The organism is Saprospiraceae bacterium (genome assembly GCA_016710235.1).
Classification (GTDB): Bacteria; Bacteroidota; Bacteroidia; order Chitinophagales; family Saprospiraceae; genus Vicinibacter.
In genome coordinates this window covers 547,501-662,843 of record JADJLG010000001.1, presented here as the reverse complement: position 1 = coordinate 662,843, position 115,343 = coordinate 547,501, and the positions used below count along the sequence as shown (strand labels likewise).

69 protein-coding genes and 1 tRNA gene (1 of these 70 running past the window's edge) are annotated in these 115,343 nt (G+C 38.0%); 53 read left to right on the top strand and 17 right to left on the bottom strand.

Features of this window, described 5'->3' with window-relative positions:
• Positions 1-793 carry the 3' portion of a glycosyltransferase family 4 protein gene (locus tag IPI99_02705; GenBank protein MBK7339420.1) on the top strand. It extends 287 nt beyond the left edge of the window, so 793 of the gene's 1,080 nt are visible here — the last part of the coding sequence; its start codon lies off the left edge, out of view; its stop codon occupies positions 791-793.
• The gene (locus IPI99_02700) at positions 790-1,965 is read left to right on the top strand and encodes a glycosyltransferase (GenBank protein MBK7339419.1); all 1,176 of its coding nucleotides are present in this window, start codon (positions 790-792) and stop codon (positions 1,963-1,965) included. Before IPI99_02705 ends, IPI99_02700 begins: the two co-directional genes overlap by 4 nt.
• 39 nt (positions 1,966-2,004) lie before the next feature.
• On the opposite strand, the gene IPI99_02695 is transcribed toward IPI99_02700, so the two are convergent.
• The gene (locus IPI99_02695) at positions 2,005-6,132 is read right to left on the bottom strand and encodes an HYR domain-containing protein (GenBank protein ID MBK7339418.1); all 4,128 of its coding nucleotides are present in this window, start codon (positions 6,130-6,132) and stop codon (positions 2,005-2,007) included.
• 626 nt (positions 6,133-6,758) lie between these two features.
• Between IPI99_02695 and IPI99_02690 the strand changes: the two genes are divergently transcribed.
• The 4 genes from IPI99_02690 (at position 6,759) to IPI99_02675 (ending at position 13,352) form a co-directional block, all read left to right on the top strand.
• Positions 6,759-8,024: a TolC family protein gene (locus IPI99_02690; GenBank protein MBK7339417.1), complete on the top strand. Its 1,266-nt coding sequence runs from the start codon at positions 6,759-6,761 to the stop codon at positions 8,022-8,024.
• Between the two features lie 155 nt (positions 8,025-8,179).
• The gene (locus IPI99_02685) at positions 8,180-8,866 is read left to right on the top strand and encodes a response regulator transcription factor (GenBank protein MBK7339416.1); all 687 of its coding nucleotides are present in this window, start codon (positions 8,180-8,182) and stop codon (positions 8,864-8,866) included.
• 49 nt (positions 8,867-8,915) lie between these two features.
• Positions 8,916-11,690: a phosphatase PAP2 family protein gene (locus IPI99_02680; protein ID MBK7339415.1), complete on the top strand. Its 2,775-nt coding sequence runs from the start codon at positions 8,916-8,918 to the stop codon at positions 11,688-11,690.
• Between the two features lie 204 nt (positions 11,691-11,894).
• Entirely contained in the window at positions 11,895-13,352 is a 1,458-nt protein-coding gene (locus IPI99_02675; protein ID MBK7339414.1) for a vanadium-dependent haloperoxidase, read from the top strand.
• A gap of 273 nt (positions 13,353-13,625) precedes the next feature.
• Here the strand turns inward: IPI99_02675 and vanZ are convergent, their stop codons facing one another.
• A complete protein-coding gene (vanZ, locus tag IPI99_02670) occupies positions 13,626-13,907 on the bottom strand; it encodes a VanZ family protein (protein MBK7339413.1) in 282 nt (93 codons plus the stop codon).
• A gap of 164 nt (positions 13,908-14,071) precedes the next feature.
• A complete protein-coding gene (locus IPI99_02665; GenBank protein MBK7339412.1) occupies positions 14,072-14,596 on the bottom strand; it encodes a DUF4920 domain-containing protein in 525 nt (174 codons plus the stop codon).
• Positions 14,597-14,790: 194 nt separating this feature from the next.
• On the opposite strand from IPI99_02665, the gene IPI99_02660 reads away from it, so the two are divergent.
• The 10 genes from IPI99_02660 to IPI99_02615 all read left to right on the top strand — a co-directional run bounded on the left by IPI99_02660 (position 14,791) and on the right by IPI99_02615 (position 26,335).
• Complete coding sequence (locus tag IPI99_02660) at positions 14,791-16,524, top strand: caspase family protein (GenBank protein ID MBK7339411.1); 1,734 nt, start codon at positions 14,791-14,793, stop codon at positions 16,522-16,524.
• Between the two features lie 82 nt (positions 16,525-16,606).
• Positions 16,607-17,731, top strand: coding sequence for an AI-2E family transporter (locus IPI99_02655; GenBank protein MBK7339410.1), 1,125 nt, complete (start codon positions 16,607-16,609; stop codon positions 17,729-17,731).
• A gap of 30 nt (positions 17,732-17,761) precedes the next feature.
• Positions 17,762-18,460, top strand: a complete 699-nt coding sequence (locus IPI99_02650) for a hypothetical protein (protein MBK7339409.1) — start codon at positions 17,762-17,764, stop codon at positions 18,458-18,460.
• Between the two features lie 143 nt (positions 18,461-18,603).
• On the top strand, positions 18,604-19,746 hold the full coding sequence (locus IPI99_02645; protein ID MBK7339408.1) for a cystathionine gamma-synthase: 1,143 nt from the start codon (positions 18,604-18,606) through the stop codon (positions 19,744-19,746).
• Between the two features lie 26 nt (positions 19,747-19,772).
• Complete coding sequence (gene radC / locus IPI99_02640) at positions 19,773-20,474, top strand: DNA repair protein RadC (GenBank protein ID MBK7339407.1); 702 nt, start codon at positions 19,773-19,775, stop codon at positions 20,472-20,474.
• Positions 20,471-22,225, top strand: a complete 1,755-nt coding sequence (locus tag IPI99_02635) for an ABC transporter ATP-binding protein (protein MBK7339406.1) — start codon at positions 20,471-20,473, stop codon at positions 22,223-22,225. The genes radC and IPI99_02635 overlap by 4 nt, the downstream gene beginning before the upstream one ends.
• A 74-nt stretch (positions 22,226-22,299) precedes the next feature.
• Positions 22,300-22,779 carry a hypothetical protein gene (locus tag IPI99_02630; protein MBK7339405.1) on the top strand — a complete coding sequence of 160 codons (480 nt, stop codon included), beginning with the start codon at positions 22,300-22,302 and terminating at the stop codon, positions 22,777-22,779.
• Between the two features lie 78 nt (positions 22,780-22,857).
• On the top strand, positions 22,858-23,940 hold the full coding sequence (locus IPI99_02625) for a glycosyltransferase (GenBank protein ID MBK7339404.1): 1,083 nt from the start codon (positions 22,858-22,860) through the stop codon (positions 23,938-23,940).
• A gap of 82 nt (positions 23,941-24,022) precedes the next feature.
• A complete protein-coding gene (locus tag IPI99_02620) occupies positions 24,023-25,393 on the top strand; it encodes a HAMP domain-containing histidine kinase (GenBank protein MBK7339403.1) in 1,371 nt (456 codons plus the stop codon).
• A gap of 189 nt (positions 25,394-25,582) precedes the next feature.
• Positions 25,583-26,335, top strand: coding sequence for a response regulator transcription factor (locus IPI99_02615; protein MBK7339402.1), 753 nt, complete (start codon positions 25,583-25,585; stop codon positions 26,333-26,335).
• A gap of 13 nt (positions 26,336-26,348) precedes the next feature.
• On the opposite strand, the gene IPI99_02610 is transcribed toward IPI99_02615, so the two are convergent.
• Both IPI99_02610 and IPI99_02605 read right to left on the bottom strand, forming a co-directional pair.
• Positions 26,349-28,007: a L,D-transpeptidase family protein gene (locus tag IPI99_02610; GenBank protein ID MBK7339401.1), complete on the bottom strand. Its 1,659-nt coding sequence runs from the start codon at positions 28,005-28,007 to the stop codon at positions 26,349-26,351.
• A gap of 64 nt (positions 28,008-28,071) precedes the next feature.
• Positions 28,072-28,713 carry a murein L,D-transpeptidase catalytic domain family protein gene (locus IPI99_02605; protein ID MBK7339400.1) on the bottom strand — a complete coding sequence of 214 codons (642 nt, stop codon included), beginning with the start codon at positions 28,711-28,713 and terminating at the stop codon, positions 28,072-28,074.
• Between the two features lie 74 nt (positions 28,714-28,787).
• On the opposite strand from IPI99_02605, the gene IPI99_02600 reads away from it, so the two are divergent.
• From IPI99_02600 to IPI99_02555, 10 genes are all read left to right on the top strand, one after another.
• Positions 28,788-30,011 carry an alpha/beta hydrolase gene (locus IPI99_02600; protein ID MBK7339399.1) on the top strand — a complete coding sequence of 408 codons (1,224 nt, stop codon included), beginning with the start codon at positions 28,788-28,790 and terminating at the stop codon, positions 30,009-30,011.
• 17 nt (positions 30,012-30,028) lie between these two features.
• Positions 30,029-31,006 carry a N(4)-(beta-N-acetylglucosaminyl)-L-asparaginase gene (locus IPI99_02595; GenBank protein ID MBK7339398.1) on the top strand — a complete coding sequence of 326 codons (978 nt, stop codon included), beginning with the start codon at positions 30,029-30,031 and terminating at the stop codon, positions 31,004-31,006.
• Positions 31,007-31,193: 187 nt separating this feature from the next.
• Positions 31,194-31,856: a response regulator transcription factor gene (locus tag IPI99_02590; protein MBK7339397.1), complete on the top strand. Its 663-nt coding sequence runs from the start codon at positions 31,194-31,196 to the stop codon at positions 31,854-31,856.
• 130 nt (positions 31,857-31,986) lie between these two features.
• Entirely contained in the window at positions 31,987-35,943 is a 3,957-nt protein-coding gene (locus tag IPI99_02585) for a T9SS type A sorting domain-containing protein (protein MBK7339396.1), read from the top strand.
• Between the two features lie 235 nt (positions 35,944-36,178).
• Positions 36,179-39,304, top strand: coding sequence for a gliding motility-associated C-terminal domain-containing protein (locus tag IPI99_02580; protein ID MBK7339395.1), 3,126 nt, complete (start codon positions 36,179-36,181; stop codon positions 39,302-39,304).
• Positions 39,305-39,338: 34 nt separating this feature from the next.
• On the top strand, positions 39,339-40,349 hold the full coding sequence (locus tag IPI99_02575) for a PorP/SprF family type IX secretion system membrane protein (protein MBK7339394.1): 1,011 nt from the start codon (positions 39,339-39,341) through the stop codon (positions 40,347-40,349).
• A gap of 600 nt (positions 40,350-40,949) precedes the next feature.
• Positions 40,950-44,267, top strand: coding sequence for a VCBS repeat-containing protein (locus IPI99_02570; GenBank protein ID MBK7339393.1), 3,318 nt, complete (start codon positions 40,950-40,952; stop codon positions 44,265-44,267).
• 25 nt (positions 44,268-44,292) lie between these two features.
• The gene (locus IPI99_02565; GenBank protein ID MBK7339392.1) at positions 44,293-47,574 is read left to right on the top strand and encodes a VCBS repeat-containing protein; all 3,282 of its coding nucleotides are present in this window, start codon (positions 44,293-44,295) and stop codon (positions 47,572-47,574) included.
• 34 nt (positions 47,575-47,608) lie between these two features.
• Positions 47,609-50,968, top strand: a complete 3,360-nt coding sequence (locus tag IPI99_02560) for a VCBS repeat-containing protein (protein ID MBK7339391.1) — start codon at positions 47,609-47,611, stop codon at positions 50,966-50,968.
• 27 nt (positions 50,969-50,995) lie between these two features.
• A complete protein-coding gene (locus tag IPI99_02555) occupies positions 50,996-51,934 on the top strand; it encodes an FKBP-type peptidyl-prolyl cis-trans isomerase (protein MBK7339390.1) in 939 nt (312 codons plus the stop codon).
• Between the two features lie 148 nt (positions 51,935-52,082).
• On the opposite strand, the gene IPI99_02550 is transcribed toward IPI99_02555, so the two are convergent.
• A complete protein-coding gene (locus IPI99_02550; protein MBK7339389.1) occupies positions 52,083-55,418 on the bottom strand; it encodes a VCBS repeat-containing protein in 3,336 nt (1,111 codons plus the stop codon).
• A gap of 465 nt (positions 55,419-55,883) precedes the next feature.
• Here IPI99_02550 and IPI99_02545 point away from each other — a divergent pair, with 465 nt between their 5' ends.
• The 9 genes from IPI99_02545 to IPI99_02505 all read left to right on the top strand — a co-directional run bounded on the left by IPI99_02545 (position 55,884) and on the right by IPI99_02505 (position 78,801).
• The gene (locus IPI99_02545) at positions 55,884-56,288 is read left to right on the top strand and encodes a hypothetical protein (protein ID MBK7339388.1); all 405 of its coding nucleotides are present in this window, start codon (positions 55,884-55,886) and stop codon (positions 56,286-56,288) included.
• A 72-nt stretch (positions 56,289-56,360) separates the two neighbouring features.
• On the top strand, positions 56,361-62,003 hold the full coding sequence (locus IPI99_02540) for an HYR domain-containing protein (GenBank protein ID MBK7339387.1): 5,643 nt from the start codon (positions 56,361-56,363) through the stop codon (positions 62,001-62,003).
• A 2-nt stretch (positions 62,004-62,005) separates the two neighbouring features.
• Positions 62,006-62,986 (top strand): T9SS type A sorting domain-containing protein, encoded by a 981-nt coding sequence (locus IPI99_02535; GenBank protein ID MBK7339386.1) that lies wholly within the window; start codon positions 62,006-62,008, stop codon positions 62,984-62,986.
• A gap of 423 nt (positions 62,987-63,409) precedes the next feature.
• Positions 63,410-66,511, top strand: coding sequence for a hypothetical protein (locus tag IPI99_02530; protein ID MBK7339385.1), 3,102 nt, complete (start codon positions 63,410-63,412; stop codon positions 66,509-66,511).
• A 207-nt stretch (positions 66,512-66,718) separates the two neighbouring features.
• Positions 66,719-70,342, top strand: coding sequence for a T9SS type A sorting domain-containing protein (locus tag IPI99_02525; GenBank protein MBK7339384.1), 3,624 nt, complete (start codon positions 66,719-66,721; stop codon positions 70,340-70,342).
• A 502-nt stretch (positions 70,343-70,844) separates the two neighbouring features.
• The gene (locus IPI99_02520; protein ID MBK7339383.1) at positions 70,845-74,960 is read left to right on the top strand and encodes a T9SS type A sorting domain-containing protein; all 4,116 of its coding nucleotides are present in this window, start codon (positions 70,845-70,847) and stop codon (positions 74,958-74,960) included.
• Between the two features lie 203 nt (positions 74,961-75,163).
• Entirely contained in the window at positions 75,164-75,574 is a 411-nt protein-coding gene (ruvX, locus tag IPI99_02515) for a Holliday junction resolvase RuvX (GenBank protein ID MBK7339382.1), read from the top strand.
• Positions 75,575-75,584: 10 nt separating this feature from the next.
• Complete coding sequence (def, locus tag IPI99_02510; protein MBK7339381.1) at positions 75,585-76,133, top strand: peptide deformylase; 549 nt, start codon at positions 75,585-75,587, stop codon at positions 76,131-76,133.
• Positions 76,134-76,137: 4 nt separating this feature from the next.
• Positions 76,138-78,801, top strand: coding sequence for a sensor histidine kinase (locus tag IPI99_02505; GenBank protein ID MBK7339380.1), 2,664 nt, complete (start codon positions 76,138-76,140; stop codon positions 78,799-78,801).
• A gap of 69 nt (positions 78,802-78,870) precedes the next feature.
• On the opposite strand, the gene IPI99_02500 is transcribed toward IPI99_02505, so the two are convergent.
• Together IPI99_02500 and IPI99_02495 are read right to left on the bottom strand one after the other, a co-directional pair.
• Positions 78,871-79,638, bottom strand: a complete 768-nt coding sequence (locus tag IPI99_02500; GenBank protein MBK7339379.1) for a response regulator transcription factor — start codon at positions 79,636-79,638, stop codon at positions 78,871-78,873.
• A gap of 28 nt (positions 79,639-79,666) precedes the next feature.
• Positions 79,667-80,506, bottom strand: a complete 840-nt coding sequence (locus tag IPI99_02495; protein ID MBK7339378.1) for a TonB family protein — start codon at positions 80,504-80,506, stop codon at positions 79,667-79,669.
• A 235-nt stretch (positions 80,507-80,741) separates the two neighbouring features.
• Here IPI99_02495 and nhaD point away from each other — a divergent pair, with 235 nt between their 5' ends.
• Both nhaD and IPI99_02485 read left to right on the top strand, forming a co-directional pair.
• Positions 80,742-82,010: a sodium:proton antiporter NhaD gene (gene nhaD, locus IPI99_02490; GenBank protein ID MBK7339377.1), complete on the top strand. Its 1,269-nt coding sequence runs from the start codon at positions 80,742-80,744 to the stop codon at positions 82,008-82,010.
• 60 nt (positions 82,011-82,070) lie between these two features.
• Positions 82,071-83,228, top strand: coding sequence for a homogentisate 1,2-dioxygenase (locus IPI99_02485; GenBank protein ID MBK7339376.1), 1,158 nt, complete (start codon positions 82,071-82,073; stop codon positions 83,226-83,228).
• 165 nt (positions 83,229-83,393) lie between these two features.
• On the opposite strand, the gene IPI99_02480 is transcribed toward IPI99_02485, so the two are convergent.
• Together IPI99_02480 and IPI99_02475 are read right to left on the bottom strand one after the other, a co-directional pair.
• Entirely contained in the window at positions 83,394-83,642 is a 249-nt protein-coding gene (locus IPI99_02480; GenBank protein MBK7339375.1) for a hypothetical protein, read from the bottom strand.
• Between the two features lie 9 nt (positions 83,643-83,651).
• Positions 83,652-85,121, bottom strand: a complete 1,470-nt coding sequence (locus tag IPI99_02475) for a proline--tRNA ligase (protein MBK7339374.1) — start codon at positions 85,119-85,121, stop codon at positions 83,652-83,654.
• A gap of 177 nt (positions 85,122-85,298) precedes the next feature.
• On the opposite strand from IPI99_02475, the gene IPI99_02470 reads away from it, so the two are divergent.
• From IPI99_02470 to IPI99_02430, 9 genes are all read left to right on the top strand, one after another.
• The gene (locus IPI99_02470; GenBank protein MBK7339373.1) at positions 85,299-86,699 is read left to right on the top strand and encodes a hypothetical protein; all 1,401 of its coding nucleotides are present in this window, start codon (positions 85,299-85,301) and stop codon (positions 86,697-86,699) included.
• Between the two features lie 110 nt (positions 86,700-86,809).
• The gene (locus tag IPI99_02465; GenBank protein MBK7339372.1) at positions 86,810-88,363 is read left to right on the top strand and encodes a hypothetical protein; all 1,554 of its coding nucleotides are present in this window, start codon (positions 86,810-86,812) and stop codon (positions 88,361-88,363) included.
• A gap of 137 nt (positions 88,364-88,500) precedes the next feature.
• Entirely contained in the window at positions 88,501-89,280 is a 780-nt protein-coding gene (gene yaaA / locus IPI99_02460) for a peroxide stress protein YaaA (protein ID MBK7339371.1), read from the top strand.
• A 12-nt stretch (positions 89,281-89,292) separates the two neighbouring features.
• The gene (locus IPI99_02455) at positions 89,293-91,698 is read left to right on the top strand and encodes a penicillin acylase family protein (GenBank protein ID MBK7339370.1); all 2,406 of its coding nucleotides are present in this window, start codon (positions 89,293-89,295) and stop codon (positions 91,696-91,698) included.
• Positions 91,699-91,703: 5 nt separating this feature from the next.
• The gene (locus tag IPI99_02450; GenBank protein ID MBK7339369.1) at positions 91,704-92,915 is read left to right on the top strand and encodes a hypothetical protein; all 1,212 of its coding nucleotides are present in this window, start codon (positions 91,704-91,706) and stop codon (positions 92,913-92,915) included.
• Between the two features lie 50 nt (positions 92,916-92,965).
• The gene (locus tag IPI99_02445) at positions 92,966-93,706 is read left to right on the top strand and encodes an ABC transporter permease (GenBank protein MBK7339368.1); all 741 of its coding nucleotides are present in this window, start codon (positions 92,966-92,968) and stop codon (positions 93,704-93,706) included.
• The gene (locus tag IPI99_02440) at positions 93,703-94,464 is read left to right on the top strand and encodes an ATP-binding cassette domain-containing protein (protein MBK7339367.1); all 762 of its coding nucleotides are present in this window, start codon (positions 93,703-93,705) and stop codon (positions 94,462-94,464) included. The genes IPI99_02445 and IPI99_02440 overlap by 4 nt, the downstream gene beginning before the upstream one ends.
• A gap of 91 nt (positions 94,465-94,555) precedes the next feature.
• Positions 94,556-96,217: a DUF1800 domain-containing protein gene (locus tag IPI99_02435; GenBank protein ID MBK7339366.1), complete on the top strand. Its 1,662-nt coding sequence runs from the start codon at positions 94,556-94,558 to the stop codon at positions 96,215-96,217.
• 48 nt (positions 96,218-96,265) lie between these two features.
• A complete protein-coding gene (locus IPI99_02430) occupies positions 96,266-97,840 on the top strand; it encodes a DUF1501 domain-containing protein (protein ID MBK7339365.1) in 1,575 nt (524 codons plus the stop codon).
• A 23-nt stretch (positions 97,841-97,863) separates the two neighbouring features.
• Here IPI99_02430 and IPI99_02425 read toward each other — a convergent pair whose 3' ends face one another.
• Genes IPI99_02425 through IPI99_02410 form a run of 4 tightly spaced genes read right to left on the bottom strand, consistent with a single transcriptional unit; the run spans position 97,864 to position 102,184 of the window.
• Positions 97,864-98,337 carry a hypothetical protein gene (locus tag IPI99_02425; protein MBK7339364.1) on the bottom strand — a complete coding sequence of 158 codons (474 nt, stop codon included), beginning with the start codon at positions 98,335-98,337 and terminating at the stop codon, positions 97,864-97,866.
• Entirely contained in the window at positions 98,330-98,863 is a 534-nt protein-coding gene (locus tag IPI99_02420) for a DUF4199 domain-containing protein (GenBank protein ID MBK7339363.1), read from the bottom strand. Before IPI99_02420 ends, IPI99_02425 begins: the two co-directional genes overlap by 8 nt.
• A 10-nt stretch (positions 98,864-98,873) precedes the next feature.
• Complete coding sequence (locus IPI99_02415; protein ID MBK7339362.1) at positions 98,874-100,151, bottom strand: dihydroorotase; 1,278 nt, start codon at positions 100,149-100,151, stop codon at positions 98,874-98,876.
• Between the two features lie 2 nt (positions 100,152-100,153).
• Positions 100,154-102,184: a BatA domain-containing protein gene (locus tag IPI99_02410; protein ID MBK7339361.1), complete on the bottom strand. Its 2,031-nt coding sequence runs from the start codon at positions 102,182-102,184 to the stop codon at positions 100,154-100,156.
• Between the two features lie 174 nt (positions 102,185-102,358).
• Here IPI99_02410 and IPI99_02405 point away from each other — a divergent pair, with 174 nt between their 5' ends.
• The 4 genes from IPI99_02405 (at position 102,359) to IPI99_02390 (ending at position 105,446) form a co-directional block, all read left to right on the top strand.
• A complete protein-coding gene (locus tag IPI99_02405; protein MBK7339360.1) occupies positions 102,359-102,700 on the top strand; it encodes a carboxymuconolactone decarboxylase family protein in 342 nt (113 codons plus the stop codon).
• A gap of 473 nt (positions 102,701-103,173) precedes the next feature.
• Positions 103,174-103,255, top strand: a tRNA-Leu gene (locus IPI99_02400).
• 288 nt (positions 103,256-103,543) lie between these two features.
• Positions 103,544-104,713: a hypothetical protein gene (locus tag IPI99_02395; GenBank protein ID MBK7339359.1), complete on the top strand. Its 1,170-nt coding sequence runs from the start codon at positions 103,544-103,546 to the stop codon at positions 104,711-104,713.
• Between the two features lie 37 nt (positions 104,714-104,750).
• On the top strand, positions 104,751-105,446 hold the full coding sequence (locus tag IPI99_02390) for a hypothetical protein (GenBank protein ID MBK7339358.1): 696 nt from the start codon (positions 104,751-104,753) through the stop codon (positions 105,444-105,446).
• 89 nt (positions 105,447-105,535) lie between these two features.
• Here the strand turns inward: IPI99_02390 and IPI99_02385 are convergent, their stop codons facing one another.
• Positions 105,536-106,042 carry a thioredoxin family protein gene (locus IPI99_02385; protein MBK7339357.1) on the bottom strand — a complete coding sequence of 169 codons (507 nt, stop codon included), beginning with the start codon at positions 106,040-106,042 and terminating at the stop codon, positions 105,536-105,538.
• Between the two features lie 104 nt (positions 106,043-106,146).
• The gene (rpoN, locus tag IPI99_02380) at positions 106,147-107,709 is read right to left on the bottom strand and encodes an RNA polymerase factor sigma-54 (protein MBK7339356.1); all 1,563 of its coding nucleotides are present in this window, start codon (positions 107,707-107,709) and stop codon (positions 106,147-106,149) included.
• Positions 107,710-107,884: 175 nt separating this feature from the next.
• Here rpoN and IPI99_02375 point away from each other — a divergent pair, with 175 nt between their 5' ends.
• Entirely contained in the window at positions 107,885-109,630 is a 1,746-nt protein-coding gene (locus IPI99_02375) for an aminopeptidase P family protein (GenBank protein MBK7339355.1), read from the top strand.
• A 58-nt stretch (positions 109,631-109,688) separates the two neighbouring features.
• A complete protein-coding gene (locus IPI99_02370) occupies positions 109,689-111,002 on the top strand; it encodes a serine hydrolase (protein ID MBK7339354.1) in 1,314 nt (437 codons plus the stop codon).
• An 80-nt stretch (positions 111,003-111,082) separates the two neighbouring features.
• On the opposite strand, the gene IPI99_02365 is transcribed toward IPI99_02370, so the two are convergent.
• The gene (locus IPI99_02365) at positions 111,083-112,741 is read right to left on the bottom strand and encodes an AMP-binding protein (GenBank protein MBK7339353.1); all 1,659 of its coding nucleotides are present in this window, start codon (positions 112,739-112,741) and stop codon (positions 111,083-111,085) included.
• A gap of 212 nt (positions 112,742-112,953) precedes the next feature.
• On the opposite strand from IPI99_02365, the gene rpsA reads away from it, so the two are divergent.
• Positions 112,954-115,332: a 30S ribosomal protein S1 gene (gene rpsA / locus IPI99_02360; protein ID MBK7339352.1), complete on the top strand. Its 2,379-nt coding sequence runs from the start codon at positions 112,954-112,956 to the stop codon at positions 115,330-115,332.
• Positions 115,333-115,343: the final 11 nt, after the last annotated feature.

Here is a 115,343-nt window from a genome sequence, read left to right as displayed (position 1 = left end):
TGTTAAAATCTTCATCTCACTTTATGGATTTGATTACGAGTATTTGATTCAGAAGAATCCAGAAGTAAAAGATAAATATGCACACTTTGCTAAGTCTGGATGCCGTTTTGTAGTGGAAGGTAATTATTCGACAAAGTTGTTGATCTCCTATGGTGTACCCGCAAAAATGATTCATAAAGTACACTTGTTGTTTCCGTTCACAGGAGGAATTAGTAAACCAATCCATTGGTTTAAACCGATAAAATTGATTCAGGCGGCAAGCTATACCGAAAAAAAAGGACAGGATATATTGGTCGAGGCATTGAGACTCAAAAACAGAAATCTGTTCTCCGTTAAATTTTATGGTGAGCAGGCGGAAAAAGACTATTTTAAATCTTTAACTGTTGCAGTGAATGATCAAAATCTTTCGAATATTTCAATTAATGATCATATTCCTTTTTTGGATTACCAGAAAAAATTATCTCAGGCCCATATTGCAGTAAGCCTTTCTCACAAAGCTTCGAGCGGGGATACTGAAGGTGGTTGTCCTGTATTTATTCGGGATGCCTTATTTTATGGTAAACCCGTACTGACCACTTTTCATTGTGATATACCTGATTTATTTGTACACAGTTACAATTCTTGGATGATTAGGGAGAATGATGCTCAAGATGCGTCTGAAGCTTTAGATGAAATTTCTTTTCTCTCTTCCAGAGATTATCAGCGTATGGCTTGGCAGGCATTGGAAAGCGTTCGCAGTAAAAGCAATAGTTCCGGTAATGAGCTTTTTGATGTTTATTCAAGTTTGTTATGAGGATTCATATTTTTAGCAATCATTATTTTCCGGAGAACAATCCTCGGGCTTTCAGAACTGACCAAATCATTCGATCATTGTTGGAAGAGCATGAAGTTACTTATTACAATAGCCGTGCTGTATTGAGTGATTTTCAGGAAACTAATGGATCGGAAAGCAGGAAATTCAAAATTCAAAGCAAGCTAAAGAGAAACATCTATAAGTTATTTAAAGCTTGGATTTTTCCTGATAAATCCATTTTAACTGCTTTCAGCGTTTTTATAAAATATAGTTTATTAAAGCGGGTAACGAAGCCGGATATGATTATTACGATTTCACATCCATGGAGTTTCCACCTGATTGGCATTCTGATTAAACGGATTTATGCTGTACAATGGATTTGTGATATTGGTGATTTGTATGCGCACAATCCACATACTCCGACTGCACATTCCTATTTGCGGTCAAATACCTTTAAGTTTGAATCTTATGTATTGAGGAAGGCTGACTTTCTTATATTGAATAGTGGCGGAATTTTAAATTATTACAATGAAGTAAGAGGTATTCCTAAGGATAAAATGAAACTAATTTATAATGCCAGGCAATTGGAATTTCCTTTAAAAAAGGCAAAGCATCATGGGCAAATAACATTTTTATTCCTTGGTTCTACTTTTAATGATTTGAGGAATGGTATCAAGGAATGTTCAATATTGTTGGAAACATTAAAATCACCTGAATTAGCCGAACTGGACTGCAAGATCCTTTTGGTCGGAAATCAATGTGATGGATTGATACAATTTTGCCAAGCAGAAAAGAGAGTATCTATTGTCGAGCCAATTTCTAGTTCTGAAGTAAGAGAGTTTTATTCAAAAGCGGATTTTCTTATAAATTTCTCGCATGGTACTTATCCTGGATTACCTTCAAAAGTTCCCGAATATTTTGCTTCTGGAATTCCCATTGTTAATTTTTGCGAGGATATGAATGAAACGTCAGTAAAATTTTTAATTGAAATGCACGCTGATGCCATCCATGTGAATGTTCGGAAATTAAATTATAAAGATTTAATTGACTTCATTTTGAATAAAAATGAATATGATGGACAGTCGAGACCTAAGTGGACGGAATGGAGGAAAGAACAGAAGAAAAATCTATTAAAATGCATAGATAGTCTACAAAATAAAAAACCGGAGTGAGGAATTCACTCCGGTTTCTAATTTCCTTATGTGTCAAATTTATTTTTGGACTAAAATCTTCTGGATGTGTTTGTTGCCATCGTTGGAAGTGATGTGTACAACATATGCTCCGGCAGCCCAGTCTTGGATGTCTATTCTGTGGAAATGTGTTCCATTCACCGCCGGTAAATGCCAAACCATCTTGCCGGTAGAATTGAAAATTTGAATAGACGATATTGGTGAATTACTGCTGGATATGAGCACTTCATCTCGAGCAGGATTTGGCGAAACTGAAAATACAGGTTCAGGAAGTTGTGATTCCAAAGCCGGATCTGATCCTCTTGAATTCAGTTGTTCAAAACTCATCTCAGTTGCAGGACAGCCCGGACATTTTAAGTGAACAGGATCAGGAAGTGCAACCAGTGAATTGGAGCCTCCTCCTGTAAAAGTTGGTGAAATATTGATACAATAATCTTCAACTTCCCCGTATGAATAAATACAGCACGAATTTCCGGCATACCCACCGTAGGACATAGCTACTCTCATTCTGGTAGTGATTCCAGGGCATACACAGTTTCCAGGTAATGTTATATTACCACAGAGCGTTGTATAGCCATTGCCATATGCGACAAATTCTCCTGGATCTTCAAAATCCTGGTCTCCATTATAGTCTATCCAAATTCGCCAATAAACGGTGTAAGCTGTATTATTCGCAAAACCAGGCTCTAGACAGATTGGATAAGTGTTGCCCCATTTGACATCAGCGCAGATATTTGTGAAGTTAGCATAGCCTCCGTTATTTCCGGATGTGTTGTTGATAGTAGCAAACTTTACTGTATTGATCCACATAAATCGACTATCCAGACCTTTCGAAATGCAATATCCATTTCCACCACCTGTTGTCGTACAATTTACAGTTACGGTAAAGCTGCAAGTATCAGAAAGACTTCCCTGGGTAGCAACATAAGTGACTGTAGTTGTACCGCAATTAAAGAATCCACCGTTTGAAGGGCCACTAATTTGTCTGAGATCGTAGCATGGCATCTCACAGATGAATTCTCTCACACAAGAAGTGTACTGATCGTTCCATGTACCGTCAGGCAGCATTTCAACAAAGTCTTGATCTCCATTTGCATTGTTTGGTTGACCCGGGTACCAGTTCGTGTAATTCAATGGTGACCCATCTGTCCACTCAAAGCTACCTTCCACTCTACTATCATGCAGTCCTATAAACGCAGTTGCGCCCATTAGTTTACTTTGTACCCAGGCATTTTCTGCTGCGGAGCCAATAGATGCTAAATTGCCTCCCAGACTTCTGCAAATATTATGTGCACTTTGCCATGTAGCTTGTTGCAAACTACAGAAATAGCGATGTCCATTGTAAGTACCCATGTAGATAAACCCTGGTAGTGTATCGTTGCAACCACCACAGCTATTCACAGTTGGTAAATTCCAAGAAACATAGGCTCCATGAATTGTTGGATCATTTTGTGTAACCGTGATATTTGCTGGACAAACAATATCCAAACCACCTCCCGTGACAGTAATGGTAAATGAGTGTGTGACTTTATTCCCACAAACATCAGTAGCAGTATAAATGATCGTATAAACACCAGGTCCAAAACTTTGTCCCGGTTGATAATTTGAGCTAAGCTGCACATTGCTACAGTTATCATATGCCGTTGGAGGGTTCCAACTTATCGGTTTGGTACAAGCGCCATTCAAAGCAACTGTTATGTTTGAAGGGCAGGATGTAAAGTAAGGTGGGGTGTTGTCTTTCAATTCGATTAACTGGTGGCAATAACTCACCAATTGTGGATAATTGGGATCTACAGCCTTCCATATCCTGATAAATTTCTTAGCATAAACACAAGGTCCTGTAGTCAATATGGAGTCCCTGTAACTAACCACGGGAGTACCACACTGTGACGAAGATTTTGATGCAGTGGCAGTACCAGAAATTCCCGGCCCACAAGCTTGTGTAGGACAACCATAATAAGGAGCTGGACAATTTATAATAGGAGGCTGGTTACAGCATGTATTTGGTACTGTAACTGTGAAGCTATGTGATGTAACATTTCCGCAACCATCGGTAGCCGTATAAGTCACCGTTGTAACACCTACGTTGAAAATTGTTCCCGGTTGGTGTGATCCTACGATTTGGGGATTGCTGCAATTGTCAGTTGCAGTTGGTGGAGTCCACCAATACACCGCCTGACAATTTGAGTTTGGCTGTATTGTCACATTAGCAGGACATGAGGTGAATACCGGAGGAGTTTGATCAATTAATTTCACAATTTGGATACAAGTCGAATACAGATTTGAATTATTCGGATCAGTAGCTTTCCAGGTTCTTTTGATTTCAATCGCTCCTGCACATGGTCCTTGTGACAGAATCTCGTCAGAATAGCTGATGGCAGGTACTCCGCATTGAGGACTACCGGGTGTTGCAGTAGCTGTCCCAGTCGTAGATGGGTTTGTACTAGTACCCGGACAAGCAGTATAATTTTGTGGACAACTGATTACTGGATTAGAATTACAACATGGATTTACAGTTATGGAAAAGCTACATGTAGAGCTATTACCACAGCCATCCGTTGCTGTAATGGTTACCTGTGTCACTCCTACCGGAAAATCTCCGGGATTGGGATGACTTGAAGTCAACTGTGGAGCTCCACAATGATCAGTAACAGTAGGATTTGTCCAGGAAACCGTTGCAAGACAATTGCCCGGATTTGGCATTACTGTCATATTGGTTGGACAGGAAGTAAACACAGGGGGTATAAGATCACTCAATAAAATCAATTGTACACAGCTTGATTGTAAATTATTGACATTATTAGTAGCGATCCAGGTTCTTTCTATCCTGATGGCACCTGAGCATGGTCCCTGTGAAATGATTTTATCATTATAGCTCACGAGAGGAGTACCACAATTTGGTTGAGATGGAGAAGCAGTAGCTTGGCCGGTTACTGTGGTAGCTGTAGAAGTACCAGGACATCCATAATAATCCGCTGGACATTGGATGATTGGAGGAGCAGTACAGCATGGTGTTACGGTCACAGTAAAACTACATGTTGCTGAGTTGCCACATCTATCAGTGGCTGTATAAACTACTGTAGTAATACCTTCATTAAAAGAGCTTCCATTCTGATGAGTACTCGTAATTTGTGGCGTGCCGCAGTTGTCAGTTACTACAGGAGAAATCCAATTCCCGGAAGCCTGACAGTTGGCACCGGGTGCAAGTGTCAGATTAGCTGGACATGATGAAAAAACGGGCTTAATTTCATCCTTAAAGCTGATCTTTTGAGTGCATCTGGAAACAAGACTCGAATCAAATGGATCTCGAGCCGTCCAAATCCTGAAGAATGTCATTGCGCCGGCACATGATCCCTGAACTAATCCGGAATCACGGTAGGTCAAAACCGGTATTGCACAAGTGCTTTTTCCAGGTCTTACTGTAGGAGTTCCTGTTTTTTTAGGAGAAATAGAATCTCCCGGACAGCCGCTATAGTCTCCAGGACAAGAAAGGATTGGTGGTTTGTCACAACAGTTACCTGTCACTGTTATATTGAATCCACAGGTAGAGCTATTGCCACATAGGTCTTCTGCTGTGTAGGTTACTCTGGTGATCCCTACCTGAAATCTATCTCCGCTGACATGGGTTACGTTCAGGAACAGCTTTCCACAATTGTCAGTAACAGTTGGAGAGTTCCAATACACTGTGGCATAGCAATCTGGATTAGAAGCTATTGTAATGTCCGCAGGACAGTTGGTAATCGTTGGAGCTGTATCATCTGAAAGTTTTACCATTTGCATACAATTTGTATACAAAGTTGGATCCTGAGGATCTACTGCTGTCCAAATACGCTGGATGGTGATAGCACCATTGCACGGACCTGTGGAAACAATATTATCATGATATGAGACACTTGGTTGATTGCAGCCCAAGCCTCCCGGTACTGCAGTTGCATACCCTGTATTAGAAGGGAGAGTGGAAACTCCCGGACATGCATGAAACGTAGGTGGACAAGTGATTATAGGCGGATGTGTGCACGAAGCTTTCGCGCGTCCCGCAGTTAAGAATCTGGGTAATTTCAATTGGGCCTGAACCGATCCCAAACTCAATAGGATCAGCAGAAGAAAGATGGGGATTTTGAGCAAGTCTTGTGTTTGTTGTTTTTTCATAAAAATCATTTGAAAAATTTGATTCGTCCGTTGATAAAAAATAGATGCATCTTGGACGTGTGGAGACCAAAAAGGTCATCCGGTCCCATTCTGCAATTCATTCAAAAAGTATATATGCAGTTTTTATAAAAATGTGAATGGCAAGTGAGCTTTATTTGCTTGATTAAATAAAACCAAATAATCAGCTTGATAAGAGTAATATACAGAAATACAATTAATAATAAATTAATTTATTTTATATATAATGTCCGAAAAAACTTTTTAAAATTTTAGGATCTCTTTCTTAAAAACTGAGTTTACCTCTTTAAAATAGGCAAATTGATAGATTTATTTGTCAAATTTTAACAAAATTTTACTTTTTGGGTAACTTTTGTGATCTTGTTTCGGCTTCTTTGGTTTGCTTCCAATTTTTTCTTTCACATTGCACTGAGAGAGAGCCTCCTCAGGATTTGTTGTTTAAGACTTCAACACAGCTATAATTCATTATTGAATCATAGTGTGATTCGGTATTATATTTACAGCTCAAAAATTCACATAGAATCTTGCGATTCTTAAGATTGTCTTTTCAGCTATTTCCATCTAAAATGAAGCTAACCGATTTTCTTTCATCCTTCCATATTGATACCATGTCCCGCATACTATCTTCTTTGTCATATAAGCTTTATGCATCATTATTGATACTCTTCTGTATTGCGTCGGCGGTTTTCTGTCAGTCTAAAAAGTCAGTAACATTGGAAGAAGCAATCCAGCTTGCCATGCAAAATCATCCAATCCCAAGAGCTTCTGCTTTGGATGTAAGATCCGCTGAAGGACAACTGCCTACCGCTTTTGAAATTCCGAAAACCGAAATCAATGCTGAATTTGGACAATATAGTACTATCAATCATGATCAGGCGTTTGTTCTCTCCCAAACTATCCCTTTTCCAAGTACGATGCTCAACAGGAGAAAATTACTTCAAGCTGAATGGAAGGTTTCCCAAGCTGATCATTCAGTTCAATTGATAGAGTTGAAAAGCTCGGTGAGAAAAGCTTACGATGATGTGCTATTTTATTCTCACAGAAAGAGTAAACTTTATTATTTAGACAGTTTCTATAGAGAATTTGAAGCAATAGCTTCCGCAAAATTTAGATCAGGAGAAGTCACAAAAGCCGAGCTGATTTTGGCGGAAACTGCCAAAGGGCAGATGACACTTTTACTTGAAGAAAATCAGGTGGATCTGGAGAATTCGTATAGAATCTTCAAAGATCTTTTACAGGAATCTGATGTCGAAATAAAATGGATTGGAACAACTTACAATCCAATGGAAATATTAAACCTACAGAATAACACTGTGCAGAGCCACAATCCGATAATTGAGTCCTTTGAAATGGAAGCGAAACTTGCAAGTCGCAAACTGAAATTTGAAAAATCACAGTTTTTACCGGAAATTAAAGCATCTTACAGAAATCAATCTTTGACCGGGATCCAAACTGTAGATGGACAAGAAGAGTATTTTGGAAGAGACCATAGGTTTCATGTTTTCTCTGCAGGGATCGGCGTTCCACTCCAATGGAAATCAATGAAAGCCAAAATCAGATCTGAACAATTCAGAATGGAATCCAAACTAGCTCTTCTTGAATATAAAAAATCAATGCTACTATCAGAATTGAGTTCAAGCTGGAACAAACATGAACAGTTACAAAGAAGGCATGATCATTATGTCAGATATGCAATTCCTTCTGCTCAAGAAATTGTGAGGAATACCAAGACAGCTTATGGTGCAGGCGAGATCAGTTATCTGGAATATCTGACCGCACTGCGGACTGCTACGGAAGTAGAGCTCAATGCATTGGAATCAATCCATGCGTTGAATTCCAGTTCTATTCAAATTCTCCGTTTGTCGGGGCAATAAAATGTGAAAACAATTCAATTAATTAACTGTGAAACAGCATTGTATTATTGGATTGTGATCAATTTGCAAAGCTTGAGAAATAAGAATTTAATAAGAATTGCATATTTGAGCTTCCTTTTTGGAATCTTTTTTGTTTTCCTTCATAACCTTGGATTATGCATGTTCTACTGATTGAAGATGAGCTTAAAACGGCAGAATCTATCCGGAAATATCTGGAAGAAATGGATGTGCGTGTAAGCGTTGCAAACGATTCAGAAACAGCTCTGCAGTTGACTGAAAAAAGTTCATTCGACGTAATCGTTTCTGATGTGATATTGCCTTCATTCAGTGGCATAGAGCTCGTGAAGCGGATTAGACAGCTTGGTATCAAATCTCCGGTTTTGATGCTGTCCGCATTATCCCAAACTGAAGATAAATTACAGGGATTTGAGGCAGGCTCTGACGATTATCTTGCTAAACCATTTGATTTGAAAGAACTTCATGCCAGAATTCAAGCCCTGCATCGAAGGTCTATGATAGTGATTGCCGGCAACAATCATGTTTTGAGTATTGATAATTTGGTTCTGGATTTGACAAAAATGGAAGCAACCCGTGCAGGTGAAAAACTCACCCTTACACCTAGAGAGTTTAAACTCCTGGAATATTTTTTAAATAATCAGGGGAGAGTTATTCCAAAACTGGAAATTCTTGAAAAGGTCTGGAACTTGAATGATGAGATCAATACCAATGTCATCGAAGTTTATGTCAATTACCTCAGAAAAAAAATCGAAAAACCGGGTTTAAAAAAACTCATCTATACTCATTTTGGCATCGGGTATGTTATGAAATTTAATGAAAATTAATTTGGCTACCTTTGCAATCATATGGTAAATTAATCTGTAAAATCAAAATTTGAAAATTCGGACTAAACTTACTCTTCAGTATTTTTTGATCACAGCAGGGATCATGGCTCTGGCATTTGTTTTTATTTATCAGCAGTTCAAGCAGCACGTAGAAACAGAATTCTTCAAACTGCTGGAGAGTAAAGCCCGCATGACAGCAGAAATGGTTTTGCAACATGAAGAAGAACTGAAACCGATTAACTCAAATAACGTTACAGAAGATGTTCACCTCCCTTATTTTAGCAACACAAGTATTTTCAACAAATATCAGCAATGCGTATTTTCTCTCAATAAAATAGCCACTCAGATCAGACCTGAAGTATTTTTTTCTATTGATCAAAATGGCATCTATAGATTTAGCAACAATAAACTCAAAGCTATTGGTGTCAAACATCATACAAGTAATGGTAACACTTACATTTCAATATCCGAAGAAATTCCGGATTTCGGTATTTTGACACAATTGCGCAATATCCTTTTAATTTGTTTTTTGATAGTTGTCTGTTTAGTTGTACTCGGTGGGTGGTTTTTTGCTGGGGAAGCAATGAGACCGGTTTCCAATATAGTCAATCAAGTAGATAAATTGTTGCCTTCAGATTTGAGCCAACGTCTACATCAAAAAAATCAAAATGATGAGTTGTCACATCTCATTCAAACTGTAAACTCATTGCTCAATAGGATAGAATATGCCTTTCAGATGCAAAAAAGTTTTATAGCAAATGTGAGCCATGAGCTAAAGAATCCTTTAGCTGCCATACAGGCTCAGTTGCAAATGACTCGACACAAAACCAGAAGTGTAGGAGAGTACAACGATATTCTTTCATCCCTGCAGGAAGACGTGAGTGAAATGGTAAATACCATGGAGAAACTCTTACAGTTAGCCAGAGTACATTCAGATCAAACACAAATTGCAATGCATAAGGTGCGCCTGGATGAGTTGATCTATGAGGCTCGGGAGATGCTGATCCGTGCTCAACCGGATTACAATGTAAAGTTTGAAATCCAGAATTTGCCATCAGATGACGAGAACCTGATCATTCTGAGTAATGAAGCCCTTCTGGTTACAGCTTTTTATAATTTGATGGAGAACGGATGTAAGTTTTCACCTGAACATCAGGTTAAAGTCAGACTTGAATTCAATGAACACAATGACTGGCAAATCAATTTCTACAATCAAGGCAGTTATATTCCTCCGGATGAGATTGAAAAAATATTTCAGGCATTCTATCGTAGCCCCGGTCAGGCCCAAAAGAAGGGCACCGGTATAGGACTCCACTTGGTGCAGAGTATTCTGAGGATCCATCAAATAAAAATGCATGTAAAATCAGATTTGGTCCAAGGTACAGAATTTATACTCAGAGGAATGGAAAACAACAGGGGCAAAGAAATCCCTGAATTGAGAAACAAAGTAGATCCCGCACCCAAGGTTGTTTTTTCAGCAAATCCGCTTTTGCTAATTTGGATGACAATTATGGGATTATTCTTGGGGAGTTCTTGCAGCAATGCTGACCATAACATCAATACTGAACAGAAGCTAGCGGCAGCTGTAATTGCTGATTGGTACAATCAGTACATTCTTCTCGACTGGAATACTGATGGTTACAGACCTCCTGTTAGTGCAAGAATGTGGGCTTATGTTGGTCTGGCTGGATGGGAATGTGGAGTAGCTGAATATCCTGATGCCATGTCATTTGGTGTAAGCCACCCTGAATTTTCCACGGTATCATGGACGCACCAAATTGCTGAGTATAATTTGCCCGCGGCATTGAATGAAAGCTATTACGAGCTCGCACACAAGTTTTTTCCTCATGCCAATATGATCCAGAATAGGAAAATAGAAATGTTATATCAAAAATACAAGCAAAAAATAAAGGAGGATTTCAAAAACGAAAGTGTTTTGCCGTCAGGAAATCATGGCAAAGAGATAGCCGAAGCTGTATATCAGTATTCTAGCACAGACAGCAATGCTCATATGTCATTTTTATACAACTATGACCCAAATTACCACCCTCCATCCGGCCCGGGCAAATGGCAACCCACGGGAACAGATCAAATGCCTCCACTACTGCCTCATTGGAAAAAAACCAGGTGGTTTATTGTTAATCCAAATGAGATCAGCTCAAAAAATCCTGTCGAGTATTCTTCTGAGAGAAGCTCAGGTTTTTTTGCTCAAGCCTGGGAGATATTTAATCTATCTCAGCCCATCACAGAAGAGCGGAGGTGGATAGCGGAATTTTGGAGTGATGATTTTACAGGCGTCTCTTTTTGTGCAGCAACGCGTTGGCTTTCCATTCAACAACAGCTGGTGAAAAAATACCGCTTACCCGTAGTCAAAATCCTGGAAAGTAATTTTAAAATAGGATTGGCTCTCAATGATGCTGCTGTAAAAGTATGGACTGATAAGTATTTTTATTGTGTTGAGAGACCCGAAACTTATATTCGAAGAGAGATTAATCCTGAATGGGAGCCATTGCATCACACCCCTCCATTTCCTGCATACCCATCAGGACATTCTGCTTTTGGTGCTTCTGCTACACAAGTTATGATGAAGTTTTATGGTGAAGAAATAGATTTTATGGACAGAAGTCATGAAGGACGGAAAGAGTTCGTTGGTACACCAAGACATTTTACCAGCTTCAGTCAGATGGCAAAAGAAAACGCCCTCTCTAGGATGTATATTGGGGTTCATTTTAGGATGGATTGTGAAGAAGGGCTTCGACTGGGAAAAGCCGTTGGAGAAAGGGTGGCGGCTATTCAGCTTTACAGGGATGTTTCTCGAAAGTAGGAAAACGAACTCGACAATTTGGAAAATTTTTGCCATTTGGGCAAATTTTTAAGCAAATTCTTATGAGTTTCCTTTGATTATCTGGAAAAATCTTTGGTATCTTTGACCTGTTTTTTTTCCGGAACCGATTAAGAAGAAGGAAACAAATTGTAAGAAAGAAAACTATATTCAATAAATAAATAATTCATATTCAATATTTTAGGAATGAAAACAACGAATAAAATTCTCCTGCTTTTGGCTGTTTCAGGGATGTTCGTATTCTCTGCTTGCAATAAAACTACTACCCCTAGTAGCACATCAAATCTAACTAAAGATTACAACTCAGATGTTGTTACTGAGTGGATGAACGTTTTTATGACAATAGATAAGGATGCTATTGGATACAGACCTTGTCCTGGACCTACTGGTCTGGCTTATATGGGTCTCGCAGTATATGAGATATGTGTTCCGGGTATGCCTGAGTTTAACTCGATCAAAGGCAATTGGTCAGGAGAGCTTCATATTCCGAACCCACCATCAAATCAAGAGATTCATTACCCTACAGCAGTAAATGCAGCTTATGGGTATTTCATGAAGAACTTCTTCCAGAATGCAAGATTTGCTACTGGTAAAAACAGCCACATCACGAATGCAGATGCTCAATTGTTGATACAAAACAAACAATTGTATTTTGAGAATCTGTACGAAAATGAGATCCATAGCTCTGTATTCACCAACTCCAAAGCTTGGGGTGAAGACGTAGCTCGTGCAGTTTGGGATTGGTATAAGACAGACAAATATGCGTTTGACGCGCATCTCAACCCAAGAAACACCGACCCAAACAAGCCTTTAAAATTTGATTGGACAACAAATAGTAAAGATGCTTCAGGCAACGTGATTCCTGGTAATTGGTATCCGACTAACGAAGGAGGTGACGGAGGTAGATTCCCTCTTTATGGTGAAGCAAGAACTTTTGCAACTTCATCGGCAGAAAAATTGAGTATTGCACCATATCCGTATAGTGACAAACCTGGCTCAGCATTTTACGGTCAGGCATTGCAAGTTTATCATACATGTACTTCAAACATGCCTTTCGAAGACAAATGGATATCAGAGTTTTGGTCAGATGATAATGAAGGATTGACATTCAGTCCACCGACTCGTTTGATTGCTATTTTGGTTCAAATTCTAGAGCATGACCACGTAAACTTGGAAAAAGCTGCAGAATCTGTTGCTAAGATGGGTCTTGGCCTCAATGACTACGCAGTTGCATGCTGGTATTCTAAATGGCATTATAATGTAGAAAGACCTGAGACATATATCAAAAGAAATATTGATCCGAATTGGGAGCCATATCTTATAGATCCAGAATCAGGTACAACTGGAATAACTCCACCATTCCCTGCGTTTCCATCTGGCCACTCTACTTTCTCCGGTGGTGGGTTTGCGATGCTAACGCATTTATTTGGAGGTGCTTATGCATTTACTGACAATTGCCATAAGGACAGAGTAGAATTCATAGGAAAACCGAGATTTTTCGAAGATTTCGAAGAAGCCGGCAGAGAAGATGCATTTTCAAGAGTAACATTAGGTGTACATTATAGCATGGATTGTGAGGCTGGAATGAAATTAGGTAAAGCCATCACTGGTCGTATTATCAAAAATATACATTGGAAAAAGTAATAAACTAGAAATAGTAAAATGATATGACCGGCTGGAGAATAAATATTCAGCCGGTTTTTTTATTCAAATTCATTCCATTTTCATATGTTCAATAAATCAGTCTTATTCAGTGCCTTTTTAGCCATCGGATGTATCATCTCTATCATCGCTTGCAACTCTAAGAAAGTAAAAGAAGAAGTTTATACTTATGAAGATGGCTCTGCCAAAGCAAAATTTACTACTGTAGATGGCCAGATCGAAGGATTATATGAAGAGTTTTACCCTGGAGGGAACTTAATGGGCAAGAAGAACTTCGTCGGAAACAAAGAGCAAGGCGTAGCGTACACTTATTTTCACAGTGGTGAAGTAAAAGAAGTTCAATATTTTCTGGATGGACTCGTCCATGGAGGAGATACAATATTTTATGAATCCGGAGAACCGAGATATATTACTCGCTTTGAGAAAGGTAAAAGAAATGGCAAAGCAGAGCGATACAGCAAGGATGGCAAACTTGAATTTGTGACAGTTTTTGTCAACGATTCTATTATGTCCTCGGAAAATCTGATGCAGATGGATTCTGTCAGGACGAAATAGCTTAGCTCACCCCCTCAACCAAGTCAAAATTGACATCAAATAATGGATAATTCAGTCGTTGTTGCAACAAAACGATTACAGAGAATTTCGGTTTCAAAAATTGGCTTGTAGGATTGATAATTGACAGTCGACTGAAAAAATGCAAATCAATTTCTTTCCAACACCAGAACTCCGTTAGCCATGAATTTCTTTTGTACCTCCGGCTTGGTGATCAGGTCTATTTCAGCTTGTGACTTGCCCTCATCTTCTGCATAATGTTTTAATTCGTCAACAGGAGTAACTTCTGTGAATGCAACTCCATCCAATATCACCTTTGAACCACCGAGATCTTTAGGCATAAAAAATGCATAATCTTTAAATTTGACTAATAATTCGCTGGTATCCTGGCCTCCTGACACTAACGTCATCCAGCAGCCTTTAACCTGACATACTTCTTTCACATATCCACTGACTTTACAGAGTATTGTATCATTATGATCCAGATTAGTCAACACATCGCCAAGGCTCAGAGCCCCGGTCTCATCTAAGGATGCTCCAAAAATTTCTCTTTTTTGAAAGACAATTTCATCTCCCTGCGTTGTTTTATTAGCTCCGGAATCACCACGTTTGCAGGCTGCAAACATCCCGAAGCAAATGCTCATTGAAATAATTACTACTCCTAAACTTTTCATAAATGATATAAAATTGCTACACAAAGTTAAAGAAATCAATTCTTATTGCAATATGAAACTCATTGTGGCAGTTATAAATCAAATTTGAAATTTAGAACAAAATATTAAATAAAATTGTAATATATTGTATTCATTTCACTTAAAAACAAAGATCATAAAGTAATTTTACCTTTTTATCATTTCAAAGATTCAAAATAATGAAACAGATCTTCGTGGTCTTAATTTTTCTAAGCCTTTCACAAGCACTTGAGGCTCAGAGGTGTGTAAAAGGTAACTGTCAGGATGGATTTGGTACCGTAGTATACTCAGCATTAAGCAGGTACACAGGAGAATTTCGCAATGGCAAATTCAATGGTAAGGGTATTTACTATTACCAGTCTGGTGCCAAATATCTGGGTGAGTGGAATCTAGGCAAACGGGCAGGTGAAGGTAAGTGGATTCAAGCCAATGGCAATATATATACTGGAACTTTTGCTGCTGATAAGCCTGCCGGTCAAGGTACTATGGATTTCAAGAACGGAGATCGCTATGTAGGATTGTGGTCTTCTGATCTTCCAAATGGAAAAGGCAGCTACTACACCGCTCTGGGGGAGAGATATGTGGGAGAATTTGTTAACGGTCATTACGAAGGCGAGGGAACGTACTACTACAAAGATGGTTCTGTGTATCAAGGACACTGGAAAAAATCAAAGAGGAATGGAACCGGAGAGTTAAAAGACAAAGACGGTAAAATTACTTTGGGTGAATGGGTCAATGACGTTGCCTTGAAAATATTTGAAGAGGAAGAGTTGATTGCAGAGGAGAAAGTTGAACTGCCTACTTCAGGGCAAACTGCCAAGCCGCAACCCGAACCTGCGCCGGGAGTAACACCTGATGTCCAGACCATAGTTGAAGAAACATTGCCGGATTGCAATAATACCTTTTGCGAGAGTGGAAAAGGAAAGTTGCTTTATGCTGATGGTTCAAAGTACGTAGGAGACTTTGTTGATGGAGAGCCCAAGGGTCAAGGAATCTGCACCTATGCCAACGGGGATAGATACGAAGGAGGCTGGGAGCAGCATGCTCCACATGGTGAAGGAGTGATGTATTTTAAGAGCGGCGTAGTTTATGGAGCAATGTGGGACCACGGAAACGCAGTAAAGCAGATCCAGAATAAGGAAGACTTTAAATACCAAAGAAAAGTTGACGTTGTACATGATAAAAGTGTGAAGATTTGGGCAGTGGTGATAGGGATTGCAAGATATGAGCATATGCCTGCTCTCAAGTACTCCGATGATGACGCCTACAAAATTTACGCTCACCTCAAAAGTCCGGAAGGCGGAGCTCTCAAAGACAATCAGATCAGATTGCTGGTGGATGAAGACGCTACCAGGGCGAATATTATCGTAGCCATGAATGAGATTTTTCTGAAAGCTGACGAGAATGATGTGATAATGCTTTATTACTCAGGGCATGGATTGGAAGGAACCTTTCTTCCAATAGATTATGATGGATTCAAAAATGCCCTACACCATGATGAGATCAAAGAAATTTTTAATAAAAGTATGGCCAAACACAAAGTTTGTTTTGCAGACGCCTGTCATTCAGGGTCATTGCTTGCGGCCAAGAGTCCATTTGCTTCTTCTCTGATGTATTTCTATGAAGAGCTTGAGAAATCAAGTGGCGGTTCTGCATTTTTCATGTCTTCCAAAAGCAAGGAATTTTCACTTGAAGATGGTGGATTACGACAAGGTATTTTTTCACATTTTCTCATCAAAGGCCTGAAAGGTGAAGCAGATATCAACAAGGACGCTACTATTACCATCAAGGAATTGTACGATTACGTTTCCAATAATGTAAAAACATATACAGCCGGTGCACAGACTCCTTTGATAGCAGGAGATTATGATGACAATATGCCTGTGGGGTTTGTAAGATCGGACAATTGATGTTTTTTTCTGAGCATCAATTTTTATTGAATGCCTGATTAATTTGATGTGACATTGCGGCGTAATCAAATTTGCAATGTAAATGGCTTATCTTTACGATATGTGGCAGAAGTACAACAAGTATATTGTTGGAGGTACTATTCTCCTTGTCATACTGCTGATATTTCACTATTTCAGAGAAGTGATTACGTATATATTGATCAGTTGGGTGATCAGTCTATTTGGAACACCGATCATGGATTTTTTTCTAAAAAAGTTGAAGCTGACCAAAATAAAAGCAGGCACATCTATAGCAGCATTTTTGACCATTTTGACATTATTCAGTCTGATTGGTGGAATCCTATGGCTATTTATTCCGGTAATTGTTCAAGAGGCTATAGGATTATCAAAAGTGGATTTCCATGCGATTTCCATTGCCCTCCAGGAACCAATTGAAAAAGTAAATACCTGGCTAAGATCTTTGGGAATTGAACCGAGTACCTCAGCAGCCGATCAGGTCAAAAGTCTGATTGGCTCATATTTTGACCCTAGCAAAATTTCAGAGTTGTTTGGAAATCTTCTCACACATGCAGGAAGTTTATTGATCGGACTTTTTTCTATCGTTTTTATTTCGTTTTTCTTTCTCAAGGAGCAAGAATTATTTACTGAAATTGTTACTGCCGCAGTTCCTGAAAAAGGTGAACACAAAGTGATCCAAGTGCTTTCGATCGCAAGAAATTTGCTGTCGCGTTATTTTGGAGGTATTTTATTGCAAATGCTCATCTTATTTATATTAGCCTCCGTTCCGCTTTTGATGTTGGGCATCAACAATGCGTTTTTGATTTCAGGTTTTTATGCCTTGATGAATATTATTCCGTATCTCGGTCCTCTTATAGGCGCCGCCTTTGCATGTATGATGACCATATCTTCCAACCTTGAAATGGATTTTTACCATGAAACTGTGCCGCTCTTGGTGAAAGTGCTCTCTGTATTTATAGCTACTAAATTGATAGATGATTTTATTTTACAACCTTTTATATTCTCGAGTAGAGTTCAAGCCCATCCATTGGAGGTGTTTATAGTTATTATGCTGGGAGCAAGAATGGGTGGAGTATTGGGTATGATTATCGCCATTCCGGCTTACACAGTTTTCCGTGTGTTTGCTAAAGTCTTCCTGAGTGAATTTAAAGTTGTCAGAAAGATCACTGAAGACATTCAATCCCATTAAATTTGTCTTATATTTTTCAATCTTCTTCTTATGAATTTGTTAGACGAGATTTCCGGTTTTTTTCAGAATTCGATGCAGTCCTTTGTATTGTTTTTACCTACCATCATCAATGCATTGCTTGTCCTCATCATAGGATGGGTCATTGCGAAAATTGTACAGTGGATAGTATTGCGTATTAGCGATGCAGTGGGAATTGACACACTTGCCTCCAAATCAGGTGTGCAAAAGTTTCTTGAAAAGAGAGGTTATAAAAAAGGAATAAGCGGCGTTGCAGCTTCTATTTGTTTCTGGGCAATAATTTTGATCGTTCTGGTCAATTTTTTCAATTTGCTGGGAATGGAGGTTGTTTCCGATTTGCTCAATCAACTGATTTTATTCATTCCAAATATCCTGATCGCATGCGTGCTGATCATTCTTGGATTTTACCTTGCAGAATTTGTAAGTAGTCTGGTGGCCGGAAGCCTGGAAGAATCTGGTTTTGAGAATCCTGAACTAGTAGGCAAAATGGTCTTTTACGCTATTGGGATTTTTACTTTGGCGATCGCTTTGACTCAGATCGGTATAGGGGAAATGCTGATCACCAATGTGGTCAGTATCATGTTTGCCTCTGTTGGGTTGGCTCTTGCTATTGCATTTGGTTTTGGAGCCAGAGAGTGGGCTAGAAATGTCATCCGACGATATTTATACAATCCCGACAAGGATAGAAACCAGAATAAGTCAGAAGAGTGATGATTGGAAATAAGACTCTTTTGCTGACTCGAAAATTACCGCCACTTATAGTTTTGGATTTACTTGATTTGTAAATTCTTTTCACTTTATTGATAAACAGTGCTTTGACCTATCTTTGCAGGATCAATATTTGATCTATTATTATGAAATTCGCAACAAAAGTTATACATGCAGGAGTGCATCCTGACCCGGAAACAGGAGCTGTCATGACTCCCATTTATCAGACTTCAACGTATGCTCAGGATGGCCCCGGCAATCATAAAGGATATGAATATGCACGTACTCAAAACCCTACACGTACCGTATTAGAAACAAACCTGGCGGCTCTTGAAAATGGTGTGGGAGCTGCATGTTTTGGAAGTGGTTTAGCAGCTATGGATGCAGTAATCAAGCTTCTAAAATCAGGAGATGAAGTAGTTGCCACCCATGATCTCTATGGAGGTTCATATCGTCAGCTGGTCCGTGTATTTGGTCAGTTGGGTATCCAAAGCAAATATGTGCCTATGCAGGATGTGAATCTTTTGGCAAAGCATCTAACAGATGCCACCAAAATGATTTGGATAGAGACACCTACCAATCCTTTGCTCCAGATCATCGACATTGCAGCAGTCTGCAGATTTGCAGCTGACAGGGGTATTTTGGTCTGTGTGGACAATACCTTTGCTACACCATATCTGCAGAACCCAATAGATTTAGGAGCGGATCTCGTGCTACATTCGGCTACGAAGTATCTGGGAGGTCACTCAGATGTCATCCACGGTGCTGTAATTTGTAAAACAAAGGAATTGTCAGAAAGGATACACTTTCTTCAAAACGCCAGCGGCGCTGTTCCCGGTCCGATGGATTGTTTTCTAGTGCTACGTGGAATCAAAACACTACATCTTAGGGTACAGAGAGCCTGTGAAAATGCAGAAAAACTTGCCCACTGGCTGACAAAACAACCGGAAGTATCACGGGTATTGTATCCGGGATTGGAAGATCACCCCGGACATCTGATAGCAAAATCGCAAATGCGTGGTATGGGAGCAATGATTTCTTTTGATCTGAAACAAGGTGATCTGGAATACACGAAAACCATATTGAAAAAGACAAAGTTATTTACTTGTGCTGAATCACTGGGTGGGGTAGAATCCCTAATCGGTCACCCTGCCTCTATGACTCATGCTTCTATCCCTAGAGAAGACAGAATGAAGTCCGGGTTGACAGATACATTGATTCGACTGAGTGTTGGGATCGAAGATGCAGATGATTTAATTGAAGACCTGGATCAGGCATTGTCCAGATAATTTTTCATCAACTTAACACCCGGAAAATGACACCAAAGCAAATCAGCAAGTCTATCAAGTACTGGGCTGAGGATGACAAACCAAGAGAAAAGCTTGCCAATAAAGGGAAAGACAGTCTGAGCAATTCTGAACTACTTGCCATACTGATTGGTTCAGGTAATAAAGAAGAATCAGCTATCGATCTGGCAAAGCGACTTTTGGAAACATATAACCACAGCCTCATTGAACTGAGCAAAGCCGGCATCAAGTCATTTCAAAAAATGAAAGGTATAGGATTAGTTAAAGCAATTACCATCGAAGCTGCGCTTGAACTCGGCCGTCGCCGCTTGCAATCGGAGGTTGGAGAAAAACCAGTGATTACACGAAGCGATCAAGCATATCAATTGATCAGATCATACTTAGAAGATATTTCGCATGAGGAATTCTACATTATCTTGCTCAATCGAGCTCAGATGGTACTTTCTATTGAGAGGATATCTTCTGGTGGGATGAGTTCTACAGTAGTAGATCCTAAGATGGTGTTTGCACGTGCATTGGAATGTAAGGCTCATAATATCATTTTGTGTCATAATCACCCTTCACACAGTCGGAAACCCAGTCAAGCTGACATTCAACTTACAGAAAAATTAAGTCATGCCGGAGAATTATTAGAAATAAAAGTTGTGGATCATCTCATCGTTTGTGCGGATACATATTTTAGTTTTGCAGATGAAGGAATGCTGAAATGACGGGTACTGATACAAATAAAATCTCAGGTTATCAAACCTTAAAAAGACTATTTCGATTTGTAAAACCTCATCGAACTCTGTTTTATTTAGCCGGTGTGTTAGCCGTTTTACAGGCACCACTCAGTGCCTTGACACCATATCTCACCAATGTCATGGTAGATGACTATATCATGAAGTCGGATTTACACGGCTTGAAGAAGGTTGCCTTGCTTTTTCTAGCCGTTTTACTGCTTACGACGATCATGAGATATGCTTTCATGATCCTGACAAATCTACTGGGGCAGAATATTATTTTGGATATGCGAAAAGCAGTATTTGCCCATCTGTTGCACTTGAGGATGAGTTATTTCGATCAGACACCAGTAGGCACCAATACTACCCGAACGATCAATGATCTGGAGACACTGAACTCGGTATTTTCCGAAGGATTGATAACAATTATTGCCGATATTCTTGCTTTGATTTCAGTATTATTGGTCATGTTGTATACAAGTGTAAAACTTACCATAATATGCCTGATCAGTTTTCCTTTTTTATTATTAGCAAGCTATTTGTTCAAGGAGAAAGTAAAGAGCAGTTTCCAAAGAGTGAGGCAAGAGGTGACCAAAATGAATACATTCTTGCAAGAACATATTAGTGGAATGAAGATCGTTCAGATATTTAATGCTCAAGCAAATACTGAAAAGAAATTTAAAGAAATCAATCGAGAATATACTCAGGCTAATTTGGATGGAATTTTTTACTACGCAGTTTTTTTTCCGGTAGTGGAGATTATTTCAGCTGCCTCATTAGGACTAATGGTGTGGTGGGGTGCGCAAGGAGTTTTGAGTGGATCCGTCACTGTAGGGCAATTGGTCGCTTTTCCAATGTTTTTATCGCGTTTGTTTCAACCTGTGAGGATGTTGGCTGACAAGTTTAATACGCTTCAGATGGGATTGGTAGCTGGTGAAAGAGTGTTGCAAATATTTGACAATCCTCAACGAGAATCAAAATCAACACAATTTGATCGCAAAGAAAGTCTCCACGGCGATGTGGTGTTTAGCCATGTCAATTTCAGTTATCAAAATGATAAACCCGTATTGAAGGATATTTCTTTTACGCTTCCACAAGGCAAGAATCTAGCAATCATAGGAAAGACAGGATCCGGTAAAACAAGTATTATCAACTTGATCAATCGATTGTACGAAAAAGATTCTGGAGAGATCTTGATCAATTCTACACCGATTGAAAATTATGACTTGAGTCATTTGCGAAAGAGAATTGGGATAGTCCTTCAGGATGTATTTTTATTTAATGGGACGATTTATGAAAATCTGAGCATGCACGACCCCGAAATAAGCCTACCTAAAGTGGAAGAATGTGCGAAAAAATTAGGGGTTCATACTTTTATCGAAGAATTGCCAGGAGCCTATAATTTTCAAATATCAGAAAGAGGAGTCAATTTGTCTGTAGGGCAAAGACAGTTGCTCTCTTTCGTCCGAGCGATGGTGTTTGATCCTGACATTTTGGTATTGGATGAGGCCACATCCTCCATTGACAATCGAACTGAAGCCACAATCCAGTCTGCTATTGAACAATTGTTAGCCAATCGCACTTCCATCACAATTGCACATAGGCTTTCCACGATTCAAAATGCCGACCTTTTGCTTGTCCTCGAAAACGGTGAAATTAAAGAAATTGGATCCATTGCCGAACTTTCTCAGCGAAAAGGCAGTTATTTATATCATCTGGAGCGATCCCGCCTCAATTGACAAACCCAAAAATTTTTGTTAATAATATATTATTTTTATTTTTAATACGTATTTGTATTATTTTTGCATAAACCATGAACAATCACAGGTCATATTCATTTGACACAGGAAGGTCATTTACCGAAAAGCTTATCGGTGGCTTGATCTTTTTTATATTTTTATTGGTGTTGTTTTATGTAGGATTTCAGATCTATAAGTTTTTGTTTTATATCACACCCCTATTCATATTAATTGCACTTATTTTGAAACCCTCCGTAGTTTGGGACCACATCAAAGGAATTGGCAGATCATTTAAGATAAACCCGCTTGGAGGATTATTTTATTTGGCTATGCAGTTGATAGGATTGCCTTTTGTTACTGCAGGTTTGGCATTTAAAGCTTGGGCTTACAGAAAATTTGGCCAAGTGAGCGAAAAGATATATCGGGGCGATGAAGAGCAATCATATACCCCATATGAAGAAGTTGATTTGGAAAATATCACCATTAAAAAAGAAAGAGTAGCAAAGAAAGAAAGCCTTAAGGAAGCAAACCAATACGACGACCTGTTTGTATAATTCGCTATGGCCCAGGTTGTTTTCGCTATTCTGATTACACTTGCTCTACTTTTAATTACTTATACTATAGTTCTTATCATGTACATTAGATCCTGCCATGCTACTGCAGGAATTAATGGACTCAATGTTCAAAATGCTGTCCCGGTGACAATAGTCATTGCAGCTAGAAATGAAGAAGATAATATTCTTGAATGCGTTTCATCATGTCTGGATCAGGATTATCCTGAAGATTTATTGGAAGTTATCGTCGTAGATGATCAGTCTGAAGACGACACTTATACCATATTGGAAAATCAGGTCAAAGACTACAGATTTAAATTGATGCGCCTTGGTGTTTGGAAGCGAACTACCATAGTTGGCTCCAAAAAAAAGGCGCTCTCATATGGAATTAATCATGCTCAAGGCTCCATGATTTTTACCACGGATGGAGATTGTATAGTACCTAGATCTTGGGTGCGTAATGGTGTTGCAGTTATGCAAAATTCTGGCGCTCGTATCGGTACCGGTCCACTTTCAATTTCGTATGGCAGAGGATTTTTACATCACTTTCAGGTTCTTGACACAGCAGTTACCAACCTGATTCATTGTGGAGGTCAAAGGATGCACGTTGGTACTTTGGGAACCGGTGCCAATTTGGTGTTCTACAAGGAAGATTTTATCAGATCCAATTGTTATGAAGACAATATGCAGATTGCCTCGGGGGACGATGTTTTTTTGATACGAAGTCTTGAGAAAACACATCCGGGAAAATCGTGCTATCTCAAGTCTTGGGATTCGATGGTCAAAACCTTCGGATTGAGAAGTTTGAGTGCATTTTTTAGTCAAAGATTAAGGTGGAGCAGTAAGATGAAATATTTGAAAAATGGAGCACTGACTGCCATAGCCTATCTTATTTTCTTTGCGAGATGGGTGCCCTTGACGCTTGTGGTGGTGAGCTTAATTTTCCAAAATAATGTCCTATTGATTGCCGGTACTATTGCTTTGGTGTGGAGATGGATCTTAGAGTTCGTGGTCAATCTAAAAGCTTTAGATTGGTTTTCAACCAGGAATTCACTGTGGTGGTTTTTTCCTGCAAATGTGTTTTATAGTTGGTATATCTTGATTCTTGGTGTATTTGGATTTCTTCCTCTGAATTTGGAGTGGAAAGATCGCAAAATTTGAACCTTGACGCTATTGAATGACTTCTCCTTTTTTGAAAACAGAATCGTAACAATTACGTTTTCTAAGAAACGAAAATTCTGTATTGAATAAACGTGGGATTTGGTTGACGATAGGTGTGATGGCTGTAGCCTTACTGGGCACTGCAATCTTGCAATTGTACTGGATCAGGTGGTCCCTCCAACTCAAAGAACATCAGTTTGAAGATAGTATATTGGCTGCTTTGAAAAGAGTTGAATCCAAAATCATAGATCAAGCGGATACCCTGGACCCCACTGAATATCTTCTGCGCAAACAGGGCAGTTGGTTGCAAAACAGAATCCAAATCGAACTCAAAGATAGAATCAAGCGCATTAACCCACCTCCTTTAGAGACCAGACTCGATCCAAAGCAACTCGCAGTACTCATCAGACAAGAGTTAGAAGACCTCAATATTGGAATGCGGTATTCATTTGGAGTATATGACAACACCAAAAAAACCTTTATCATATTGAACGGAAATTTCCTGGTGGATATGGGGAAGAAGATTAATGCTTCCAATCCGGAATTCACGGATGTGAGACACTACCTGAGTGAATCGACATATCAGGTTTCACTTTTTCCTACAGAGTTCAATACTCCGGGTGTATTGAAACTTTTTTTTCCGGATAAGCAAAAATGGTTGTGGAGCAGCGCCTGGCCTCTTTTAACATTGTCGCTCTTACTGATTGCACTGATCATATCCAGCTTTGCATACGTTATTTTTACCGTCTTTAGGCAGAAGAAAATATCAGAGATCAAAAATGATTTTGTCAATAATATGACCCATGAGTTTAAGACACCTATTGCCACGATATCTCTGGCGTCCGACTCAATACTCAACCCTAATATTATCAGTGCTCCGGACAAGATCAAGCGATTTACTGAAATAATTAAACAGGAGAATCGCAGGATGCTTTCTCAGGTAGAAAAGGTGCTCCAAATGGCTTTGCTCGACAAAAAGGATTTTCAACTTAGTTTAAAGAAAGTCAATATTCATGAAATCATCGAGCAAGCAAGCCAGAACATAATGTTGCAAATCAATCAACGAGATGGAGTGCTGTACAAGGAATTGAATGCACAAGCAGTCAATGTTATGGGTGACCAAACCCATATGACGAATATCATATACAATCTCCTGGATAATGCGAACAAGTATTCGCCAGAAACTCCGCACATCACCATTGGTACTCGAAATCGCTCGGGATACTTGGAAATCTACGTAAAAGACCAGGGAATTGGTATGTCTGATGAAGACCAAAAAATGATCTTTGAAAAATTTTACCGAGTTCCCACTGGCAATCTCCACAATGTAAAGGGCTTTGGCCTGGGTTTGAGTTACGTCAAAGCTATGGTAGCTGCCCAAAATGGTAAGATCAAAGTGCAGAGTGAGCCGGGAAAAGGAAGTACGTTCGCAATTTCTTTTTTAGCAGTTTAAGATTATTTTATAAAACATGATAATATTGAAATGTTGTATTTGATAAATACAAATAGTAAAAATATAATTTTGAATTACAAAAATATATAGGAAATTTTTATACTAAATAAATAGAAATGTGGAATTAAAAACCGGCATTTTTGCATATTTTTGAGTTCACAATCGTTGTATATCCTTAACGAAGTAATTATGACAGGCGGCACTGAGTCTAGCAAGACAAACCCAAGAATTTTATTGGTAGAGGACGATCGCAATTTTGGCGATGTTCTACGCAGTTATTTGGAAATGCACAATTATGAAGTCGATCTGGCGACAGATGGGATAGATGGCTTTGAGCAGTTTAGAAGAAGCACTTACGATTTGTGTATCCTCGACGTAATGATGCCTCGAAAAGATGGGTTTTCATTAGCCAAAGACATACGTTCAAAGAATGCAGATGTCCCAATTATTTTTCTTACAGCAAAGACCCTTAAGGAAGACGTCTTAGAAGGATTTCGTATTGGTGCTGATGATTATGTAACTAAACCATTCAACAGCGAAGAGTTGCTTTATCGAGTACAAGCAATTCTCAGAAGAACAAAACGCGAAGAAGATGAGGAAGAAGATGTGAAAGAATACGAAATCGGAATATTCCATTTTAATTATCCTTTGCGTGTACTTTATACCAAAGACGGAAATGAAATCTCTGAAAAAATAAAGCTTTCCCCAAAGGAGGCAATGCTGCTCAAGATGTTTTGTAAAAATAGAAACGATGTTTTGCAAAGGTCGGAAGCACTAACAAAAATCTGGGGTGAGGATAATTATTTTACCGCGAGAAGTATGGATGTGTTTGTTACCAAATTGAGGAAGTATCTCTCCAAAGATCCCAATATTGATATAGCGAATATTCATGGGAATGGTTTTCGCATGATCATTCATGGAGAGAAAGGTTCGGAAATTTAGTTTGGGTTTTGTATTAAAATAGATAATTCGAAAACACTTCTTTTTCTAGTTTTTTGTCATGATTGTAAATATCCCGACGAAACTGTGTGCTGCCATCTGAGTAACGCCATGCTGTAAAATAACAGAGATAAACCGGAATATTCGTCTTCAACTTTACCCATGTCTCTAAATTATTCTGCATCAAAGATTCTAACTTTTCGTTTGTGTATTCAGGGCTGTCCCGGAGAAGATATCGCGCGAGTCTCGACGGATCAGACAATCTGATACAACCATGACTGAAAGCTCTATTGTGCTCTTTAAATAAATTTTTTTGAGGAGTATCGTGAAAGTAAATGTTATAAGCATTGGGAAATAAAAATTTAACCTGTCCGAGCGCATTCTCAGGTCCGGGTTTTTGACGTACTGTCAGAGGTACTTTGTCAGAATAATTATTCCATGGTATAGAATATGCCGAAATTACTTGATTTCCGATCAATACCTGCATATTGTGCTTGTCAATATAAGATGGATTTCTTTTCACCTTTGGCAAAATCTCATTGACTAATATACTCTTTGGAATATTCCAATAAGGGCTGAAAACAATATGAGATAAAGACCCGCTAAATATAGTAGTAGACGTTGCTGATTTTCCAACGACAACAGGCATTTGCCAAACTAATTTACCCTGTTCAAAAACATAAAAGGTAAAGGAAGCTATATTGACCAAAATATAGTCGTTTGAAACGCTATCAGGCATCCATCTCAACCTCTCCATATTGATGATGATCTGTTTGATCCGATCAATAATTGGTACGTTTAATTCTGCTAAGGTGGGGGCATCAAGTTCACAATTGGGATGTAATCCCATTCTCATCTGAAAGTTTTCAATTGCGGTGGATAATTCTTCAGACCATTCTTCACTTGTATCTCTCGTAGGAAGATCCTTCATCAGGTACAGTAAATTTTTTATTTGCGGCAGACTTTCCTTGTCGTTTTTCAATTTATGTGCAAAAATTTGAAGCGAATCTGCACTATCCGCGATTTGTCTGTACTCAATTAGTGATTTTTTAAAATTTTTATAGAATGGATTTACAGGTTCGTATTCTTCCATTTCTTTTTCACAGCAGGCAATTTTTTCTAGCAAGAGTTTGAAGTCCTTTTTCTTCCTAGGGATAAACCACTCCAGATCTTTTGGATCTTTGTCTATTCCATTAAATTCTTTCTTGGCATACTTAAAAAAATAACCAGTAAATTTTACTTCCCAGTCGACTTGTTGATGCATGTTTTTCTTTAGGTATTTCGGATCAGCTGTGAGACTGTCAATGACTGGCATCAAAACTTTATCATATAAGGTGCTGTCTTGGAAATTCAAGATATGGAGATTTATCATCTGGTAAAGTTGAGCCAAAGAGGTACTTACACCGTCTTCATTAAACCAAGCAAACTGATACTCTCTTTTCAGATAAAAATCTCTCATTTCAGGTGCGAATTCAGCCAAGCTTGAATCTTCTTGAAACACATGAGCGATTTTAGCCGAGTCCAAAAAGATCAAGTTGTAGTTGATTGGAGAATAAAGACTTTGGTCAGCTGAAATCGCTTTGCGTTTATTTTTTCCGTTACAGGAATTGACGCAAGAACTATGGATGAAAATCAGAAATACAGTAAAGAAAATACTAACTATCTTAAGTCTCATACAGATCATTCAATCACAGTATAAAAATACAAAAAAACAGAAAAAAATAACCGTTTATTGTTGATTAGGGTTTTGCGTAAATGTACAAAATACTGCCTTCATTCAATTTGTCCAAACATTGATCCATAATGTCTTGTGGTAAAGCTGGACAACCAAAACTTCTACCCAGTCTTCCATACTTCTTGATATAGTCTTCGCTGACATAATCGGCAGCATGCATGATAATTTCTCTTTTCCTAGCATTGTCGTTCAGACCTTTGTCAAGACCATCCAACAATAATGCGCGTCCATGTTTCGGGCTGATGATTTTGTTGAGGACAAGATAGGCTCCAAGACTTGTTTGAAGACTTTGAATTCTGTTAGAAAACGAGTTGGCAACCAATGTACCAGAATTTCGTCCATGAGCAACCAGAGATGAAATCAGCAGTTTTTTATTTTCTAAGTCAACTAAAAAGAATCTTTTTTCTGAAGAAGGCTTGGTAAAATCACATATTGCCACAATAGGGTTTGTCGGCGCGTATCGTTGCACATAGTCTAAAGTTTTTTCAAATGCCTCAAATGAAAGTAATCCATCTAGACCACAGGATTGATAAGCTAAAGAAATGGCATTTGTTTCAGGCACCTCAATGCAGGGAGTACCTGTTAGAATGTCAGAATGGTGACTATAAAATAATGAAAATAGAGACCAAAAGACTATACCTACCATCGCACAAAAATAATGCTTTCAACGGAATAAGGTGTCAAAGAAGTATCCTAACTTGCAAGTTTATATCAGAAAACATGTTTGCGCAGTTGAAATATATCGTTTTTGCCTTGCTTTTTAACATTTGCCCTGCATTGGCTCAAAGCTGTGACTATTCTGTCGATCATTATTCTTATAGGTTTGTAAAGAATCAATTTGTAGGTATTGCAACAGATTATCTGAATAAACCTGACTCATTGCATGTGGATATATTTTACCCCGTTGGTGATAAAGAAACTGAGCGACCTCTTGTCATATGGTTTTTTGGTGGAGCTTTTGTAGCGGGCAGCAGGGAAACAATGCATAAAAATTGTATCAGTTTTGCACAAAAGGGATTTGTAGCTGTAGCTGCGGATTATCGGATAGGAATGGTAGGAAATTTACTGCCGGTCGATCAAGCAGAAGTGATGAGAGCTGGTTACAGAGCTATGCAGGACGCTAAAGCGGTCGTTAGATGGATGAAGGCAAGAAATGTTTTGGATTCTATAGATGTAGATAGAGTATGGGTAGGGGGAGAAAGTGCAGGGGGATTTACAGCACTTGCTGCTGCATTTGTGGATCAAGAAAAAGAAAAACCAAAGGAATGTGGAAAGTTAGCATCTGTGATCGGGGTAGGGAGACCGGACTTAGGGAGTGTGGAAGGCCAGCTTCATCAGAATGGATGGGACGCTGGAGTGCAAGGGGTGTTCAACTATTACGGCGGGGTACTGGATACCTCAATGATCACAGGCCAGGAGAACACAGCATTGTTTCTGTATCATCAAACAGAAGATCCCGTTGTTGCCTGCGGTGGTAAAAGACCATTTTGGACATTGCCGATCAGCAGTAACTTTCCTATCGCCTATGGGTCTTGCGCTATAACTGAACGACTGATTCACTTGAATTATGGATCTACAAAATGGTCATCTTGGATTTATACAGGGGATCAACATGCTGTTCATGATCAGTTAGCAGTTGACCAATATATGTTGCATGCTGCAAACGCACTACTTTGTAAAAGCATTACAAGTTCTGACCCGTTTAGTAAAATTGAACGGAAAAGCTACACATGGGTCGGAGAGAGATTAGAAATTCAATGGATAAGTACGATATTTGAAAATACAGGAGTTATTTCTATATTCAACTTGACAGGTGCAGAGATTGGCAAATATGCATCTGAAGAAGTTTTAGATCAATCGGATAAGTTACTTCCTGGAGTTTACTTCCTCAGTTTTGAAGGAACTGATGGAGACAGGAAGCTAGCCAGATGGATAAAATTTTAATTCTACAATCAATAATCATGAATCAGAAAAGAAGAGACTTTGTAAAATCAGCAGCAATATTGGGCATTACAACTGGGGTTGTAGCAAAAAGCACTGATGTAGAAATATTAATTCCAAGTAGTAAGGATAAGTTCAAACCAATCACTATCGCTACCTGGAACAATAAGAAAGCCGTTCAGGAAGCTTGGACAGTTATACAAAAGGGTGGTAAAGCAGTAGATGCTGTTGAAGCAGGCGCCAGGGTCCCCGAAGAAGATCCGAAAGATACATCAGTAGGATATGGAGGAATACCTGACAGGGAAGGGAAAGTGACCTTGGACGCCAGCATTATGGATCATAAAGGAAATGCAGGTGCTGTAATGTTTCTGGAAAATATATTGCACCCTATTTCTGTGGCACGACTTGTCATGGAAAAGACACCTCATGTATATCTAGCTGGTGCAGGTGCGCTTCAGTTCGCATTGGAGAATGGATTCAAAGAGAGAAATATGCTCTCACCGGAGGCAAAAAAAGCTTGGGAAGAGTGGCTCGTGAAGTCAGAGTATCAACCCAAAATCAATGCAGAGAGACATGATACTATTGGGATACTTGCCCTGGATCAGGAACAAGATCTCAGCGGAGCTTGCAGCACATCAGGACTCGCTTTTAAGATGCGCGGAAGAGTCGGCGACTCACCGATTATTGGGGCAGGACTTTATGTGGACAATGAAGTTGGTGCTGCTACAGCAACAGGATTGGGTGAGGCGGTTGCCAAAAAATTAGGGGCCTTTTCGATAGTTGAAATGATGCGAAGTGGTAAAGGTCCTGAAACCGCTTGCAAAGAGGCCATTATGAGGTTATTGACCATACCCAATCACAAAGACTTCCAGGTGGGTTACATAGCCTTGACTAAGAATGGTGCTATAGGGGCTTATAGTCTTCAACCGGGATTTCAATATGCCTATGTCCAAAGCGGAAAATTCATTCTCAAAGATGCACCAAGTTTTTTTCAATAAAATTAGAAGATTAAACATTACGTTATTTCGTAATTTGTAATGTTTTGATAATTAATACTATAGGCTTGCGATAAAGCTATTATGTGTAGCACTAAGACACCGTAATTACAGGATATATTAAAGATTTTTATAAGATTTGGCATTGGTTTTGCACTTGCTCTACTGAAGTAAAAAAACCAAGGCTCCAATGAGTGTAATCAGAGTTGGGATTGTTGACGATCATCTCTTGTTCTTACAGAGTTTTGGGCTTCTCTTGAAGAGGCTCAAATTTAAGTCTGAACTAGATATTGTTCTGGAAACTGATAATCCCGAAAAACTGATGTATAGAGGCCAGGATATGGATGTTGTATTTCTGGACCTCAATCTAGGCGAATTCGATGGTCTCGATTACATTCAAAAACTCAAAACTCATTTTCCCGCGCTTCGAATCATTGTGGTTACCATGTATTTGGAAACCAAAATGATGAGAGATGCCATGAAACGAGGTGCCGACGGGTACCTTACGAAGAGATCTTCAGTGTCCGAACTTCAAAGTGCAGTCCAGCAGGTTTTAGAAGGTAAAGTGTATCTCGGTGATGATGTGATGGTAGGTTCTAAAACAGTAAAAACGGAGAAAACTAAAACTGCGAGTTCATTCAACAGATATAATGTAAAAATGTATCTGACGAATCGAGAGCAGGAAATTCTGGAACAAATTGCTGCCGGCAAAAGCAATAAGGACATCGCAGCCGCACTTTACATCAGCAAAAATACGGTGTCAGTACATCGAAAAAACTTGATGAGAAAGTTAGGCGCGACTAGTGTGGCAGCACTGATGAAAATTGCAGGTGAGTTGAATCTCATCGGATAAAAACTTCGTAAAAACTCATGATTTTAATGCATAAGTCTGACTACTCATGCATTGAGATACTGATTAAATTTTGGTAACAATTGTATTTTATAATAAACAAGTATTGCTCAGTCCAAAACCGATTTTTACAATGAGAAAAGAAATTTTTACTCTCGAACATTTTAAAACCAGCTTGACACAGATTTTCACTGAAAGTTTGTTGGTGATTATTTTGTCATTGTTGACTCTGTTAGCATCAAGTGCGCAGTGTCCATTAGCTTGCGACAAAGACGTTCAAGTTTCACTTGATGAAAATTGTAAAGCAGCTATTACTCCTGACATCATGTTGGAAGATATGGGAACTGGTTGCCCATATGATGTTGTCGTTTACAATATCAACAACTTGCCTTTGCCAGATGATACCGTCAGAGCAGCCCAAATGGGTCAGACTCTAAAGGTTGCAGTATTCCTGAATGGGAATCAGTGTTGGGGTACAATCCTAGTAGAAGATAAATATCCTCCTAGGATTGATTGTCCCGACCCGATCACCGTTTACTGTAATGAAACGAATTACAGCATACCAGCGCCTCTGGTATCTGACAATTGCGGTGGTGCAGTATATCAAAAATTAATATCTGACGTTGTGACAGAATTTGACTGCAATGAAAATTTTGCAGGTCTGCGGACGATCACATATTATTACGAGGATGTGAAAGGTAATAAATCAGACACTTGCGCTCAATTGGTGTATTTCAGAAAAATTGATTCTGCAGCTATCGTATGGCCTTTAGATATTATATATGGTTGTAGCAAGCTGGATACAGTGCCTTCACCGAAATCAGCGGGTTACCCTACAGTGAATGGTCAACCAATTTATCCAAAGTGGTCGATTTGTAAAATTGCTGTCACTTATGAAGATCAAGTTATTCCTATATGTGCACACTCATTTAAAGTGTTGAGAAAGTGGACTTATGTTGACTGGTGTTTGCCATCCGGAAGAAATATTTTTACTCATTTCCAGGTGATTAAAGTCATTGATGATGAGGCACCGGACGTGTTGTGTCCATCAGACGTAACATTTAGTACAGATGCATGGTCTTGCACCGGTACAACAGTGATCGCTCCACCGCATATCGTTCAGGAATGTTCTGATAATGTGAAAATTGAAGTGGGTTACAAGCCATATTTGTCACCAACACCTCCGGTATTCGAAGGTTCAAGCATTGCTGGAGTAGTAAAACTTTCAAATGGTTTCTATTCCATCAGCGGATTGCCACTTGGATTTACCTGGGTCATCTTCAGAATAACAGATGATTGTGGAAATCACAGAGATTGTCCGGTAAGAGTATTTATTGAAGATAAAGTTGCACCGGTAACAGTTTGCGATCAGAAGACCATCGTTTCGCTTAGCATAGATACATTGACAAAAGTAGAGGCATTCACATTTGATGACAGATCACATGATAACTGTGGTATCGCAAGATTTGAAGCCAAGAGAATGGACGATGGAGTTCCTTGTTTACCTCAATACAAGAATGGTCATCTATGGAGTGAGTATGTATATTTTTGCTGCGAGGATTACGGCAAGACTTTGATGGTAAATTTGAGGGTATGGGATCAAGCCGGCAACAGTAATACTTGTATGGTACAGGTTGAAGTGCAGGATAAATTACCACCAATCCTTAAAGCACCAGCATGTGTAACGATTAGTTGTGAATATGATTATACAAATTATGATGATTTTGGAAAGGTCGTGAAAGATATTTCTATGCGTCAACCAATCAAGATCAATGATAAATATGCATCCTATTGTAATCCAAATCTGGACGGCTATGTATATGATGGATGTGAGGTTACCATCAAGGTGACAAATACACCAAATCTCCTTTGCGGTCAAGGTACTATTACAAGAAAGTTTGAGGCTACAGACGCGAATGGAAATACAGCAACAGATTACCAGATCATTACAGTCAAGGATTTTACTCCAGGTAATGTGAAGGTGACTTTCCCTGCAGACATAACTTTCTCTACAACCTGTCTAACCAAAGAAGAATTGACTCCTGATAGAACCGGAAAACCTAGAATAGATAGTGCGGATCGTTGCAACAATATGATGACCACAAACGATGATGTAACCTATGTCGCACAACAAGATGCGTGTGTCAAAATTATACGTTCGTGGACGGTAATTGACTGGTGCATTTACGATCCACACAATCCGAAAACAGAAGGAATCTGGAAAGGTATACAAGTGATCAAATTGATCAATCTCACTCCACCGGATTTTACAGAAAGATGTCTTGAAAGAAGTTTTGATGTTACCGGTCCGGGATGTCAAGGTCAGGTTAACTTTATCTACAATGCAAAAGATGACTGTACTGACAGCGCGAATTTGAAGTGGTACCACATTGTTGACATCAATAATGACGGTACTGTCGATCCACTATTTACAGGTCCTGGAAATAATCTCAGCGGCATTTATCCAGTGGGTGTTCACAAAGTGACGATTTCAGTAAGCGATGCTTGCAGCAATGAAAACAGATGTAGCTTTTTGATGACTGTTCGTGATGCCAAGAAGCCGACTCCTTATTGTTTGAGTTCAATAACAACGACAGTGATGCCAAGTACGGAGAGTATAGCGATTTGGGCAAAAGATTACAATTTGAATAGTGAAGATAATTGTACTCCAAAGAATAAATTGAAATACTACTTCCTGGTCAATCAGGTATTCGTGGATTCTATGCTTTTTGATTGTTCTCATATCGGAAAGAATACTGTAAGAATTTATGTGAAAGATGAGGCCGGTAATTTTGATTTTTGTGAAACTGTAATCGAAATTCAGGATCCAAATGGAGTGTGCCAAACAGGCTTGAGCATCCAGGGAAAAGTTACTACAACATCACATAATGGTGTAAATAATACCAAAATGATCTGGGAGCGTAGCAATCCAATCAGCTCGAATTCAAGTACTACAAATTCCCAGGGTTTGTACACTTTTCAAAATATCAGTTCCGGTAAAGATTATGCAGTTAGGGCAGAAAAAACAGGTGATTTTCTGAATGGTGTTACTACTCACGACATCGTGGTAATTCAAAAACACATTTTAGGTATCAAGGAATTTGATTCGCCTTATCAGATGATCGCAGCGGATGCCAGTAACAATGGTCTGGTTACAGCTTCAGATATTTCGGCGATAAGAAAGATCATATTAGGTGTAAGCAAAGACTATCCAAACGGACAAGCTTCTTGGAGATTTGTTCCTGTAAGTTATGTTTTCCCCGATCCTAAGAATCCATTCCCATTTGTGGAAAAAATCAACTTTATAGGTATCAGTTTAAATCAAACGGCTGCAGATTTTTATGGAATAAAAATTGGCGATTTGACAGGCAATGCAGATGCAAGCAATTTTGGAAATCATCCAGAACAAAGGACGGCAGAGACATTAGATTTGGAATTGATGATGAATTCTTCTCATGCAAATTCAGAGTTGAGCTTTCCTGTAATGAGTATGGCAAAACAGGTGATCAGCGGTTTCCAAATGGCCATACAAATTGATCCAGCCAAATATGAGTTTCTGGGATTAAATTCCGGAGAGCTTACAATGAGCGATGAAACTTATCACTATGCTGATGGTGTGTTGAGAATCAGTTATATTGCTCCAGGAACAGTTGAGTTGAATAAGGGTGAAAAAGCCTTCTCATTAATCTTGAGATCAATAGGATCCCAGTTCAACCAAGCTTATGGCATTGCTTTGAGCAAATCTGAAATCGGAGCTGAAGCTTACAACGAATCTGGAGAATTGATGAATCTCAATTTAATGATCAGGAATTCAGATAAATCGGCCAACAAGTATCAGCTGATGCAGAATCGTCCAAATCCATTTGCGGATGAAACAAACGTTGAGTTTTTGATTCCTACGCCTCAGGAAGTTGAATTTGTTGTATATGGTGCTAATGGTAAGGTGGTTTTCAAATCAGCTCAAATGTTTAAAGAAGGTTCAAACGTGATACATTTGACCAAGCAAGATTTTGGAGGAGAAGGTGTGTTCTACATTCAAATGAACACCAATGAATATACTGAAACTAAGAAAATGGTTCTTATCAGATGATAAGGACTGAGTAAATGCAGTGTTATTTTGCCTGGAAATGGAGACAACATTTCCAGGCTTTTTGCATTATACTCTTGGTTTCCCGTCAATTTGCAAATCCATCTATCAAGCTCTTACACCTGTTCGGATCTTAATTTATAGTGTTTTAAATATTAAATATTTATTTTATACATATTGTTTATTAGTGGATTGTTCCTATCTTTGTCTTAGGAATGTCTCCCAAATTCAGTAATTTATGAAAAAGAGAATCTTAGGAATCTTAGTGTTTTCCACACTTTTCGGAACTCAAATTTTTGCTCAGTGGGGCCTTACTTTTCAACAAACCACCGGGAATAAAGGTGATTTGGTGACAGTGAGCGTTTCAGCCCGAAACTTCAAGGATATTATTGCTACCCAGTTTGGAGTCGCTTACGATTCCTTGGTATTGGCCTTTGATACCATAGTGGATCAATCCGTTGAGATGAGAAGTATAGAAAATTCAAGCCACAAGACAGCTCCAGCTGTTAAAAATGGTCAATTAACCTTTTCTTGGAATGAACCAAACTTTAATCCTGTTACGATTGCGGATGGTACTAAATTGTTTGGTCTTCGTTTTAGATTAATCGGAAAAGAGTGTGATAGTTCTGCAATCAGATTGACTGCAGGGACTATTGCAAGGATAGAAATCCTCGATAAAAACGAGAAAGAAGTCCCGGTGGACTCAATTTCAGGAATTGGCAAAATTAAAATTTTGGGACCAAATTGTCCAGGCAGCTCTGGAGGGAATGAACTCATCATCACCGGTTCTCAAGAGACAACCGGAACCGGAGGAGTAGCTTGCATTAAATTTACTGTCAAGAACTTTAAAAGCATCCTCAATGCCCAAGGATCAATCCGTTGGGATCGGAATGTGGCAAAGTATAATAAACTTCAAGCTATAGCACTCAACAATCTCACTTACAATCCTTTAGCTGATAGTTCGGGGCTTGTATTTGTGTGGGATGATGGTACTGGCGCCGGGCTGACCTTACCTGATAATCAAGTAATCTTTGAACTGTGTCTGACAGCAGTAGGAAACGTAGGTGCAAGTACCGATGTTAATTTTTCGAGCAATCCTACTTTATTGGATTTTGTGGATGTAAATAATAATACTGTTCCTGTATCTCTTACAGCTGGTAAACTTACGATCACACAAGCTTCGAAGCCATTAAAAATATATACCTCGTTGGATACGACTGCTGTAGGTTCAGAATTTTGCATTAAAGTTAAGGCTGATGGGTTCACCGATATGGAATCATTTGCTTTTGGAATCCGTATTGATACCACAAAGTTGATCATGAAACAGCCTTGTGTTTTGTCACCTAATAACTTACCTAACTTTGGGTGTGGTGCAATCAATCGTGTACCGGGTGAGGATATCGTTAGGGTTGTTTGGAACATTGCTACAGCAAATCCATATACAATCCCAACTGGAGGTACTTTATTTGGACTATGTTTTGACGTCCAGGGTCCTTGTCCTGACAATACTACACCAAGGATTACTGCTTTCGGTGGGACATTTGAGTTTGAGGACAATGCTGGAAGTAATTTTAATATAAGTGTTTCAGACGGATTGGTCACTATAAATTGTGCTTCTGCTCCACTTACTGTTACCCGAAATTCAGTTTCAGGAGAAAAATGTTACAAAGCTTGCAATGGTGCAGCAAATATGACAACCACCGGAGGAAGGATGCCATATGCCAAGTATGAGTGGATACCGACTACAGGGGGATCTTCAGTTTCGAATGTAGAGGACCCGACTAACCTTTGTCCTGGCAGTTATAGATTGAGAGTAACTGATGCAGATGGAAAAATTGCTATTTCAGATATCGTTACGATCAGCGCGGCAACAGAAATTCTGCCGAATGCCAGCATTACCCACGAGAATATTGGGGGTGACGGTGCTATTACATTGAATCCTAGCGGCGGAATACCGGGATATACATTCGAATGGGTGAAATTACCGGGTTCAACAGTATTGTACACAACACAAAATATTGCTGGAGTACCTTGTGGAAATTATGCCTTGAAAGTTAGTGATTCCAGATCTTGTGTAAAACGAGATACGTTCAGAGTGGACTGTGCATCAAAAGTCTTGACTTTAGACTCAATCAGAGTAACAACTGAGATAAAATGTTTTGGAGAATGTAATGGATCTGCAAGGGTATATGTATCAAAAGGTACAGGAACACTCACCTACAAATGGGACGATAGTGCTGGTTCTGTAACAAATCCGGTCAATAATTTATGTGCTGGAACGTATCATGTTACAGTTTCAGATGCTGCAAGTAACTCAATCACAGCTACCATTGTTGTGTCAGCTCCACCTAAGATCAATTTAGTTGCAAATAATATTTTACCTTCCAGCGGATCAGATGGTGCTGCTGATGCATCAGCTTCCGGTGGAACCCCAAGTTACAGTTATGTTTGGAGAGATTCACTCGGTAATGTAGTGAGTGGAGCTTCAGCATTGAGAAACGCATTTCCGGGCCCATATTCACTTTGTGTGACTGACGGGAATTCCTGTATCCAATGTTTGGAAGTCATCATTCCAAGAAAATCAAATGGAGGAGGCAATACAATCAGCATCAATCCTGTAGTAGATAACAAACCAGGTGGAAGCGGTGTGACGTGCTTCGGTGTTTGTGATGGGAAAATTATATTAAGTCCATCAGGTGGGGCCACTCCTTATTCTTATAAGTGGTCGCATAATGCTACTTTAAATAGCAATATCGCTGATGGGCTGTGTTCGGGTAATTATAAAGTGACGGTTACTGACGCCACAGGAAGTTCAGCTGTGAGCAACAGCATCAACATTTCATCTCCAGGAAAAGTCTCCATCTCCTTGCGTCGAATAAGCTGTGCAACCGACGAGAGTACAGCGGACGGTAAATATGAGGCTTTAATTACTGGAGGTACTTCACCATATACTTTTTCTTGGTGCAATGGTGAAACAACAAGCACTGCGATTGCTCTTGAAGATGGAAGATGTGATCTTTCTGTAACGGATGTAAATGGTTGTCAATCTTCTGAATCATTTGTAGTTTGCGTTACAAGTCCTAATGCAGAATGCTTCAAAGGGTTGTTAGCCATTTCTCCTAACAATGATGGTCTGAATGATCGAATGACGATCAGTTGTGCTCAGGATTATGTAAACTACCTCAGTATTTTTGACCGCTGGGGAAATTTAGTTTTTTCAGCATCAAATTATATCGATCAGTTTGAAGGTATTGATAATGATGGTAATGAATTGAACGAAGGAACTTATATGTGGGTCATGAAAGTCACTGAGGGTAGTAAAAATGATGTTTACTACAAAGGAACTGTCACCATAGTGAAATAATTTTAAACAATTTAATCATCAGAAATCGAAAGCGATGAAAATAAATTTTAAAAATATAGGAATAGCTGCATTATTTGTATTATCAGCTATTACGAGAAACTCTGCACAAGATTATGCTGTGGCTCTCAAGACACCTGCTGTGTACAACCACTACCATTTGAATCCATTTCTTGTGAATCCTGCAGCCACTGGAGCAGATGGTGTTTCTACTATATTACTCAATTATAGAGACCAATGGGCTGGATTTCCGAATTCTCCAAAGGGATTTACTTTAGGCATCAATGGAGCTCCAGTAAACAATATGGGAATTGGGGGTCTCATATATAGTGAGAATTATGGTGTTGCAAATCGATTTATTGGACAAGGAAATTATGCATATCATTTTAAGGCAGGATCAAATGTGTTTTCTCTGGGCTTAGCCGGTTCTTATATACAGTATAGCCTGGATAATGACGTCATTACTGACCCTCAGCATCAGGGAACAGATCCGACGATCAACGAAGCACTCAATGGAGAGAAATATTTTGCTGCGGATTTGGGATTCAATGTCGATATAGCGCAAAAGTACTTTTTAGGTGTTTCAATACCTCATATCGTTGAAACAGCACTCGACAATAAGTCCAGTAGCACATCAAATACCGGTAATGCAGATCGTCCTGTGAATTTTTTCGCGTTGCTGGGAGCAAGATTCAAATTGCCTGATTACAGGATGGTGCTTGAACCGTCTGTAGGGTTGAAAAAAATTAGTGACGTACCTTTCGGTACAGATGTAAATATCATTGCGAAAATGCTGGACGAAAAATTATTCGGAGGATTTACTTATAGTTTTGGTCCCTCCTCACACAGACTTGTGTTTTTAGGAGGAGTGAGATTAGATAAGTTTAAATTTTTCTATTCATATGATCAGTCATATGCTGATTTCCAGGGATACAACAATGGTTCTCACGAATTAACACTCTCGGTAGACTTATATAAATTGAAACCGAAAATGATGAAGCAGGAACCAATGCCGGAAACGGCACCTCCTTCAATGGAAAATAAATAATTTTTTATCCAAGGATTCAAGTCAGGAAACCTTCTAAGGGAAGTAAAAAAATATTGGGAATTCATGTAGTTCTCAAAGTAATGAATTTTTAAGTCCTCTTATTTGAGGTGATATTCGTCAGTAAATCTTCTTTTCCATTTGAAAAAAGATGATTTAGTTCATGTATTTAGTTTGTAAATAATGATGCATGAACCATTCCACGTCAATAGCCAGAATTATACATTATTTGAATTTTGGAACATAGGTGTTTTCCTTTTTGGTTGCTACTTTATTCCCGAGTTCCAAAATTTAGATTGGAGCAACGAACAAGGCATTCTAAATCAATAGTTTACCTTGTCAATGATATATACTCTTTTGTCTGTATGTATAAAAATATTGCATTCAGGGTTTTATTAATACTATAAAATTTTATATATAACACCTTTTAAATTTCCAGAAGAAACATTATAATTTAGAGCCGCTCTGCAGTTTTTCATGGCTTTCAGTGATGGATTTACTTCATAAAGCAACTATAATCCGCGTTCCGAAATCCATTTGCAGTTTATAAACCAATCAATTTTTTAATTATTGGAAATTTTAATTAATACATATCATTATATCATGGAAAAGGAAAAAGTGATGCTATACACTTTTTCAGCTACTTGTTTTTTGGCTTGTATATCATGCAGCCTAGAAAAACAAGTTCACTCTGAAAAAATGTTTTCTTTAATACCTGCTTCTGAATCAGGAATTTTCTTTAAAAACGCTATCGTAGAAAGGCCGCAAGATTTTCAAATTGAATTGGCTTATCTATACAATGGAGGCGGGGTTGGGATAAGTGATTTTAATCAAGATGGACTTCAAGATATATATTTTACTTCCAATCAAAGCGGTGATAAATTGTATCTAAATCTTGGCGATTTTAAATTTAAAGATGTAAGTTCCAGTGCGTTAATCAACATATATGGTGGTTGGAAAAATGGTATTGCCATTTCTGATGTAAATGGTGATGGATTGGATGATATCTATGTCTGCCGAGGAGGCTCATTTGAGAACACGGCTGATAATGAAAATTTGTTGTTTATCAATCAAGGAAATTTAACATTTATCGAAAGTGCAGCAAAGTATAATATCAATGATCCGGGAATTTCTATTTCAGCAGTATTTTTTGATTTGGAAAATGACGGTGACCTTGATTTATATGTTACGAATCGGCCAAATACATTCGATAATAGTTTTGTAAACCTTGTGAAAGGAAAGGAGGAAAATAATCGATTTTACTCTGATCAATTGTATAGAAATGAAGGGGGTCAAAAGTTTACAAATATTACTGCGATAGCAGGACTACAACCGAATTATGCATACGGTTTGAATGTAATCGCAGGTGATATAAATGATGATGGGTACCAAGATTTGTATGTGTGTAATGATTTTGCAGAGAACGATTATGTTTATATCAATCAAAAAAATGGAACATTTAAACATTCTGAGAAAAATATTGCGAACCATATTTCTTTTAGTTCTATGGGAGCAGATATTGGCGATATAGATAATGACGGTCGGGAAGATATTTTTATTACTGAAATGAGACCTGAAGATTACCGACGAAGTAAAACATCTATGCCTGCAATGAACCCTGCTGTATTTGATAGTTTGAGAATGTATGGCATTGCCTTTCAATTTATGCATAACACCTTATTATACAATCAGGGCAAAGGATACTATAGTGAAATTGCCCATATGTGTAATTTAGATAAAACGGAATGGTCATGGGCGCCATTGATCGTAGATTTAAATAATGATGGTCTGAAGGATCTATTTGTAGCAACTGGTCATAAAAGGGACGTAATGGACAGAGACGTGGATGCATTAATTCAAGAATTCAAGAAATCAAAAACTCAATTTAATTCTATTGATGATCTACTCAGCAAGCTCCCAACTATAAAAACTACCAATTACATTTTTGAGAACAAAGGTAATTTCACTTTCTCCAAGGTTATGAAAGATTGGGGTATGGATCAGATCAGTTTTTCCAATGGTGCTGCTGCTGCTGATTTGGACAATGATGGTGATTTAGATCTTGTGGTAAACAATGTGGATGACGATGCTTTTCTGTACAGGAATAACAATAAAGAGCAAAATAATTCTATTCGAGTTAAACTGGTAGATTATCCTGGTAATAAAGACGGATTAGGATCTAAAATACAATTGGAAGAGGACAAAAGTCAATATCAATTTGCTTCCGTACGTAGGGTGAGAGGATATCTGTCCTGTACTGAGGAGTACACTCATTTTGGGATAGGTAAAAAACAAAAAGCAAAAAGCATTAAGGTCACCTGGCCTGATGGTAGGGTTTCTGTTGTTAAAGATCCGGATGCAAATAAGGTTCATTTGATTTCTTATTCTAAGTCCAAAGCACCAAATTCACAAGTCCCTACAAAGCAAGTGTTATTTGTAGATCGGAGTAAAGAAGATTTAATTCCGGTGTTTCAGCACAAGGAGAATGATTTTAATGATTTTCATAAGCAGATTCTGTTGCCTCATCGTTTATCTAGACAAGGAACGGAAATTAGCGTAGCAGATTTAAATGGTGATAAGCTGGAGGATTTCTTTATCGGTAATGCAAAGGATGCTGAAGGAGCTGTTTATTTCCAAAAAAACCAAGGTAACTTTGAAAAATCCGTTCAATCTGATATTAGTAAAGACAAGGCGTACGAAGATATTTCGTCTGATATCTTTGATGCAGATGGCGATGGTGATATGGACCTATATGTTGTGTCGGGCGGTACCGAGTTTCCACAGGGTAAGTTTTATCAAGACAGACTTTATCTCAATGACGGCAAAGGCTTTTTCAAAAAGTGTTCCGAATGTTTACCACCAATTACGGAATCTGGAGGAGTAGCTATTCATTTTGATTTTGATTTTGATGGCGACATGGATATATTGAGAGGAAGCCGAGTAATACCTGATAAATACCCGTTTGCTCCCAATTCATATCTATTTGAAAATAAGGGAAATGCAAAATTTAGGGATGTAACAGTTTCCAAGGCGCCTATGCTTAGGAATCTGGGAATGGTGACAGACGCGATGCAAGTGAATTCGCTGATAGAAAACAAACCTACGATTGTAGTTGTAGGAGAATGGATGCCTATTAAACTATACAGTTATTCAGCAGACGGATTAAAGGAAATAGATGCAAGTCAATTCGGATTTAACAATTCAGTCGGTTGGTGGAATTGTATCATTGCAGATGATCTGGATAATGATGGTGACGTTGATATGTTTGGAGGAAATTTAGGTGAGAATTATAAGTTTCACACTTCGATAGAAAAACCCTTTTCAGTTTATTGCGACGATTTCGATCAAAACGGCACATATGATGTAGTGCTTGCCAAGTACAATAACTCAGAATTGGTACCTATCAGAGGTAAACAATGTAGCCAGGAACAAATGCCATTTATAAAAACCAAATACCCTACATATAAATCCTTTTCTGAAACAAATTTGCAAGGCATTTTAGGCGATAAGATGAAGTCTGGAGTACACCACTCAGCACAAACCTTTTCAAGCAAACTTTTTCTGAATAATCAAGGAAAGTTTGAGTCTATTCCTCTGCCCAAGTTAGCTCAGATTTCTACAATACAAGGAATCGTCATCCAAGATTTTGATCATGATGATGAAAAAGAAATTGCAGTTGCAGGTAATTATTTTCAAGTCGAAATTGAAACTACCCCGGCAGATGCTTCGATTGGATTAATGATGAAGTATAAGGATGGTAAATTTTATTGTGTTGATAATTCGGATTCAGGTATTTTTCTTCCAAGAGATGTTAAAGATCTGAAGCAAATTAATATTGCAGGGGATTATGCACTTTTAGTTTCAAATGATGACGAACCTATGCAAATATTGTATCCAAATAAAAAAATAAATCTCAAATAGGATGAAATTCAATTTTAATCATTTAATGAAGTATATATTAATATTTGTTTTTATTGTTGTCTATTCTTGTAAAAGAGATGCCTCAGCGCCACAATCAAATGAAGGCAGTAAATTGTTTACATTTATAGATCCCAAAGAATCAGGTATCACATTTGTCAATAAGTTGACTGAGGTTCCCGATGAACACATCTTCAATTTTAATTATCTCTATAATGGAGCAGGTGTTGCGATTGGAGATATTAACAATGATGGATTGCAAGATATTTATTTTACAGGTAATAGAGCAGAAGATAAGCTTTATTTGAACAAAGGTGATTTTAAATTTGAAGACATCTCTCAAAAATCAGGTATTGCCGCATTTGATGGTTGGAAGAACGGAGTAGTGATGGCGGATGTGAATGGTGACGGCTGGCTGGATATTTATGTCTGTCGAGGAGGATTTAAAAATGACCCTAAGAAAAATACAAACTTACTTTTTATCAATAAGAAAGATGGAACATTTTCTGAAGAGGGCACAAGGTATGGTATAGGGGATCCGGGATTTTCCATGACAGCTTCATTTTTTGATTTTGACAATGACAATGATCTTGATTTGTATGTAGCAAATCGACCGGATAAGTTTTATCTGGACATCCCTGCCGTCATGGCGGGCAAAAAGAATCCCGGCTTATTGTGTGGAGATCATTTATTCCGGAATAATGGAGATAATTCATTTTCAGATATCTCAGAAACAGCTGGGATCACGAACAATTATGGATTTGGCTTAAGTGTGACTACCGGTGATCTTGATCAGGATGGCTTCCAGGATATATATGTTTCGAACGACTTTATCGAAAATGATTATTATTATCACAATAACGGAAATGGTACATTTACAGAATCGATTAAGAAGATTTCGAGACATACACCTTTTTATTCTATGGGTACTGATTTTGGAGATTTAAATAACGACGGCTTTGAAGAAATATTTACTGTAGAAATGCGCCCGGAAGATTATAAACGATCCAAAACTTCAATGCCTGTCATGAATCCTAAACAGTTCGATACCATGAGGATTGTAGGAATACACGAACAATATATGCATAATGCGTTGCAACTGAACAATGGCAATGGATCATTTTCTGAAATTTCGCAATATTCTGGTGTCGACAAAACCGATTGGTCATGGGCTACATTATTGAGTGACTTCGATAATGATGGGTGGAAGGATATTTTCGTAGCTAATGGGATAAGAAGAGACTTGTATGACCGCGATTCTTATGGTAAGCTAATGTATGATTTACAGCACAATAACAGTAAGAAAAGTACTGAAGAAATTTTATCAAATCTTCCTGCCGCAAAAATTGTAAATTATGTTTTTCAAAATCAAAAGAACCTAAAATTCAAAAAGGTGATGAATGATTGGGGAATTAAGGAACCTAGTTTTTCAAACGGGGCTGCTGTAGCCGATTTAGACAATGATGGAGATTTGGATTTGGTTGTCAATAACATTCAGGATCCGGCATTTGTATATAAGAACAATTCAAACCAAAATTACTGTCGACTAGCTCTTGATGGACCGGAGAAGAATAAATTCGGAATTGGAGCTAAAATAACCTTGAAAACACCGGAAGGGATTCAATATGCTGAAGTGCGTAATGCCAGGGGATATTTATCCAGTTCGGAATATATAGTTCATTTTGGTTTAGGAGATCAGAAAACAGTCAATGAAATTATTGTTAAATGGCCTGACGGGAAAGTATCGGATCTCAAAGAACCGGCTATAAATAAAGTGCTTAGTGTAAAGTATTCTGAATCCGAGAATGAAGCAAAAGATGGTCAGGGCAGTGAGTTGCTCTTTGTAGACAAAAGTGACGTCATCTCCCCGGCATTTACACATAAGGAAAATATGAATTTTAATGATTATAAAGTTCAGGTGTTATTACCTCATCGATTGAGTAGATTGGGTCCGAAATTATCTGTAGCGGATGTAAATGGAGATGGAAAGGAAGATTTTTTCGTGGGTGGGGCAAAAGATCAGTCAGGGGCTATTTATTTTCAAACTGAGAATGGTTCTTTCAGTTTGAGCAAACAAGCGGCACTGATCGCTGATAGTAAGTATGAGGACCTTGGCTCGGGTTTTTTTGATGCCGATAATGATGGTGACGTGGACTTGTATGTAGTTTCAGGTGGGACAGAATCAAGTGAAGGTGCAAACTATCAAGATAGATTGTATTTGAATGATGGCAAAGGGAACTTTACGAAATTTGCTAAAAATTTGCCGACAATCATTTCAAGTGGCTCTTGTGTGAGTTTCATTGATTTTGATGCTGATGGAGACCTCGATATATTTAGAGGCGGAAGGACAATTCCTGACAAATATCCATTTCCTCCCCGTTCTTATTTTTTGAAAAATAACGGTAAGGGAGTATTCGAAGATGTAAGTAATATAGTTGCGAAGGAAATTATGCAACTTGGAATGATTACTTCAACATGTGTAACTGACCTTAACGGTGATAAAATTCCTGAATTGGTCTTGGCAGGAGAATGGATGCCAATTAAGATTTTTGAAATAAAGAATGGTGTTTTCGTAGAAAGCGCATTGAGCCAACAGTTAAAGAATACTGAAGGATGGTGGTATAGTTTGTCAAATGCGGATCTGGATGGTGATGGCGATCAAGATTTACTTTGCGGCAATCTAGGAGAAAATTATAAGTTTCATGCAAGCGTAGAAAAGCCATTCCAGGTTTATGGAAATGATTTTGACCACAACGGCAGCATAGATATTGTCCTGGCGAAATATAATGGTTCGAATTTGGTTCCTGTGCGGGGAAAACAATGCAGTGGCGAGCAGATGCCTTTCATCAATGTAAAGTTTCCTTCTTTCAATGCATTTGCCGACGCAAAACTAGAGGATATTTATGGTAAAGGACTGGATTCAAGTGTACACTATTCCGCAAAACTATTTGCCAGTGTCGCATTGATGAACGAAGGTGGTAGTTTAAAATTAGTTGAATTGCCAGGTGAAGTTCAATTTTCAACAGCTCAATCCATTCTGTCGGCTGATTTCAATGCGGATCAAAAGTTGGACTTATTTGTAGCAGGAAATCAATATGGTGCAGAGGTCGAAACGACAAGAGCTGATGCCAGCATCGGTGCTTTTTTTCAAGGAAATGGCAATGGCAGTTGGAAATTTATTCATCCTTCTTCATCTGGAGTTTTTCTTCCCTATGATGTGAAAGATGCAAAACTGATTCATGTTGGTGGGACAAAGGCAGTTTTAGTTTCAGTGAATAATGGAAACCTTAAGTTGTTGCAATGGAAATAAATTTCATTAAGTGTAATTAAAGTTAGTTTCATTCATGATTGATTTTCGGTTCATTTGTCAAGTTACTATTTTATTAGCAATAATTTTATATTCAGGTTGTAAAAGTGATGAAAGTAAAACCGCTCCTGTTGATACTCAGGGGAACTTGTTTACTTTATTGAGTCCCAAAGAAACCGGAATCCAGTTTGCCAACAACATCAGGCAGAATGTTGATGAACATATATTCAACTTCAATTATATTTTTAATGGAGGTGGAGTTGCAATTGCTGATTTTAATAAGGACGGGCTTGAAGACTTGTATTTTACAGGAAATCAGGTTGCAGACAGATTATACCTCAATAAAGGGGATTTGAAGTTTGAGGATATCAGTACTTCTTCTGGCATCACCAAAAGCGGAGGATGGAGGTCTGGAGTGGCAATTGTGGATATCAATCAAGATGGTTATCCTGATATTTACGTTTGCCGCGGCGGCTATGCATTCGATAGTATCAGAAATAAGAATCTTCTTTTTGTAAATCAGAAAAATCTCAGCTTTACTGAAGAAGCAGAAAAGTATGGCATAGCCGATGTTGGATTTTCAATAACAGCGAATTTTTTTGACTACGACAATGATAATGATTTAGACCTTTATGTAGTAAATAGGCCTGATCATTGGGGCATCTCAATCATGCAAATTGTTGATAGGAAGAAATCAAAATATGACGATCAAAGTAAGTATGTCACTGATCAATTTTACAGGAATAATGGAGATGGTACTTTTACTAATATTACAAAGACTGTTGGCATTTTACCAAATTATGGCTTTGGCTTAAGTAGTTCTGTAGGGGATTTTAATCATGATGGTTGGGATGATATTTATGTTGCGAATGATTTTTTGGAGAATGATTATTTGTTTATAAATGATAGAAAGGGTGGATTTAAAGAATCCGCCAAAGATTATTTTAAACATATCCCATTTTACTCCATGGGAAGTGATATGGCTGACATCAATAATGACATGCAGGATGATTTGTTTGTCGTAGAAATGAGACCGGAAGACTATAAAAGAAGTAAGACATCTATGCCACAAATGAATATTCCAATGTTCGACTCATTGGAACATCAAGGTTTTCTCAGGCAATACATGCACAATGCATTATACTATAATTATGGTAACGGAAAGTATGCAGAAATTTCTCAGCTGGCAGGTGTAGACAAAACAGATTGGTCTTGGTCTCCGTTGATAGAAGATTTTGATATGGACGGTTATAAAGATATTTTTGTTACCAATGGATACAGGATGGACGTTTACGATCAAGACGGTAATGCAAAAATTAAGGAAATGGCCGGTAAAAATGGGGCTGGAATGATGCTGAAGAGTCCCGACGAATTTTATCAGTTTTTGCCATCAGTCAAAGCTGTCAATTTTATTTATAAGAATAATGGAGACCTTACATTTTCAAAGAAAATGAAAGAATGGGGAATTCAAGAAGCAAGTTTTAGCAACGGATCGGCAACAGCCGATTTGGACAATGACGGTGACTTGGATATTGTCATAAATAATATTGACGAAGAGGCTTTTTTATATCGCAATAATTCAAACCAGAGGAGCAATTACCTTCAAATGGAGTTGACTGGTCCGCAGGGCAATCTGGATGCAATAGGAGCTAGAATTCAAGTGTACACACCGGAAGGCAAACAATCTATTACTCAAAGATTGCAACGTGGGTATCTATCATCATCACATCGTATTATCCAGTTTGGATTAGGATCTGCTACAAAAGTGGATAGTTGCATCATCGTATGGCCAGACACCAGGATAAATAAAATCACTAATGTAAAAATTCGGTCAAAAATAAAGGTGAATCACAGTGAAGCAGAGCCGAGTTCTTTATCAAAAGGAAACCCCTCTGCTTGGTTGATGGATGTTTCAAGTGAGGTTTTGAAAGTACCATTTAAACATAAAGAGAACTTGTTTAACGATTATAGAAAGCAAATTTTACTCCCTCATCGAATGAGCAGAATGGGCCCGTTTATTTCCGTTGGAGATTTTAATGGAGATCACAAAAATGATTTTTTTATAGGTGGAGCGAGAGGCCAAAGCGGACAAGTATATTTGCAGCAAGGTGAAGGACTATTTGAGCCAAAAACTCAATCAACTTTTCAAAGAGATGCCAGATTTGAAGATATGCAAAGTTTGATTCAAGATTTTAATTCTGATGGATATCAGGATCTCTATATAGTCTCAGGAGATACTGAATCACCTGAGGGAGAAATGTATCAGGATAGACTTTATTTGAATGATGGTGCTGCAAATTTTACAAAATCCATTAATTCGATCCCAAAAATTATCTCCAGTGGGGAGTATGCGCTGAGTTTGGATTTTGACAATGACGGTGATATGGATATTTTCAGAGGTGGCCGAACAGTTCCGGATAAATATCCATATGCTCCACAATCTTATTTATTGGAAAATAATGGTAAAGGCTTGTTCAAAGATGTTACAGATGAAAAGGCTAATGTTTTAAAAAAATGTGGTATGATCACATCTGGAGAATGGGTTGATCTGATAGGAGATAAATCAAAAGAACTGGTGCTGTGCGGGGATTGGTTAGGAATTAAAATTTATAGTTGGGATGGACAAAAATTTATTGAAGTAGATGTGAGTCATTTGGGACTGGACAGGCAAGAGGGATGGTGGAATAAATTGATTGCAACTGACATAGATCAAGATGGTGATATAGATTTAGTTTGTGGCAATTTGGGAGAGAATTATAAATTTCATACTTCTGCAGAAAAACCATTTCAGGTATTTTGTAATGATTTTGATCAAAATGGAACTTACGATATTATTTTAACCAAGTATAATGGTAATGATATAGTTCCGATAAGAGGTAAGCAATGTTCTCAAGAGCAAATACCTTCGATTAAAAGCAAATTTCCTACATTCAAATCTTTTGCTAATGCCAGTTTGAATGATTTATATGGTGAAAATTTAAATAGCAGTTTAAATTATAAAGTTAACAACTTCAGTAGTGGAGTATTTTGGAACGAAGGCGGAAAGTTCAAATGGAGTGCATTTCCTGTCGAAGCCCAGTTTTCAAGTATTAGGGCTATTGTTTGTGACGACATAAATGGAGATGGTAAAATTGATGTCATCTTCGGAGGGAATAATTATGATACAGAGGTCGAGACGACCAGTTCCGATGCTTCAATCGGAGGTGTTATCTTGCAACAGGAAGATAGAGGTTTTATTTACATTAAACCAAATGACTCAGGACTTAGTATTGATGCTGTAATTACTGATATCACAAAATTAAATTCTAATTTAGGTTCGATTTATGTGATTGCTACTAATAATGACTATACAAAAGTTTATAGAAATATACGAACTGGTAAACAAAATCTCAATTAATTTGTATTTGATTCACAAATTGAAAAAATGAAAGTACAGAGTATTACAATTATTGTTGGTTTGTTTGCTATCTTTTTTGCTTGCTCCAAAGTACCTCAGAATCAGGTTACTACCAAACTAGGTAATAAATTTATATTTCACTACGATTCAGCAGGTGTAAATTTGAAAGAAGGCGATGTTGCTTTATGTATTGCGCAAAGGTGGGTAGGAGATAGTCTGGACATGTCAACCAGCTTTCGGAATTTACTTTTGCCTTTTACAGTACAAAGCGAAAAGGATGTCACAAAGGATGCTAAAGTTCAAGACATATTATACCATTTGTCAGTGGGAGATAGTATTTCAGCTATACAGGAAATGGATTCATTTTTAAAGGCGAAATACAAACATTTAGATGTAGATCATTTTGTGATGAATTTAAAAATAGTTGAGGTAGGAGGCCCAGGAACAAGTGAAGCTCAGTTGTATCTTTCTCAATATGGAGATTCAACAGCAGTAACAAATCGTTTGGAGCGAAAGAATGCTTTGCGACATCAAATGGAGGAATATATTGATTCTTACAAACAAGGAAAGGAAACTAATCTCATACAACTTGATTCAGGCATAACCTTGAAAGTCCTTGAAGAAGGCTCTGGTCCTCAGATCGGTAAAGATCAATATGTCAGGTTTGATTTAATGGTGTTGTTTGAAGATAAATCATTTTTAAATACAACATTGAATGAACCAAGACCACAATTTATTCCTACGGGAGCTGGACAAACAATTTCGGGATTGGATAAAGTTCTGCAATATGCAAAAACTGGATCCAAGTATTTTGCTTATATACCATATCAACTTGCGTATGGCGAACAGGCGAGTAAGGTAGTACCGCCTAAAACTAATTTGATGATGTATGTAGAGGTTCGTGAATCTATCCCTGTGTGGCGGGACGCATTTATGAAAAAGTATTATCCCGGTCTCTATCAATAGAAAATATTAATACAACAGTTTAGAACAAAGTTGCAACTTTATATTACAACAATGTAAAGGTTGCTTCTGCTTTTGTTGAAGAAAATTGGAATTAGTTTTCGGATTGGAAATTGTGGCAGAGTACAATTCCAAATCAAACCATAATTATTTACTTTCTGCTTTGAATGATATTCATTTGTATCGGTCCATTGTTGTTTGCTACAATAATGCATTCGTTTTGACCTATTTTGATTTTCTTCATTTTGCGAACGTCTCCATTTAAATACATACCATTGAGGTATGACGGCAATTCAGTAAATTCTCCAGTACCTTTTCCCATTAATATGCCTCCCGTTCCTGCATCACTTCTCGTAGTTTCTACTTCACGATTGAAATAATTTCCGGCATATAAAACATCAATTTTTCCATCCAAATTGACATCGGTGAGCACGAAGTCTTGAATGGGTGCTATCTGAGCTTCATTTGGAAAAGGTATAAATTTAAAAGATTTTTTCTGGTCATTCAGCAGCACTCCACTTCGAAATTCATTTACTTTTTTAATGATAGTATTGTCAAGTTTTCCTTCAAGGACTTCTTCTAACGAAGCTTTAGCGAATGACTCGTAATTTGCGAATTTTTCCTTTATAAAAGGCATTTGTTCACTACTACATTGGCGTCCCCTCACTGGATATAGTTTACCATCAGCATCATAACTACCCAAATAGGTATCCCAGCTTCCATTCTTATCAAAATCATTTAAGTACACATAAAATGGCTTTTCAGGACTAGCTTTGAATTTGATATTTAAACCTAGATTACCCAGCAGTATATCCGGATCTCCATCCTGATCAAGATCTGTTGCAGTTATCGTATTCCACCAACCTGATAATTGATTTGTATTCCAGCTGGCACTTTGATCACTGAATTTTCCTTTGCCATCATTGATTAAAATTTTGATGTTCATCCATTCTCCACCAATGATTAAATCCTGATCACCGTCTCTGTCAATGTCAGTGTAATTTCCGCAACTGACGTTTCCGTACTCACCTGTCATCTCGGGACATAAAGTTGCTGTTCTGTCGACGAACTTACCATTTTCATTTAAGAGAATAAAGCTTGGAACTGATTTACCGTATTTTCCCGGAACCTGCCTGCCTCCCAGAAATATATCTATATCTCCATCTGCATCCATATCAAATGCTTTTACCAATCCTTTGCTTACTGTAATTTTCGGCAGTTCACTTGAAAGATCTTTGAAATTTCCTTTGCCGTCATTCTCATATAATTTATCCAGAAATAATTTGGAATTTAATTCGAACTCATTGCTACCTGATGCGACATAGAGGTCCATATCGCCATCACCATCTTTGTCAAAAAATACTGCATCGCTATCTTCTGATTGTTTATTTTGTAGGAAAGCAGGAATTGTTTTAATTTGAAATGTATTGTCTTGATTTTGTATTGCCAATTGTCCTGATTGTCCTGCACTACCTCCCAGGTAAAAATCCTCCAGATGATCACCATTTACGTCAGATACTGTAAGACAAGGACCAAGAGTGGACATTTTATGCGGCATCAGTACTTCCTTTTTATAATCGTCATAATTATTTTCCTGGTGACGAATATTTAGTCCAATTTTATCTGTTATTTCGTGAGTGTAGGTGTATTGTGAATTTTGATTGAGTTGGTTGGGCAATTTGAATTTTGAGTCGATTTCATTTAAATCCAAAACTTGATTTGTCTTAATATTTTCAAGTTTTAATGCTTTTCCACTTGGCCATCGAACGATGATAGAATCGATTGTTTTGACATCGCCCAGTCCAAAATGCAAAATATATTCTGAAGCACTCATATATCCTCTATTGTTGTTTACATCGGCAGTCTGCATTTTCCCGGAATAATATATATTCGCACGAGCGCCTATACTCCTGGTATTTTTTCCTTCGCCTTTCAGATTGAGTCTGATATATCTATTTGTTTTTGAGTCATTCATGTTTTCGTAAATGAATGCCGGATCATTTATATTATTGACGACTAAATCCAAATCACCATCATTGTCCAGATCAGCATATGCTGCACCATTGCTGAAACTGGCTTGATTCATATTCCATGATTTTGCCATTTTTTTGAAACTAAGGTCACCATTATTTTTAAAAACATAATTCACCAATTTTACCGATGGTGCCCGATCCAACAAGTCAGTGGCATGTGCGAATTTTTCACCCTTATAATTTGGATTGTTTCTGTTTTCAAAATATTCCGATCTCAAATGATCGAAATCTTTGTTTCTCACATCCCTCCTGAAACCATTAGTTACATATAAGTCGCGATAACCATCATTATCCAAATCAACAAATAGTGGAGTCCATGACCAATCCGTATTAGAGATGCCTGATAACTGAGCAATATCACTAAAGTAACCATTCCCTTTGTTGAGTTGTAAACAATTAAACATATACTGATATTGAAATCCCGAAGAGATGAGCTTCCAAAACTTTTCCGGATTCATACCACTCATATTAGCTTTATTTCTATAATGATCTTCTGCCACCATATCTGCTGAATAGATGTCCACCCAACCATCATTATTAATATCCGCTGCATCACTACCCATACTAAATTGACTGGTGTGTTTGAACGCTGTGTTGATAATATTATGAAAACCATTATCTTCAATATTCTTCATTAATGCATCTGGTACTAAATAATCATTGCTGATAAAGATGTCGGGTCTTCCATCATTATTATAATCAGATACTGAAGCACTCAGACAATATCCGGATTGTATCAGTCCCAACTCTGCAGTTTTATCAACAAATTGTTCAGATTCATTAATATAAAAATGATTGCTAAATTTAAGATCGGGAGCAATAATATTATTACGTGATTGATAATCAGAAGGAGGCTGATTCAATATAAATGCATCCAGATCATTATCCAAATCATAATCAAAGAAAACAGCATGAATGGACCTGGACGCATCTGCCAATCCATATTTTTCTGCAGACTCTATGAATGTGTTGTTCTTCTGATTGATATAGAGCTTATTTTTGCGGAGACTTTCTTCTGCGCTTAAGTGGCAGGAAATGTAGATGTCATCCCAGCCATCTGCATTAAGATCAACGATACTGACTCCTCCTGCCCATTCTGCTCCTCCTGCTACACCTGCACTTGAAGTGATATCTTCAAATTTAAAATTACCTTGATTCAAATATAGTTTATTGTCTCCTTGATTGGAGGCAAAGAAGAGATCCATCTTTCCGTCATTATTAATATCGAGAACACCTACTCCGGCACCATGATACACAGCTTCATTATTTAAATAATTAATTTGATCATCCTCTGTGAGAATATTAGAGAAATGGACACCGGTTTGAGCCGGGCTTTTTAGGATAAAGCCAACGCTTGATTCATCATTTGCCGAAGTTGTTTTTTCTTGTTTCTTTGTGTTACAGGCTAGTATGAATGAAACCATTGAAGCAGCCAGAAAAATTTGTTTGATCATTACTATTTCTTGATTGTGAGACAAAGGTAAGGGATTTCGCTGGAGGATCAGTGCGTGCATTTTACATATTATACTAATAATATATATGAAATATACTATATTTTGGGTATATGTGTGGTTAGAGAGACCTCTATCTTTGTCGCTGTATCTGGAAAGGTGTACGGTCGTTTGTGCATTTGAAAGATATAAGACGAAACTCAAGGCTCGATTCTCCTCCAGGCGAAGCAATCCTCGGCGAAAATCCAGTCTAATTTTGTTTAAAACTCTTTGATTGTCAACGATAAGTCATTTTCATCGATTGAAAATGGTATCGTGTGATGTCAGTTGTAAGATATAAACGTATTAAATGTTTATATCTGTACTATTCTATGATTTTGGTCATGGGGTAAAGAGTTGGTATATATAGTATTGTATTAAAAAAATGAATTCTTATAACTTAAAATTTACTAACCAAAACTAAATCTCATGAAAAGGACAAATTTTACAATGTCTGCACTTGTGGTAAAGTTAGGAATGTTGTTTTTGCCTGTAATGTTCTTCCTCCTGGTAGGACTTGAGTCGAAAGCACAATCCATTAACATACCACAATTGAAGCCTGTGGCGCTAGCGATTGACGCATTGCGTACGAAGATGCACGAGAAGGAGCAAATCTGGAAGAGCGGAGGAGCGAATGATCCTCAGCAGAAATTGGTGATCGATCTATACATGCAAATGATCGATGCACTGGAGACGAGTAGATCCAAACATGGACACGAAAGCTGTATTGTTGAGCAATTTGAATTTGCAGACAAACAGTGCGTATGTAGTGATGAGGAACGGCAGAGAGATCGATATGGATGCGACAATCACGAATGTATTGGCGAAGTCTGAGTATCTGGATCTACTGCAAACAATAAAAATCTGATCCCAACATATTTATATAACTAGTAAACTCAAAACTTCATGAAAGAACTAAAAACATTTTTTCAATATGGTTTGGTATTGGCTATATTTCTGAGTCTGAGTGCTCAGATGTATGGACAAGAGATTACGTTTTCGAGCCAGTCAAATCAAAACAACTGCGGAGACGTAACGAATCCAAACATAAACTCACCAAGCGGAGGATGTATATTGCCTCCCACTGGAGGTGAGGTGACTTGTAGTGGTGTAGGAACACTTGCTTCAGGTCAAGCATCACAATTTAAAATGATTGTACCGACACTTACTGGTGGAGGTGCACCAAACAATTACCGATTGACGGCGGTTGGACTGAACTTCATCATCAACTCATGGGGAGGAGACTTTCAGTTGAACTTGCGCAGACCGAACGGAAGTTATATGAACTTGCTGAATGCAATAGGAGATAATGGAAGCAGCAACATACCTGTAAATGTCACTTTGTGTGATACAGCATCCAGGATATATCCTGCAACTGCTGGCGCGATTACTGGGTTTTATCGTCCTAAGACAGGTGCAGTAGGATCTGCTTCACACTTAGGAAGCGGTCAGGCATGTAATGCTACTCCACCGACAAACACATCATGCAGTTTGTTTGATTTCAATCCTGCGGGCACCAATATCGGTGGTCAGTGGGACTTGGTCTACACAAATGGATGGAGTGGAGAAACAGGCCAATTCACTAGCTGGAGTATGACTTTTGCATTGCCTGAGGCATTGCCAAACTACAGTGGAGTGACAAATCTTCCATTGCAGGCTGGTACATGTACACCTGCACCTGTAGCATGCGCTACACCTGCACCGGCATTTGCACCTGCTACAGTACCATCGTCTATCGCATTCGTACCTGCCTTGACAGTATCACCATACAACGGAGGTACAGTAGGAACGACTGTGGTAGGAGCTCCAGGGGGAAGAGCAGTACAATACGTAATATTGACCGGACCTCCATCAGCAGCGACAGTACCTTGTATCAATATGACGATGACACAATGTCCTGCAACAGGCATCGTGTTTACTACACCTGGATTGAAACACATCTTGTGGAGAAGTTCATTGGGTTGTGGAGCGTTTGATACTTCATATCAGCAAATCAATATCGCTGACTTAGAGCCACCGACATTGGTGCCAGCATGTCCTACGAAGCCTATTACATTGAACGCCGGTCCCGGCGAATGTCAGGTAGCATGGAATGCACCGCCATTCATGGCTATGGACAACTGTCCTGCAGGCCAGTATTTTGGCAGCATCAACCGCGTAGGCAACATATGCCGTACGAACGCAGCATGGCAGATATCAGGAGGAGCAGGCGCATGGGGTGTGATGTTCGACTTGGTGAACACATCAGGTGGACAATTGAATCTTCAGGAAGTGGGCTGGTTCTCATTTGCGAATGTGACGCACAATATTTATTACCGTACAGCACCCGGCCCATATGCACCGGTACAAGCAACAGCGAGTGCATGGACCTTGTGTGCTAGTAGAGTAGCAACCCATGCCGGATTTACTGGACCAAAGGATACATTCAATTTGATAACGGGAACAGCATACGATACCTTGAAAGCTTGTGATCCAATCATTGTTGACAGCTCAAAAATTGGTTGTTTGACAATGGCAGCAGGCGAGACAAGGGGTGTATATATACATGCACCAGGACAAGCTAGTGCATACTTATCCATATTCGGAGACTGTACGACAGGTATTTTTGGAGATGCAAACGTAAATACACCGGTGAACGGAGCTACGTACACAGGAGGCTTATTTACAGCGCCGTTTGTGAACTCATCATTTGGATTTGGAAACACAAACTGGATCGGACATATCGGATATGCGGTAGCAACATCGAATCGTGTAAGATTGGTACAGACATGTGGAGCACCATATGGTCCTGGATGTTTCTTTCCGATAGGATGTACGACCTTGTGTTATACAGCCTCAGATGCATCAGGTAACGTAACCAACTGTACATTTGACGTTTGTGTAAATGCATATGCCAATCCGAAGAGAAGTTTGTCATGCAATGACAATATTCAGGTGAGCCTTGACGAGAATTGTTTTGCAACGATAGGAGCAGACGATATATTGGAAGGAGGCCCATACGGATGTTATGATGATTATATCGTGGAGATCAGGAATTGGACGACAGGCCAGTTGATTGATAGACAACCTGCAGTACCGGGAAGTCAGGTAGGATCACAGGATATCGGCAAGAATTATGAAGCAAAAGTAATCGATCCTGCGACAGGCAACAGCTGCTGGGGTCATATCACAATAGAAGATAAGTTAGCACCGGAATTAACATGTCCTGCTGACGTAACAATAGGTTGTACAGCGAGCACATTACCATCAAATACAGGGACACCTGTTGTAGACGAGAACTGTAGCAGCTACACGTTGACTTACAGAGACAATGTGACACAAGGAAGTTGTGCATTGGGCTATGACAAGAGGATAGTAAGAACCTGGACAGCAATTGATGGCAGTGGCAACAAGGGAAGCTGTGTACAGACGATCACAGTGAGCATAGGCGACTTGAACGACGTATTGGCACCATCAAACTATGATGGCGTACCGGGCAATAAAGCGATGTTGGCTTGTGATGCGAAGATCGACAGGAACAAAGACGTTACCCCGCACGAAGTAGCACCGGATACTTGTATCGACGGCTACTTGTTGGACAGCGTATACTGGAGAGCAAATCCTACCCGACCAAACATCTATTTGGGAGTAGGAGGAGTAGCAGGAAGAAGGATACCAAGAGTATTGGGCTGGAATTGTATCGACGATGTGAACGATGCGAATTTCGGACATCCAAGTCCTGATGATGTATATTATCCTGCACACAAGAACTGGGATGCATTGAATCCGAACTGTTATGGACCGAACACGCACGTGATGTGGCACGGAACAGGTCGTCCGGCGACGCAGTGCCGCAATTTTGGAACAGTGTACAAAGACATCGTGATCGACTTGGCAAAACCGGGCTGTGATGCGGGTCCAATAGGCTGTTACAAAGTGTTGAGACAGTGGACAGTGATGGATTGGTGTACAGGCAAAGTAGGCGGACACAATCAGGTGATCAAGGTAGCGGACGTAGAAGGACCGGAAATATTGTATCCGGATTCAGTAGTAGCAACAATGGATGTATGGAGCTGTACAGGAATCTGGGAAGTACCACCGGCCTGGTTGGTAGACAACTGCAGCAATGAAATACACTATACAGTAGAAGTAGAAGACGGAACAGTAATCGGCAACGACGAGAGTGGATATGTAGTAACAGGCTTGCCGAGAGGAATCCAGAATGCATATATCGTAGCAGAAGACTGTTGTGGCAATATCACGAAGAAGATCGTGAGATTGAATGTATTGGACAATGTACCACCGGTACCGGTGTGTATCAGGAATACAGTAGTGAGTTTGGTAGGCGGCGTCAGCCCTGGAGAAAATATCACGAAAGTATTTGCAGAATCATTGGACAATGGTTCATTTGACAACTGTTCACCGCACATTTATTTCAAAGTGATCAGAATGGAAGAGTTGTTGGGCACAATCAACGGACGCCTTCCACCGACAGACAACCGAGTAGCATGTAATGGATTGAACGGAGACGATGATCCGGATCCTGTATTTGCACCGGGCAATCAGGTATATTTTGACGACTTCACGAAGTTCTGCTGTGCAGATGCCGGCAAGACGATCATGGTAGTGTTGAGAGTCTTTGACGTAGATCCGGGTACGGGCCCAATCCATCCGAACAGAATGGGAAGAAGCGGACCGAATCTACAGTTTGTAGGGGACTTGTTTGGTCACTACAGCGACTGTATGGTAGAAGTCGACGTACAAGACAAGGTAGTACCGACATTGGTACCGCCACCGAATATCGTAGTGAGCTGCTGGTTCTGGTATGATTTTGAAAAATTGCGTGATCCATTGGATCCAACATTTGGACGAATCGTAACGGACTTGAGCGTAAGAGCGAAAGTGAAAACAAACGACCTGGTATGTCAGAGATACTGTGTGCCAAATACATTGCACAACTATCCTGGCCCATCAGCAGGGGCAGTACCACCGAATTTACCTGCAGCAAACATAGCATGTAACTACTACAACAGCTTGTACAATCCGGCCCATCCGGACAACAAGTATGAGTTGGTATGGGGCTTTGATGGATATGTGTTGGGTGGCTGTAACGTAACAGTAACAGTGACACCAAACGATGACAACGTGAAGTGCGGACAAGGAGTCTTGACAAGAACGTTCACAGTAAGAACGTCAACGGGAGTAACCTTGAGCCGTCAGCAGACGATCTGGATAGTAGACTGTGATCCATTCTATGTGAATCCTGCAGACTACTGCGATCCAAACGACGACATCGAATGGCCAACCTGTATCAGCGCGAGCTTACCGGGAAGAGTAGAGATCGACGGATGTGGAGCTGACTTAAGCCCTGACAATCCAAGATTGGGCAGACCGAAAGTGATGAACAATGCAGACGACAACTGTGCATTGATCGCAATCGAATATGATGATGAAGTATTTACAATCGAGCCGGATGCGTGCTTGAAAGTGATCAGAACGTGGACAGTAATCGACTGGTGCCAGTACGATCCAAGCAGAAACATCCTTACAGGCCGATGGGAGTATCAGCAGGTGATCAAGGTGAGAGACAACGACGATCCTGTGGTAACACAGCGACCATACACATGTGAGCCGGCAGTATTAGACAATACAACAGGCTTGTGTTTAGGTCATATCGAGTTGTGTGCAGATGCAACAGACAACTGTAGCCCACTAGACTGGTTATTCTGGGAATACAAGATCGACTTGTACAATGACGGAGTAGGCACACACAGTGGCTATGACTTTGTAGTAGGCTCATTGACGAAGCGTCAGTTTGACAATGGAGAAGTGCCGAAGTTTACACACAATCCATATGCAGACAATCCAAACAGCCCATTCTGTGCAAGTGGAACGTATCCAATCGGAATCCACAAGATCAGATGGATCGTAGAGGATGGATGTGGAAATATCGGAGTGAGAGACGAATTGTTTGAAGTGAAGGACTGCAAAGCACCGACACCATACTGTTTGACAGGAGTGATCACAGTACCAATGCCAGCCAATGGATGTGTGACAATCTGGGCAAAAGATTTGGACAGAGGTTCATATGACAATTGTACACCACAGAGCAGATTGAAGTTCTACTTTGACGGAGATACAAGTGCAACAAGTAAGACCATCTGTTGTAGCGACTTTGTAGCAAATGGAGCAAACGACGAGTTGATCGTAGACGTTGAAATGTGGGTAGAAGACCTGGAAGGCAATACAGACTATTGCAAGACAGTAATCATCGTACAAGACAATCAGAATATCTGTGATGATACACAAAGCTTGAAAGGAAGAATCAACGGAGATTTGCGAACAGAAAGCAATGACGTGACAAATCCGGTGAAGATGGAGTTGTATGAAAACGGAAATATGATGTTAGAGCGTACAGGAAGCCCATACACATTTGGCGACTTGAAGTTGGCGACAACATATGTAGTAAAACCTACAAGAACAGAAGATCCATCCAATGGAGTAACGACAGCAGATATCGTGAAGATACAGAAGCATATCTTAGGTCAGGAAGTGATCACAAGCCCATAAAGTTGATTGCAGCAGATGTAACAAACAATGGCAAGATCACAGCAAGTGACATCAGCGAGATCAGGAAGTTGATCTTGGGAGTTACGAGCAAGTTTGCAACAGTAGAATCATGGACATTTGTACCGAAGAGCTATGTATTTGCAGATCCAACGCAGCCATGGGGTGCACCACGCACAGCCACAGAGGTGTTTGGCACGCAGAAAGAAGTGAAACAAAGTGACTTTGTAGCGATAAAGATGGGAGACTTGAACGGCAATGCCAGAGCGAGCAACGTGATGAGCGGAAGCGTGAGGACATCGGGCAAGTTGAGCATGGAAATCGATGAGCAGGAAATGGTAGCAGGAGAAGTATACAAAGTAAACTTCAAGTCAAGCGATTTCCGCAACATCAGTGGATACCAGTTCACATTGAAGTTTGACAGTGAGATGTTGAACTTTGAAGGAGTAGAAAGCGGAGTATTGGGTACAACAGAATCCAACTTTGGAACGAACCGCGTGAACGAAGGAATCTTGACAACGAGCTGGAACAGCGGTACAGGAACAAGCTATGGTAGCGACGAAACATTATTCACAGTAGTATTCCGCAGCGTACGCAGCGGTAAGTTAAGCGGCATGTTGGCGATCACAAGTGAAGTGACAGCAGCAGAAGCATACGAAGCAAGTGAAGAAGTGAAGGGCGTGAGCTTGAATGCAAGAACAGATCAAGGAGTAGTAGAGAGTGGAGTATTCGAGTTGTATCAGAACAATCCGAATCCATTCAACAAGGAGACAGTTGTGAGCTACCGATTACCGGAAGCAGGAGCTGTTAAGTTGAGCATCTACGACGTGACAGGTAAAGTGATCCGAGTGTATGAGATCCAAGGTCAAAAAGGCTTGAATACACAGAAGATCGAGAAATCAGAATTGAATGGCGGCGGCGTACTGTACTATCAGTTAGACGCAGCAAACCATACAGCTACGAAGCGCATGGTAGTAGTAGAGTAATCTACGACGATCAGAGCTAGTCCGGTGGGACCGAAGGCAACCCAAGCCAAGGATCCTGAAGCCGGCGAGTAGCGAAAAGGAGACAACACGTAGTCCGATACGTGAGATAAGTTAAATCGGTTTTTGGGATGGCCTCTCTTCAAGAAATTGAAGGGGGGCTTTTTTTATTTAGGAATCCGTCAATACTAATAATTTCAAATTCAATGCTTTACACATAAAATAAAAAAAATGTGAATAATATTGTAAATATTTGATACACCGCATTATACAAATTACATAAATTTGTAATGTGAATTGAAAATTGACTTGATCAATTAATATTTGCAAAGAACTCCCATCCCAACGACGTTTATGCAGCTTTCTTAGTGTCCCAAATACTATCAGAGCCAAGTATTATTCACGAATTAGCAAAACGTCAAGTCTATGACTGGCATTGGATCTTTAGAACAAGGAAGGAATTATTCTTATTTTCCTTTTATTTTGAGACACCTATCAGGTGTAATTAGTCTGATTATTTTATACTGTAACTCATCGTTAGGAGTTTACGCAACAACTACTTCTTTCTGCGCAATATCAGTAAATGCTCCGGCAGATCTCACTGTCCAAATTAAGAATACTGGAACTTGTGATACAGCTATTTTACTCTCCCCTGCGACTTTTTCTGGAAATTGCTCTGCAAATTTGACATTTGAGACAAGGAGTATCTTTAATACATTAACTTCTAATGGTGGCCTAATGCGCTTCCCAACAGGAAAGTATGTAGTAATATACACAATTCGCGACGATTGTGGGATGTCAGGAACAGATACAATGAATGTTACCGTATATGATGCACTTCCACCCACTCCGGTTTGTATTCCTGATCTTGTCGTGCATTTAAATAATAGCGGAGAAGCTATCATACCTGCCTCAGTATTTAATGCTGCAAGTCATGATAATTGCGGTCATGTTTATTTCAAGATTCGAAGAATGATAGCACCTGCATCTGGATGTCGGCTAGTAGCTAATCCCAATAATCTTTTTCATGATGAAGTGAAATTCTGTTGCTCTGACTTGAATACGGATTCATTACAGTTGATTCTACGAGTCTATGATATTTATCCTGGTACAGGTCCTGTTGCTGACACAGTATTGCGCAATCATTACGCTGATTGCATGGTGATGGTTGATGTTGTGGATAAGCTTGCGCCTGATCTGTATTGCCCAGTTAATATAACTGTACAATGCGGACAAGATTTAGACAGTGTATTAAATTCTTCCCGGCCTCAATATTCCGATAATTGCTCACTGGTTAGTCTTGATTCGACAATAGTATACAATCTGAACGGCTGCGGTTCCGGTACGATTACGAGAATGTATACTGCGTCAGAATCAAATGGACTATCATCTACCTGTACACAAGTTATAACTGTGACACCTCGTCCTGTATTCAATGGTTTGGATACAAATCAACTGAAATGGCCATCTTCTAAAACATTTTATGGATGCGGTTCCATGATTGATACTTCTATGGCAGGTGTGCCTATAATAAATGAGTATCAATGTGATTTGGTTACTACGAGTTATGAAGATGATGTTTTTGCGTTCAGTATGGGAGGAGTGTGCTCTAAAATCATTAGACATTGGAAAGTTGTAAACTGGTGTGTTTATAATAAAAATTTAGCTCCAATACCTACAAATGGATATTATAAATATGATCAGGAAATTAAGTTGTTAGACAGTGTTGCTCCTGTGCTGATTGTGATTCCAGATATTACCACCGATATTTTTTCAGCCAATTGTAGTATGGAATTAGTGAATATTCCATCAACCAGTGCAACTGATTGTGGAGCATTATTGACATCAGGTTATCGATTTGAAATTGATTTGTACAATGATGGAATCATAGATCGCAAGGGTTTGGGGAATAATGCAAGCGGACTTTTTCCTACTGGTGAGCATAGAATTTATTACTTTGCAAAAGACCTTTGCAATAAGGAAGGATTTAGTTTTTTTAATCTGAAAGTTCGTGATGCCAAACCACCACTGGCTTCAGTAAATTATGGTTTGAGTACAAACCTCATTCAGATGGATGCTGGTTGTATGGTAAGTATAGCTGCATCCAGGTTTAATGTGAGCAGCAGTGATAATTGTACACCGGAAGATCAACTTCGATTTTCGTTTTCAATAAATATTTCTGATTCATTAAAAACATTTACCTGTGCTGATTCCGGTGTGGTTCAACTCCCAATTTATGTATGGGATTTGAATTCAAATTATTCAATAGTGAATACCTATATAGTTGTCGGAGACAATCTTAATTGTTGTTCAACAGCCGGTTCCTTCATTACAGCACATACGAACATATCAATTGGGCACTCCAATCTGGGATTGGAAGGAGTGAGGATTAAGCAAATTTCACAAACAAATGCGGAAAGTGAAACTATTTCGAATACAAATGGAATTGCTGAATTGAGTTGTGATCCAAAGTGTAATAAGTATGAATTGAAATTAAGTAAAAATGATAATTTTTTACTTGGCATTAGTACAGCCGATATCATAAAAATTCAAAAGCATATACTGGGTGTAAAATACTTTGAGGATCCATACGAGTACATTGCAGCAGATGTAGATCGCAATGGACGAATTTCCGCATCAGATATTTCTGCCTTGAGATCCTTGATTCTGGGTAAGACAAAATCATTTTCACACGGATCGTCCTATGCTTTTGTAGAGAAAGATTATATATTTCATGATCTGGAGTCTTCTTCACTTGATTGTAAAAATCATAATGTATTTATTGAACCACTTAAACAAACAGGGACATTCAATATTTCAGCAATCAAGCTGGGTGATTTGGAAGATGGTTTTACAAATTCTAGAGCTTCGAGTGAAAGTTCAATTAATTTGGAATATAAAGTTGAAGATGGATGGTTATCATTTTTTTCTGACGAAAGTATAGAAATGCAAGCGGCTCAGATTGGAGTAGAAACCGCAAATGACTGTATACTTATGGACCAACCAGTATATTGGTTGAACGAGGAAATGGATGCTCAATTTTATTCCATCAATGATCATCATAATTTGAAACTGGTTAAGATCAATCAATCTTCAGTTTCGGTATCTAAAGGACAATTACTCTGTAAAATTCGAATGGATAATTTGTCAGACAATTGTTTGGAAATTGAGAATATAACTGGATTTCAGTCCTTTATCATTGATTCTCACGACCAAATCAGGTATATAAATTGGAAATCAAAAAACATTATATCAGATTTGGAGAATCAAAGATTTAGAGTTGAAGGAATTCAGTCTGATCCATTTCATGGAGAATTAAATATTAAAATATGGAGCCCTGGTGATCAGCAGTTGAATACACAACTCTTCAATATAGAAGGCAAGCAAATATTAACTCAGAAGAGTTTACTAAGAAGGGGCTTGCAAGATATCACAATCAAACGTAGAGAAAGTGAACCCGATGGTTTTTATTTTCTCCATTTGGATACTAAAGCGAACAATGAGGTAATCAAGCTTGCATTGAAATAATAAGGACGAAATTTATACAACATTAAATCAATAGACATGATAAAGTCACTATTTTTATTTGCGTTTATTTGTAAGAACCATGTTAGACATTTGTTTTTTTTATTTTTGGTTTTAAGTCTTACATCTATACATGCAATATCTTCACCAGATGATTGGTCACGCATGAGTGATGATATGATTATATCTGATTTTTCAAAAAGTGATAAAATGTTAGTGCTTTCATGTAATGGATCCGTTCAGATTTCTCTGGGCCAAAACGGAATGGCACTCGTAACACCACGGATGTTAATTTCAGACAAACTTCCTAGCTACAGTCAGTTCAAAGCTTATGTGAATCATACTGGAAGTAATATGGTGAGTTGCGATGACATAGGAAAAGTCATTATGGCAACAGTTGTGGATACAACTTCCGGACAATCTTGTTGGAGTACTCTCATTGTCGAAGACAAATTAATGCCTAGTGTAAATTGTATGAGCGATACTTTACCTTGTACTGAAGACCCGTTTAGTTATGATTATAACGAATTTATCACGATAACGGATAACTGTGATCCAAATCCAACAGCATATTTTGATCTACGATTTGAAAAGTTAAATTGTGGTGCTCGATATGTAGCTATTGCACATTTAACTTGGACTGTAACAGATCGCTACAACAATAGAGTCAATTGTTCAAATGACATTTATTTTAAAAAGGCACCTTTAGATAGTATTGTTTTTCCACAGGATGATACATTGTATTGTCCATCTCCGGATTTTTCAAGTTTGGAAGGACCTACTATTTTTGGAGAATCTATAGATCCTTTCTGTGATTTATTTGCTTCATTCACCGAAGATTCTTCAATTGTTTGTGGGGGAATGTATAAAAAAACAAGAAGGTGGACGGTTAGGGATTGGTGCACAGGTGCATCAAGAAGTATGTCGCAGTTAATTACTATTGCCGATACTACAGCACCATCTGTTGTTTGTCCAGCAAATTTCACTATAGGTACATCAGCTTCTTCGTGTGGAATAAATTATACGATACCTCAAGGTGTCGCTACAGATGCTTGCTCTCCTTCTGCATCTATTCAGTTTTTTGTGAGAGTGGATAGTACTTATTTAACAAGACCCGGACAAAGCATATTTTTAGAACCAGGATTGCATTCATTCAATTTTATTGCTATAGATCCATGTGGCAATTCTGATACCTGTACTTATTCAGGATTGATCGTAGACAGATCATTGCCGACTTTGGTTTGTTTGCCAAAATTGGTTGTTTCATTGGGACTAGATGGAAAAGCATTTTTGACGGCAGATCATGTTTTGGCTCTTACGTATGTATATGACAATTGTGGAATAGATACTGCCTGGATAGCGAGGATGAGTTCCAATTGTGGAAGACCTCAGGATACGATTTTTAGAGATAGTGTTTATTTCTGTTGTGAAGATATTGGAAACAATCCCATGTTGTTTTTTCAGGTACGGGATGCTGCCGGTAATGTCAGCACATGTATGATTGAAATTGAAGTTCAGAATAAAGTTCCTATACAAACTTCCTGCCCATCCAATATTACTATCAGTTGTACAATTGATTATAGGGATTTAAACAAAACCGGAAGATTTAAACCGATTGCAATTTGTGTTGATACATTGTCTCTCACATATAGAGATAGTGGTATGATAGATAGTTGTAAGATAGGTACAATATATCGTAAATTTTTTCTGACATACAGGAGTGGTACCGTAGATAGTAGTTGCACACAAAGAATTACAGTAGTAAATAATTTTTCATTTGTCCCTTCTTCAATCAGATGGAGAAATGACACGACTTTATTGGCATGTAGAAGCAATTTGCCGGACTCAATAGGAAGGCCTTCAGCTCCGGGAGATTCTTGTTCCACAGTCAGATTCACATATCGTGACGGATCAATCATGACACGCGCGGATAGCTGTAGATTTTTTGATAGATTCTGGACAGCTTATACTCCATGCAACGGAGGCCAATATTTGAGAGACACACAGAGGATAACACTCATCAATTATCGTGCACCAAGGTTGATAGCGCCAAGGGATACGATTATTGGTTCAGAAGAAGATTCTTGTGCTAGATATGTAAATTTACCTCTGGCTTATTATTTGGGCTGTAACTCAAATGTACAAATCACGAATAGCTACAACTCGGGAGGCGCAAATGCAAGTGGAATTTATCAGGTAGGTACTACCAGGGTAATTTATACTGCAACTGATGAATGTGGAAATGTAGGTAGGGACACAACTTTTATAGTAGTACTTGATCAAATTAATCCTCGAATCCAGTGTAGAGTTTTAATACTTGATATGCCTGCAAATGATAGTATCAAACTAACAGCCCGGCAATTGTTGAGCTCTTATAGAGATAATTGCACTCCTTCCCATTTACTCAAGATATCTTTTACACGAGGTAATTTTAATGATACATGCAGATACATCACATGTGCTGATCTTCTCTCTCCGCCGGATACATTTTCAATAGACATTTATGTGCAAGATGAGGCAGGAAATGTTGGTATTTGCAGGGCTCTGGTGATTGTAAATGATCCAAATAATAATTGTGGTACAAATGCTCAGGGAAATATTGTCGTGCAAGGATTAATTAGAATGTTGAATGACGATCCTATTACTGGAGTGAAAGTGGATTTAGAAGGAAATGGAATGTCAGGAGTTAATGATTTGAAAGGAAAGTATTTATTCAATAAGATTAATTCCGGAGTGAAATTAAAAATTAAACCAAGGAAGGATGATGAACCATTATACGGAATCAGTACCTGGGATATTATTCAGATCCAAAAACATATCTTAGGTATTGAGTTTTTGAAAAATCCTTATGCATTAATTGCAGCGGACGTCGATAATAACAAAAGAGTGAGTGCTGCAGATATATCAGCTCTGAGAAGAATGATATTAGGGCTGGAAGACCATTTTCAAGGAAATACTTCTTGGAGATTTTGTCCAAGCTCACATAAGTTCGCAAATCCTTCAGAACCGCTCCAGGAAGATTTGGAAGAAGAGTTTAATACAGGATATTTATTTGAAGGAATCAAGGTTGATTTCTTGGGAATAAAAATAGGGGATGTTTCGGGAGCAAATGATAATTTTTCTAATGCGTTGGTAGCCAGATATAAGCAGCTGGATGCAAAAATGTTGGATCGCAACTTGAATGCAGGTACATGGACACAAACAGAAATTGTCCCGGTGCAAACTGTCAATGCAAAAGCAATAGAAATGCATTTCAAATATGATCAAAATATCATTGAACTAGAACAAATTGAAGAAGTCATCAGTGATCAAAAAGGGAATTTCCTCAATACAGATGAATATTCGGTTCGCAATGGTGCAATTCATATCAGTTGGTTGTGCAAACATGAAGAAGGTAAGATCAGCAGAAATAAGGCGTTCTTAGTTTTACACTGGCGAGTAAAAGCAACCGCAAAACTAAGTGATGTGCTTGGAGTAGATCAGAGTCGAGTCAACGAACTTTATGGAACAGATGATCAGACTTATGAACTCAAAATTAAGTATGATAAAGAATTATTGAATCAAGATGATCCAATTATTAATAATCTGACAACGGAGCCAAATCCTTTCTCGAGTACTTGTAAACTGCGATTTGAATCTACCTTGGATGGTATCGCTGAAATCGAGTTCAGTAATCAGGCGGGACAAACAATAGCTAAAGAAGAGATGAAGCTTTCAAAAGGGATCAACTTCTGGCAAATAGACCAAAAGATCCTTCCACATGCAGGAGTATATTATTATAGAGTGACGGCTGGGCGGCAACGACTGGAAGGCAAATTGATCAAAATAGACTGATAGTCAGCTGGTTGAAGCTGATATTATATGAATCCTATTCCAAAAACGAAAAATGGGCCACATAAGTGGCCCATTTTCAATTAATTATACATTACGAAATAGTCTAATACAAAAAATACACCAATAAGATTATATATAGATATTATTTAATATGTCATCTTTGCGTCACATATGAAGAGAATTCAATATTTGTAAATTGTAGCAAAAAAATATTTTACAAATATTTGGAAATCTTAATATGTTTTTTACCTTTGCGTAAGATTTATCCCGACCCAATCTAATAGACCTTCTCTAGAACGAGCAATTCAGCTCTATCAACCTAACCTTTAACCTTCGAATGATTTTAGATCCACAAACTGTGGTCTGAATTTAGCTTTGTCTATCTTAACCAGAGGACTGAGCGATTTCAATTTCTACAGAATTTGTTTTTGAAAACCACTTTTTCAGACATGGTGTCTGAGAGAGTTCAAATATGTATTAAACAATTTTTTAAAAACATTCAATGGAGGATCTCATGGGGAAAACGAGTACAACGTCCAAATCCAAAACGCGCAATGCATTGATTGATTCAGTTCGATCTGCACTGTCCATTCTCACTGTATTTTTAATTGTGATAAATTCACAATCCGTCAACGCTCAGTGCTCTTTAGCATGTAATGGATTGACACAAATTTCTCTCGACCAAAATTGTCAGGCGAGAATTACACCTTCAATGATACTGAATGACACGATGACATTGTGTCCTGGTGCTCAGTATGAGGTAAAAGTGTTGAAGTATAAGATTCCAATACCAACAGGTGATGTTGTAACTGGCTTATACGTTGGCCAAACTTTGCAAGTTGAAATCAAAGACAAGATTTCCGGCAACAAATGTTGGGGAGACATTAAAATTGAAGACAAACTTGCTCCTGTTATAGAGTGTGGTCGTGACACTATTCCTTGCTTTGCTGCATCAAAATTTGTTCCAACTGCAACTGATGGTTGTGGATTGGATACTGTTCTTTTAGTAGATGAGCTAATTCAACCTTTGAATTGTAATCCAAGCTTTATTAAACAAATTGTCAGAAGATATATTGCTCGTGATATTTATGGCAATACTTCTCCAATGTGTTATGATACAATATTATTAAAAAGATTTGATACGGCAAAAGTTATCTGCCCAAAGAACTGGGTATATGACCCAATTCACCCATTGTTGAATTGTCCAATTGCTTGTAAGGATATTAATTACAATAGAATTCCATTAGATAGAAATGGGCATCCTCATCCGGATTATACTGGTGTGCCTCAATACAGAGATACAGTTTCAAAAGCACCTGTTGATGTGGATACAATTAAATTGTGGCCAGTTCAGGATATCTATTGCAACATTGGTGTGACATACGAAGATATCGACCTTGGTATTATTGGATGTGTTCACAAATATATGCGTGCATGGACTATCAGAGAATGGTGGTGCAACACTGAAATCGTGAGATCATGTCCTCAATTAATAGAAATCGTGGATCGTGAAGCTCCATATGTACACGCGCCGTATGATTTTACCACAACAACAGATGGTGGATACAAATGCGAAGCAACTGTAACCATTCCTCCAGCAATCGTTTTTGATAGCTGCCGTTCAGCAATCAAAGTAGACGTTGTCTATCCTGGTGGTATTTTGAAAAATCAAAATGGTGGTACTGTAAAACTCCCTGTGGGTAGAGACACAATCATATATCGTGCATATGATGCATGTTATAATGAATCATCTGATACAATGATTATTACAGTAGAAGATCACACCGCTCCTGTTGCAATTTGTGATCGTGAAACTGTTGTTTCACTTTCTATCGATCCTATCACACATGTTTATGCTACAACATTTGATGACGGTTCATATGATGATTGTCATATAGATTCTATGTTAGTCAGGAGAATGGATGAAAGTCCTTGCGACGCTGACATATTACCTGAAGTATTCAAACCATATGTTGAGTTCTGTTGTGATGATGTTGGGAAAAGAATCACTGTGGTATTCCGCGTGAAAGACAAACACGGTAATGCTAATGACTGCATGGTACAAGTTGAAGTGCAGGATAAAATCAAACCTCGTTGTACTTCACCAACTAATCTTACTGTAGCATGTGATTATCATTTTGATCTCAATGATCTTACAGTATTTGGAGAGATACAAACAGACTCAGCCTATTTGAATAACGTAAGAACAATTCGTTACAAAGGTTATGATTGGACAAAAGATTCTGTATTGCATTTTCATGATGGTTGGGCTTATGACAATTGTGATTTTACCATCAGAAAGTATTATGAAGACAAACGAACACAATGTAATGTAGGAGATATTATCCGATATTGGATTGTCGCTGATCGCAACGGCGTAGATACTTGCAAACAAACAATTACATTCTTTAACTACCACCCATTCAGATGGGATAGCATAGTATGGCCGAAAGATACTACTTTGACTATGTGCTTCGATCCGGCATCACTTACACCAGACAGAATGGGTAGACCATCAGCTCACGATGAAGATAAATGTGACTTGTTGGGATATAGCTATAAAGATGATTTATTCAGAATAGTAAATGGTGGAGATGCATGTTATAAAATATTGCGTACGTGGAAAGCACTTGACTGGTGTCAATTTAATTACAACACTGTAACGCACAATTATGAATATGCAACTGCAACTCACGTTCAAGTAATAAAAGTAAACAATTTAGTAGATCCTGTAATCACTGCAAGGCTTACAGATACTACATTCTGTACTTATGATAGTTGTACTTCGGGACCTGTAGTATTGACAGCAACTGCAACGGATGACTGTACACCAACTAATGAATTGATATGGGAGTATCTGGTAGATTTGGATCGAAACGGTACATACGACATAATTCGTTCAGGCGTTGGCGGTTCTATTGATGCTTCCGGAAGATACAAATTGGGTAATCACCGCATCAAGTATGTGTTCGAAGACAAGTGCGGAAACAAAGTAGCCCGTGAGAGAAACTTTACGGTGATGAACTGCAAAGCACCTACTCCTTATTGTATCAATGGGGTCGCGATAGATCTGATGCCGATGGACTTAGATGGAAATGGTACAGTAGATACAGCAATGATCACAGTATGGGCGAGTGATGTGGATCAAGGATCTTATCATTCATGTGGAAACAGAATTACTTTGAGCTTCTCAAGTGATACAACTGTTAAATCATTGACATTCACTTGTCCTGCTGCACAACACAATGTTGATTTATGGGTGACAGATGTAGTGACAGGAATTCAATCTTTCTGTAGAACATTCATCGATGTACAAGATAATAACAAAGCTTGTGAAGATAACTTAGGAAATGGAACTGTGTCGGGATTGATTACTACTTCCGGCGGTACGAGAACAGGTGTAAACAGCGTTGAAGTTGAGTTAGAAGGTTCAAATGTTGCTGGAACTAAAACTAGCGCAAATGGTCAATATGCGTTCACCAACATGCCTTATGGAAAATCTACTTATACAGTAGTTCCGGCTAAGGATAATGATTATTTGAATGGCGTTTCTACAGCAGATATTGTTAAAATTCAAAAGCACATCTTAGGAATTAGTTATTTGGAAGATCCATATAAAATAATTGCTGCCGATGTCAATAACAATAAAACCATTACCTCATCTGACATCTCTGAATTGAGAAAATTAATACTTGGTATTACTACTCAATTCAAGAATAACGGATCATGGGCATTCATCGATGCATCATACAAGTTTACAACTGATATGACTTCAGCATACAGAGATGAAGTGTTGAAAGAACCATATCCTAGAAACTATATCATCAGTCCATTCGAGAAGAGTATGGTGATTAACTTCAACGGTGTGAAAATCGGGGACTTGAATGAAACAGTTAATGCTAACTTGTTCAACACAGCTTCTGGTAGAACACGCGAGCAGCTAAACTTGATCGTAGATGATGTAAAATACAATAAAGGAGACTTAATTGAGATTCCGGTAAATTGTGAGAAAACTGAAAATCTTTCAGGATATCAGTTCACAATTCAAATCGATCCAACCAAAGTTGAATTTGTCGATATGATCGCCGGAGTTTGTAATTTGAATAAAGACAATCTAGGATTAACACAAATGGATAATGGATTCATCACGGTAAGCTGGAATGCTTTTGAATCTGTCCAAGTTAAATCTTCAGATAAATTATTTACAATTGTATTAAAGGCTCTTTCGACAAGCACATTATCTCAAAGCATTCACATGAACTCAGCAATAACTACGGCTGAGGCTTATGACCAGAATTTAATTGAAAAAGATGTCCGTCTAAGTTTCAGATCTGATAATGGAATCATATCTGATAACGGTATCGTACTATATCAAAATAATCCGAACCCATTCTCTGACAATACTGTAATAGGCTTTGAAGTGCCTAAAGCAGCTAAAGCAACACTTTCAATTTATGACTTGACAGGAAAAGTTCTCTTCGTGAAAGAGGTCAATACTGTGAAAGGTTACAATAGTGTTCGAGTCAACAACTCACAGTTAGGAGTTACCGGCATCTTGTTCTATCAATTGGATGCAGAAGGATATTCCGCTACGAGGAGAATGTTGGTTATCCAGTAAGGCTAAATTCGTTTTGTTCTAAAGAGTTTACTGTTTTTGGGATGGGACCCCTCTTCAACAAAGGTTGGAGGGGGTTCTTTTTTTATTGGAGTTTGAATGGATAATCATTTTGAAATTGTTATTGTGTTTTTTTAAGCAAAATGATGAATCATTTCAATTCTAAAATAACTGTGGGAATTAATCTTTAAATTTGCTTTTGAAATATGCCAAGATTGATTTGTATAGATTATGGATCGAAGCGATGTGGTATCGCCGTGACCGATCCTCTTCAGATCATCGTTCAAGGATTGGAGACTGTTTCGACGCCAGACCTATTTGATTATATCCGAAATTATGTTCAAAAAGAACAGATCGAGAAAATGTTTGTGGGCATGCCTATTCATAAAGATGGTACAGAGACCTACTTAGCTGCTGATATTAGAAAATTTGTAAAAAAATTTAATGCAGATTATCCTGAAATACCTGTAATAGAAATTGATGAGCAATTTACTTCAGTAAGAGCGAAGAGTATTTTGATAGAGGGTGGAGTTAAGAAAAAAGACAGGAGAGATAAAGCTGAAATAGATAAAGTAAGTGCAGTGATTATGCTTCAACAGTATTTAGGACATATTTAAAAAATATAAAATGGTTTTACCAATATATTTATACGGGCATCCGGTACTTAAGCAAGTTGCAAATGACATTGATCAAGATTATCCGGATCTTCCACAATTGATTCAGAATATGTGGGACACAATGAACTTTGCAAAAGGAGTCGGTCTGGCAGCACCACAAATTGGATTGTCTATCAGATTGTTTGTGGTGGACACCAAGCCATATTATGAGGATCGCAAAATGGATAATCACATTCAAAAAGTCTTCATCAATCCGATAATTGATGAAGAATATGGAAAAGAATGGAACTATGAAGAAGGATGTTTAAGTATTCCGGGGATACATGCGGAAATCAGTAGACAAACGCATGTCAAAATAACTTATTTTGATGCGCACTTTAATCAACACACTGAAGTTTTTAATGAAATGAATGCAAGAGTCATTCAACATGAATATGACCACATAGAAGGGGTATTATTTGTAGATCATCTCAGTAATTTCAGGAAACAGATATTGCAGAAAAAACTAGATAAAATAAGACGCGGGTTGTTTGAGGCAAAGTATCCAATCAAACAGTAATGACATGTGGTATCGAGCTTTTTCGTTAGCTACAAAAAATGCATTAGTTTATCTTTTTCTTATACTGTCTTCAAGCATTTTTATTGGTCTAATAGTTTACAAACTTAGCCAAAGATTCGTTTTGTCAAATTCGGAGCAAAGTATACATCATACCGGAATTTTGATGAGACAGAAAATTGATGGCTACCTGGAGAATGTTCGTCAAGATATCAGGTATTTATCGAGAAGTCCTACAATTTTTAATTATATACAGGGATGGTCATCATCCCATTCTGTAGAAAGGAAATCACTTGTACAGACTGAGTTCGAGGCATTGCTAACCGCTAAACCATATTATAGCCAGCTACGACTCATAGGAAAGGAACAGGGTGGAAAGGAGCAAATAAGAGTAGATAGAGTAGATAGTTTGATCAGAATTTATAAAGACAACGAACTTCAGGTAAAAGGAGAGCGAAATTATTATACTGAATCTACATTACTGAAGGAAGGAGAAATTTATTTTTCCGAAATTGACCTGAATAAAGAATATAACCAAATTACATTACCACGAACGCCAACTATAAGAGCTGCATCTCCATTGTATTTAGACGGAATTTTATTTGGCATTGTAATTATCAATGTTGATTTGAGGGGATTGTTTGCAGAATTGAAGCAAATGACCAGAGGTGAATTTCATCTCTTTCTCATCAATTCAAGAGGTGATTTTTTAATTCACCCTGACTCTGCGAAAGCATTTGCATTTGAGTATGGATTGTCCGCTTCTATCAATGACTTGATTCCAGCTTTTCTAATAGATGGATCGGTAAATTCAAAGTATGAAAATGCTGAAAGCCGTTATCTGGATAAAGATTTTTTCTACAATTTGACAAAATTGGAATCTTTCAGAGCAAATTACAATTGCTACTCTGTCATACAGGTTGAAAAAGCAAGCTTATTGAAAGATTTTACTTTGTGGAAATGGGAAGTGCTTGCATTAGGTTTGTTTGGTGTTATGATATTTATGGGTATTGCCTGGTGGTGGATGCGTAAACAAGCCTCCGAACTAAATGCTATTACAGATGATATCGTTGAGTATTCTAAGTCATATGAAATTAATGGTAATATTATTAATCGTCAAGATGAAATTGGTATTTTATCCAGAAAATTTGTGGAACTTACACAGAAGATAAACCAGAATATGGCTTCAATCACTCTTGCAAAAAAAGAAGCGCAGGATGCAAATGCGGCAAAGCAAGAGTTTATCGAAAATTTTAGCCATGAGATTAGAAACCCGGTTCATTCTATTATGGGTCTTGTGGATGTATTGTCCAAAAATCAACCACGTCAAGATCAAAGTTCATTATTGCGAACAATTCAGTTTTCAACGCAGCAATTGCAAGCATTAGTAAGTGATGTTCTGGAGTATACAAAGGTTCGAAATAAGCAGATTCATCTACGACCGCAATGGGTAAATCTGAAAGATTTATTAGAGGACCTGGTAAAAAGTTACTTATTTTTTGCTTCCGAAAAACAAATTAAAATCAGCTTGGAATCGGATGGATTGGATTCTAAGATATGGGTTTGGATTGACCAACTCAGAGTTTATCAGGTTTTGGCTAATTTAATTCAGAATGCTATAAAATTCACTCCTCCAAAAGGTTCTGTAAAATTAATTTGTCGAGTGAAGGATGAACACTCGTTTGTGTTTATCGTAAAAGATTCAGGGCCAGGAATACTAGAAAAGGATCTTGTACGAATTTTCAATAGGCATGAATATTTGGATACTGACAATAATATTTTGTTTAAAAGCAGTACAGGCTTAGGATTGTCTATCGTAACAGGATTGCTTGACCTTATGTCGAGCAAAGTCAAGGTTTATTCAGAGGTCAACCAAGGTTCCGAATTTTTATTTGAGCTCATTCTGGATTGGCAAAGACGGGAAAATCAAGTGTTTCCCAAAGGCAGCAATGATTTAACATTTATTCAAAAGAATGTACTGTGCATAGATGATGATGTCATCCAGTTGGAAGCATATAAGTATCAGCTTTCTGACAAGTTTAAAAAAGTAGTTTGTCTTGATTATTTTCCTGTAGAGTGGAATGAGGAAGAATGGAAAATAATCGATCTTATTATTACCGATTATAAGATTGGACAAATGAATATTTCCGAACTTGCAAAAGGAAGTAATACTGCAATTTATAAAGAATTAGATTGGATTTTAGTGAGTGGATTTGATATAGATCAATTACCTGAAACTTTGACTTTTAAGTTTAAGTTTAAATTTCAGAAACCAGTCAGGATTCAAGAGGTTCTGGATCAGCTCAGACAATTATATGTAGAAAATTTGTGGGAAGAGCCGCAATGGTATGATTTTACTATTGATTATGATAATAATCCAGCATTGATTAAAAATGCGATGAATAGTGTAGTGACTGAATGGGAGAAGACGGCTCTTGATCTCATGCAGGCGATCAAGGATGGAAATTCAGAAGCTTTGGTGAATTTGGAACACAGGATGGTAAACTCCTTTAGAAAATTTCATTTGAATCAACTTCATGGTTTATTATTGCGGATAATGGAGACAATAAAGCATGGTCAGGAAGCCCAAAGTATGAGGATGGAATTGGAGACTAGAATTAATTATATACTAGAATGCATGCGGCAATACCGCAATGATATTATTGTTTAATCTTGGAATGTGAAATCAAGTAGGTGCAGATTAAATGCTTAACTATATAGTTAGGACTAATTTGAGTTCTTATAGTTGTTGTAAGGAATTAATTACTTGAAGTTTGTATTTATCACCGATTGGAATGACATGTGTCCCAATAGTCACTTCTTCAGTGGTAAGAAATGAAATTTTGTTTTTGTTTATAATATACGATCTATGTATTCTGATAAACTGCTTGGGAAGCTTTTGTTCAAGATCTTTCAAATTCATCAATGCCATGTGTTGGTTATTAGGTAATATAAAAGTCACATAGTTTGATTCTGATCTAACGAAAAGAATTTGGTCAAAAATAATTCTGACATATTTATTTCCATCCTTAATATAAAAAAAATCATCAGAATTTTCTTGGTTTTCTATAGTCGATTGTGTGTCAATTTTGGCCATTGATTTGAGAAATCTATCAAAGGATAATGGTTTTAGCATATAATCTTTGATGATTTCGTAGTCATAACTTTTGGCAGCAAAATCATCTGATGAAGTGATCATGATCACTGGAATATTGCCTTGCAGGAATTCTAAAAAATCCTTTCCTTTCATATCGGGTAAATTGTAATCAAGAAATAGAATATTGAATTCACCTGATAGCAAGGTTCTTAATCCTTCTTTCCCGGTAGTAACATGGGTTGCATATAAAAATTTATTACTCTTATTGCAGAAGTGTTTGAGTAGATCTCCGAGCAATGGATCATCATCTATGATTAAAGCTTTATATTTAGAAGTAACTGACACTAAAGTACCTAACAGATTGACTTGCAACGAGTGGTAAATTGTATCTACCCACAATATCAGTGCCAAACTTACGATTCCTACTAAAGTTGTGATTTTACCTTAACTGGAACTCAATGGGTAGCCGAAACTGAACACTCACGGCGCTTCCGTGATGTTTGCCCGGAATCCAATCTGGCATTGCTTTAACAACTCGGAGAGCCTCAAAATCGCATTCCCTCGAGAGGCTTTTTACAATCTTTGGGTCTTTGATGGTACCCTCTGGATCCACGATAAAGCCGACTACTACTATACCATAAACTAGGTTTTGTACTGCACTGGGAGGATATCTGAGGTTAGTTCGAATAAAATCCTGCATTTTCCTCGTTCCACCCGGAAACTGGGGCATTATGTCAACAAATTTGAATGGTGCATCTGAACTTGTTGTAGATGAACCACCAGGATTGGATGAGGAAGTATTATTTGTATTTTCTGATTGACTGGAATTTGATTTCATTGTCGAATCTGTGGATGGACTCTGAGTGTTTAACTCCTTTGCTGCTACGACAGGAACGTCTTCTTTAACAATTTGAGGAGTTTTATCTGATTTTGTCGAGACATGTGCTTTTACTGAACTATTGGCAATTTTAGGAAGAGGATGTAATGGAGGACCGGGAAGGTTAAGAGGTGCTGTGGTAGGCGAGAAAGGATCTAAATTTATTTCTCTTACTTCAAAGTACTCATTTGGAGAAAAAAGAGAGCTTATTTTGGGCCATAGAGTAACAATGAGTACAAGGATAATCGAAGCAGAAAAGCCAATACTCATGCGCTTTTTATATGCTCGTCTGAGTGCATAAGCTCCATACTTTTGGTTTCGGAATTGAAATACCAAATCCATCCAACTGTCTTGATCCAATGGAAACTGTGAAAAAAATTGATATATTTTAGCCAAAAGCATATTAATATGGCAACATAAACGTACTCACAAGCGTAAAATTACTTGCTTTTTATTAATTCTTAGAAATCAGCAAGCGCGATCATTGAGAATATTGTAGTTTTCAGCTGGAAGAATTTCATGTAGGGGGCTTTGGATAGTCCATAATCTTATAAAGATTTCATTCATAATTAATTTTAGTGGTTGGTGATAGTGAAAAGTTACTACTTGTTTGTTAAAAATCTAAATTTGCATACTTATGGTAGATGCATTAATATTTGTTTTTGTACTAGGGTACTTGTTCATAGTTTTTGAAAATAAACTGGGGATAAACAAAGCTTCTGTTGCTATTTTAACCGGAGTAGTTTGTTGGGTATTCATTATGATGTCAGAAGAATATTCTGATGTGAACCAAATTTTGGTAGATCATTTAGGTTCGATTTCTGGAATACTTTTTTTTCTGTTGGGTGCAATGACTATCGTTGAGTTAATTGATGCTCATGATGGCTTTCACTTCATCATTGAGAGAATTAAAATAAAAGATAAAAACCGCTTCGTTTGGCTAATTTCAGTTATTGCTTTTTTTCTGTCTGCGGTGCTCGATAATCTTACTACTGCTATTGTGATGACCACACTCAGCTCAAAAATGATTGAAAATCGCAGGGAGCTATGGTTGCTGTGTGGCTTGATTATTATATCCGCTAATGCAGGAGGAGCCTGGAGCCCTGTAGGAGATGTAACTACTACAATGCTTTGGATAGAAAATCAAATCACAACTAGAGAGATTATTTTGGCGGTATTTCCTGCAGCTTTAGTGAGCGCTATTGTAGCTACGGCTTTGGTGGCCAGGAAGTTTAAAGGCAGTATCGAATTCAAGCACGGAAATCAAAATGGAAGTATTTCGATTTATGATAGAAATTTAATTTTTTTCTTGGGTCTTGGTTCTATCTTGTTTGTTCCGGTTTTTAAATCTATAACACATTTGCCACCATATATGGGGATGTTGTTTTCATTGTCATTGGTTTGGATTGTTACTGAAATAATGCATAGAGGAAAAGGTGATGCCGAGAAAGGATTATTATCGATCAACCATGCATTGCGAAAAATTGATACTCCAAGTATTTTATTTTTTCTTGGAATTCTTCTCGCAATTTCAAGTTTAGAAACCGTCGGAAGCCTGAAGATTATCGCAAATAGTTTGGATCAACATGTTCCAAATGTAACCGCCAATGGCACTCTGATCGGATTGATTTCAGCTGTTGTCGACAATGTACCTCTTGTAGCTGCATGTCAGGGGATGTATCCGATTGGTAGATACCCGCAGGATGATTATTTTTGGCATTTGTTGGCGTATGCTGCAGGTACTGGTGGCAGCTGTCTGATTGTTGGTTCTGCGGCGGGAGTTGCAGTAATGGGATTGGTCAAAGTTGATTTTCTTTGGTATTTGAAAAATGTAAGTATTATTGCTTTAGTTTCTTTTTTGGCAGGGATTTTAGTCATAGCACTCCAATTCAACATATTCTATTGAAGCAGAATTTTTAATTGTGTTGTTGCATTACATTATTTACCTTTGGTATAAATATTTTATATGCATTATTATAAATTGGGAAAATTACCTCATAAGCGGCACACGCAATTCCGCAAACCTGATGGAAGGCTTTATGAAGAACAGCTATTTTCAACTGAAGGCTTTTCAGATTTATATTCTTTACTATATCATTGTAATGCACCCACACAGATCGTTCAGGTAGATGATCCTTATAGTGTGGCCCCAAAATTAGTACATGATAAACAATTGAAGCATCGCTGTTTAAAAGGATTTAATATCTCACCGGAGAAAGATTATTTGAACTCCAGGAAACCGGTTTTAGTAAATGATGATTGTAAAATATCGTTAGCTGCGCCACTTGAATCCGTAACAGACTATTATTTTAAGAATGCTGATGCAGATGAAGTTATTTTTATTCATGAAGGAAGTGGTATTTTAAAATCGATGTATGGGAATCTTTCTTTTTCTTATGGAGATTATATTGTCATTCCGAGAGGTACTATTTATCAACTCCATTTTCATGATAATAACAATCGTTTATTTATAGTTGAATCTACTGGTCCTGTCACTTTTCCTAAAAGGTATAGAAATGACTTTGGACAATTATTGGAACACTCTCCTTATTGTGAACGGGATATCAGAAAACCTGAGATACTTGAGACTTTCGATGAGCAGGGTAATTTTAAAGTATTTATCAAAAAACAAGATTACATTTATCCATACCATTATCTCAACCACCCATTCGATGTCATAGGTTGGGATGGGTTTGTATATCCTTATGCTTTATCAATTCACGATTTCGAGCCAATTACTGGTCGAGTACATCAACCTCCTCCCGTTCATCAAACTTTTGATGGAAGGAATTTTGTAATTTGTTCCTTTGTTCCACGATTGTTTGATTATCATCCATTGGCTATTCCCGCTCCTTATAATCACAGTAATATTGACAGCGATGAGGTATTATATTATGTTGATGGTGATTTCATGAGTCGGAAGCATGTAGAGCGTGGGATGATTACCCTGCATCCTGGAGGAATTCCACACGGACCACATCCTGGAACTGTAGAAAAGAGTATTGGAGCTAAAGAAACACGAGAATTGGCAGTAATGGTGGATACTTTTAAGCCTCTGTTGATGACAGAATACGCTTCAATTGTTGAAGATAAAGACTACTACCTGAGTTGGTTAACCAAATGATTTATTCCTCTAGGTAAAAGCCATATTCTCTGATATAGAAATCAGTTTCAGATTTGTTTTCTTTTTTGCAAAAATGGTGCTCAGTACATCATTTTCAATAAGATAAATATGCACCAATAGGACCAAAATCCATGCACCTATATATCAGAAAAGTGATATATGGTCCTATTTAATTGAATCTGTTTTAAAGTTTTCGTTCTTTTCCAAAGGCATATGACAAACCGGACATTCCCCAGGATGATCACTGCCGCTTCCTTTACAATGCATTGGACAAATGAATGCTGATAAGTATTCCGGTCCGGTAAGATCTTGAGATTCTATTTTATTTGCAGGTTTTGAAGGCTTGCAAGAAACCATGGAAAACACGAAAGTACCAATAACAATTGAGGCAAAGATGGATATAAATTTAGTCATAATAAATAATTAATAAGCTTTTGCAAATAACACTCTTCTCGAAGATGGCTTACCTGAAAAAATACATTTTCCCGGTTCAGTTTTCGAATCTTCAGGTATGCATCGAATAGTAGCTTTTGTTTTTTCTTTTATGGCAAGTTCAGTTTCGGTAGTGCCATCCCAATGCGCATAGATAAAGCCGGGTTTGGTTTCCATGATGTTTTCAAATTCACTCCATTCGTCAACTATATGCGTATTGTCTTCCCGGAGTTTTTTTGCTCGTGAAAATAAATTGTTTTGTATATCATCAAGCAAGTTGATTACATAATGATCAATCTCATCAATTGAAACAGATTTTTTTTCCTTTGTGTCGCGGCGTGCTACTTCTACGACTCCTTGTTCAATGTCTCGGAGACCGATACCAATTCTTACAGGTACACCCTTTAGTTCATATTCAGCAAATTTAAAGCCAGGCCTGTTTTTTTCATCTTGGTCAAATACCACCTTGATCCCTTTTGTTTTTAAAGAGTTCATGATTTTGTGAGCAAGTTCATTGATTACAGGATCCGGTTTAGGGATTGGAATAAGAACTACCTGTATTGGCGCCAATTTCGGCGGTAAAACCAAGCCATCATCATCCGAGTGACTCATCACCAATGCACCAATCAATCTTGTAGAAACTCCCCATGAAGTAGCGTATACAAATTCCTCTTTGTTCAGTTCATTCAAAAATTTTACGTTGAAGGCAATTGCAAAATTCTGACCCAAGTAATGGGAGGTGCCCGCTTGCAAAGCTTTACCATCTTGCATCATTGCCTCAATAGTAAATGTATCGTCGGCACCGGCAAATCTTTCATTTTCCGTTTTTGCCCCTTTGATGACAGGCATCGCCATGTAATCTTCTGCGAATCGTGTATAAATTTCATGCATTTTCGCAGCCTCCTGCATTGCTTCCTCCTTGGATGCATGCGCTGTGTGACCTTCTTGCCAAAGAAATTCGGTAGTTCTCAAAAATGGTCGAGTTCTCATTTCCCATCTGACCACATTGGCCCATTGATTAATCAAGATTGGTAGATCGCGATAAGATTGAATCCAATCTCTATATGTATTCCATATGATGGCTTCTGAGGTAGGTCGAACCACCAGCTCTTCATCCAATTTTGCTTCGGGATCAGCCATCAATTTGCCCGGGTGTTCAGGATTGTTTTTAAGCCTATAGTGTGTTACAACAGCACATTCTTTGGCGAATCCTTCAGCATTTTTTTCTTCTGCTTCAAACAGGTTTTTTGGTACAAAAAGTGGAAAATATGCATTGACATGTCCGGTTTCTTTGAACATTTTATCTAAGATATCTCTAATATTTTCCCATAGCGCGTACCCGTGTGGTTTGATCACCATACATCCTCTAACGGCTGATTGGTCGGCCAGACCTGCTCGGTAGACGATGTCATTGTACCATTGACTGTAATCCTCACTGCGTGAGCTGATCGCTTTTGCCATAAACTATTGATTAGTAGTGAGGCAAAGGTAGTCAAAAGCAGATAAATAGGATTTAAGCGTTAAAGAAAGGATAGAAACATGTTTTAACGAAGTCCTAATAAATTTTAAATACATTTTAACAAAACACAGTTAACTTCCGTCTTAAATTGCAGTCATAACAGTAGAAATAAAAGAAAAATGTTACGAAAACTAATTTTATCCGCTTTTACCTTGGTTGGTTTAATGACGGTTGTCCAAGCACAGTTTGACGATGCTTATTACGACCCTCAAGACAATCAAAACTCCTACGATCGAAGCATCAATACGGATTATGCCAATACGAAGGAGGATCAAGAACCAATATCTTATGACGAAAAAGATTTTGATGACGAGTATGCTGATATCGAAGATCAGGATTATTACTACGCATCCAGAATCAAGCGATTTCACAGGCCTTACAATGGATTTGATTACTATGATCCTTGTTTTGTGAATCCTTACTATTATGATCCGTACAGATATGATCCATGGCTTTTTGACCGAGATATTTATTACTCGTACAATACCGGATATTCTGACTATTGGAGATGGAGAAGATGGTCAAGATACAATAATTGGGATGCGTACAGCTATTGGAATCATTTTGATTGGTATTGGGGCTTTTCTCCTTATACCGTGAGTTACAGATATTATTACAACCCATATTATTACAATAACCATTGCGGTTTTGGTTGGTCATTTTACAATGATTGGTATAGTCCGCATTATGGTGGATATTATGGCAACCATCACTATAACTCTAATGATAACTGGGATCATAATAGAAATCCAAAGGGAAGCTATTACGGAAGTAGACGAAATGGATTTTATTCCGGATCTGGTTCTGGACCTGTTAGAGTGAGCGGGCCTGAATTCAACCCTAGGAAAGCAACAGGTGGAGGCGTCAGCCCTGATAATGGAAGGTCAACACCCCGAAAAATAATTTCTGTGGATGGAGGTCGGGAAGTGAAACCTTCGAATACAGGCTCTGAAGACGGATCAGGTTCAAGAGTCAGCCCGAGGGTAAACGAAAAGTATCGAAATTCAGAACCATCTCAAATAGATCCTCATCGGGAATCAGGGGATTCGCCATCAAGTGGACAATCACCAAGACGCAAAATGGAATCTGACAACAGTTCTCCTTCCACCAGACCGAATGGGTCTAATAATGAAAGGGGAATATCTCCTTCAGACAGGTCCACACCAAGAAAATTTCAATCTGGCTCTGTAGAGCAAAATAATAACGATTACATGGATAACAGATCTTTTCAACAAGAGAAACCTGGCCGTTTTGAAAGAAAAGAAAGGCCAAATGAACGTTCAAACAATAATGATCAATTTAAAGAAAAGAGGGATAGAGATGGTTCCATAAATGAAGGCCGAAATTCTTCAAGAGGTTCTTTCAATTTTTTGAAAGAAAGTTCAAGGTCAAGTAGCTTTGGAGATTCAGATAGAGGGAGTTCAAGAAGTTCAGGCAACTCTTCCTCATCAGGTAGGAGTTCAGGTAATTCTTCTTCTTCTTCAAACGGGAATTCTTCAGGTCGAAAATCCCCAAGATAGTAGACTCATATAATTGTATAATCATAAGTAGGTTTATTAAAGGGTAGCAGTCGATAAGTTTTTTATTCTGCTACCCTTTTTTATAAAGATGAAATATCAAACAGAACAAGATGAAAAAATCACTATTCATTACTATCATATTAATCATTCTAAATCATTTTGAATCACAAAGCCAAACTATTTCGGATGCATACCGGTATTCTGATAGAAGAAGCACAAGTTCGGCAGCAGCTTTAGGACTATCGAACGCAGTTGGGGCCTTAGGTGCAGATTTTTCAGCGATTTCAATAAATCCTGCAGGAATCGGAGTGTATAGAAATAGTTTATATCACTTAGGTGTTGATGTTCCTTTTTACACTGTGGAATCCAGATTGTCAAATGGAGAAAGCAATAATCGGAATTTTAAAACTACAGACGCGACTTTCAATTTTGCAAATACTGTGGGTGCAGTTTTTTCAATAGAACAGCATAATTCTCCTTGGAAGTTCGTCAATATAGGGATTGGATTAAACAAAACTGCTGATTATAATCAATCATTTTATTTTTCAGGTAAATCACAAGGGTCAATTACAGATAGATTTCTTGAGCTGGCATTAGACCCAAATGGTAATTATCCTGCCGGAATAAATCCAAATAATTTGGACAATTTTGAGGCTGGCTTAGCATATGAAACGGGAGCCATTTTTGATCCAAATTTGAATGATAACAAAACAGAGTATACTACTGATTTCATTAAGTTTAAAAATTATCCAGTGAAGAAAGATCAGTTAGTAAACGAAAGGGGTAAGGCTTCAGATTTATACTTTATGGTAGGTGGAAACTACAATGATAAGTTAATGTTTGGAGTGAGTATTCAAATGCCATTTGGAAATTACAGATCACGCAAAACCTACAAGGAAGGAGAATCTAGTTTAAATGAATATTCTCCATTCAAAGGGCTTATTTTTGAAGACTCATTGTCTACAAACTTTACCGGAATCCAGGGTAGTTTTGGTGCTATTTACAAATTTAATGAACATTGGAGAGGGGGTTTTAGTTATCGTACTCCTTCATATCTATGGTTGCGCGATGAATTTCACACAAGTCTAAGCTACACATTCGAAAACAATAATGTGGAGGAAACTTATTATTCTCAGTCTCCGGATGGCACCTTCAAATATAATCTCAGAACCCCGGGTTCAATTACAACTTCCATAGCATATGTTGTAGAAAAAGGGCTGATTTCTTTGGATATGGATTTTACGGATTATAGTAAAATGAAATTTAATCTTTCCGGACAAGGTAGTTCCACTGATGATTATGCTTATGAAAGCCTGTTGAATGAACAAATTGTAAATCAATATCAGACAACTGCTTCTGTGAGATTAGGTGGAGAACTGAAATTTCATGGTTTAAAATTAAGAGCTGGAGGAGCGGCAACTTCTTCTCCTTATAAAGAGGATACAAATACAAATTTTTCCTATTCACTAGGATTAGGTGTAAAATATGAAAAGTCTTATTTTGATTTTGGATTCCAACAGAATTCATTGAAAGACAGTTATGCTCCCTATTTGACAAGTTCCTCTGATTTTGATGGAAATGGCACTGTAGATGCTCTTACTCCCGTAGTAAAACGTAATTTGAAGAAGTCGAATATTTTAGTTTCCTGGGTGTTGAAATTTTAATTCACCAATGTAAAGGGCATCCCGAATGTTTTAACAGTGTAGGTCGTTCATCATCAGAGAATAGCTGCTTTTCATGCTCAATTGCGGCTTTTGGTTTGGTGTTTAATTTTTGGTAGATAACAAAAAAAAGGCTATCTATGCAAAAATTTGTCATGCTGTTTTTGTTCTCACCTTCCAAAGATCTGGACATGAAAAGCGAAGCTCCAATTCCATCCGAGAGCATTCCGGCATTGTGGGCACAAGCTTGGCCAATCGTAGAGCTTATGAAAAGGAAGAAGCCTAAAGCACTCATGAGTTTAATGGATATTTCAGAAAAACTAGCCATTGAAAACGTTAACAGGTATTCTGTTATGTCTGATAAATTTCAAGAGGACAATTCGAAACCGGCGATCTTTGCATTTAGCGGCGACGTTTACAGAGGATTAGACATCAAACAGTTACCAGAAACGGCTCAAAAATATTGCATACAACATTTGAGAATTTTATCTGGATTATATGGTGTTCTCAGACCATTGGATGCTATTCAAGCATACCGCCTTGAAATGGGAGTATCTTTAAAAGTAGGTAGAAAAAAAAATTTGGTCGCTTATTGGAGTGACCTGATCCACAATACTATACAAGAGGAAATTAACTCTAATCAATTTCAGGCTCTTATTAATCTTTCATCACAAGAATATTTTCAGGTTCTTGAAAATAAAAAATTTAACGTTCCACTCATACATATTCATTTTAGAGAACAGAGGAATGGAAAATTACAATTCGTATCTTTTAATGCCAAGAAGGCGAGAGGTTTGATGTTAAGATTTGCCTCAACCACAGATGCAAAGAAGAAAGAAGATTTATTAAAATTTGATTTGGAAAGTTATCGTTTCGAGACAACTGTTTCAGACGAGAATAATTGGTATTTTACCAGATAAAATAATGTCAAAATGTTGAGAGTTTTAATTTCTATGGTATGTTGTGCAGTTTGGTTGTTTTTCACCCACACTGTTCTGAATTTGGGCGGTAATAGGTTGCCGCAAATTTCTTCTTTTTTTTCTCCTCATACAGGATTTTGGCAGAATGCATATCGGTTAGACAATTTTAAAACTAAAGAATTTCAAAATGCCGGAATTCAAGGAAGTGTCATATACGATGACAGGATGGTGCCTCATATTTTTGCAGATAATCTTAGTGATGCATATTTTTTGCAAGGTTATGTTCATGCTACTCTTCGGTTATGGCAGATGGATTTTTCAACTCGCGCTGCTGAAGGAAGAATTTCTGAAATAGTAGGAGCTAAAGCTTTAGAATTTGATCGAATTAAAAGGAGAAAGGGCTTCGCCCAATCAGCAAGCCAAAGTGTTGAAACCTGGAAAAAATTTCCTGAATCATATAAATTATGTGAAGCTTATGCTGCTGGTGTAAATTATTACTTGGATCAGATGTCAGATAAGGATTTGCCGATTGAATATAAACTGATGAATTTTAAACCTGAAAGATGGAGCCCATACAAATCCTCTCTCTTTCATAAAAGTATGGCAGAAGTTCTGTGTGGTAGAGAAACCGATGTTGAACTCAGTAATGCAAAATTGAAGTTTGGGAATGACTTTCAGTTTTTATTTCCAGAAGATCCTGAAGTTCAAGATCCGGTAATTCCTGTTGGGACGAAATGGAATTTCAGTCAAGATTCAATATTGGGCATGAGTGGAAACTCGGATGACTCATTTATAGGATATTTATTTCAACCTAAAGAATATTCATCTTCTGGTTTGGGGAGCAACAATTGGGCAGTTTCCGCAGCTAAGACTCAAAATAAATTTCCCATATTATGTAATGATCCACACCTTACTTTGACTTTGCCAAACATTTGGTTTGAACAACAAATTATTACACCTGAAAGGAATGTTTATGGAGTGACATTTCCTGGAATACCAGGTATCGTCATCGGATTTAATGAAGATATTGCCTGGGGTGTCACCAACGGTGGTTGGGATGTTTTGGATTGGTATTCCATAAAATGGAAGGACCAACAGAAAAAGGAATATTTGTATGACGGAAAGTATATTCCTGTAGAAATTAGAATAGATACAATTAAAATAGCAGGGAGTTTACCTGTGTATGATTCAGTGAAATTGACTAAATGGGGACCAATAGTTTATAGCCAGTCAAAAGACAAGAAATATGATTTAGCTATGAAATGGGTCATTCAGGACAAATGGGATTATTGTGAACTAGATGCCTTCACCGGACTTAACCAAGCTAGAACGTATTCTGATTATCGCAATGCAATCAAGCATTTTCCTTATCCTGCACAGAATTTTGCATTTGCCTCTACAAAGGGTGATATAGCCATAACAGTGCAAGGACGTATGCCAATAAAATCAAAAGAGCAAGGAAGGTTTGTATCTGATGGAACCGATTCCAAGAATAACTGGAAGGGCTATTTAGAATCGGATTTTAATCCGCATACACTCAATCCGCAAAGAGGATTCATTTCTTCTGCAAACCAAAAATCGACCGATTCGACATTTCCCCTGTACTACAACGATGGAGATTTTAGAGAATATCGAGGACAAATGGTCAACAGAATTTTAGCTTTAGAGGATAAATGGACTGTGGACAAAATGATACAGATGCAGATGAATAACCACAGTCTTAAAGCGGAGTCCGTGCTGCCTGTTTTATTGAAATGTATTGGAAATTATTCTTCCAACCCTTTAATCGAAAAACTGAAAACTTGGAATTACGATTATGAAAAATCAATGACGCAACCTGTTTATTTTGAGATTTGGTTCGATTACTTGATGAAATTGACCTGGGACGAAGTTTATCAAGATACCCTGCTGCGCAACACTGCCGTGCCAAGTGATTTAGTGACTATTAAATTATTGAATAAAGATTCCACAAGTTTATATTTTGACATAAAGAGCACACGAGAGAGAGAAAAGTCTTGTGATATCGTGAGGATGGCTTTTGATAGTATGGCATATAAAATCAGATTGTTGAATTTGGAAGAGATGCCTTGGGGAAAGTACAAAGACGCTGCTATACCACATATCGCTAAGATTCCTTCTTTTGGGGTGGAACACTTGCAGACTTCAGGAAATGCTGATATTATAAATGCACATGCCAAAACATTTGGTCCTTCCTGGAGGATGATTGTGGAACTGAGAGATACCGGACCTCAAGCATATGATGTTTATCCGGGGGGACAGTCCGGTCATCCAGGGAGTGCATATTATACCAATCTGTTGGAAAAATGGACATTGGGTGAATATTATCCATTACTTTACTGTAAGCAGAAAGCGGACTTGGAAGGTAAAATTATTTTTCAAACTGATTTCAAAAATTAAACAAAATGAAGACTTCACTATATGTCATTTTACTTACAGCTGCTTCAGTTTTAATTCAAGGGTTTGATCCAATTTATACCGTATTGATAAGTAGCATTTTCTTGTCTGTTGCATTTAGATTAAAATCAGGAATTGCATTTGCTGCTTCATTTGCCGCCGTTTACATGGGTTGGTTAAGTTATTGTATTTTTCTAGATCGTGGTATGAGTTCTCAATATTCGAGCATGATTGGAAATATTTTTCAGGGGATAAGCGGATTCAATTTAAAAATTATCACGGCATTTGTCGGGGGCATAACTGCGGGTTTAGGAGCTTGGTTTGGAGCTAGTGTGCGACAAATGATTCTAGGTCGCTTTTTGCTTATCGGCTTATTGATACTGACCAATTCTCATGTTTTTTCTCAGAGCAACTATGCTCCAAACAGGGCCATTCAGCTTTATAGAAAGGCTCATGGTGATGCAAGGGTGTTTGTTAACTATTTCGATCAGTTATTAGCTTTGGATGGTGGAAATAGAGAAACCATCTATTCTACTGCATTGCCAGAGATTTTTGTTGGTATAACGCACAAGCTGACACTTGGCTTGAGATTGAAGTTTAGGAGTATGGCTTCAGGTTCTGCAGTCGAACTGAATGATTTATTTTGTTCGGCAGATGCTCCATTGGATTCAAAAAAAAGATCGGGATTTACATCAGTAAGTGTGCTGTTGAGACATGGAATTGGAACTTCTACTTGGGTGGGTCAGCACAGCGTATCTTTTCCATTAGCTAGAGATTTAGAAGACAATACAAAAGGTTGGTTGGATTGGAATCATTTCAGTTTGCAATCTCAATTTTTTCACAACTACCAGCAAGGCAGATTCTATTTGTTCTTTGAGGGTTCTGCGATGGCTGAAAATTTGAGCAGCAACATTTTTCGTCAACATAAGGATTATTATTGGCAAGGAAGTTTGCCCTGTACTTTTATTCCAGGATATAGATTGTTGAGTTCATTCTATATGTATAGCTTATTTCAAATTAGTCCACTATGGCAGTTCGAAAAGTCCGGCGAAAATAGAGCTTCATTGGATTTTAATCCTTACACTCAGCTTGGCTTGGGAGCAAAATATTTTATTGGAACCCAATTGGAAGTGGAAGCCATCACAAGTATTTTCAAGAACCTTAAGGATAGCAGACAATTAGCATATGTGCTAAATGGTGGCTTGAGGTACTATTTCTAGGGCTAAATTGACTGGGCAGTTAACGCAAAAAGCCTATATTTGAAGGATCAATGAAAGCAATATTTCACGTCGGTAGGTATTTGTTGATGCTGCAGCAGACTTTCAAAAAGCCTGAGAATTGGTCCATGTATTGGAAAGAGACCATGCGCCAAATGAACAGTATTGGGATTGGATCTCTGGTGATCGTTGCTATAATCAGTATATTTATTGGTGCTGTGACGGCAGTACAATTTTCTTATCAGATGGCGGGTTCACTGATACCTAGGTACTATATAGGTTATATAGTTAGAGACATGACAATAATTGAACTCGCACCTACATTTTCATGCATGGTTTTAGCCGGAAAAGTAGGATCAAGTTTAGCTTCAGAAATCGGAGGTATGAGACAGAAAGAGCATATCGATGCGATGGAGATTATGGGTGTCAATACAACAGCCTACTTGATCCAGCCAAAGATTATTGCTGCATTGGTAGTGATCCCGATGTTGGTTTGTATTGGAGCTTTTATCAGTATCGTGGGAGGCTATCTTGCCAGTGTTCCTACTGGAATATTCACACATGGAGAGTACGTTCAGGGATTAAGGAGTTTTTTTATACCTTACAACGTCACCATGATGTTCGTCAAAGCTTTCACTTTCTCCTTCATTCTTACCACAGTATCTTGTTATCAGGGTTACTATGTCAAAGGTGGAAGTATCGAGCTCGGCAATGCAAGTACTCAAGCAGTAGTATATTCCAATATTTTAATTCTGCTTTCAGATTATGTAATTGCAATGATGATGGCAGTATGATCAGAGTAGAACACATTTTCAAAACCTTTGGCACTCAGGAAGTCCTCAAAGATGTAAGTTGTGATTTTGCTAAAGGAAAAACCAATTTAATCATAGGACGTTCAGGAGCTGGAAAAACTGTGTTGCTTAAAATATTAATTGGGCTAATTCCTCCCACAGATGGAAAAGTTTTTTATGGAGATCAGGATTTCTACCAGCTGAATAAAAAACAAACGCGAGAATTGAGAATGCAAATAGGAATGTTGTTCCAAGGTTCCGCCTTATTTGATTTCATGAATGTAGAAGAGAACATTAGGTTTCCATTGGATATGTTTACCAAAATGACGCCAAAGGAAAAGAAATTGAGAGTGGATTATTGCTTGGAACGCGTGTCTTTAGCTGGAAATAACCACAAGTTTCCATCCGAACTTTCTGGTGGAATGCAAAAAAGGGTCGGTATTGCAAGGGCTATTTCACTCAATCCTAAATATTTGTTTTGTGACGAACCGAATTCAGGCTTGGATCCAAAAACTTCAATATTGATTGATAAATTGATTTATGATATTACTAAGGAAAATAATATCATTACTGTGATCAATACCCATGATATGAATAGTGTGATGGAAATAGGTGAGAATATTTTATTTTTGGATGATGGCAGATTGGAATGGAACGGAACTAAAGAAGAAGTCCTTGACACAGAAAATACAGCATTGCAAGGTTTCATTTTTGCATCTCCATTTTTGCAACGTATGAAGAAAATGGCACAAGGCAATTGAAAATGTTCACATAATAAATTGCATTCAATATTCGTTCTGTAAATGATAGGAAAAATAAGGATAAGTTCATCTTTAAACAGATAAATTGGATATGGATCGACATGAATTTTTTAGACAATTGCGAGAAAGTAGAAACGATTCTGCTCAAGCATTGCCCCCTTCAGCATCACTTGACCCCTATACGGGACCATGGACTCCAAGTCAAGCCATTCATCTATTGAGACGTACTTGCTTTGGTGCTCCTCCTGCAGATGTAAAACGATTGGTTTCAATGACAATGCAGCAAGCAGTAGATAGTTTGTTACAATTGGACGCGATTCCTGCTCCACCACTAAATATTTACAGTACTGCACAGGCTCCGGATCCTGATGTGCCTTATGGCCAGACTTTTGTCAACGCTCCTTTCAATGCTGCTTTACCTGCCGAATATTATACTGCCAGAATCAACGTTTTTAAAGCCTGGTGGATGGGCAATATTATCCAACAGAAATCCACCATTTCAGAAAAAATGACCCTTTTTTGGCACAATCATTTTGCAACTGAAGCAGATACGGTATTATATGGACAAGCAAGTTATTTTTATTATAAACTTTTACGTGAAAACTGTCTCGGAAATATCAAATCGCTGGCATTAAAAGTCAGTAAAGATCCGGCTATGTTGAGATATCTCAACGGTTATGTGAATTCAAAAACAGCACCTGACGAAAACTATGCCCGCGAACTAATGGAGCTGTTTACATTAGGCAAAGGCCCGGACTCCAGATATACTGAAGATGACGTCAAAGCAGCTGCTAAAATATTGACAGGATACCGAATTAATCCGCTCTCCTCACCAATATCTTATTTTTTTCTTTTTACCGAACATGACACTGGTAACAAGAAATTTTCGAGTTTTTTCAATAACGCAACTATAACAGGTAAATTATTGAATGCCGGCGAGAATGAATTGGACGAGCTGATTACGATGCTGTTCAACCAAACAGAAACAGCCAGACATCTATGTAGAAAGTTGTATCAGTTTTTTGTATATTATGATATAACTCCGGAGATTGAAACTAATGTGATAATACCACTAGCTGAAGATCTGAAAAACGCGAATTATAATATTCTACCAGTCCTCCAAAAATTATTTCGTTCTCAACATTTTTACGATTATCTAAGCATCGGTTGCGTTATCAAGAATCCGATCGATTATGCAGTCGGAATGATCAGAGAAATGAAAGTTAGTCTTCCCTCATCTGCCCAGTTAGTTGATCAATATTTGTCCTGGGGATTGGTAACCATTCTGGCAGCTTATCAAGGATTAAATATTGCTGATCCACCTGTTGTTTCAGGATGGCAAGCCTGGTATCAAGCTCCACAATTTCACGAAATTTGGATCAATGCGGATACTTTAGCAAATCGGAATAAAGTTGCTGATAACATAACCAGCCCAAATGGAATAGAGTATCTGACGATTAATTTGAAAATTGATCCGACTCTTTTTGCATCACAATTGACAAATCCATATTCTGCTTCAGAGTTGGTTTCGGAATCCGTATTGTATTTGTACAACTATACTCTGTCGAATCAGTCCTTGGATTATCTAAAGAGCTTTCTCATATCCGGATTGCCAGACGAGAGTTATTGGACCCAGATTTGGACTGCATATATTGTTGATCCGACTGACCCTGTTTCAAAAAATGCAGCTGTAACGAGATTGAATGCCTTGTACCGAGAAATAATTAGTCAGGCAGAGTATCATTTAAGTTAAGTGTAGTTAATATTTTATCCAAGGTGATTTCACAAATTGAAAATTAAGATGAAAAGAAGAAAATTCATCCAGACAACTTCCACAAGCATTGTGGTGCCTTCTATTTTTAACCAATTGCCGGTGACTGCATTTAGTGATCAGTCAATGTTGCAATCATTAATGCTACCTGTTGCAGACAATGATCATGTGATGGTACTGATTTATCTCGGTGGCGGCAATGATGGATTAAATACTGTTGTGCCTTTGGATCAAATGTCAGCTTTGGCAACGGCTCGGCCTAATATTCGTTTACTTGACTCTGAAATTCTCAAACTGAACGGAAATGCCACGGTCGGATTACATCCACAGATGAAAGGTTTTCAAACATTGTTCAACGAAAACAAATTGGCAATCGTGCAATCTGTTGGTTATCCTGATCCGAATTTTTCGCATTTTAGATCTACTGATATTTGGACTTCTGCCTCAGATGCAAATAAAGTCGTAGATACAGGATGGCTGGGGCGTTATTTGTATCATCAGTATCCTGGATTTCCATTGAATTATCCAAATCAAGCTGAACCAGATCCACTAGCCATTCAGATTGGATCAAATTTACCACTTTTATTCCAGGGTCAAATTGCTCAAATGTCAATGAATGTGAGCAATCCTGATATTTTCGGTGCTTGGCCAAATGGAATTCAAGATCCAGCACCATCAACTCCTTTGGGGAAAGAATTAAGCTATATCAGGACGATATCTAGACAATCCAAAAATTATGCAGACGCCTTGGTAAAGGCATTTTTATTAGGCACAAACAAAGTAGTATATCCTGATCAGAATCCCCTTGGAGATGCACTGAAAGCTATTGCGAGAATCATTAAAGGTGGCCTGCGAACGAAGTTATACATGGTTGGAATTTCAGGGTTTGATACACATGCGGCTCAAGGTGCTAAAGAAGGTCAACACGCTACACTATTGAAGTACCTTTCAGATGGAATCTTAGCTTTTCAACAAGATTTAGCTGCATTGGCTATAGAGGATAGAGTGATTGGAATGACATTTTCAGAGTTTGGGAGAAGGATCAAGGATAATGCAAGTGGAGGTACAGACCATGGAGCAGCAGGACCATTATTCTTGTTTGGCAAGAGTGTTCAATCAGGCATTTTTGGCAATAACCCACAAATCCCTGCAAATGTTTCTGAGGCTGACAATCTTCCAATGCAAATTGATTTCAGGACCGTTTATCAATCAGTGTTGAATGACTGGTTCTGTGTAAATAAGCAAACTACTCAAGAAATATTATTCAACTCGTTTACTAACTTACCACTGATAAAAAATAATTGTGCTACTGATACAATAGACTATTATCAGAAGTCAGTGGAAAAGTTAAAATTGAAAATATATCCTAATCCGGTTGTTACAACCTGTAAAATTGAACTGAGTTCACACCGTGGAAAAACATTGCTTCAGTTATTTGATCCTTTGGGGCGCATGATTAAAGTTTTATACACCGGTATTTTAGATGAAGGAATACATCATTTCGTATTTGAAAATGAAAATTATCCATCAGGAAATTATTATATACGTGTTCAGCAAGGCTCAGTTCAGAAAACAGAAATGCTAATGATTCATTCAGAAGTGTAAAGACTCAGTTTTTTAAATTTAATTCAGGCTTCACCTCTATTGTGCTGTTTCCATATACTCCAGATCAGGTGAGGTACCAAACACACAGTACAAATCATAGTTGCTACGCTAAAAAAAACCATTTCAGAGCGAATATAGTTTCCAATACCTTCCTGGTCATCAATAGGAAGATGGGAAGTGATTTCTTGCAAACCAGTGTCATCAATTAAAGCTTTGAAATCATAAAAAGTTTCAAAACTAAAAAAGAATACAGGCATCATCAATATGATCATTGCAAATTTTAAATACTGAAAACGGGCATATGGTGTAAGCTTCCAAAAAAATAACCATCTGAGGAACAGAATAAATAGGAGGACAAAAACCGTATTTGATTTATAAAACGAATATGGTATGTCATAGTAATAAATAGGCAGCAAGACAAACAAAGCAAATATTGCTGCAAATATCCACCAAAGTAATTCTGCAATAAGAACTTGAGATTTTCCGGCCTTAAGCATATTTTTCAAATCGATCTTGCGGATTATCCCTTTTTATAAATAATGCGGCAATAGCTGCAATCAAAAAACTTATCAAGATGCTTCCAAAAATCAGATTTAGAATTCGGGAAAAATCCAGATTTTTCTGATTGGTGATCATTTCAATCTGCGTATCTGAAGCTTCATCTCCTACCATTCCTCTCATTTTTTCAATCAATTGTATTGCTTGTTCTTTTTCACTTTCAAAAGCAGAAGAATCAATAAATTCATTAAACAAAAGCAGAAATAATGTCTGGGTGATAAATATTATCATGCCACATACGAACATTGATGTCATGGCTGATTTCCATTTGATAAATCCTCCCATTTCATCCCTGTATCTCATGCCTGCCATTGAAATGATTGCCAGTGACGCAATAAACACTAATGTGCGAATCATTGTGTTTTGCATCATTGCGGGATTGATTAAATATAAGATCAGATCGATGACAATACTGACAGCGGCAAAAATTAACCCAAATCGTATTGGCGTTTTGAATGAATTCATTTTTTATTGTTTAACGATTGTCGTAGAAATTGTTTTTACAATATATACCTAAAGCTTTCCCCTTGAAAGTAACTCCAGGGTAAGGTGTGTTTTTTGATTTTGAATGAATGTTTTCACTAGTATACTTCCATTCAGTTTCCGGATGAAACCAGCACAGGTCTGCTTTTTCGTTGATTTGAATACTGGTACTTGGAAGGTTGAAAATTTGTCTCGGACGGATTGCTACACATTCTACCCAAATTTCATCAGTCAAGACTTTATCGCCAAAGGTGCGCAGCGATGCATAAGCTGTTTCAAGGTTGATGGATCCAAAAGCGGACTGCTGAAATTCTAAGTCTTTTTTTTCGGTATCCCATGGAGTATGATCACTCACGATGATGTCTATACTTCTATCCAAGACGCCTTTGACTAGGGATTTTAATGTAGCTCCATCACGAAGAGGAGGTCTGAATTTATAATTCACCTCAAAATCTATCAAGGATTTATCTTCAAAAAGCAAATTGAAAATAGAAACCGTCGAAAAAATATGATCACTTTGCTTTTTTGCTCTTCTTATCTTATCTGTGGAATATGATGTAGATATTTTATGAAGCATCAATCTAGATCCCGTATATTCTTGTAGAGATAGATCTCGATCCAGCATTATTTTTTCAGCAATTTCGGGAATACCTTTCAAACCCAGAAAAGTGCTTATCTGTCCTTCATGCATTTGTCCGGTCCCTGCGATCATAGCATCTTCAGGAATGTTAATGACCAGACCTTTCGGGATCAGTTTAGAATATTCTAAAGCGCGAAGCATCATGCCTTGGTGTTGCATAGATATACTTCCATCTGAAAAAGCGACTGCACCGGCATCATACATTTGAAGGTAGTCGGCCATTTCTTTTGCCAGTCCATCTTTACTCAGAGCTCCAATTGGAAATATACTTACTTGCAGTCGGGAAGTATGATTGACTATAGACTGCACTTCTGTCTTAGAATGTGTAAAGGGTTGGTTATTTGGAAATGTCAGCAAAGTAGTATATCCTCCTTTTTGAGCAGCTGCTGCTAAACTTTTCCAAGTTTCTCGGTGCTCGTTTCCGGGCTCTCCTGAACAAGTCCCTACATCAACCCATCCGGGTGATAATATAGATCCATTGTTGTGGAGTGGAATCACTTCTGGCGATGCTTTGATAAACTTGTTGATTTTAGTGATCGTGCCATCTTGAATCAACACATCGCAGACACTTTTGTGAAAAGAACTGTTAGGGTCCAGAATTTTTACTTGTTTGAACAATATTGGATTCATAATCAGTGACTTTTTATAAATCGAATAAATATTCCTTCTGCTAATAGAAAGAATAAAGCTGCCCATAATAACCATCTCCAGTAATGACTGCCCTGCATGCCTTCTTTGATATCTGTTTTAATATCTGCAGCATTCATGTATGGTTTGATCTCAAATTTGTTCCCATAAAGTTTATTCAATTCTGCTTCGGAGTAATAACTTAAATCGGATTCTTTTCTGTTTTGGTTGAAAGCCAATTTACCCAATTGAGATTGGCCGGAAAATAGGTCATAGATCCCTGCTGATTTTACTTGATCATAAACATCTAAGTAGATTTTATTTTGTGCGATTTTCATTCCGGGGATAAATTCCTCCGGCCCTGAAATTTTGAGACCGAGATCCTGAATATTATTTTGTTGAGGGACGTCCCAAGCGATTAAATTGTCAGAGCCGATTACATGAGAGTGAACTTTACTGTCACTCGCAGAAAGTGCTGTTTTGAATAATAAAGGCACAAAAATTTCGGCGGTCTTCCCCAGATCTGTATATTCATCCTCAAGAGGAGATGAAAATATATAAACTTCCGATTTTTCTAAATGATAGCGTATCAGCATAGGAGTTTCATCTCTATACTTCAACAAACTCTCATAAGGTCTGCCTCCTTTAAAACTATAACTTGCTCTTGATGAAGGCAATTTCATATTGGCCTTTTTACTGACAAATACATCTGCAAATAGATCAGACTCAAGATTAATTTCGCCACCTTCCTTATCGATTCTTTCAAAGCTAGACAGTTGTGGTGCACCTAAATGAAGGTACATTGCTTCATAGTCTTTTGGTCCAATGTCAGCTGCAGGAAACAACAATATATTTATGCCTTTTTGACATGCTTTATTCAATTCTGAAACTAAACCGCTACTCAGATATTTTATGTTTTGTAAAAGAATTAATTGATAGGTTTCAAATTTACTGTAATCCAGTGCATCACTTTTTTTAAAATCAGTTTCGAAAGTGGGCATGGATTTTAGAGCACTCTGTAAGCTTGGATTTATCTTGTCCTGATATATTGTTAATACTTTAATTTGTTCTGCTGCTTGAAAACTCATGAAATACTGATCATCATATGTAATCGGGAAATCAGAAATTTTAATTTCCAAAGAATGCCATCCTGCTTGATTTACAACAAAATTAATGGTATCAATTTTGCTTTTACCGGCGCTGATTTGTAGCGGGGCGGAAGGAAATTCCTGTTGATCGATACGATAACTTACACGAACGTCATCCAGATTCGAGTTTCCAAAATTACTTACCTGATAGACCAGTCGGTTACTTTGTTTCGGGAGAATAAGTGGATGGATAAAATAAGCTGTGTCAATGGACAAATTATTTTCTTTGAGTGACTGTACGGGAACCAATCGAATTTGAAGGCTACTGTCGATCTCCGTATTCGTAAACTGCGTGATATTCTTTTGAAAATCGGATATAAGATAAATTTCAGGCTTTAGTTTGGGATTGCTTTTGACTGTTTGTATCTGTCTGTCCAGGATTCTCGAAAGGCTTTGAACTGAAGGGGTGGGTTTAATTTGTTCTAACAAAGTAAATGCTTCTTCGCGATTTAGCAAGCGCATTTGTTTCCCATCCATGTCATGTGTGATCAGTTGAAATTTGTCAGTTTCTGGATAAGCCTCCAGTATGTCGTGAGCCAATTTTTTAGCAGATTGAAACAACTCTCCGTCAGCATTTCTACCTTTCATAGACCACGAATTATCTACAAATATGCTTACTGCGTGCGCTTCACCTTGAGCTTTATTTTCACTCTTATTGAAAGGTTGAGCAAAGCCAAATATAAGGGCTGCTACAGCCAATATTCTTGCTAACAGAATCAACCAATTTTTCAGCTTGTTTCGGGAAGCCGTTTCTTCTACCAATTCTTTGAGAAATCTAACATTGGTGAATTGTACAGGTTTGTATCTTCTAAAATAAAATAGATGTATGACCAATGGTACAACCAGTAATGCTAAAGCCCACAAAAATCCGGGAAATAAAACACCCATTCTCTACTTGTCTTTCGTTCACAAATGTAAGTCATTTCTCCTTAAAATGATGAGTACGAAAACCGTCTTCCCTTTATGATTCCTGATTTAACAAAAATTAAGCATTATTTGCTGTGCTTTTGCCGAAATTTGCCACAATTCAAGATTAATTCACCTAATAAAAGTTGTTATAATATGTCTCTACAATCTGAATTCAATGATTACAGGTCCAGGATGAATGAAGTAATTCTATCTAAAGACAACCTTCCGCTCAAGCGCTTTTTTTCATTGGACCACCAAATGTATCAAGATGGAGCGCTTCCCATGAAAACGAAAGAAATGCTTGGTTTGGTAGCTTCTATGGTGCTGAGATGCGATGATTGCATCCGTTACCATCTTGGCAAATGTCATGACCAAGATATCACTACTGAAGAAATCTATGAAATTTTTGCAATTGCCAATATGGTCGGTGGATCCATTTGCCTCCCTCATACACGAAGAGGAGCTGAATACTGGGAAGAACTGGTATCGCAATAAGAATTTATATACTTTTTTGTTCGGGAGTTATTACCTTGATTTTCATTGTATGACGACATCAATAAAAAAAGCCCAAATTTGCACGGCGCAAATTCAGGCTCTTTCGACTAAGGTCTCAAAATAAGAAAACTACGATCTTTATCAATCAAATGGATTGAAATCAATTTTAAAGAAGCCTTGATAAATGGAAAATTTGGATGCAGGTTTACGAGTCTGTACTCAAATAATTTGCACTGCTTCAAGGATTCGACTCAAAAGTAGAAAGAACTACTGGTATTTCCAAGCATTTTGAAAAATAATATTTATTTTTTTTTCATATGTAAGCGCTTAATAATCTTATGTTTTTAATTTATTATTGAATATCATGTATTTATACATTAAAAAAAATACTCATATAATTGAAGGTTTTTCTATAGCCTTCCATTCAAAGATTTTGTATGCCTAGCCAGATATGCTATCTTTGCCAATCGTTTGCCCGGGTGGTGGAATTGGTAGACACGTACGTTTGAGGTGCGTAAGCCGAGAGGTGTGCAGGTTCGAGTCCTGTCCCGGGCACTTTTTGTAGATTCAAGCACTCTTGAAGAAGGTTATTGCGAATGCAGTAACTTTGGTGAGTTGATAGAATTGAGCTCTATTTAACCTAATTTTATATCAATTCGTTAAGATCCGGTGAATTTTAATTTTTCGCTTTTATCTTCATGCGCCAATGAAAGTCCTATGATTATCAGCTGCATCGCTTGTGTCAAGATGTGTAATACAGGTTTCTACATTGCACACCATTACATATCATGACAATCGGAGAGGCTTCTGAAAATATCTCTTTCATCATTCAAACAAATCCAAATGAAAACTAGAATACTACAACTTGCACTTGTTTTTTTATCCATCAGTTCTTGTGCTAATGTGAACAAGATGATGGAAAAAGGCAACTATGATGGGGCTATTTCCAAATTAGTCAAGTCTCTTGCTGGAAAGAAAAATAAAGATCAAGAAAAGGTCATAGCACTGGAATATGCATTCAAAAAGGCCCAGCAAAGGGATTTGAGGACAATTGCAGCATATCAGCAAGATCTGAAAAGCGCGGACTGGGAAAATATTTATGCCGTATATTACAAAATCCACAATAGACAGATCAGTATCGAGCCCCTATTACCTTTGGTTTCTGAAGAAGGTTATCAGGCTACATTTGATTTTGTAGATACAGAAGTCAGATTGCGTCAGGCAAAAAATGAAACGGTTGAATACTATTACCAATCAGCTGTTGAAAAGTTAGAAAAAAGCCGTAAAAATAAAGAGAAATACCTTGCTCGTTCCGCATATGATGATCTAATAAAAATCGATCAACTCTCAGCGAAATATAAAGATTGTGATCAATTGAGAAAAATCGCAATCGAGCGTGGAGCAGAACATTTTCTAGTAAAAATGGTTAATCAATCTCAAACAATAATGCCGCAGAAGTTTGAAGAGGATTTGTTGGATTTTTCTATTCAAGATATCAATAAATTATTTAAAGTATACCATACTTATTATTCTTCTGAAATAGATTATGATTTCATCATCAGGATGAATATTCGCAACATCCAATTCAGTCCTGAGCGCGAAAAATCAAGAGTTTATGAAGATATATTTGAAGAAACCATAGAAAAAGAACAAAATCATAAGTCAGAACGAGACACGATTTCAAAAGAAAAAACTGAAAAGTTGACAGTTCGTCACACTGCTACAATAGAAGAAGTGTTGCAACAGAAAACAGTTGCATTGACCGGCGATGTAGAGTGGTTTAATGTTTCCAATAATGAGGTTTATTATTCCAGACCTGTGGAAGTGGAAGCAGTTTATGAGAATATTTATGGTAGATTAATCAAAGGAGATAGAAAATATTTAAATGATGACACCAAACAAAAACTATCAAGAAATCCTCGACCTTTTCCAACTCATGAAGAGATGTTGCATGATGCAGGTATTCAGTTGAAAAAGAAAATGAAAGGCATCATTTTCGATAAGGAGAGTTAGAGAGAAGTGCAATCATTCTCATATAAATTTGAATGTCATGAGTACAAAGAGAAACAAACTTTTTTTCTTGCTGAAAAGCACAATTCAGTTGTTAGGACTTGTCTTTGTACTCATGTTTTTTCTAGCGTGTACAGATATTCCTTACAATGCACTCATGAGACTTGCTGAAGTCCCGAGCTGTGAACGGCCGCCGCGTTATATTTTCGTGCAAGGTGGCAATGCATTTCCTAGTGCCGATGCACTTTTATTGCAGTATCATCTTGAAAAATCGAGAGAACAATTTCCGGAAGCCAAAATTTATTATTGTTTGCCATCAGTTTCATCTGACACTTCAGGTGAATCATATATTAGAGCTCGTTTGGTTTCTATCGCTGACACTTGTCCTCTGCAACTTAAAGTGATTTCAGATGGGGTCAATACTTATGATGAAATACAAAAACTGGTTTCTCTTCTTCCACATGATAGCTTGCATTGTTCACTACTTTTGATTACAAAGCCAGAGCATTACAAAAGATCAATTGCGTGCTTGAATCGATCAGGTATTACTGATATCTGCGGAATAAATACGATGGATACTCCCGTTCCTCCATCTTTACTCGCTCATGGAGAGGAGAGTAAAAGATCACCAGCATTGCTATGGCGATATAACGTATGGAGTTATCTTCAGTATGAAATTATTATATTTCGGGAGTATTGTGCTATCCTCTATTATCGGTTAAAATCTTATATCTAAATCGTACATAAAGCTTGATCTGACTACCAGGAGTATAAATAAAAAAGCCTTTCCATTGGAAAGGCTTTTTTATTATTATTTTAAGGCAATTATTTTTTTCTATTTGCCAATATATTATTCACGTCTGTGATAAATTCTGCTGAAGTTGGTTTATAGCCAGTTCGACCGATTTGAGCAATTTGAAATTGCTTGGTGGTTTTGTCTTTCTCAAGGTCAAATACCCACACAGTAGGAAAGCCTTGAATTTGGAATTGCTGTTGTAAACTGGCATTTTGCTGTCTCAAGTCATCCGGTAACTTTTTGTATCGGGGATAATCCAATTCTAGTAATATTACATTTTTATTGGCCCATTTCTTGAATTCATCGGTGACAAATACATTGGCCGTAAGCCTTTTGCACCATCCGCACCAATCACTTCCTGTAAAATTCGCTAGGATCGGTCTACCTGTCTTTTTGGAAATTTTATATGCTTCTTCAAGAGAGGTTAACCAGCCTTCATTTGCTGCCAGTGCGCTTGATGTCGGTGTTTGAGCACATGAACTCAATGACATTAAAAAACTACTCAATACCAGGGTGAAAATTAAGCTTCTTAGCATATTTTTAGATTAATTTTTTAAAATTGATAACTGTAACGCAAAAGTTCAGGAATTAGTTCATAAATAGTAGTTCTGATAACCGATCTGAAAAATGTTGGCTTAAGCTAAACCAACTCTTTTCTCAGTCTAGCCACAGGGATATTGAGCTGTTCACGATATTTTGCAATCGTGCGCCGGGCTATATTGTAACCTTTTCTCAGTAGCAGTTCCTTCAGCTTTTCGTCACTCAGTGGCTTGCGTTTGCTCTCTTTGATGATCATTTCCGATAGGATCTTCTTCACCTCAAGGGTTGAGACCTCATCGCCTTCTTCATTTTGGAGCGATTCTGAGAAGAATTCTTTTAATCGCTTAGTGCCAAATTCTGTCTGTACAAATTTGCTATTGGCTACTCTAGAAATCGTCGATATGTCAAGGCTTGTTACCTCAGATATATCTTTGAGAATCATAGGTTTAATTTTCTTTTGATCACCGGTATGAAAGTACTCAGATTGGTATTGCATGATACAATACATGGTCTTGTACAGAGTATCTTGTCTTTGCTTGATGGCGTCGATAAACCATCTTGCACTTTCAATTTTTTGCTTGATGAATAGTACAGCTTCCTTTTCTTTTTTATTATTCTGTTGTGTATTTTTATGATCTTTGTAGGTGCGCAACATCTCCAGATAATGGTCATTTACCCTGAGATCAGGCGCATTTCTGGAATTGAGAGTCAATTCCAATTCTCCATCGCGATTCACGATTGTAAAGTCCGGAATGATATAGTGACCAACCATCTGATTAGGCTGGTGAGCGTCAACGTAACCCGAAGATGGTTTTGGATTGAGTTTTAGAATTTCATCCAATGCGGATTTGAGTTGGGACTCGGTGATATTCAACGAGCGCTGCAGTTTTATATAATGTTTTTTCGAAAATTCGTCAAAAAATTCTTCGAGAATAAGCTCCGCAATTCGGAGAGATTTTTGAAGGTGTTTTACGTTGTTCACCTTTTGTTTTCCTCGGATTTGAATCAATAGGCACTCCTGCAAATTTCTTGCTCCAACACCCAAAGGTTCAAACGTTTGAATCTTTGCTAGAATGGCTAGAATTTCTTTTTCATTTGTATCAATGTTTTGGGCAAAAATGAGATCATCTATGATCGCAGAAGGTTCTCTTCTGAGATAACCATCATCATCAATACTGCCTATGATCTGTAGTGCTATTTTATATTGGTCTTCAGTTTTCAAACGGAGTAGACCAATTTGCTTTTCAAGATGATCATGAAAAGTGTTTTCTACAGCAACCGGTATAGTCTTGTGCTCGTCCATATCGGCTCCATAATCGTCTGATTTGTATTTGTATCCTGCAGTATCATCGTCCATGTACAAACTCAAGTATTCTTCAAAATCATTGTCATGGCTTTCCTCCTTTTCAAAATGATCATTAGAATCTGCCATCTCTGAATCAGATCCAGAATCTTGTGGATCTTCATGGTCATTTTTGTCATATCTATCCAAATGTTCATCGTCATAGTCTTCATCTCCTTCTTCTAGTGCGGGATTTACTTCCAATTCTTCCTGTATTCTTTGATCCAGGATAGATGTTGGAATTTGTAGCAGCTTCATTAATTGTATTTGCTGCGGTGACAGTTTTTGGAGTAATTTTTGACTGACGTGTTGCTTGATCATAATCCAATCTCTATTGAAAACAGTTTAAGACCTCCTGCCGTTAATTAGGTGGTCTTGATCCATCATTTATTGAAAGGACAAATATAGGCTAATAATTATGATATTAAAATAATTTATAATATATAAATAATTAAATATGTGTATAAACGACAGAATTAATGCTTTGCGAGTGCAAATGAAACAGCATGGAGTAGATGCATATATCATCAGTTCTTCAGATCCACATCAAAGTGAGTATGTTCCGGAACGCTGGTCAGGAAGGCAGTGGATCAGTGGATTTACAGGAAGCGCAGGTACAGTAGTCGTCACAACAAGTCATGCAGGTTTATGGACAGACAGCAGGTATTTTCTTCAGGCAGAAGAAGAGCTGGCAGGGACCGAAATGCAACTCCATAAACTCCTGGTCCAAACTCAAGCCGAGTATGTCGATTGGATTTGTGCGAATATAAGATCAGGATCCATCGTAGCTTGTGACTTTGCTTGTTTTAGCTTTGGACAAATTCAATCTTTTGATAAATTGCTTACCGCTGCGGGGCTACATCTGAAAAATACGAATTGTCTTCTCGATGCGATTTGGCTGGATCGTCCTTCATTACCGATCCTTCCAATCTGGGATTATGATATCAAATATGCGATAGTATCAAGAGAGTCAAAGTTGGAAAGGATACGGACTTGGATGAAGACCCTAAAGGCAGATGTGTATCTAGTTACAGCATTGGATGAAATTGCCTATTTATTAAATTTAAGAGGGTCAGATGTCGAATGTAATCCGCTATTTGTATCGTTCTTTAAGATGGATCTACATTCTGCAACTCTTTATGTTCAGAAAGCAAAACTCAGTTCCGGATTAATTCAGGAGTTGAAATCTTGTAACATAGAAATTGAGGCATATCAAGAGTTTTATAAGGTGGTAGCCGATATGGATAAGAACTCTAAAATTGCTGTTGATCCGACTACTTTAAATGCAAAGCTCGCGCTTTTGTTGCCTCAGAACAGTTTGTTGACAACAGTCAGTCCTGTAATGAATATGAAAGCTGTGAAATCAGACAAAGAAGTCGCTCATATCCGAGTAGCAATGGCTAAAGACGGTGCAGCTTTGGTGAAAGCATTTCGTTGGTTGGAGCAACAACTGGCTCAAGGTGTTCACCCAACAGAATACGAAATGTCAGAAAAACTAGCTTCAAGTCGTGCTGAAATGCCAGATTATATAGGAGAGAGTTTTCATGCTATTGTCGGGTTTAAGTCAAACGGTGCCATAATTCATTACAGGCCAGCCCAAACTAACTCTTCCAAAATCAAAGCGGAAGGTGTTTTGCTTGTGGATTCAGGGGGGCAATATTTAGATGGGACCACCGACATTACCAGAACAATAGCATTGTCTGAACAGAATATTGAAATTAAAAAACAGTATACTGCAGTTTTAAAAGGGCATATAGACTTATGTAAACTTGTGTTTCCTAAAGGTACAAAAGGTATTCAAATGGATATTCTGGCAAGAAGACATCTTTGGGTACTTGGATTAAATTATGGTCATGGCACCGGACATGGAGTCGGATATTTTATGAATGTGCACGAGCCACCTCAGGGATTTGTTTCAGCATGGAATCAAAGAGGAATGGCAGAATTTTTACCTGGAATGTTGACCTCCAACGAACCTGGATATTATGAAACAGGAAGCCATGGTATCAGAATTGAAACCTTGTTATTAGTTCAAGAAAATGAAGAAAAAGATTTTTGTTCTTTTGAAAATATGAGTGTTTTCCCAATTGATAAAAATTTAATAGACCTTAAAAGTTTTGGATTAGATTACAGAGACTGGTTGAATAATTATCATCAATATTGTTTAAAACAAATCTCACCTTGGTGTTCAGAAGAGGAAAAGAAATGGTTGGAAAGTAAATGTACTCCAATTGAGCTATAATATTAAATAGGGCCGTATTGGAAGAAAGCTTTAATTATTTTAACCTCACCAAATTAATATGATGTTGAATCGAATTTTGTTTGTTGTCCTAATTCAACTTAGTTTATCATTTGCATGTGTTGAAGCGCAATCTTACTTTCCACCCTCCACTCCAGGAGTTTGGGATACTATATCACCTGCAAGACTTGGTTGGTGCAATGAAAGAATTGACAGTTTGTATCAATTATTAGCTGTCAACAATACCAAAGCATTTATCCTCCTGAAGGATGGCAAAATTGTGTTGGAAAAATATTTTAACAACCATACTCCAAGCTCTCTATGGTATTGGGCATCCGCAGGAAAATCATTGACATCTTTTGTCGTAGGATTAGCCCAGCAAGATGGATACTTGAGTATAGATGATCAAACGTCAAAATATCTCGGCCCAGCTTGGACAAATTGTACTCCAGAACAAGAATCTAAAATAAAAATTAGAAATCAGCTCACAATGACAACTGGATTGGATGATGCAGTTTCGGAACCGGATTGTACTGTAAGTTCATGTTTGCAATATAAAGATGATGCCGGAAATAGATGGGCATATCACAATGCAGCTTATACATTATTGGATCAAGTAATAGAAAATGCAACTGGAAAAACATTCAATCAGTATATCAATCTGAGGATCAAAACCATCACAGGTATGGATGGACAGTTTATCAAGCAGGGATATAATAATGTCTTTTTTAGCACTGCCCGCAGCATGGCCAGATATGGCTTGTTAATTCTGAATCGTGGGGCATGGAATCAACAACAAATTCTTATGGATCAAGCCTATTTTAATAATATGATTTCTACATCACAAAATTTAAATCTATCGTATGGGTATTTGTGGTGGCTTAATGGCAAATCCACTTATATGATACCTCAGACACAATTTGTTTTCAGAGGGAGCCTGAATCCCAATGCACCAGCAGATATGTTTGCCGCTTTGGGCAAGAACGGCCAGTTCATTAACGTGATACCATCCCAAAATATGGTGTGGATCAGGATGGGTGAGGCTCCTGATAATTCCCTTGTACCTTTTACTTTCAACGATGACATTTGGGCACTGATTAATAGTTTAAAATGTAATACCAGCTCCACTCACGAAAGCCAAAATACTGGGTCAGAATTATATGTTACGCCCAATCCATCTTCACATGAATTATATATTCTAGGAGAAAACGATATCAAGAATTTGAAGTATCAAATTTTCGATCATTTAGGTAGGAAAATTTCAGAGGGCTCTTATTATAATCAAATAGATATTTCAAATTTGCCAAAAGGATATTATTCAATTCTTGTTTCGAATATGAATCATTCACTACCGTTCAGATTTGTGAAAATTTAAATCTGAGAAACAGCTTAGTAGGATCTAATGTTAAGAATTGAAATTCATAGAATGTTGAATTCAAAAAGTTGCTGTCAATCTCAATTAGATCTCAATTCACGCCTCAGTATTTTTCCAACGTTGGTTTTTGGAAGTTGGTCTCTGAACTCTACTTGTTTTGGCATTTTGTAATTTGTCAAGTATTTCTTGCAATGAGCGATGATTTCGTCGCTCGTCAATGATTTATCTTTCTTGACAATAAATGCTTTAACTGTTTCGCCTGATTTTTCATCCGGAACTCCGATCACTGCTACTTCGAGGACTTTATCATTAAGCGCGATGACGTCTTCTATTTCATTTGGATAAACATTAAAGCCTGACACCAGAATCATGTCTTTTTTTCGATCCACTATTTTGAGAAAGCCATCAGTATCCATCGTTGCGATGTCGCCTGTATAAAGCCAACCGTCTCTCATCACTTTTTCAGTTTCGTCAGGTCTGTTGTAATATCCTTTCATTACCTGAGGACCTCTAACCAAAATTTCTCCTGCTTCATTGAAACCGCACTCCATACCTTGTTCATTGATGATTTTAATTTCTGTAGAAGGAACAGGCATACCAATGGTCCCAAGTCTCCCGGAACCATCGATAGGATTGATTGAAATGACAGGTGAGGTTTCAGTCATACCATATCCTTCACATAGATCACAACCCGTAACCTTTTTCCAATTTTCAGCTACAGAGGTCTGCACAGCCATCCCTCCGCCTACGGAAACCTTTAATGATGAAAAATCCAATTTTGGAAATTCAGGATGATGCAACAGGGCATTGAAGAGGGTATTTACGCCTGTAATTAAACTGATTTTATTTTTTTTGAATTCTTTGATCAAAGAAGGTATATCTCGGGCATTGACTACCAGAACTGTATTTGCTCCAAGACTCATCATAGCCATGATATTCACGGCAAATGCAAAAATATGGTAGGTAGGTAAAGGTGATAACGCGACTTCTTTTCCTTCTTGAAGATGCGAACTAATAACAGCTCTTATTTGAAAGACGTTTGCAATCAAATTTCGATTTGTCAACATAGTGCCTTTACTCACACCTGTTGTTCCTCCGGTATATTGAAGTAGTATGACATCATCCGGCTTTGTTTCCGTTTTGACAAGGGTGAATTTTTTTCCGGTTTCAAGTGCATCGCAAAATTTAATCGTATTTTCAATGTGGAAAGTTGGTACCATTCCTTTGAAATGTTTTACGACAAAGTCTATTAGTCCACCTTTGAAGAAGCCCAACATTTCACCAATTGAGGTTGTGATTACGATTTCAATTGAAGTATTTGACAAAACCGTTTCCAGGTTCTTTGCAAAATTTTCAGCGATTACAATAGCTTTAGCTTTGCTGTCTTTGAACTGGAACTCCATTTCGTGGGGTGTATATAGTGGATTCACATTTACGATGATGATTCCGGCTTTGAGTGCACCAAATATGGCAATGGGATACTGAAGACAGTTTGGCATCATCATAGCAACCCTATCTCCGGCTTTCATTCCTCGGCTTTGTAAGTAAGCTCCAAAAGCTGTCGACATTTCATCTATTTGTTTGTAAGTCAAGCTTTTGCCCATAAAAGTATAAGCCTTCAAAGCAGCGTATTGCTCAAATTTTGATTTTGAATAAGCGATAAGAGATGGAAAAGCATCAGCATCAATATTAGCCGGCATGCCACTGGGGTAGTTTTTTAACCAAGGTCTGGTATCCATGACAATAAGTTTTGTTCGATCGAATGACTGGAAAGATAGCATAATTTTTTGACTAAGGTTTTGCCCTAGCGAAATGATTAGTTTGTGACTTACTTTTTGCAGATCAAACCTGAATTGAATTTAAATATTATGGGAAATGAGCGACATTATAATTTACTTGTCTTACCTTTGCGCCGCTAAAATTATTGTTTAACCTTTAAAAAATTTCCAAAATGTTGGACGACAACAACTTAGAACACGAAAATGAAGATTTCAGCCCAGAAGAAGAGACTCAGGTCGAATCATCTGAAATAACCAGCTCTGAAAATCTCGAAGTACCTCTAAAAAAAGAAGACGAAGCGGATTCATATCTTGACGAAACAGTCGATCTTGAAACTCTCCTTGAGGTTGATGATCACTCAGGTCCGCACGACCAGTTTGACTGGGCTATCAGCAACAAGAATACTGTAAATTATTCTAAGGAAGATCAAGAAAAGTATTTGAAAGATTATGATTCTTCTTTCAACATGATCAGTGACGGACAATTGCTCACTGGACGTGTGGGTGCAATCTCAGGCAATAACGTATTACTGGATATCAAATATAAATCTGATGGCTTAATTCCACTTTCTGAATTCAGGGACATGGATCTCAAACCTGGCGATCAGGTTGAAATCTATGTTGAGAGGACGGAAGACGAGAAAGGGCACTTGCAGTTGTCTCGCAAGAAGGCTAAATTACTGCGGGCTTGGGAAAGCTTGGTAGATTCATATAAAAATGGCTCAATTGTCAAGGGTAATGTGATCAGCAAGACCAAAGGCGGGCTCATTGTCGATTGCATGGGTCTTGAGACATTCCTTCCTGGTTCGCAGATAGATATTAAGCCTATCGTGGATTACGATGCATATGTTGGGAAGACGATGGAGTTCAAGGTGGTAAAAATCAATGAAACCATTAAGAATGCGGTAGTATCACACAAAGTCCTTATTGAAGGAGACCTCCAAGAGGCAAGAGAGCAAGTGCTTTCAGGTTTGGAAAAAGGTCAGGTTTTGGAAGGAACGGTCAAAAACATAACAGACTTTGGAGCATTCCTCGATTTGGGAGGTGTCGACGGTTTGTTGTACATCACAGATATTTCTTGGGGAAGGATCAATCATCCTGCAGATGTGTTGGAAAAGAATCAAAAGATCAACATCGTAGTATTGGATTTTGACGAAAACAAGAAGAGAATTTCTCTTGGTCTGAAGCAATTGATGCCTCATCCTTGGGATGTACTTCCAATGGACGTTGTGGAAGGATCAATAGTGAAAGGAAAGATTGTCAATATTGAAGATTATGGGGCTTTCTTAGAGATTTTACCTGGAGTAGAAGGCTTGATACACGTATCTGAAGTAAATTGGAACAGTCAATCAGTCAATGCTAAAGACTTCTTCTATATCGGTCAGGAATTTGAGGCAAAAGCAGTTACACTCGATCGCAATGAGCGCAAGATGTCGCTGAGCTTAAAACAACTGACAGAAGACCCTTGGACTCAAATTCAAAAGAATTATCCGGTTGGATCAAGACACATAGGTGTGGTCAAAAACCTTACGCCATATGGTGTTTTCGTTGAACTCGGCGAAGGAATCGGAGGTATGGTTCATATTTCTGATCTTTCTTGGACCAAGCGTTACAATCATCCTTCTGAATATACTAAGGTGGGAAATAAACTGGATGTGGTTGTTATGGAGATTGACTCCGAATCGAGAAAACTTTCATTAGGACACAAGCAGTTGGAAGAAAACCCATGGGATACTTTTGAAAATGTATTTCCAGTTGGGTCATATCACGAAGCCACTGTCATCCGCAAAGAAGACCGAGGCGGATATATAGTCCAGTTACCATATGGTTTGGAAGCTTTTGCACCAACCAAACATATGAAAAAAGAAGACAATACTCAAGTTGCTCAAGACGAGGCAGTGACAGTAAAAGTGATCGAATTCAATCGCGATGACAAGAAAATAGTTGTCTCTCATAGCAAATATTGGGAAGATGTTAGACGTGAGGCTGAAGATATTGTGAAGAAGGAGAAAGATGTCGAAAACAAAAAAACTCAGAAAGTCATAGAGAAGCAGAACTCAAAAATTGAAATGACCACTTTGGGTGAACTTGAAGGCTTCTCAGCTCTAAAGGAACAATTACAAGATGCGGCAAAGGCCAAATTAGATGCTTTTCATAAAACTAAACAGGAAAAATCAGATGTCGTGCCTGCTCAGGAGATGACTTCAAAAGAAGAAGAGGCTCCGGTTGTAGATGAAATCCGCCACAAAGAAGCTGAAGTGAAGAGTCCCAAAAAAGCGTCTAAGGCAAGTGCAGAAGGTGATGATTTAAAAATCATAGAAGGCATAGGGCCAAAAATCGCAGAGTTGTTGAATGCAGATGGTATTTTCACTTTCAAGGATCTGGCAAACGCAGAGGTAGATAGACTGAAAGGGATTTTAGATGCGGCCGGATCACGGTATCGTATGCATGACCCTACTACTTGGCCTCAGCAATCTGCACTTGCAGCTGATGGCAAAATGGATGAACTTAAAGAACTGCAAGCCAACCTAAAAGGTGGAAAAGCAGAATAATTTCAGAAAAA

Bases quoted from the DNA above. Each gene is read 5' to 3' on its own strand.
- IPI99_02485 (MBK7339376.1), top strand. From the start codon at position 82,071: ATGCATTATTATAAATTGGGAAAATTACCTCATAAGCGGCACACGCAA.
- IPI99_02540 (MBK7339387.1), top strand. From the start codon at position 56,361: ATGAAAGAACTAAAAACATTTTTTCAATATGGTTTGGTATTGGCTATA.
- IPI99_02645 (MBK7339408.1), top strand. From the start codon at position 18,604: ATGAAATTCGCAACAAAAGTTATACATGCAGGAGTGCATCCTGACCCG.
- IPI99_02390 (MBK7339358.1), top strand. From the start codon at position 104,751: ATGAGTACAAAGAGAAACAAACTTTTTTTCTTGCTGAAAAGCACAATT.
- def (MBK7339381.1), top strand. From the start codon at position 75,585: ATGGTTTTACCAATATATTTATACGGGCATCCGGTACTTAAGCAAGTT.
- IPI99_02565 (MBK7339392.1), top strand. From the start codon at position 44,293: ATGAAGTATATATTAATATTTGTTTTTATTGTTGTCTATTCTTGTAAA.
- IPI99_02545 (MBK7339388.1), top strand. From the start codon at position 55,884: ATGAAAAGGACAAATTTTACAATGTCTGCACTTGTGGTAAAGTTAGGA.
- IPI99_02370 (MBK7339354.1), top strand. From the start codon at position 109,689: ATGATGTTGAATCGAATTTTGTTTGTTGTCCTAATTCAACTTAGTTTA.
- IPI99_02585 (MBK7339396.1), top strand. From the start codon at position 31,987: ATGAGAAAAGAAATTTTTACTCTCGAACATTTTAAAACCAGCTTGACA.
- IPI99_02555 (MBK7339390.1), top strand. From the start codon at position 50,996: ATGAAAGTACAGAGTATTACAATTATTGTTGGTTTGTTTGCTATCTTT.
- IPI99_02685 (MBK7339416.1), top strand. From the start codon at position 8,180: ATGCATGTTCTACTGATTGAAGATGAGCTTAAAACGGCAGAATCTATC.
- IPI99_02575 (MBK7339394.1), top strand. From the start codon at position 39,339: ATGAAAATAAATTTTAAAAATATAGGAATAGCTGCATTATTTGTATTA.
- rpsA (MBK7339352.1), top strand. From the start codon at position 112,954: ATGTTGGACGACAACAACTTAGAACACGAAAATGAAGATTTCAGCCCA.
- IPI99_02630 (MBK7339405.1), top strand. From the start codon at position 22,300: ATGAACAATCACAGGTCATATTCATTTGACACAGGAAGGTCATTTACC.
- IPI99_02700 (MBK7339419.1), top strand. From the start codon at position 790: ATGAGGATTCATATTTTTAGCAATCATTATTTTCCGGAGAACAATCCT.
- IPI99_02625 (MBK7339404.1), top strand. From the start codon at position 22,858: ATGTACATTAGATCCTGCCATGCTACTGCAGGAATTAATGGACTCAAT.
- IPI99_02665 (MBK7339412.1), bottom strand. From the start codon at position 14,596: ATGAAAAGTTTAGGAGTAGTAATTATTTCAATGAGCATTTGCTTCGGG.
- ruvX (MBK7339382.1), top strand. From the start codon at position 75,164: ATGCCAAGATTGATTTGTATAGATTATGGATCGAAGCGATGTGGTATC.
- IPI99_02570 (MBK7339393.1), top strand. From the start codon at position 40,950: ATGGAAAAGGAAAAAGTGATGCTATACACTTTTTCAGCTACTTGTTTT.
- IPI99_02695 (MBK7339418.1), bottom strand. From the start codon at position 6,132: ATGAAAAAACAACAAACACAAGACTTGCTCAAAATCCCCATCTTTCTT.
- IPI99_02445 (MBK7339368.1), top strand. From the start codon at position 92,966: ATGAAAGCAATATTTCACGTCGGTAGGTATTTGTTGATGCTGCAGCAG.
- IPI99_02375 (MBK7339355.1), top strand. From the start codon at position 107,885: ATGAAACAGCATGGAGTAGATGCATATATCATCAGTTCTTCAGATCCA.
- IPI99_02525 (MBK7339384.1), top strand. From the start codon at position 66,719: ATGTTAGTGCTTTCATGTAATGGATCCGTTCAGATTTCTCTGGGCCAA.
- IPI99_02395 (MBK7339359.1), top strand. From the start codon at position 103,544: ATGAAAACTAGAATACTACAACTTGCACTTGTTTTTTTATCCATCAGT.
- IPI99_02605 (MBK7339400.1), bottom strand. From the start codon at position 28,713: ATGGTAGGTATAGTCTTTTGGTCTCTATTTTCATTATTTTATAGTCAC.
- IPI99_02550 (MBK7339389.1), bottom strand. From the start codon at position 55,418: ATGATCAAACAAATTTTTCTGGCTGCTTCAATGGTTTCATTCATACTA.
- IPI99_02615 (MBK7339402.1), top strand. From the start codon at position 25,583: ATGACAGGCGGCACTGAGTCTAGCAAGACAAACCCAAGAATTTTATTG.
- nhaD (MBK7339377.1), top strand. From the start codon at position 80,742: ATGGTAGATGCATTAATATTTGTTTTTGTACTAGGGTACTTGTTCATA.
- IPI99_02405 (MBK7339360.1), top strand. From the start codon at position 102,359: ATGTCTCTACAATCTGAATTCAATGATTACAGGTCCAGGATGAATGAA.
- IPI99_02610 (MBK7339401.1), bottom strand. From the start codon at position 28,007: ATGAGACTTAAGATAGTTAGTATTTTCTTTACTGTATTTCTGATTTTC.
- IPI99_02470 (MBK7339373.1), top strand. From the start codon at position 85,299: ATGTTACGAAAACTAATTTTATCCGCTTTTACCTTGGTTGGTTTAATG.
- IPI99_02590 (MBK7339397.1), top strand. From the start codon at position 31,194: ATGAGTGTAATCAGAGTTGGGATTGTTGACGATCATCTCTTGTTCTTA.
- IPI99_02415 (MBK7339362.1), bottom strand. From the start codon at position 100,151: ATGAATCCAATATTGTTCAAACAAGTAAAAATTCTGGACCCTAACAGT.
- IPI99_02440 (MBK7339367.1), top strand. From the start codon at position 93,703: ATGATCAGAGTAGAACACATTTTCAAAACCTTTGGCACTCAGGAAGTC.
- IPI99_02365 (MBK7339353.1), bottom strand. From the start codon at position 112,741: ATGGATACCAGACCTTGGTTAAAAAACTACCCCAGTGGCATGCCGGCT.
- IPI99_02530 (MBK7339385.1), top strand. From the start codon at position 63,410: ATGACTGGCATTGGATCTTTAGAACAAGGAAGGAATTATTCTTATTTT.
- yaaA (MBK7339371.1), top strand. From the start codon at position 88,501: ATGCAAAAATTTGTCATGCTGTTTTTGTTCTCACCTTCCAAAGATCTG.
- IPI99_02495 (MBK7339378.1), bottom strand. From the start codon at position 80,506: ATGCTTTTGGCTAAAATATATCAATTTTTTTCACAGTTTCCATTGGAT.
- IPI99_02690 (MBK7339417.1), top strand. From the start codon at position 6,759: ATGTCCCGCATACTATCTTCTTTGTCATATAAGCTTTATGCATCATTA.
- IPI99_02650 (MBK7339409.1), top strand. From the start codon at position 17,762: ATGAATTTGTTAGACGAGATTTCCGGTTTTTTTCAGAATTCGATGCAG.
- IPI99_02430 (MBK7339365.1), top strand. From the start codon at position 96,266: ATGAAAAGAAGAAAATTCATCCAGACAACTTCCACAAGCATTGTGGTG.
- IPI99_02635 (MBK7339406.1), top strand. From the start codon at position 20,471: ATGACGGGTACTGATACAAATAAAATCTCAGGTTATCAAACCTTAAAA.
- IPI99_02655 (MBK7339410.1), top strand. From the start codon at position 16,607: ATGGCTTATCTTTACGATATGTGGCAGAAGTACAACAAGTATATTGTT.
- IPI99_02385 (MBK7339357.1), bottom strand. From the start codon at position 106,042: ATGCTAAGAAGCTTAATTTTCACCCTGGTATTGAGTAGTTTTTTAATG.
- IPI99_02505 (MBK7339380.1), top strand. From the start codon at position 76,138: ATGTGGTATCGAGCTTTTTCGTTAGCTACAAAAAATGCATTAGTTTAT.
- IPI99_02420 (MBK7339363.1), bottom strand. From the start codon at position 98,863: ATGAATTCATTCAAAACGCCAATACGATTTGGGTTAATTTTTGCCGCT.
- IPI99_02475 (MBK7339374.1), bottom strand. From the start codon at position 85,121: ATGGCAAAAGCGATCAGCTCACGCAGTGAGGATTACAGTCAATGGTAC.
- IPI99_02595 (MBK7339398.1), top strand. From the start codon at position 30,029: ATGAATCAGAAAAGAAGAGACTTTGTAAAATCAGCAGCAATATTGGGC.
- IPI99_02520 (MBK7339383.1), top strand. From the start codon at position 70,845: ATGGAGGATCTCATGGGGAAAACGAGTACAACGTCCAAATCCAAAACG.
- IPI99_02560 (MBK7339391.1), top strand. From the start codon at position 47,609: ATGATTGATTTTCGGTTCATTTGTCAAGTTACTATTTTATTAGCAATA.
- IPI99_02450 (MBK7339369.1), top strand. From the start codon at position 91,704: ATGAAGACTTCACTATATGTCATTTTACTTACAGCTGCTTCAGTTTTA.
- IPI99_02580 (MBK7339395.1), top strand. From the start codon at position 36,179: ATGAAAAAGAGAATCTTAGGAATCTTAGTGTTTTCCACACTTTTCGGA.
- IPI99_02600 (MBK7339399.1), top strand. From the start codon at position 28,788: ATGTTTGCGCAGTTGAAATATATCGTTTTTGCCTTGCTTTTTAACATT.
- IPI99_02410 (MBK7339361.1), bottom strand. From the start codon at position 102,184: ATGGGTGTTTTATTTCCCGGATTTTTGTGGGCTTTAGCATTACTGGTT.
- IPI99_02435 (MBK7339366.1), top strand. From the start codon at position 94,556: ATGGATCGACATGAATTTTTTAGACAATTGCGAGAAAGTAGAAACGAT.
- IPI99_02425 (MBK7339364.1), bottom strand. From the start codon at position 98,337: ATGCTTAAGGCCGGAAAATCTCAAGTTCTTATTGCAGAATTACTTTGG.
- IPI99_02480 (MBK7339375.1), bottom strand. From the start codon at position 83,642: ATGACTAAATTTATATCCATCTTTGCCTCAATTGTTATTGGTACTTTC.
- IPI99_02455 (MBK7339370.1), top strand. From the start codon at position 89,293: ATGTTGAGAGTTTTAATTTCTATGGTATGTTGTGCAGTTTGGTTGTTT.
- IPI99_02675 (MBK7339414.1), top strand. From the start codon at position 11,895: ATGAAAACAACGAATAAAATTCTCCTGCTTTTGGCTGTTTCAGGGATG.
- radC (MBK7339407.1), top strand. From the start codon at position 19,773: ATGACACCAAAGCAAATCAGCAAGTCTATCAAGTACTGGGCTGAGGAT.
- rpoN (MBK7339356.1), bottom strand. From the start codon at position 107,709: ATGATCAAGCAACACGTCAGTCAAAAATTACTCCAAAAACTGTCACCG.
- IPI99_02465 (MBK7339372.1), top strand. From the start codon at position 86,810: ATGAAAAAATCACTATTCATTACTATCATATTAATCATTCTAAATCAT.